We start from the raw sequence: 115,343 nt of genomic DNA on the forward strand, positions 1-115,343 counted from the left end.
TGCATAGGTGATCGTAATTTCGCCCTTTCCGGTGTCAAGGGCACCATTAGCTATACGATATGAATAGTCAGGGGTAAGAGTTCCGTCAGTGTTTTGTTGGAATTCGCTGTATACAGAAATATACGCACGCTTGGTGCTCACCGCACTGATATCTACCAGTACGTCTACTGATTGAGTCGGGTTGTAATCGAAGTCAACTGGAACCGCTAAATCCTGCATAGAGCGAAGAGGGTTTTGAACGCTAGAGGTATCCTCGCTACCTTGATTGTCGATATCAGAGGATGGTTCCTCTACTTGTGCTGCTCCTGACGATGAGTCAGAGCCGCCACCGCCACATGCTGTCAGTATCAAAACCGCTAAAATGGATGTTGTTTTGGTCAATGTATTCATAGTGAAATCCTCTATTTTCCTAGCTTAGTTTGATAGGTCGTAAATTTTCGAACGAATTGAGCGGTTGCGTTTGTGCCATGTGTTTTTTTGTTTACCACCTGACTCTGCATATTCTGCGAACTCTGGGTAGGCATGCACTAGGTCTGTTCGCTCTAGAGGCCATCTCCATTCTTCGGTCATTAATAGAGCCCAGGGTAGATTTTTATCGGTTTTGAAGTAAATTCCTTGGTCTGGATTACTTGCATCCACGCCTACGTTAAACATGGCATCACCGTTAAATTTTTCAGTAGGTGCATAATCTGCTAAATGAACTTCCCATTGGCGTCCTGGTTGGAAGGGCAGGCCTTCACCGTGGTAATACCCTGGTGTCGCGAAGATAAAGGGGTCATAGGGCATAGCAACCAAGCTACTACGGTCACTATCGCTATCTAGAGTAATGTGCAGCTCAAAGCTAAAATTTTCGTCTTCAGCGCATCCAATTTGAGTTCTGAAGAACGAACAGGTATTGGTTTTATAATCAGTAAGATCGTTTTCAATGATGAAGATAGCTTCACTGCTGTCGAATTCTAAACCATTATTTTCAAGCAAAACACCGTTGTGATATTGACGAGTCAGTAGGGTATCTACATCTACTTGCTGGATACCTTGTAAGCGCACCGCAAAGCCGTTGTGGTAGTCAGCCCCAACTGCAGCCAAGCGTCCTTGAACAAGGGATTTCTCGACCTGATTATCACGTAATACCTCTGTGATTCGGTAGTGCATTACTACATCGTTCATATCGTAATCTGCTGTGTAAGGCCAGTTGTCTTCGTAAGCTAGGGTGGCAAAACCGGTTTCACTTGGGAAATGTCTGATTGTGATTCCGGCGGTTGAGACATTGATTGGATGGTCTTCGACTTCGCCAGAGGTTGCGCCACCAAAGTAATCTAGCCCTTGCTGTTGGCTAAATCGAAAGCGTGTCCATGTACGCCCATCTACGGCGTTGTAATCAACGGTAAAGGGCAGGGCATTCAAGCCCGAAGAGAGTTGAACATCTGAAAAGACTTTCTCTCCTTCGTCATCAAAGTCCCCGTCTTGGTTCCAGTCAAACCAAGCAGACAGGTAGCCTTGTGTAGAGGCATTAACACTGACAATTGAGTCTAACCCCGGCTCAATTGCGGTAACAAAGCCAACGCCCGATTCATCTGCAACGCCGGTTGTGTCATCACTCAATGGTGTAATGAGCCCATCTTGTTCGCCATCGGGCGCTTGATTGCCTAAATAAGTGATACCATCAAGTTGATGTCGAGGACCGTTATTCATTAACGTAGTTAAGTAACTGTCTGGAGCGTCGCCAAAATCAATCATCGAGTCTTCATCGATCAATGGGGCATTAGCACAGCGTGCACCGTCATTTTGAGAAGAAGCTGGTCCATCAGCAAATTTAACCGCTGGCACATCACCTTCAGCAATTTTCGCAGGATCAGAGAGATCTACACGATAAATATTGCCGTCATTATTGCGAGATACGTAGTAATTGCCATTTACATCGAAGTAGCCTGCGCCGAAGGTCCCTGTTACGCCCGTATCACCAATTGCAGTAGCCGCACCATTTGATGTATCAAAGCGGTAAAGAATGCCACTGCTGTTATCGATACCATAAAGCGATTCGTCACCAGGATGAAAAGCAAAATCGGTCAATTGGATGCTTGCAGTGTTACTGATTTGCTCTACCACTAAATAAGTGCTTGGATCGTCGTTAAGTGCAGCAAGGTCGATTTTAAATAATCCTTTGCCTTTTCGGTATAGAAAATAAACGTTATTGAACACATCACCTACATAAAAGGTGTGGTCGGTAGGTAGGCCTACGGTATTGAGTACTTCCGCTTGAAAGTTATCACCCAAGCGTACAATTTGCTTGTTGCCAGTGTCGTAGCCATAGATATATCGGCTCTCGAAATCAAAGCCAACGGCATTGATGTTGGTATTAAGCCCAGTGTCTCCTTGCAGTAACGCCGTCTGACCGGTGACTAAGTTCACTCCGTAAACCTGAACCGGGTTGGCTTGAAACAAGTAGGCTTTACTTGGGCAGGTCTCAAATGCAGCTGCTTTGGTTTCAGGAGCGATAAAGCTCGCTCCTGTTGCAACTAAAATGCCCCAAAGACTTTTGTTGAATCCTTTGCGGTTTGACATGTTGATTTCCCTATACGTTATGGCCGCAGTAGTAGTGAGTTACTGGCTAGTGTTATTCGTACTAAAGGTATTCCAAGATACGTGCCAACTTTAAAGGGGAAATAAGAGAGGAAATTTAGATATTGTTGCTTTTTTGATTCTCATTTTGAGAAAAGACAACAATTCTTCATTCTAAAAACAAAAAAGCCCAACTAGGTTGGGCAAATGGAGATTCTTACTATCTAAAAGGAGAAGTGGTTGGAAGTTATTGCCCTCTACCATCGACCATGATGCGCAGTGTTTTCACTGTGATTTGAAAATCAGTCACGAACCAATTTCGAACAGAGTGATGAGATAGAGCGTAGCTGTGATCGTATCCTACCTTGGACCGCACGTCTTCTATTGAGGTATCGTAGCCTTGATTAACTTGGGCAAGCCCTGTAATACCGGGAAGTACGCCGTAAGTTCGGTCTGCAAAAAATGGGATTTCTTTTTCAAGCGTTTTGTAAAATACTGGGCGCTCAGGGCGAGGGCCAATCAGCGACATTTCACCTTTTAACACGTTAAACAGCTGTGGCAGTTCATCTAAGCGAGTTTTTCTTAAAAAACGACCAACAGGTGTAATTCGAGGGTCGTGTTTGGTTGCCCAAGCCGCGCCTTTAGCTTCTGCATCTTGATACATAGTGCGAAACTTAATGATTTCAAATAAAGCCATTTCATTCGGGGTAGATTTTCCTACTCGCAGTTGACGATAGAATAAAGGGCCTTTGGAAGTCCCTAAGATAGCTATCGCGATAAATGGTAGCAAAGGTAACATTAAGGCAATACCAATCAGTGAACCCGTCACATCAAAAAAGCGTTTTCCTAAGGTAATGGTATTGTTCTTTTTAGTTAGCGTGTACATAGCTAATTCCTTGTAAACGAGTAAGTTAATGGCTGTTTTTGATAACAAGATAGCGTAGGCCGCCGATGAGGTTGGCGGTATGTCCGAGTAAGATGTAATGGATAAGTCCCAAGGGTTTGAATGACAATAGTGGGGGACATATCCAGCAGACTAAGCTAGAGGCATAAATGGCAAGTTGTAGGTAGAACGCAATTTGGAAAATGACGTACTGTTGCAATAATGCACTGCTCACCAATGTGGCAAACATTAGATAAGGCATTAGCAACCGCAGCCCTTTTCCCGAGAAAAAAGCGAACGCTATCGTCTTGAATTTTGGGTGAAATAAACCAATGAGAGTAATGGCCTGTTGCATGTTGCCTGCGGAAATTCTCAGTCGACGAGAAAAGTCATCGCTAAGTTGTGTGGGTTGCATTTCTGTGGCAATTACATTGGTGTCGTAGTCGGCTAAATAGCCTTTCTCAACGATACGCATTGGTAAGATGAAATCGTCATTGATGCTGTTTGAAGCCAAAGGCTGAAACAGGTGACTGCGAAATACGTAGAACGCGCCGTGTGATCCAATAGAGGTAGCAAGGTTTGCTTCTGCGGATTTAATACTGCTTTGATACTGCCAGTATTTCTCTTCCCCCTCACTACCACTATCAAACAGAGAGTAAGTGCCGTTTACTACGCCAACCTGTTCGTTTTCAAAGTGAGACTCTGCAATCAGCAAAGCGTCAATAGAGACTAACGAAGTGACATCACTAAGTACGGTTAGATCTGACTGGATAGATTCCATGGCCTCGTTGATGATAGCGACCTTGCCACGATTTTGTTTGTGCTCAACGATTTCAAATAGCGTATCAGCGCAAATCGCTTCTTGGATGGTCGCGATTGCTATATTCGCCGTATTGTCGCTACACCCGTCACAGATTATTTTTACAGATAGTTTTTTATTGGGGTAATCCAATGAGGCTATGTTGCGGATTTTGTCTGCAATCCACTCTTCTTCATTAAATGCGGGAACAATAATCGTGATGGATGGGCGTTTAGTGTCTAAGGCAGTATCTTGAAAGTGACGTACCGTAACCATGGTTTTTTGTTTTGTCGTGCGTTTAGCGATGAGTTTAAGTAGCAGTGGATATCCTACATGGTGATAGACGATAAGAAAGCTAGCGACCATAAATACAGTGACGAGTAGAGCGTGATACGTAGACATGATTAAGCTCCAATATTGGCGAGTTGTTGATAACGGGAGACTACGTCTCGAATATCGTGTTTCTCAACGACATGCTTCCGTGGTGACGTATTCGATGGTTTGAACGCCTGGATTGAGTAGGCCAGTTTATGAGGACAATTGGCTTCCACTAACAATCCGCTATCCGGACATAAAGTTTCTGCAGATGCACCGACATCAGTGACTAAAGTAGGGGTTCCACAAGATTGCGCCTCAATTGCGGTTAAAGGAAACCCTTCGTGGCGTGAAGGTAGACAGAACAAATCTAGGGCTTGATAAAATAAAGGCATATCTTCTAATCGACCTAAGAAGTGGACTCTATCTTCTATACCTAAACTCTGGGTGAGAGTTATGAGCGCTTCAAATTGGGAACCGTCTCCTGCAATAGCTAACTGGTATTGACGAGGTAGTTCGCTTATCGCCTGAATCAGAAGATCATGACCTTTAACAGATTCTAATCTTCCGGCTGTACCTATAATAGTTGTGTCATTGGGAAGATTTAGTACCTCTCTCGAGGCTTGTTTTTTCCCTTCAACAAAACGCATGGTATCAATACCATTGTGAATGGTAGTGAGTTTAGAGTGAGTGAATAACTCATCTAGTCGCTGCTCCACTTTAAAGGCATCAGCGACTACCATAGGTTGAACCCACATTAACAATGCGCGTTGTAATTGTCGGTGTTTGAAGCTGTTTAGATGCCACACATCGTGTTCGGTATGAAGCTTAGATTTGATGCCACAACGTTTTGCGGCAAGACCTGCATACAATAATGGCCCAATGTGGTGAGTATGAACGACATCAACGCGCAACTCCCTAAACAAAACACTGAGATCTGATATTGTCTTGAGACTAAAAGCGTCAGGTTTATTGAAGAAAATTAAGTTCTCGGCAAACGCTTCCAGCCTTGGCCAATTCTCGATAGCTTGTTCTTTGGTTCCTTGCAAACTGACAATGTAAACGTCATGGTCGTTACTACTAAAAGAAACGAAGTCCAGTGCCAAACTCTCTATTCCACCCGGGGAGAGATGCTGTACTACGTGAACGACTGTTTTTCTATCTTTCTTCATAACGATTCCTTGTTTGTGTGTCTTTGCGAGTCGCGGAGAAATCTTTTTTACATAAGTCGTACGTTGCAGGAGTCGTGCCAACTTTAAGTTATTGTTTTAAAGCTTTTTTGTCAGAAGGGGGTTGATATTTCTTACTCTGAGAATCATTTTGAAAGGAAAGAGAAATGATTAGCGATGATCTAGCGGGGCATAAAAAAGCCGAGCGATGAATAGCTCGGCTCGATTGTGCTAGGTAATTTTTCCTAGTCTTTATTTTGTCTATCCCATGCTTTGGCGGCGTTTTTGAGGTTATTGATATCAGAGGCGCATAGATAGCGCTTTAAAGCGTCAAATTTTTCCGATGACCAGCTGTAAATTCCAAGGTTTATCAGGTCTTCAATCACAAGTGGATCAAAGCGCCTTTTTACAAGTTTAGCGGGAGATCCCGCCACAATGGAATAAGGCTCAACATCTTTAGTCACCACGCTATTGGCTGCTATGACGGCCCCTTCACCAATAGTGATGCCTGGCATTATCATAGCTCTCATGCCAATCCAAACGCCATCAGCTATATGTGTGTCCCCCTTACTTACATAGGCTTCATCTATGTAATCCATAAACGGATAGAGACAAAACCAATCGACTCTGTGGGTATGATTGCCTCCCATAAGAATGACGACTTCAGCTCCAATACAGACATAATTTCCAATAAAGAGTTTATCTACCTCCCAACGAGGTTGCCATTCGCGGCTTATTTTATCGCCGTGCAGATAGCGAACGACAGATTCCTCAAAGCCATTGTCCCAACAGTCGCTGTAATAACTGTGCTTACCTTTTACAGTAATATTGGGGTTACTGACTATCTCATGCAGTAACTGATATTTTGACCAGTGTTTATTTTGCATAGTGTTACCTCTAACAGTGATTGAATTTTCATTACAGTGTCACGTAAGGGCAGTCAGTGGATTCGAGGTTGTTTGAGGAGAGGAATGAGTTTCATAGTGTTATTTGATTTGATGGACAGTGCAAGGATAGCACAGCTAGTAATGAACCAAAAAAGAGAAATCGACAGGCATGGACCTATCGATTTTCACGTAATGACTTATTTAGAAAATTATGGGTTAAGTCTCCAATCAAAATCTTCTGTTGTTAGGTTTGAATCGTTGCGAGTAACCGCAGTCAGTAATCTTTGTGCTTGCGAAGAGCTCAATGGTTGTATGCTCTCATCTCTAGCAAAAGAATAGCGCAGTAGTTGCTTCCAGATGTTCACGGACTCGTCATCCAGTTTATCCACAAATGTACGGTTTCCAGCTATGAGATATAGATGGTCAACTGCTTCTGCATAATGTTGATCTTCGACAGCGGATTTATAGAGCTTGATATATGTGTTTATGTCGATTTTAGTCGGTAGCACTTTTTGAGTGTTGGGTCTTGTTTTACGTGCAATCACGGTGGCAATACTTAGACCTACAAAAATGAATAGCCCAATGAGATAAACGCTGTATTTAGACACAAACCCAATCAGAGACTGAACAAGGTCATGATTTTGCAAGATCGCACTACTAGTGCCAACCTGAAACTCCAAAGGGTCAGTTGTCAGCGTCTTAAGCTCATTAGTCTCAGTATCCCACCACTCTATTGATTGTGAGGGGATGATTAACTTACCGGATTCTTGAAATACTACTGTAACAGCTTGGTTCAATACCGCAGTATTGCGCTTACTCAAACGGTCAAAGATATTTTCTTTAGCTACTGGTTTTTGGTAAACCTCAACACTCGCAATTTCTGGCACTTTTACGTCGGGTAACAGCATCATATGTGAGTTCTTTACCTTGAGTTGATAGGTTAATATCACAGCATCGCCTACGGCAAAGGGATCACTAGTAGGTTTATCAGTTGTGAGTGTGAAGCTGGCACCTGAGCCAGATACAAATTCACTACTCATCTCCAGTGACGGAGGGGTCTTTACATTGAAGGGTGTGTCCTCAGAGGAAATCGTGCCTTTCAATGGATTTATCTTGTCATTCTCAAGCACTACAGCAACGTCAAAACTTGGTATAACAAAGTCCCCTGCTGTTAGAGGGTAGATATACAGCTTTGCTGTTTGTGTATACCACTTTTCACCGTCTAACATACGTGCGGATCGCGTTACTTGTTGATCGTCTTTTTTCACTATGGCGTTTTTTAAATCGAGATAAGGGACTACCATTGCGTCTTTAAAGGGTTTAGTGCTGCTTAACTCAACTTCAACCTGCACCTGCTGTTTAGGCGCTGTATTTTGATCTTTGACCTTTATTGAAAGAGCTATTTGTTTATTATCTATGACTGGCTGAAGATCATTGGCAATAGTGGTGTTAGACATAACCAAAAATATTAAACCCAGTGATACCGAATAGACCCAATTGTAAAAACGGTCTGTTGATTGATTACTCTTGTTCATTTGCGTATTCCTGTTGAAACTTTTGTCGCAAGAACTTTGAAGGGTCTTGTCTAACCTGCTTTAACCAAACCTGATCTGAGAGCTCTGTCGGCGTACCTTCTGAACCTTCTTCTTCGCTGGTGGCAATATTTCTATCATCAATCATTTTCTCACCTTCTTTTTTTTCCAAAGGCGCATTTTTTAGCTTCTCTATGGCCGCGTTCATCACTTCAACGTTCTGCTTCATCTCTTTTTCCAGTACTGGGTCCTGACTAAGTTCCAAATAAAGTGATTTTGCTTGTGCAAACTGATTTGAATAAGCGAACACGTTAGCAAGAAGATATTTAGATTGAGTATCTTCACGACCACTAAGCAGTGACATTGCGCTTTGAAAGTCTCCAGATAGATAGGCGCTACGTGCTTTCCATTCTCCAGAATCAAATGATGCTTGGGCTTTGGCATACTCTCCTTGCTTAAAATAAATATGTCCTTGTTGATCTTTAGTCAGCCAAAAGTTCATGAAGCGAGTAGGGGATAAAGCTCCAAATAGCGACAGAGCTAAGAGGACTAGGAGTATCCATTGCCAACTTGGTCTATGCATGATCCAGTGCATAGGTGATTGTTTTATAGTTACCATTGCAATGTCCATCCTCTTCTAAACCACATTAGTTGAATGGGTAACAACAAAAACAGCAGCGGATAGCCAGAATCAATCCAAGGTTGAGCTTTGTCATTTACAGCAAATAAATTACTTTGAATATCTTGATAAACTTGTTCGACATCCGTTGAGTCGTGAGTAAATAGGGTCATCGAACCATGACCAGCGTGAGCCAATGCTTCTAAGTCTTGAATCTGCGATGCTGATAATCCTTGAGCCCCATCTCGACCACTATCGGCATTTTCACCCATCGCCCAGACCAATACTTGGTGCTCCAAAGAAGTGAACTCTTGCTGCATTTTCTCAATCGCTTTTTGGTCAGTTTTATCTGTCACAATAAGTACTGTCGATGACACCTTTGATTTACTCAATAGGCCTACTACCGGCTCAATAACTGATACTGGCTTGCTTTGATTATCCGGTAATAAACTAGGGTCTAAGACGTCCAAAAAGTAACGAATTAGCTCTCTGTCTTTAGTTACAGGCATAGCAACATGTGAGCTTCCTCCGTATACAACCAGTCCGGTCTTAGCATCGCCCCTGAGGTCAGTTAATTGTGAGATTTTCTGTTTGGCACGCTCTAGACGAGAGGGTTGAATATCGGTTTTCGACATAGAGCCTGATACATCAAGGGCGATAATTAACTCAGCATTATCTTCAAAAAAGGGTGAGGCTTGTTTTTTCCACGTTGGGCCAGCCATCACTAGAGTTGATAATAGTGAGAAAACGAAAAAAAGCTTTATAGGTGTCAACCAGGCGCCTTGTTTTTGATTAATCGTCAGGTGCGTAATGATGTTCTTTGACATTACAGATTGCCATTGAGTAGCGAGATCATCTTGTTTTACCATTAACTGCTGTATCGCAAATAGCGGTATTAGAGCTAATAACCACCATGGGCGAATGAAGTGGAAATTGCTGATGTCACCCACGAGTCCCCAATCAAACAAATTATTCATTTGGTCCCCCATGAGTGCGAGTGAGTAGCTCTGTTATACGCTTGCTACGTTTTACTTGCCCTGCAAATACGAATAGTGCAGCCAGCAAATTAAACAAAAAACTAATGCCAAACGCCCAGTAATGGAGGCTGTGACGAGGTCTATGAGTCAGTAGCTCAAATTCTTGTTGTTCTAACTTATCAATGATGGCGTACGCTTGATTGAGCTCAGCTCTGTTCATTGCATGGAACATCTGTCCTCCAGTGATTTCTGACACCTTTTCTAGTGTAGGGAGGTCCATCTTGTATCGTCCCTTCGTGCTTGGGTCACCTATCGCAATGGTATAAATTTTCACTCCATACTTAGCGGCTATTTCTGCAGCTTTTACGGGTGGCATTTTTGAGCTGGTATCGTCACCATCGGTCAATAAGATCATAACTCTTTCCTTGCTCTGTTCTTGTTCAAATACAGCTATAGAGAGACCAATAGCATCTCCAAAGGCGGTTTGAAACCCAGCATAGCCAAGCTGAACATCGTCCAATAGTGCCAACCATGTTTTGGTATCTTCAGTAAATGGCGCCTGAACATATGCCGCATCGGCAAACAAGATAAGCCCCAATCGGTCATGCTCACGCTGTTTTACGAAATCGCTAAGAACTTGTTTCGCGATGTATAAGCGGTCATGTTTATTGCCTTGTTCATCGGTAAAGTCTTTTTCAGACATGGAGCCCGATAAATCGAGTGCGACCATGATCTCTCTAGCTGACTTTTTTTGTTCAATAGGTTCACCTACCCACATTGGCTTTGCAATTGCAGCGACTAAACATAGGTAGCTAATGACAACTAATGCCCACTGTATCTTTCTTCGCTTAAGTAACGTTGCGCTTTGAGAAGGTTTATCCTCAGAGACCGAAACTAGACGTTCAAAAAAGGGTACCTGTAGAGCGTTTTTCGATTCCTTATAAGCGGGCAATAAACGGTGAACCAGCAGTGGCAATATGGCCAATAAAAAGGCGAGTGGGTATTCAAACTCAACCATGATCCACCTCGTGATGTTTGATCCAATGAGCGGCCTGGGTATACAAACCTTGGCACTGTTGTTGGTCGATAGCCGGATTTGAAGAATAAGAAAGTGAAGCTAACAGCCCATTAAACTGCGTAGAAAATTGGCTTCCTTTGCATTGACGATCAAGCCAACTCTCCCATTGCGCACCTAGTAACGGTGATACTTGGTGACGTGGATATGCATCAAGGGCGGTTTTACGAAGCAATTGCGGTAATCGCATGATCCCATCAGTGCACTTTTGTAGTTTATTTAGTTCCTCTAAGGCCATGCGACGATACACATTGGCTTGATACTTGCGATAAGCAAGGTATACACGATAAAACGCAAAGCAGGCAAAGATACCAATAACAACATACCAACCTGGAGCATTGGGAATCCATGATATGGGCCCTGGTAGAGAAGGTTCAGCCAATCCTGACATCATTGAGTTCATACTCATGGGTTTAAGTGTTTCAGCAGTAGTACTCATTAGAATTAAGCTCCAAGTGCTTTTCGCAACTGCTGATCTGCAGGTTGAACGGTATTGATCTTGATGACAGGTATTCGATACTTCTTAGCGACTCGGGAAAAGTTATCTAGAGTGTCAGTCACATCTTTTGCAAAGCGCTGCTTTAGTTGAGCTTGCTTACCGGTAATTGCCAATTGCATTTCGCCGTCACTGAGTATCATTTTGTCCAGTTCAGCTAGGTTATGTTCTAGTGGGTCAGTCACATGGCACAACACGACATCATTGTGTTTACACAGAGTCTTGATTTGTTCTTCACTTTGTTCGTTGTAGCCATATCCATCGGTGATCAAGATGACTAAGGCATCATGTTTAACCAAGCGCTTGGCCTGATGAAACAGTTTACTAAATGAGTTTCCTTGAGAGTCCTCGGCGATACCGACTTTCAACTGCTGATTCTTAATCACAATCTCGTTTAAGATCTTTAGCACGTGATTGGCACTGCGTTGCGGAGCAATGGGCACTGCCACTGTATCGTTGTAGATGATTGCTCCCACACGGTCTGTCGAATCTGTGACTTTCCAAGCAATTAGAGCTGCGATTTCTGCAGCGATCACCGATTTCATTTTTCCTGTGCTACCAAAGAACATATTGGTTCTTTGATCCACAAGTAAATAGACGTTTCGCTCGCGTTCTTCCGAGAATATCTTTACGTGCGGTTTCCCCGTGCGCATGGTGACTTTCCAGTCCATGGTGCGAATGTCATCACCAATATGATAGTGACGCATCTCTTCAAAGTTTAAACCTCGTCCACGAAGCTTCGATACGTGCCTTCCCGTTAATAGGCTATTCACCGGCTGTGGAGGCAGGAAATCAAAACCAGTTGCCTTATATTTCATTAAACGTAGCGACTTTAAATCGGTGTAGATTTGCGCGTCTATGGAGCTGGATTTGCTCATCGATTGCTCTCTTACGCTACTGCGACTTGAGACAAGATTTCATCAATAACGCGATCTGAGCTAATTCCATCAGCTAATGCGTCGTATGAAAGAATAAGGCGATGGCGAAGAACGCCATGTACTACATCTCTCACATCATCGGGATCTACAAATTCTTTTCCTTTTAACCAAGCCATTGCGCGAGCGCATTTATCTAATGCGATAGTAGCTCTTGGGCTAGACCCTACGGCAATCCAGTTTGCAAGCTGTGAGTTAGAGTATTTCTCTGGCTGACGAGTGGCTACAACAATCGCTACCAAGTATTTGAGTACCGCATCACTGCAGTAGATATCTTGGATCTCCTCGCGCGCTGAAAAAATACACGCAGGATCAATAGGTTCAGGCTTCGGTGAAGAAGGTTTTTCTTCTCCTCTCACCATTTTAATGATTTGTTCTTCCGCATCTGCATCGGGATAGTCCAGATTGATCTTCATGATGAATCGGTCCATTTGAGCTTCTGGCAGCGGGTAAGTACCTTCCTGTTCTACAGGGTTTTGTGTGGCGAGTACCATAAACAAATCAGGAAGTTGGTAAGTTTTGCCGGCAACAGTGATTTGCCTCTCTTCCATCGCTTCTAATAAAGCGGCTTGAACTTTAGCTGGAGAGCGGTTGATTTCATCTGCTAGTAACAGGTTATTAAATACGGGCCCAGGCTGGAAGGTAAGGGTGGGTTTGCCGTCAACATCTTGATAGACCTCAGTTCCCGTTACGTCCGAAGGGAGTAGGTCTGGAGTGAACTGTACTCGCCCTAGGTCTACAGATAAAGCGTCTGCTAGCGCTTTAATAGAGCGGGTTTTCGCGGTACCAGGTAGGCCTTCTAGTAAGACGTTACCATTGGTTAGCAAAGCGACTAACAGTGTATCGACCATGTGTTGTTGTCCTATTACAGACTTCTGCATTTGCTTTTTAAGTAGCATTACCGTATCTAAGGTTGAGCTCATGTTGTTACCTTTTGTGGTATTCGTTGCTAAAACGTTAATAAATACATATAGTTAAAAATAGCTTCTTTGCAGCTTTTGCGCTGAAAATATGCAAAAAAATCTACCAACCTTTGATATTACTATAGTGACTATTCTCTTAATTGTAATATGCTTATTATGGATATCATGTATTAATCTAAGTCAATAGCTTTGCTTCAGCTAACCCGTAAACTGTGAAACGTGAAAGGCAAATCAAGTCAATTTTTAAGGAAGCATGCGTTGGTTTGAAGTGTTTAACTTGAATTAATTAGATAGGACACACACCATGAAAAAACTTGCTCTAAGTATCGCTTTAGGTCTGAATATTGTTGCTCTACCAACGCTAGCAGCTACAGAGGTAGCTACTCTTACTGAATTCTTTAGCGATAAAGGTGAAGTGACGACTTCAGAGAACTATGCCATCCATGAAACAGCACGCCAGTACTTAAAAACGCAAGAAAAGGTTGGCGTGAATAATTTTGAACACAAAAGAGTGCTCACTCCAACTGACGAACAGCCAGTGGTTCGAATGAATCGAGATACTTATTATTCTATGGCTGTGATTAATGTTTCTGAGGGTGCGACAGTAACGCTTCCAGAAATTCCTGAAGGCAAATACATGTCTATGGAAGTGATCACTGAAGACCATCGTATTCAAGCAATGCAATATGGTGCGGGCACTTTTGATCTATCTACTCATATTGGTGATCATGTCTATATCATTGTTCGTACCGATGCGACCTTTACCGAAAAAGAAGTGCGCGAAATACAAGATAAAATGAGCATTGATGCGAATGCAACAACAGAATTTACAGCACCTCAAGTTCAAGAAGTCGCGTTTGACGAAATAGAGAAAGATTTAAAAACCCAAATGCCAGTTATTCTAAAACGCGATGGTGCGCAAGCTACCTTTGGTATGTTTACTGACCCAGAAGATGAGTCGAAAGAATTGTTTACTGAAGAAAAGTACGCTGTAGGTGCTGCTATCGGTTGGGGTGGTGCTCAGCTTCAAGATAACATCTATGAAGTATCGGGTAACTTCCCTGCGGATAAGTGTCATCAGGCCACGTTTGAAGACCCAGAGAACCAAGCATTCTGGTCTGTAACGGTTTACAACAAACAAGGCTTCATGTTCGCTGACGTTGCGAATGTTAGTTCAAATACTGCAACTAAGAATGCTGATGGTACTTACACTGTAAGTTTTGGTTGTGGCGATGATGCACCAAACAACATTGAGACTAAAAACGATTCCGGTATGTTTAATATGGCATTCCGCCACTACATGCCAAGCCAAAAGATCCGAGATGGCTTCCGAGTCCTCCCGTATGTTAAAGCGGTAAAATAGTATCAATAGCAGGGGTGTTAGATTTTAGAACCTAACACCCTTCTAAGTATACACTCAGCGCATATCATATATAGAAAACTGTAATTCGATTAAATAACTCTATTTGTTTATTCTTTTGCTCAGAGAGGCAGTAAGCACTTAGGGATGGAGAAACGGCTTGTGCCTATATCTTTTTTTAGCGGAGTACATAATGAAAAAACTGGCACTAGCAGTATCCATTGGTTTAGGTATCGCATCTCTACCTTCCTTTGCAGCAACGCAAGTTTCAAGCGAAGCAGATTTCTTTAGTAAAGATGGGGAAATCACTACTGCTGAAAACTACGCTGTATTTGAAAGTTCTCGTCAAATTTTAAAAAACCAAGACCTGGCTGGTATCAACAAATTCCTTCATAAGCGTGAGCTTACTCCAACAGATCAACAACCCGTTGTTCGAATGAATAGAGATACGTACTATTCGATGGCAGTAGTTGATGTATCTGAAGGCGCATCTATTACACTTCCTGAAGTTCCCGATGGTAAATATTTATCTTATCAAGTGGTTACAGAAGATCACAGAATTCAAGCAATGGGCTATGGCGGGGGTACGTTTGAGTTAAAAACTCACACAGGTAATCATGTGTATATTGTAGTGCGTTTAGACGCAACGTTCAGTGAAGTTGAGGCTCGTAAAGTTCAAGATCAAATGAGCATAAATGCAAACTCAAATAAAATGTTTTCAGCGGAACAAGTCAATAAAGAATCTTTTAATAGAGTGGAAAATGAACTAAAAGCGCAGATGCCAACTATCTTGAAGCGCGATGGTAGCCAAGCGTTGACGGGAATGTTTACCGACCCTAACGATGAATCAAAAGAACTCTACACTGAAGAAAAATACGCAGTAGGTGCGGCGATTGGTTGGGGTGGAGCTCAGATAAAAGACAATATTTATGAAATATCTGGAAACTACCCAGCAAACCAGTGCCATCAAGCCACGTTTGAAGATCCAAAGAACCAAGCGTTTTGGTCTATTACTGTGTATGACAAAGCAGGGTTCATGTTTAACGATGTGGCAAATCTGAGCTCAAATACGGCGAAGCCGAATGCAGATGGTTCATATACAATTAGCTTCGGCTGTGGTGACGATGCACCAAACAACATTCAAACAGCCAACGATTCTGATGTATTTAATTTAGGTATTCGTCACTACATGCCTAGTCAAAAAGTAACCGATGGCTACCGAATTTTACCAACGGTTAAAGCGGTAAAATAACGAATTGGTGAATTAGAAAGCCTCGCTCTTTAAAAGAGCGAGGCTTTTTTATTTTGTCGTAAGAAACAGGTTGGCTTTAAAAAGACTTTTGGGTATGTACCGTAAACACCAAACACATCCCGTTGATGGGAGTAGAGTGGTAGTCTAGTTTTACTTGTTAATAGAAAATGGCTGAGCGTAAAAGTTAATATCGAATATAAGCTATCTAGGAAACGTAATTGATGAATCTTTAACGAAACGGACCATCCTCAAAGATGCTATCTATAAACGTCTCAACTAGAGCAATTTCATCAGTGGCAAGAGCAAAGGTTCTTAGCCCTATAATTTGTACTTGAACGTATCGGGCTAGCTCTACTGCGTCTTTATCTGATGATATTTCTCCAGCCTCGATTGCTTTAGTCAGTATTTCTGAGAGTTCAGATTCTACATCACCTAATAACTGCTTAGCGAGCGACAGTAATTCAGGGTTATCTGTCTCAGTTAATTCAGCAATAGACTTTACTACCATACACATGCCACTAGGGGCGGACTTCTTGCCGTCGACAGTGATGGTTTTAATAAATGCTTTTAACCCATTTATATTGGAGTCAGCATTTTGCATACAACGGGTTAGGATTTCGCCACTTTCTTCAGAGTAATGTTGAATAGCTTCTTTGAACAGATTGTCTTTACTACCAAATGCTGCATAGATACTGCCAGGGCGCATATCAAGAGCATCTTGTAGTGCTCGCATTGAAGTGCCGTGATAGCCTTTTTCCCAATAAAGGTCTTTGGCTTTATTGATGACATCGTCTCTATCAAAAAGAGCACGTTTGGCCATGATAATACCTACTGTATCTACAATTATTCACACGCGGATTATAGCGATCATATTAACGACCGTTCAATATCAATCTAGCCCTTTACTTAACTCTAGTAAGATTTGTTTATAGTTTTCAACAGGCTGAGCACCTGTGACGGCACTTTCTCTATTGAAGATAACTGTCGGTACTCCAGTGATTCCCATCTGTTGCCATTGTACTTCTTGGTTTTTTATCTCATTTCTGAGCTCTGTTTTATCTAAACTAACCATACCGTCATTAACATTTAAACCAATAGCACCAAGCTCTTGTCTTAAAATAGTGCGATCAGAGATATCTTTTTGTTCCGTGAAAAAGGCGTTGAATAATTTCAGTTTTAAGTCGGTTTGTTTGCCATGTTGCTTGGCGTAATCTAAAAGTATGTGCGCGTCTAACGTGTTTACCATCTTCATTTCATCGAAATAGTTAAATAGAAAGCCATGTTCCGCGCCAGCTGCAGTGATTCGTTCTCTGGCATTAGCACTTTCTTCGGGACTACTACCGTACTTTCGAGCGATATGATCGCGAAGATTTTCCCCTTCGGCGGACATATCAGGATTTAGCTCAAACGGTTGCCATTCAATATCGATTTTATCTTGTAGTTCTAGCTCGTTGATTGCAGCTTGTAGATTGTTGTAACCAATAATGCACCAAGGACAAACTACGTCCGAAACAATATCTAGCTTTATCTTGCGACTCATTGACTAACCTCTAACTTGAACGATCGTTATATGAAGATAATACACCGCTAGCACAGAAAGGAAAGAAAAAGCAGGGAAAGCGCGGTTAGTTTAGTAAGTAGCGATAGTAAAGAGTGCAGACAGGTTTGTTCCTTACAGGTCAATCAAAGCGAAGGGGCATACTGTATGCCCCATGTGAGTGTGCTATGAAAGTGACTTAAGCTTCACCCTCTAACGGCACTTGGTAGATACGATTATGATTATTGGTCTTGATGGCTCCGAATAGTGAAATCAGTGACGCACAAAACATAATAGTGACAATCGGCCATAGTGAATTTTTACTTAGTAAGGCCGCGAGCGCACTGATGCTTGCAGCGGTAAAAAACTGTGTTGCACCAAGTGCAGCAGAAGCGACACCAGCACCTTGTCCAAAATGTTTCAGGAAACTGGCATTAGAGTTAGCCATGATGCCTCCATTGGCAGAAATACTGATCACAAAGCCAATGACAGCAAACCATAAACTGTCGGGGGCAATGAGTTGCGATGCTACCAATATAGTTGTGCCAAACACCTGAAGACCAATAAAGTTTACCAATAGCTTCTCAGGTGAATGGTGACTCAATAGAAATGAATTGAGTCGATTTACAATAGCAACACCGATGACGTTGACTAAAAAAAGCGCAGAAAACATTTCTGGAGTAACACCAAAATGAATCATGTAAGCAAACGCGCCATTTGCAATAAATGTCATTAGCACAGAGAAGCTAAAACTTTGAGAAAGCATGTAACCTAATGCTCTAGATTCTGTAAACACATGCTTGTAACGGACAGGGCTCGATGTTGACTTAGCCTTTTTTGGCTTAGGCAAAACGCGAGTAGCAACGAAGGCGACTATTAAGGCCAAACTACCAGAGATAATAAATATCCAATGCCAACCAAATAGATTCATAATTGCTGTACCTACCGAAGGTGCAATAGAAGGGGCGATCATGCTGATAAGCGCGATAAGAGCGAACAGTTTTGCGGACTCACTACCCTCGGTATTATCTCGGATTGTTGCCGGAACACCAACGACTGCAATACCGCCACCTAAAGACTGCAATATACGCCAGAACCAGAAACTATGAACACTTGCTGATAGTGCAAGCATGATGCTACAAAGCGCAAATAGCACTAAACCTGCAACCATTACCTTCATTCGACCAAACTTGTCGGAGAGTGGGCCACCAATTAACTGGCCTATGGCTAATCCGAATACATAGATACTGACGGTAATAGAGATCATCGCTGTATCGACATTCATTTCTGTAGCAATGCTAGGGATAGCAGGTAAGTAGCTATCGATTGCAAATGGCGTCATCGCAAACACCGCTGCGAGGAGCACAACGAGACTAGGGTTAATAGAATTTTTCATTAAAACCTCATTTATCTTTCTGGAAAGATAATAGGTGGATTTTATCTTTCGGGCAAGATATATTTCATTAAGTAGTCTGATAAAGAGTTGTCGAATATGTTAAAGCAGGAAAGTCTGGAAACAATTTTAAAGCGAGGAGTAGCCAATTGGCCTGAGGCGTTCGATGAGTTTAGGTCCACGATTCTCATGATTCATCGAATACACAGCCATTTGGATGACGACTTAGAAGCCATAATTGTTCATCATCACTTGCAAAAAGCCGATTTTGGCATCTTGATGACGCTCAGGCGCAGTGGAGAACCTTACTGTTTATCACCTACGGATTTGTATCGATCTATGTTGTTTAGTTCCGGTGGTTTAACTAAAGTTCTTGGCAGAGTAGAAAAGGCAGGTTTAATAGAAAGGGTGGAAAACCCAGATGATGGACGCAGTAAACTCGTGAAACTGACAAAACAAGGTTGTAAGTTGATTGAACAAGTGGCGTTTACGCTGCATCAACAAGAACTGCGGAAGTTAGATATATTGACGAAGGAGGAAAAGAAGCAGTTAGACCTTCTTTTAGGTAAAGTTTTAGGGCAGTGGGAGTAAAGTTCCCTATTAGTGTAAACGGTTAAGATAAATACTTAGGCAGTCTAAACTGCCTTGAACCTACTGTTAAAGGACAGGTGAACAATATTGCCTGTATCCTATTAGTACTTTTGTGATGGTGTAACGTTTTATCTATGCCTATAAGAATTTTAATGATGCATTTAAAGTGCAGTGCTTATAAGCAATACTGAGAATCTTAGCTATTAAATGAATTGGCCGACATAAATTATTACCCCGTATATCGCCACACCACAAAGTACCGGCAGACCAAGTGTTCTTTTCCAATACCAAACGAACAGGGTGAATAATGTGCCAATTAAAGTGGCTGCCCACGACACCATTGAAGGTGTAGCAGGGATCAATGATGTGCCGAACATTGCAGCTATCATCGTTGGTCCTAAAACAGAGAGCCACGTAGGAATATTATTGAGTTCGGTACCTTGTTCTCGCCTTCTTAATCTCTTGGACATCCACAGCATGGGTAAAAGACGCATGGCATAGGTTCCCGTGGCTATCAATATTAAGACCAACCATAATGACTTATCCATGATTTTGCTCCTTTGAGATAGGTGTAGTTCGAACGCCGTAATAGAGTAAAGTTCCACAGAGTGCCGCTAGAGGTATAGCTGCGTTTGGATAACCACTGAACTTTAGTATCAGTGCAGTCAAACTCGTACCGACAAGAGAGATAGTCCAAGCAAGCGAGTTGAACTTCGGAGCTAGCAGTACCAGAAACAATGCAGGTAAGGCGAAAGGTAAAACTTCTCCGAGCAACGGCCACTGGTTAATGAGTTCACCACCTGCGACAGCACCTAAAGCCGTGCCACCAATCCAACTAAACCAAGCCAATAGAGCTGCACCCGAATACCAACCAATGCGTTCGCTAGGTGAAAGTTGAGGTAGGCGTGTATGTGCTAGGGCGAAAATTTGGTCTGTTAAGCCATGAAGTAGGGGAATCCACCAGCGACTATTTGTTAGGTATGGAGCAATATTTGGGCCATACACCACATGCCTTGCGTTGATTAGAAGCGTCATAACTACTACTAACCAAATGGGAGCGCCAGAGGCGACCATTGCAACAAACAGGAACTGTGATGCTCCAGCATAAATAAAAACGGAGATGGCGATGGTTTCCCAAACACTAAACCCGGACTGTAACGCTATAACACCAAATGAGACAGCGACCGATACATAGCCCCCCATTAGCGAAAGAGCATCGGTTGCGCCAGCGATCCAAGGCTTCCAGCGTGATACTTGGCTATTGGTGTTCATTAAGGCTGTCCTTGTTGCCATATTTGATCGTAACTAAGATAGTTGCGCTAAAAGATGTGGTTCGATAAACGTGTGGTGTGTCTGCCGCAAAGCAATGTATATCGCCAGGTGCAAGGAGTTCTGTACTGTCTTTTTGTCCGGTTTCAATATGTCCAGAGATCACAGTCATTGTCTCATTCACATGTTCCTTATATAGAGCGTTCTATATAAGGAACATGTGAATGTCAACGATTTCGTGTCGTTATATTTTACAGCAAAGAAAAGTGTATAAGATTGAAGACCTCTAGTGATATGTTATAACATATCACTAGAGGTCCAGGGATTTGTCTTAACTTGCACAATAGCAATAGATGCCTGATGTATATGCAAACAAAACGCTTGAGAGGAAAAGACATGAGCTTGGAACACGATGCAATTTCAGAGCCTGTTTATTCACAAGAATCTTCATTTATCGAGAATCAACCTAGCATCCTCACCAATATCTATCAGCCAGAGCAAAACATTGCGATATGGCAACGCACGTTACCAAAGAGCCTAGTAGCGGACATAAACCATATGTTGATTGAAGGAAGACCACTAGCACTAGTTCTGAGTGTAACGCCAAAAAATGCGGCGGATAAGATCAGAAACAAGCTAGATGATTATGCGTGTGCTGAAATTCTGAGTGAAGATATCGCTTTGATAGTAGATATGTTCTGCTGTTTATTTGATGTTAAAGAAGTTGGCTTGAGACTGACTAGTTTAGATAGTCCTATGTGCCCTAAATTTCATGTTGACCATGTGCCATGTCGTTTGGTGACTACCTATGTCGGCAGAGCAACTGAATGGTTAGCAAACGAAGGGATTGATCGCAGAAAGCTAGGGGGTGGTGGTCTAGGAGAACCTGACCATCTATCTGGCTTGATGAATAGCGAAAGCACAATAGAAAAGATGCAAATGGGTGAGGTTGCTTTATTGAAAGGTAGCGGTTGGCAAGGTAATGAAAACGCAGGGCTAGTTCATCGTTCTCCAAATATAGGACCACACGAGCGACGTTTACTACTGACACTGGACTTTATCTAGACACATGATTGGTATTAAGAGTGATATGAAGTCGCAAGACAGAGCAATAGTGTTTTTTTTCATGGGGTCTAAAGAGTAGCTAATGAACTTTAATAAGACGCTGATTTCTGGTGTGCCAACCAATATCATCACTGGTTTTCTTGGAGTAGGAAAAACGTCAGCCATTATGCATTTGATAGCCAACAAGCCAAAAAATGAACGTTGGGCAGTGTTAGTCAATGAGTTTGGTGAGATTGGTATAGATGGCAGTTTGCTGAAAGGCGATAAGACTCAAGACGGTCACGTTTATGTCCGGGAAGTGCCCGGAGGTTGCATGTGTTGTGCGGCAGGTTTACCAATGCAAATAGCCTTGAACCAATTACTGTCCGAGTCCAAACCAGATCGTCTATTGATTGAACCCACAGGGCTTGGTCATCCTCGAGAAGTGCTTCAAGTATTATCCACTGATTACTATCGTCAAATACTTGATTTGCAGAAGAACATTACGTTAATCGATGCGCGTAAATTGTCTGAGCAAAGATATACAGAGCATGAAACGTTTAACCAGCAAATTGCCATTGCCGATACGATTGTTGGCAACAAACACGATCTCTATACAGAAGAGCATGAACAATATCTATTAGCCTATATGGATGAATTGGGTTTAGCGAACACTCGGGTCATTTACGCTGAATATGGCGTTATTCCGTTTTCTGAGCTTCAAGGCGCTACTCAATTTCATGACAAAATAACGCAACACTTATTTCAACAACAGAGCGTTAAAACGCCACCTGTTCGTGAACAACCTTTGCCCGAAAGCGGATTAATGAAAGCGATGAAAAAGGGGGAAGGGTTCTATAGTGTGGGGTGGCGAGTGTCTGCTGATAAAGTTTTTAACCGTCAAAAATTGCTGCAACTTCTGCATGAGATAAAAGCAGAACGCTTGAAAGCGGTTTTCATTACTGATAGTGGCATCTTCGGTTATAACTCAACGACTGACGGTTTAACAGAATACGAGTTAGATGAGTGTTTGGAGAGTCGGATAGAAATAATTTCGGAAAGAAAAAATGACATGTTTGAGGAGCAATTATTGCATTGTCTCGAGAACAATTAGGGATAGAAATGCTTTAGGCTAATGATGGGTTTTGTTACTGAGCAGTTAGGTTTTTACAAAGTATAATCTAGTATAAAGAGCGCTAAGGCGCTCTTTATCTTATGTTAAGCATGCTTGTCTCTAACAAAAAGTACTGCACTAACAACCAAACTAGCGACAGATAACGCGAACACTGCGTATATATTTAGTATCCATGCGAGCGTAGCTGACAGAAATGAGATGAATGAAAACATTCGGCTAAATGTCATTACACGGCCTAGTTTATTATTTTTCATAACGCCTCCGAAACCTGAATAAAATAGAGATATTAGCGATCTAATATGGCCTGCTCACCATCTCAATTTCTTGGCGTTTTTACCTAAAAAAGCACCTAAATTTGTATCAAAAAAGATAGAACATTGAACTCGTAGACAAAATATAGAGTGATTGCTCTTGTATGGCAGATATGTGTCAAATTATCGATTATAGGTAGCACTCGATGTGCTTTTAAAGTCTGAGACGTGCAATAACAGTTAAATTAACTTTGTATTGTGCTCAATGCTGGCACTACAAAATTCGAACTATCAGGAATGATTAGAATATTCGCGTTAATGGCCTGCTGTACAGTGATGTCACCTTGAATTACACTGCTCAACACATCAATATCCGTTACAATTGAACTGTCTATTACAGTCCCTACCGGCACTTTATGATTCTCAAATCTTACCTTCCCTTTGGTAATACCAAAACGATAATAATGACCGTTACTCGTCTCATAAAGATAAAACTCACCATTGAATGGTTTCTCGTCTGCTGGCATTTGATTTATAAGACTTTGTAGCTGAAATAATACAATGCCAGCTTTATGGGCGTATTCTACAAAATCCACTTCAAATAACCCTTGCTCTAATGCTGTGTGAACTGAAGCTTGAACATTAAAGGTTTCTGAAGGAATCGTTTCGCCAGGGATAACGTAAAGACCTGCACAGGCAAGCACCTTAAAAGGAAAGAGTAATGTTACAAGTAGTAATCTAGCCGTGCTTTTCATGAAATAAACCTCTAAAAAAGGGAAGCGATGCTTCCCTAAATATTATTGAAAATAAAGTTTTACTTAAGGAGTAACTACACCAAACCAAAGGTTAAAGGTATCAAACGATCCAAATAATTTTTGGAATGTTTCTACATCAGTAACTTCAATTTCACCTGACTTGATTAGCGCTTCAGGAGATGCTTTTTTCGTAACTAATTTCTCAAACGTAGCACGCGTCATTGTTACATTAGCTTGGGCATCATCAAACTGACGGTCATTGTATGTTTTAAGCACTGAGTTACTCAGTTCTACAGAGTATTTGCCTTCGCCTTCTACGTTGAAATTCACACGTAGATCTAGGTTTGCTGCTTTCTCAGGGTTAACGGTCACACTTAAGTAACGTAAGAAAGACTCAAATGGCATGTTAACGGCAATTGCTGCTGTGTTTGGAGTCGGTACGGGCTTAATACCTTGACGAAGTTCTTTAGCTCCCCCTAGGTAGTAATTGCGCCAAGGACCAGATTCTGCTTGATAGCCAAGCTGTTCCATCGCATCTGCAGATAAGTAACGAGCTTCTTTATTGTTCGGGTTAGAGAAAATAACGTGATTTAGAAGACGAACAGCAAAACGGTATTCGCCGTCTTTAACAAATTCACGAGCTGCATCAACAACTTTGTCTTCACCACCAAATGCTTTTACATAACGCTCACCTTCATCTGTCGGTGACATAGGGTTTAAGTTCGCTGGGTTACCGTCCCACCATGCGCCAAAATAAAAATCATATGTTGCTCTAGCATTATGAGATACGGTGCCGTAGTAACCACGGTTATACCATTCTTTGCCTAGGCTATCTGGTAACTTAATGGTGTTTGAAATTTCATTTGTTGTCATACCCATATTAGCTAAACGTAAAACTTGGTCATGAACAAATTTATATTGATCTCGTGTTTTCGAAATCTGATCTTTGATGTTTTCAGTACCCCAAGTTGGCCAGTGATGTGATGCAAACATTACATCAGATCTATCACCAAATAGAGTAAGTGACTCATCTACGTAGCCAGCCCATAAAGATGCATCGCGTGTTTTTGCTCCGCGAAGAGTAGAAATATTATGGATTGTATTTGTTAGCACTTCTGATGCCATGAATGCACGGTATTTCGGGAAGTAGAACATAAATTCTGATGGTGCTTCAGAATGCTGCGCCATTTGGAATTCAACATCTAAACCATCGATTTTCATTACCGAACCTGTTTCAACAACAGCGACCGTTTCTTTGATGATTGTTGGAAGACCCGTCGATGTAGTTTTACCTAAACCACCATCAACTTGACCAGTTTCGCTAGCACTTAACAGGTTGCCGTACATAAAAGATGCACGACGTGACATAGCAGTGCCTGCTAGTACATTTTCATCAATTGAGTTACGGAAGAAATCTTTAGGTGCGTATACTTTTACTTTCCCTGCATCAACATCAGCTTGAGTAGTTACGCCTCGTACACCACCGAAGTGGTCAATATGTGAGTGAGTGTATATGACATTTGTTACAGGTACATTCTCAACGTGCTCTTGAAGCAGAGATAAACCGGCTCTTGCTGTTTCAACTGTTAACAACGGATCGATTACAATCCAACCTTTTTCACCGCGAACGAAAGACATAACAGATAAGTCAAATCCACGAACTTGATAAATGCCGTCTGACACTTGGTAAAGCCCATGCAAGTTATTTAGCTGAGCAACTCGAAGTAACGATGGGTTAATTGTATCTATGTCTTTGCCTTCTTGAATGAAGTCATACTTAGAGAAATCCCAAGCAACACCACCATCATCAGCCATTATTTTGCTTTCTGGCCAAGTCGCAATGAAGCCTCGTTTAGCATCGTCGAAATCAGATTTATCCGCAAAATTCAGATAATCCTTCACTTCTTCATTACTCTTGAGCGTATATTCTGAAGCAGGCTTAGCGTCAGGAGTTAAACCTAATGTGCCAGTAGCGGTTGATGCCAGACTAGTACTCGCAATAAATGAAGCGCATATAGCGAGTGAAAGGATCTTTTTGTTGAGCATAAATTAATTTCTCTTTGTAAGTTTTAATAAACAATGTTTTAAATGACCACATTTTGTCGTGACGAAGTATTAGTGAACCTCAATCAGTGTCATTCGTAATTTTCAAGCAACAGTCGCTATGGCTGAGTCTTAGCGACATTGCAGATACATACTTATTGGGCTAAGTGCCGACTGAACTAAGATTATAAGAGGTAGGTATATGAATCATTATCCTTAAGTCACTATCTGATATTTATAATAAAAATATCTGGCGTTAATTTAAGTCTAGTAACTGGACTTAGAGTTCTATGATTCGTAGTTTGTAACTCTGTATTGAGTTCTGTTGAAGAAAGTAAAAGAATGAACGAGGAGAGGCTAAAAATAAGTTTGGAGAGTGGGAGGGGATATTGAGAATAGCGTAATGAGGTACCAAGATGATCGAGCCATCAGTTAGTGGCCCGAATCACTGTGTAAGAATGTGCTGAATAGTGCGTTATGCTGGTTGAGAAAGCATAAAAACGACTACCATAGCTAGACTGCCACCCAAACAGCGGTTAACAATCATCATTTGTTTTGGTGATTGCAGTAGCTTTTTCAAAATGGTGCCACAATACGCCCACATTAACATGCAAGGTACACCCGTAATGACCATACCACTAATGATGGTCACGACTTGAATCAGATAATCCATATTCGGAGTGATGAACTGCGAAAACACAGTTAATGAAGCAATCCAACCTTTAGGGTTTAACACTTGAACGAGTACACCCGACATAAAACCTGAGCGTTTGTCAGTGGTGCTTTCTTCAATTTCAAGATTGGCGATCGACCATGCCATGAACAGTAAATATGCGGCACCAATATATTTTAAGATGGTATATAGCTCTGGATAAAGGGTAAAGAGGCTCACTAATCCAATACTAGAACCCCCCAGTACTATGATGATGCCAAAAGCGTTCCCAGATATAAAAGGTAAAGTCGCAGCAAAGCCATAACGACTTGATATTCCAAGCAATGCGATGTTTCCTGCACCTGGTGTAATTGCAATAGATATTGAAAACAGCAAGAACGCCAGCATTAACTGAGAGCTCATTTCCTCTCACTCCTAATAAGTAATTATTGATGCGCAGAGTTTACAGACTCGACCAGGAATTAAATTGCTATATGAGTTATAATTTTGAGTAAAATGAGCAGAGAATTTCAATAACTAGCATGAAAAAGAAAGAATCCACTAACGAGGTGTTGGACGAAACGGATATCGCCATATTAGGGCATATTCAACAAGATGGCCGCATGAGCAATAGTAAGCTCGCAGAAAAGGTTAATCTTAGCGAAACTCCCTGTTGGCGTCGTTGGAAACGAATGGAAGAAACAGGCTATATAGACGGCTATGTTGCGAAGTTAAATCGTAAGAAGCTCGGCTTTCACGTAGCAGGTTTCACGCTTGTTACGTTGGGTAATCATGAAGTAGAGAACACCGAACCTTTTGAAGAGTTTGTCGCCGTTACCGATTGGATACCAATGTGCCACTGTATTGCTGGTGGGGCGGATTACATGGTTCAAGTGGTTGCTATAGATTTGGAAGAGTACTTTGAACGGATAAGTTCAATTAGAAGAGTGAAGGGCGTGAGTGCGATTCAATCGAATATTTCGGTAAAAGAGCTCAAGAACAGTTATCAACTACCGCTTACTGATTGATTGGTATGGAATAAAATAATAGGGCCTGAAAGCAAAATTGCCTTCAGGCCCTATTAATGCGTTTTACTAGATTATAACTCTGACGCTGTAGTCCATACCGCCGCTAGCATGTCATGACCAAAGGCGACACTGCGATCTGGAGACCAACCGTAAAGTTCGTCGGCATGGGCGATGTGATCTTTAAACGGCATTTCTACGGTGTAAGACAGGCACTTGAATTGCTCTGCAACCCAGTTTGAACCCACGGTGAGGTTAGCTTTACCTGGTTCGTCTTTGTCGTAACCCACCTCATCTTGGAACTCTGGAGTGATGGTCAGGAGCGCCTGCTTGAAGTGTTTTTCTAAGTGTTCGATGCGTTCATTGTAAGAAGGAATACCTTCACTTCCTGCAACAAAGTTGTATGGGATAGCTTCATCACCGTGGATATCCAAAAACATATCAACACCCGTTTCTAGCATGCGTTGTCTAATGAGGAATACTTCGGGGCTTCGTTCCATTGTAGGACTTTGCCATTCGCGGTTAAGGTTAACACCGACACCATTGGTGCGAAGATGACCGCGAATACTTCCGTCTGGATTCATGTTGGGAACCACGCGAATAACAACAGTATCCAGCAGGGCACGGCCAACGGTATCTGTTTCATCAAGAAGACGTTGCAACAAGCCTTCGATAAACCACTCTGCCATAGTTTCACCTGGGTGCTGGCGACCGATGATCCATATATTTTTCTTTTCAGGGCTTGGCTCACCAATAGTCAGTAGGCTGATATCATTGTTATCTAACGTATGACCCAGTGTCTCAAGCTTACACGCAGGGTGCGTTTGCGCACTATGCAATAGATCCAGATGGCGATCATATGAATACGGTGCAAAGTAGGCGAAGTACATAGAATCGTGTTCTGGAATGATATTAAAGGTTAATGCATTACCATCAAACTCTGCAGGAATACGGAACCATTCTTCACGATCATAAGAAGCGACAACATCGTAGTCACGCCAGCCTTCTGGGTATGCCGATGTGTCCAAGTCAGAAATGGTAAAATGGTGAGCATGATGAGCTTCGCTTTCTAAACGGAAATGAAACCATTGTGAAATATCTGTGTTGTTATCGGCAGGGATAGTGAGTTGAATATTACTTGGAGAGTCCGATGACACAACGTTGATATTGCCACTTTCGAAGTTACTAAAAATTTTCATTTTTGTGAGTTTCTCGTGATTGAGTTTGGCTAAGACTAGCACATTTTATTTGTAGATTATTGCTGACATTTATTGATTGTTTTCTTTCTTTACATAATCAAAATCCAGCTTCTCCCATCCTGACGATAATGCGATCAGTTAAACAGCTAACTACAGTAAATGTATGCTTGTTCTAAATCGGCTTTATTGTGTATGGTTTATTTTAATGGCGATCAGTCTAGCTCTATACAGAAGCGATTAAGGCTAAAATTACTCCACTGGAAATTGGCCAATCTAAACTTGGAGAACTTATGTCACAATTAACTCAACAACAAATTGGAAACATAGCACTCCTAGTTGAAAACTATGACGATGCTATCGCATTTTATACTCAGAAACTTCAATTCAGATTAATCGAAGACACCGATTTGGGCGATGGAAAACGCTGGGTACAAGTGTCTCCTCCAAACTCGAATGGCACCCACCTTTTGCTCGCTCAAGCCAGCACAAATGAGCAGAGCAAATTTGTTGGTAATCAAACGGGTGGAAGAGTGTTCTTATTCTTGCAGACCAATGACTTTTGGCGAGATTATCTCAGAATGAGAAAGAACGGTGTTGTCTTTAATGAAGAGCCCAGAGAAGAAAGTTATGGGACGGTAGTGGTATTTCAAGATCTCTATGGTAATAAATGGGACTTACTACAGCTGAACAAAGTTTGATCGTTAAGTTATGAATCAATAAACAACCAGTGTGAAGATGAACTGGCTAAAGTTAATCTTGTCGATATTAGTAAAATGAAAATGCTGTTTAAATGGTGAACACTAATAGGTTTTAAAAAAAATCGGTTACGAAACGCTAATTTTGGAACCTTAAACTGATCAAAATAACTGCTAATAATGCAAAATATGAGTTAAATACTGTGATTTAGTACAGTTCTTACAATATAAGATGTATACTGTTTATTTATCCAGTTTTATAAGGTAAAGATAGCCATTGGACAAGACGTTTTTAATAGGGAGCGCCCTTATGTCTTGATGATACGCCTATCTTTGTATATGTGATTACAGTGGCTAATTTCAATACACATCTTGGAACAGCCGCGCTGACGAGCAGTTTAGCGGCGACAGCCCTTCTATCGGCAGGGCACATTGTACCCATTACCGCTCTGTGGCTGATTTTACTGGGTACCATTGGCGGATTGCTACCTGATATCGACTCCGATAATTCGACCTCAATGAGTACGCTATTTCGTTTGTTTGGAGCCCTCACCACTTTTAGCTTCGTAGGTCATATCTACCTGACGGTTTCCATGCTGGAACTGATTGTATATAGCATATTTTGTTATTTATCTATTAGGTATAACTTAAAAGCAATGCTAGAGAAACTTACAGTACATAGGGGGTCGTGCCATTCATTAGCGTTCATTGCAATGTCAGGATTACTCATAGTTTGGTTGGTGTTTCTACTTGGTTATAGCGATGTCACCGCTTGGCTTTCTGGTGCTTTTATCTGTTTTGGTGGTGTGGTTCATCTTATGTTGGATGAATTGTATAGTGTAGATTTAGCTAATCGACGCATTAAGATGTCTTTTGGTACTGCGCTTAAAGTATTTTCGCCCAAAAACCCTTTTATTAGTGCATGTCAGTGTCTATTGATTGGGGTTCTATATGTGCATGGACCTGCGTTAGATAATACGTGGCATAAGGTAAGTAATTGGAGCGAGTTTCGCTTTAAACCAGATTGGTTAAACAAAGGTGAGGTGGTCCATTTTTTTGATGAAGTGATTACCTCGACCCGTAAGGCGATGAGCCAAAATACAATCTGATGAAGAAGGATCTTTTGTTTTAACGCTTAATGGTAATTAATGTTTACATCGTTGATTAGAATCGCTGCGTATCAGCAAAGTCCCCAAAACTGAATCTAATCTTAGTATGCCTTCATCATGAATGCCTGTGTTCACGTATAGTGAGAAAGTATCATGTATTAACTTATACTAAGTTTAAGCCGAAGGATCTTCGGGGCACAATTAAATATTGTTGATATTAACGTCATGCATGTGAAATGTAAGCTAGACTGTCATAAGAATAACAACGTCAACGGCTTAAATAAAAAGGACAAATCTTGGTTTGTCCTTTTTCACGTCTATGGTTTTTGTATTTAGGTCAACAGTTCCTAGCTATGCTGTGGTGCAATAGCAATTACAGGAATAGAGGTGATTGACTCTACATCAGCTTTATTGCGTAAGGTCGTGTCGAACAATTCTAAAAGGACGGCAAGACCTACTCCTAGTCCTAGGCCACCGATCAAACCCACAACAAAATAAATGATGGTTGGCCAGTTAGACGGAAAGCTTGGTGTAAAAGGTAGATCAATGATCTTCACGCGCTTATTCTCTTCAAATACCCCTAACGCGCCGGTTAATTGTGCCATTTCATAACGTTGCACAAGCTCTTCATAGAGTTGACGCTTCATTTCAACATCTCTCTGTAGGCTATATATTTCTTTTACGTTATCACCATAACCTTGGGTTTTCTGTTCTAGCTCTGTAATCATAGTGGTTAATCGTGCGGTTTCTTCGGTGAGTGCTTCAAAGCGACTTTGAACCTGCTGAAGGTTTTGCAATTGACTCATTAGCAACGGCTGGATAGTAGTCAAGTTATTAAGATCTTGGCTGCTTGCCATGTTTCTGAGTTGATCGGTATCCAATGTTGGTTGCTTTGTATTTAATAACAGCTCACGCTCTTGCTCTAACCGGTTCAGCTCTCTTTTCTTTGCTTGTACCGAACTGTGATTCTTCGTGTATCTTGCTTGCAATAGCGTCAAATCACTGCGTATTTCTATAATTTTGTCTTCAATACGACCCACAACAGGATTGGTGCTGGATAACTGCTGATCTAGGGTGTTAAGACTTCGTTCTACGCCAAACAGTTCTGCCTCTTTTTCCGCCAGACTTTGTTTCAATACGGCAATACGAGCGTAGCTTTGCGAACGGATTTCCGGGGTGAGTGACGAGTGGACGTTGGTGTATTCCGCCAGTTTTTGCTCTGCATTTTGTAAATCAGAAAAGCGTTTTTCTATATGCTCGTTCAAAAAGGTACTTGAGTCGCGAATTGAAGAACGCTCGGGCGCTAGTAACTGTTCAATGAAATGACGACTAACAGATTCAAGAAGTGCTTTCATTCCAATCGGGGAAGAAGCGGAATATTCGATCTTTAGAAGATCTTTTCCTTGCTGAACCACATTTAGGTTTGCCGCTATTTTTGCCATTACTTGGTCTTTCTCATAGTCGGAACTGTTTTCGTCAATAAGACCAAGCTCTAAAGCAACGGTAGAGAGTACATGACGACTTTTAAGCAATGTTTTTACCGCGTTTAAACGGTCATTTAGCATGGTCGATACGGCAAGATCTTGTAGAAAAGGATTCATTTTGGCCGTTTCTTGTATGAGCATGCTGGTATGTGCTTTGTACTTTGTCGGAGCCAGTTTGGATACACCAATTGCTACTATAGGAAGTATTAACGCAGGGAGTAATATCACCCAACGACGACGCCAACTACTTACAATTAATCCCGCAATGCGCAATTTAAGTTCAATCATAATAGCTCCAATAACCAGTCAACAAATTGCGAGCGTTGTTGCCAACTTTCGTTTTCGACACTCCGACTCTGACAAGGGGTGAGACTTTGGTATCTCGTTAAGCAATCAACGAGTTGAATGCTGTTTGCGACCACGTTAACTTGGTCTTTAAAGTGTTTGAGCGCAGGGAAATGGGTCGAAATAATAGGAGTACCACATGCCACATATTCCATTAGTTTTAGAGGACTGCACGCCTTGATTTGCTCATTAAGAAGAAAAGGCAACAGACTCACATCCCAATGCTGGCAATAACTAGGCAGTTCTTGGTGAGGACGAGGGCCAAGTAGGTGAATATTATTTAGGTGAGCAAACGGATTATGGCCCAACTCGTTGTTGCCAATAAATACGAAATTCCAATCGGGCATTGCTTTGGCTGTTTGGTTGATCAATTCGTAATCCAGCCAGTTTGATAGGCTCCCATAAAATCCGGCGATAGGCTTTCCAGTAGGGAGGTCTGCTGCGCGAGGCGCTGGCGTTGAAAATCGTTCGTAATCGACACCGTGTCGTAATAACTGGGTCTTACAAGCAGGAAAGCGCTGTTGCATGGCTTCACTGGCCGTTAGGATAAGGTTGGCTTTGTCGGTAAGCTTGTTTTCATGATTGATGACAGTTTTATGGTCTACGCCCGCCAATGCACCAAAGTCATCACCACAATAATACACTACAGACGATTCGTTGATATGACCACACAAGTCAGCAGCTGTTGGTAATGAGGTCCAAAGAATTGGATTGTTAAACTCAAGGCGTTTTAATGTCGGTGCTAATTGCGATGTCATCCAAGCTTTAGCAAGCTTTCGTTCCCATGCAAACCTAGGCGCAGGTAGTGTTTTTAGACTGATTACTTTCATGTTGCTAGGGATGGCTTCAGTGTTTGCCATTGGCAGTTTGCTGTTTCTAGAAAACAGTTTGTTATATACGCGCTTCACATCAGTTTTGGATAGGCGAGGTCTGCGCAGGCCAATTGAATTAACCCAAAGAATGCGTCGCTCAGGGTTCAAGCGGGTAATGATATGCTGAGTGCTCGAAGGAAGACCGCCAAAGTCTTCACCAAATACGATAAGATCACGCATGCTCGCCTCCTTGCTCACTATGAGTCTCTTGGGATATATACTTGATTACTTTTGCCGGAACGCCAGCTGCAACAACAAAGGGTGGAATGTCTTTGGTAACAACGCTACCTGAAGCTATGACTGCGCCTTGCCCTATAGTGACACCTGACTTAACAATGCAATTTGTACCTAACCAACAATCTCGTTTCAAGACTATGTCGCCAATCTGGCTAATGTCATCGGGTTCGCCTTTTGCTCTTCTTCGAGCGTCCAGCGGGTGTCCTGAGTAACCAAATAGATTCGCTTTCCCTGCAATACGCACGTTATCTTCAATGACTACTTTGGAACCAACGGCGATAGTGGTTTGCCATCCTATTCCAACATTCGAGCCAATGATTAGGCTTGGGTATCTAGTATGGGCACTGGCACTGAAGGTGGTTTGCCCCGAGATTCGGCAACGATCACCAACAGTGATAGACAATGGACCAGACACAAAGGGTACTCCCCCGTAAAGATACAGTGCTTTACCGGAGCTTTGACAACGACCACGAAAAGCCGGTGTTTGAAAAAAAACTCGAAGGATGAAATTAAAGGCGTCTCTGAACCCAACATACGAGGTGTAGAACAGCTTATTGAGCAGTGTTGGGTACCGGATATCGCAAACACGTATAGCTTTTGCTAATGAAAAGAGTTTCTTCCCAAGTGGGCTTCGGCTGGTTTTTAGTTTTTGTTTTAGCTGATTTGCATCTAATGCGTTCATAGCAACGTTCCTTTGTGCATTTAGGCGAAAAGGTTTAGCCTATTTGCATAACCGATTCCACTTTCCTTATCTAGGTAATACACAGAACGTGCCAGAAATATAAATCAACAAAAACAAGAGGTTAGTACATTGCTATTTGTTATTCTCAATTTGAGAATCGTTTTGAATAATACTTGAAACACAAATAATAAGAGCCGCAAGTATATAGATTGGCCAGACAAAGGCCTGAGTAAGAAAGGTGCCGGATACGATAGTACCAATTAACCCAGCGTAGACAGCGTTAGCCGAGCTCTCTAGGTACGGGGAAGCAGTGGGTGATGCCTTAATACAATCAAGAGAGTGTTTGGCTGTGCGAAGCAGTGAGACGATCAATGCGATAAACACAATGAGACCTAAAAAGCCTGTTTCTGCCAATACACCAAACCATGTGCTGTGTACTGCGTGATTCAAGCCGTCCCAGTGCGAGCTGTAAAAGTAGTAGTTCGAATAAAAGTTATTGATTCCGACGCCAGTTAAAGGATTCTCGACAGCCATTTTTGCAGCTGCCTCCCAGGCATACAAGCGACCCATTGAAGAAGAATCTATCCCTGCCTCCGCAGCGCCCCCAGATGCCCGATCCGAAATGCCCGCAGCTAAGTACAACAGGGCTAAACCAACACTTCCAACGCTGATAAGTAAAACTTTTGATCGAACAGCTTGGTTAATATAAACAGCGTACACCGCTACCATACCAAGTAAGCCGCCGCGACTTTGCGTAGCGATTATGGCCATGGAAAGGAGTGCCAAAACCGTAAAGCCTATAAAGCGACTGATTTTTGATTGGCGATTATTGAAGAAAAAACTGCCAGAAAAAGCTAATGGAAACAACAGTACTAGCGCTAAATCGTTTGGGTCGCCTAACATAGAGCCAAGCTGGCGTCCAATTGTTACTCGGGATCCTTCGACTAATCCAATACCGTTTACCGAGTTAAACAGAGCTACACAGGCAACTAGGCAACCTGCGGCTACAATGGTCCAGCATATTTTCGACAACTGTTCCTTAGTGTTGATAATCCATATGATAGCAAGGGTCATCAACATGATTTTCCAGTAGATCCCTTTAAAGGTTGATAGTGCTTCACCCCGATTTGTCGCAAATGCTAAACCGATTGCAACTAGGCCCCAGAATATTACCAGCCATTTCATAGAAGGGTGCCAGTAGACTTTAAGCTGCCTGCTAATTAGCGAGTGCCAACACAAAGAGGCTAAGGCGCCAAGAGACAATAACAATGGGATTTTAAATGGCATTAAAACTGGGATGACTTCGTGGATTCTAAAAAAGGAAAACACAACGAATAGGGTTACGAACCAGAACAAGTGTTTTACAACAACTAATACGGCAATAGGCAACAAACATAGGGCGACCCCAACTGCCGGGTGAGGGATCTTCCACCAAACTAATGCAATAACCAAGGTAACAGCGACGGTTGCAATGACACTCGGTGCGCTAAGTGCGTTGGCGGAATGATTGACTAACCTAGTCATTACACACCTACCTTTTTAGTTTGGGCATGTTTTGGTAGTTCGACAGTGTAAGTCGCAATGAGTAGTAAAAATGAACAGGCTAGGGAGCTAAGGCCTTGAAGAGTAGAACCTAGTTGGATAGCTAGCAATCCTACGAGGGTAATCACTGGGTAAACACTTAACCGAAGACTGCGGTATGGCAAAGTGCAGTAGTACTGAGACAGTTTGTAGAGTATCAATGCTCTTATTAGCTGAGCTACCCCTATGCTCAGCATAATGGACCAGATCCCCAACTGATAGGTAAATCCACACCATATTAAGGTCACTATGGTTGTCCACAGATTAACGGTTAAGATAGTCTTAGTTTGTTTGCTTTGAAGTAGTCCTAAGTTTAGTAATTCCGCGAACTCTTTGCCTAACACCATGAATAAAGCACCGACCAACAACTCTCCTGCAATAGCGTAATCATCAGTTAAGGCAAACTCCAATAGCCATTGCCCAAACAACCCAATGAACAAGGCGAGGATACATACGTACATGATGCCTAGCTCGGTGGTTCTGGCAGCTTTGAAAGGATTGTTCTTTGCTACTATAAAACGCTTAGGCATCCACCACATACCAAAAGGTTGAACTAGAACGCACATAGCTAAAGCAAACTTTGCGGCAATGGCATATTGTCCCACCATTGCTAGAGATTCACCCTTAAGCATTAACCAGCGCTCAGCGCCATTGAGGCCAAATGCGACTAAACCCGATAGCATCAGGGGCAATGAATAACGCAGGGTAGTGTTGATAAATTTCGTGTTTGGAAGGGTTATGCTGAGGTTGCTGGCATGGATAAGTAGCAGTAGTTGAATGAAATGGGCAATAAAACCCGCTACAAGTACCCCAACGACGCCATAGCCTAGTTGCAATAAGATTAACACTAGTGCTACTTGAAACAAGCTGGTGGTGATGCAGATTCGGCAAAACGCTTTGACTCTATCTTGCATTCTTAACCAAGCTAAAGAAATGGCAATAGCGCCTTCTATGGTCAAAGAGACCCAAAGCACTAACACTGCTTGTCTAGAAATTTCCCATGTTTCCTTCCATTGTAGTGACAACGTCACTATAAGGCCTAAGCAGGCAAAAGAAAGGGAGATTAATAAGGTTAAGGTGAACAGGTTGCTTGCTGTTTTAAGTCTCTGATTTTTAGTTGTTTGTTCTGCGCAGTATCGGTATAGCGCTTCGTGTAAGCTAGCAGACAATAAAATACCGATGAACGACGCTGTCACGGCAAGCAATTCCAATTCACCTATTTGAACTGGAGATAAAAAGCGTGTAGTGATTGGCAACATGATTAGGGAGAGCCCTTTCATGAAAAACAAAGCAAACGCATAGCCCAGCATCTGTTTTTGAGCATCCGAAATTGTAGGGAGTTTCATTGCTGTTCTCCCGGTTTTATTTGAGAGCATTGCTTTAAAGACGTTTCTTTCTCGTTGTTACCTTCAATTGCATGTGCAATTTCACGGTAGGTATTACTTGCCAGGTACTGGGTTGCAATTTTTTGGCCTTGCTTTGCAATTTTTTGGTACTGGTCTAGGTTATTGGCAATGCGAGTCATAGTTTGACTTAAGCTTTGAGCGTCATTTGCAGTGTATTTTAGGCAATTTACGTTATGCTGTAACTTTTTATCCCAAAATGCGTTGTCTCTAGGAATAATCACAATAAGTCCAGCGGCAAGCGCTTCTAGCGTAGATAATCCAAAGGGTTCATTGACGCTGGTGGAAATATAAGCGTCTGATTTTACTCTTACTTCATCTAAATTCTTAGGTTCTTTATGCCATAAAGTATTCGGTAAGTGTTTATCCACAGTGGATTGATCAGCCTGCGAATTTTTCGGCTTTATATAACAGATATTGGTTGTGTACTGTGAATTTGTCACCGCAATTTCAATTGCTTGCTTAAGTGTATCTAATCCTTTCCATTTCAAAAGCGAAGCCGCCCAATAGAAATTAACAGTAGTGTCATTACTGGAAAACCTATGAGTAGATGGGTAATCATTTTCATCTAAACCATTGGTAAACTCTTTGAAGCTAGTAGGAAGCTCGTCGGTTTCCATGCACAGTAGCAAACTTGGCTTAGCTGATGCCAAGTAGAAGGTTGGATGCCCTTGGCTTAGGCACCACTTTGAACTACTACTTTTACCAACAGGGCCATGGATAAGTTGCAGCAAGGCTACGCTGAACAGCTTAGAAACCATGTAACCAGAAAAATCAACACCGGGTCCTGATGCCATAAGCAGAGTGCTTGGTTTTTTCATTCTGGTAATCATGATGCAAACTGTAAACAGGATAAAACAAAGAGTTAGATAGATTTGCTTGGTCCAGTACCCAAGTCCTTGAGTCTGTATAGCAAGGCCTTTTGGTATGGGCAGAGCTGTCACTTTCACCTTGTTGCTTTGACGCCAACTAATAGGCGAGGCACTAAGCACATGAAATACAGTCAGTTCGTCAACTTGCTTAATAGCTAGTTCCGTAGCGACTTTTGAGCCTCCATGATAAGGAATGGGATCGAAAATGATGCAATGGTTAGGCTTCATGAGCGTTCCTTACGGTTTTGCTTTCTGACAAAAATCGCGTTCTAAAGAAAGTACCGAATGGACGAAGTAGGGAACTGAGCCATGATAACCAGGATTGTTTTATGCCAGAGTCTATTAATTGGTTGTATATAGATTCTATTTGAGATGTATTTTGCTCAAGTGAAAAACGATGTTGTGCTACGAGTTTGCCACGACTTGCCATGGCTTGACGAGACGTTGGGTTTTGTATGAGCTGGCTTACTGCATCAACAATGAAAAGGATCTCGTTATCACCATTTTCGTAAAGAAGTCCGGTTGAATTATGTTCTATAACTTCGCTTATGCCTCCCACGTTTGGAGCAATTACGGCAAGTCCGGCTAACGAGGCTTCAACTAGTACTAATCCAAAGGCTTCGCTTCTTGCACCACTAACAAAAAGGTCGCAACCACCAGCAAGCCAAGCATTAACGTTAGATTGTTCACCGACTAAATGAACCTTGGAGTCTAGATCTAATGACTCAATTTGCTTGATTAGATTCAGACGCTCGCTCCCATCTCCAATAATGATGAGGTGATGCGGATCTTGGTTACTGTTTAAAAGAGCAAGGGCCTGAATGAGTTTATCGAAGCCTTTACGTTTAATAAGAGAACCTACGCTGATGAGTACCTTGGCGTGTGGTGGGATATCAAATCGTTCTCGAACATTAATCGGTTGGCTTAGATCGATATTTGGCACGCCGTTATGAACCACAGTTAAATTTTGATCTGGGTATCCTTCGTCTAGGATTGGTGTCGCAACGGCATGGCTAACCGCCACTAAATGCTGCGCAGAGTGTAGTCCAAGAGTAAAACGGTCATGTAGATTATAAGGGCTATGAAGTTGGCACAGCATTGGAATACGTTTAGCTTTGGCTACAAACGTCATCCACTGACATGGTGCGCCGCTGTTAACATGTATTAGATTGATATTGTGCTCTGAAATGAGCGTTGAGGCTGTGTTATACAGCTCGAACAATGCCTTTATATTAAAGGCAGTCTGTTGAAAGTTGATCACTTCAAAGTTTGATGAATGTGTCGCAACTCCCTTTGCTGTTAGTTCACGTACTAGTACTTGATTGTTAGTCCAAACCACAGGTCTGAAACTAGGAGATAGTGAATCAATAAGGTTTAGAAGACATGCTTCACTGCCTCTGATCCAATCATCACCGTAGTGCACAATAAGTAGATTAGTCGTTGGGTGCATTCCTTTTCTCCCTAACAGTTTAATATGGTGGCTGTAAGGAGTACTGCAAATAGAATGCCAGTTCTAAGTGATTGTTTTAACGCAATGTTTGGTAGTTTAAGTCTATATTCTCAAATTGAGAATCAGAATGACTGGCTCTTAGAAGCAAAGGAAGCAGGGAGTAGACGTTTGGAATAAAGAGGAAGGATCTGCGGCACGACAGCTTCGGTAGAAAACTGGGATTCAATGGTCTCTTTAGCGTTTTCAGCTAGAGTTTCTCGCTCGCTTTCTGTGCTATTTAGCCATTCTTCTAGAAATAGAGCCAGTTCTTCTGTGTTATCAGATATCCAACCATTATGGCCATGAACAATCAATCGTGCTAACGCTCCGATATTGAGCGTTAGCACAGGTATACCTCGTGACATCGCCTCTAGTGCCGTCATCGGCAGTCCTTCATAGCGAGAGGAGATGACCAACAAACCAATGTCGTCCCAGCATTGGTTCATGTTGGGTTGAAAGCCTAAGAATTGGGCATTAATAACATTTCGACTTTTGAGGTCATTCATCATTGGGCCATCGCCATACAAATAAAACGACACATCAGAGTGCTCCTCGGCTAGATCTAAGAAGCGATCTGGGCCTTTTTCATGGCTTAAGCGACCCACAAAAGCAATTCGCTTCCCTAAGCTTTGTATGGAGTCGTCTGTTGAGATGAAATTGTTTAGAAATAAGCTCCTTGCAGGAAGTCGAGCTTGAATCTCAGGGCTTACACAAAGGCTGTAATCTGATAGCAAAGAACTGTAGCGATCTAGCCAGTCATATAGCCTAACCTTTCCTTTAGGGACTTCTCCCGCATGATAGGTGCTTACTTGCTTTGTTTGGCCTGTGGTAGTTTTTACGGCCAGTTTGCTGATGATGCTGGCTTTATAACCGTGAGCATGAATGGCTATTGGTTTAAATTGTGTAATGGCTCGTCGTAACTGAAAAGTTTGCCTAATTAATGAGTGATGATTTTCTTCATTGATTAACGTGTGCAGATAGCTGTAGGGGATGTTGTGTTGTTCGAGCTTGGATATTATTGCTGATGGTTGTTTAAAACGAGTAACCAGAATGACCCGCACGGGCACTTTGTAAAACGCTATTCCTCGCGCCAACTCTAGTACGTGAGTTTCAATGCCACCAAAGGTAAGGCTGTCTAATAACAGCCATACCTCTTGATAATTGACCAGATCACTTGCTGACTTGCAAGTCATCTTCGGTTTCCCACTGTTGTTTTTTGCGATAAACAGTAGATGGGCTTAGTTCTAGCATCACTGCCGCATTTAAGACGTTGCCCTCACATACCTTAATGGCATTTTGGATTGTCTCCTTCTCAACTTGCCACATAGGTCTTACCGCAAATGTGTCAGCCCCTTCAGTATTCACGGAGGTGAGAGCTTGTAGCGTCTCAACGGGCAGAGTTTCTTCAGTGGAAGCTAAGCTCTTGGTAGGTGATGTTTCGGCAATTGCTGGTGGTGGTTGTTTCGCTATAACTGCAGGAGATGGTGTTGCTACCGCTGCAGGTTTAACTGCGTTAAGAGGCGGGGGAAGTTGACTTGCTTCAACCTTAGTACCGTCGTTGAGCACTACAACATTTCGCATAATATTTTGCAGTTGTCTAACATTGCCTGGCCAAGGGTAAGCCTTAAGAATCGATTCTACTTCTGTAGATAACCCAGTAAATCCTTTTCCGTCTTGTTTGGAGTAAAGCTTCACAAAATGCTTAGCTAGGGTCACGATATCTTTGTCTCTTTCGCGCAAAGCGGGAAGCTCGATAGGGATAACATGCACACGATAATAGAGATCTTCACGGAAACGACCGGCTTCAATCTCTTTTAGAGGGTCCTTATTGGTCGCACAGATGATTCGTACGTCCGCTCTCAGCTCTTTGCTACCACCGAGCGGGGTGACACTACCGGTTTGTAAAAAACGCAGTAGTTTTTTCTGCATCTCTAGTTCCATTTCGCACAATTCATCGAGGAACAAAGTGCCCCCATGGGCTTGCATTGCCGCGCCTTTACGGTCGGTCGTCGCACCGGTAAATGCTCCTTTTACATGACCAAAGATTTCGCTTTCCATTAGATCTCTTGGAATTGCGCCACAGTTAAGGGCAACAAAGGGTTTTTCGGCGCGTTTACTCTGCTTGTGTAAGGCTTCTGCACAAACTTCTTTTCCGGTACCACTTTCACCGTTAATGAACACACTGGCAGTGGTAGGGGCAGCAGATTCAATGATCTTATAGACCGCTTGCATAGGTAAGCTAGACCCGATGAAACCGTGAAAGTTAGGGCGGTCGAACTTAGTCTCTAGCTTATTAACCAAACTCTCTAATTTGGTACGCTTAAGGTGCAGTGCAACGGAAGTTTTTAATCGGTCTGCGGTAATTGGCTTTTCGAGAAAATCATCAGCTCCTTTTTGAATCAGGTTGACGGCTGTGTTTACTGAACCGTGAGCTGTCGCGATGATCACTGAGGTAGGGATTTCATTTCCCTTGATCCAATCAAGGATTTCCTCCCCAGTGGTGTCGGGAAGTTTGAGATCGAGAATGACCAATTGAGGGGCGTGGTGCTCGATAAATCGTTTCGCATCCTTACCGGTCTCTACATGAAAGAGATCGTATGGCTCGTCTTTAACATACTGTTTATAGAGTATGGCTAGTGAGTTGGAGTCCTCGACCAGTAGCACTTTTGGATCCATGAAACGTCCTTTTAAACCAATGACTTACTATTTATAGGCTTTCTTTTAGGCTTTGCAATGCTTGATGTGAGTGAATTACTAAATCTTTGAGTGAGGCACCATTTTCTAATGCCTTTTCGTGATCTTGTTGCAAACAAGATTGTTCTACTAATTTAGCCATATTGCCCAGTGCTGCCACGCCGATGGCTAGCGATGTGCCTGCTAAGGTGTGCGTTTCAAATTCTAACGTTTGATAGTCTTTTTCAATTAGCGCTTTATTAATGATTTCTATACGTGTCTGCGATTCTTCCAAATAACTGTCGATAAGTAGCGGAAGAATTTCGATACTGGTATCGCTAATAATTTGCTCGATTACTGCGTTGTTTATAAGTTGCTCTGCTGCCACTGCAATACCTTCCTTCTCTTGCTGTATCTGCTTCGTACTTTGCAAAGGGTTCACTTTGTAAAGAGAGTGTAAAAAGCGTCTTAACATTTAGTATTCCTTTTATCGCCTTTTATTTCTAGTTTTTGTGTCACACAATTTTCGTGTTTACACCGTGTGATTGAGTATTGAGGCGCTTTTAATGACGTTTTGAAGTGTTTGTTTTATAAATGAGGGTAAAAATTTGCGTCGGTTGATGACGCTCAATAATTGCTGAGATAGGGTTTGTTGCGAGTATTGGTTAATGATGATTCCACACATCTTGGCATTGGCATCATTAAGGTAGCTAAGGGCATTAGTTAGTTCCTCTTTCGTCGTTTCGCCACCGGTGACAGTCAACAGTGTAGCCTCACAAGCATTAGCGATGACAGCACTAGGTAGATCAGATTGAGGATTATTGAGTGCGCCAGCATCCACGATTATTCGATCATAATCGCATAACAAATGCTTCATTTTTTGACCAAGAGCTCTTGGGTCGCGAAAGCTCATTTGTTCAGATTGAGTTGTTGGTACTGAACATCCAGAGAATAGCTGCATAGTGTATTTGTTTGTAATCCAATCTCCTCCGCCTTCACAAGATACTAAAGCAGGCTCAAAAGCAGGGTTATCCAGATTTAAGTCAATTAGCAATGTTCTGTAACCTGCTAGCATATAGTGTTCTGCCAATGTAGAAGTAAATCGAGTAACGCCGCAACCTGCCTTGTTTCCCGTAATACAGATACTGCGTGTTTTTGCCAGTTCAAGTTTAAGGAATGTCTGTTCTAACTCCGGGCATAGTCGGGTAATGCTCATTACAAAGCTCCTATTAACACAATCGTAGTCGCAATCTTTAATACATCATCGAGTCCATTTCGAGCTTTCTCCATTAAGCTTTCTCTTTGATGGGGAATGTAGACAGTGTCACCAGCGCGAATTACCGGAAGTTTTCTAAAATTGGCTGTTTTACTGAATTCAACTAGGTCAAATACTCGAGCTTGGCTTTGGCAGCAAGACATGTTTACCACACTGATTTTCTCAAGGTAAGCCTGCTCACTTGGACCGCCAGCTTCTGCAAGTAAATCTAGGATGGTCATATTGTCATCAAACACATAGCGACCAGGATTGTTTACTGCACCTAGCACACGAACAGTGGATTCTTTAGATCGGTCTAGCCAGTTTTTGTCTTTTTCTGGAATGTAGATAGTGTCCCCAGTTCTGACTACAGGAAGCAGTGATTCATCGCCTGTTTCAAAGTAAAGAGATAGGTTGAGTTTGCTAACGCGAGAGTAGCTTTTGTCTCGATGTGTGATTCGGATGTTGTGAATGTCTGCTTCGCCCGTTGGGCCATCTGCTGCAGATAAAATATCTAGAAAATGCATTTCTTTGGTAAAGCGATAACGACCCGGTGCATTCACTTGGCCAAATACATAGATAGACGCTTCGGACTTTTGACGTACCCATTGTGATTTATTGTCTGAAGGGTCTTGAGGCAAGTCATGAACGCGTACAATCGAACCAGCTGAAATATTTGGAAGCTGCGATCTCTTAGCGCCATTTCTAATATAGGCATCTAAATCAAATACTTGAACTTTACGTTCACTGTCTACCACTTCAATAGTGGTTGTATCTGCACGCAATGTAGGGCCACCCACATGAGCCAGAAGGTCCATAAGATCCATTTCGTCTGACCATTCTATACGCCCAGGACGAACCACCTCACCAATGATATTCACGGCGCGGTCAGGAGAGACTTTTAACCAGGACTTTTCGTTCATGTCGGTTTTTTCTGGAACAAAGATCGCGTCGCCATTTTCAATCTTTGGTGGTCGAACGCCACCGATACCTTCTGTAAATGCTGTAAGGTCAAATCTGATGACTTTGCCATTTGCTTTGATTAAACGAATCTGACGAGATTCAGCAAATCGAGTAGGACCCCCCGCATTAGCAAGAATATCCATAAATGTAGCCCCCGGCTTGCCTTCAAATGCACCCGGAGCGGCAACTTCGCCCATTACATAAACCATATTGGCGCCCGACTTTATTTCTTCTTCCATTTTAGGAACAAACACAATTGAGCCAGGATTAAGCTTCGGCAACATAGAATCGTCACCGCTATCTAGGTAGCGTTTAAGGTTGAACGTAGTAGGGTTGTTGCTCGAAATAACACGGATTTGCTCAACACTTGCGTAGCGCGTAACGCCACCAGAGCGCATGATAATGTCGACAAGATCTGTGTCTGTTTTGAAGCTAAAAGAACCTGGAGCATTTACTTCACCAAATACCTTGATAGCTTTTCGTGAATCACCACTGTCACCGGCATTGGCAAGCTTTGCTGCGTCAAACTCTTGTTCGATGTTGCCGACCATAGGAGAGGCTGGCACAAAGATAGTGTCTAAAGACTTTAGCTTTGGCAAAGTGGAGTCATCGCCTGAATCTAGAAACTTTTTGTAGTTGAATTCTTTGGTTTCGCTTCCGCGTTTGATATGCAGTTTATTAAGCTGTGCGCCAGGGCGAATACCGCCTGCTGCGTAAAGCGCCATTTGTACTGTGGATGACTCAGGAAGGGTGTATTCACCTGGTGAGCGTACGTAACCTTGGATAGACAATAAAATCTGGCGTTCTGCTACATAAATACTTGCATTGGATAGGTCGCGAAATACTTTACTTAGTGCATCTTTAACCACTTTTTGCAGTTGAGCTTCTTCGTAACCCGCAACATAAGTTGGACCTACTTCAGGAAGTGAAATTCGTCCTGATTTATCTACTTGAAAACCTTTGTTTAGCGAGGCTTCTCCTGGAAGGTTGACCTGAACAAGGTCACCAATCTGTACGGGTTTTGCAAATACAGAAAAGCTGATGCTAACCATTAGGATAAGTAGAGCCTTAAAGATGTTCATAGCCGCCTCCTTGCGCATTAGTTGATACAATATCTATGCTAACGCGACGGTTGGTTAGGCGAATTGCGGGTGTATCGCCTTCAGTCAGGGGTAGGGTTTCGCCTACAGAAAGAGTTTGAATACGAGCGGTTTCCAAACCGAATATCACTAAGTAACGCTCAACTTGTTTAGCACGTCCCATTGCAAGTTTTTCGTTGTACTCTGGGCTTCCTGCCATATCAGCATGACCCGTTACACTCAGCTTTAGGTGTCTGTGCTGTTTTAACAAATTAGCTGCTTCTGCAAGATGGCCCATGTATTTCGGATTTATTTCGGTAGAACCAACAGCAAATTGATTGTCTACGTTGAGTAGGTCAACTAACTGGGTAATGATCGCTTTGTCGCTTTGGAAGGATGCGTTTTGCGAGGGAGGTACACACTCTGTCTCACTGGTCACGTAATCCAACTGAAGCTCCAACTTGTTTAGATTCTTTCTCAAGATGACTATGTCATTGGCTGCATCAAGAAGAAGACCGCCTTCTAACTCTCTCGCTATACGCTTCTCTTTAGTTTCTGCCTGCACAACCGATGCGGGGAAACACCATTCAGCACCTTGATTAATAAGGCTATCAAGTTGCAAACGTGCTAAATGAAAGTCAAAGCGTAGGCCATGCTCGGGACCCAGTGGTTCCTCAGGAAATACGGGAGAGAAATCAGACATAGCGGTGTATTCACCCATACCGCCTTGGCCTTCGTCTGGATAGCTTGAACAACCAGCCATTACTAGTGCTGCTAGTAATGTAGTGCTTGCTTTTAGTTGGTTAGTCCATTTCATCTTTTCTCTCCTGATTCCCTTGTAATGACTGTTCACTTCCATGTGAATAGTGATTAGTGCTCAAGTTCCGCTGTTTGAGTGGTCAACGGAATCGCTTGTCCAATGCGTAGCAATTCCATCATTTTTTGAGGTTGGCCATGAACATTTTTAATGCTCATATTCCGATCGCTTTCTACTAGGCGTTTGTATAGATAAACAATCGCGCCAATGCCTGACGTATCCATGAAATCCACATGCTCTAAATCAATTTCAATTTGAGGGTGGTTATCGTCGGTTAGTACATCATCAATGCATATTTGCGCTTCCTTGCTTGCTTGAGCATTAAAGTCACCAAATACCGCTAAAGTAAGTAGGTTTTCACTTGATTCAATTTTGCGTAGTTCCATGATGTTATCTCCGTTTAAGAATCGCTTCAGTGAGCGTACTTAGTAGATAGCAGGAACCGTGCCAAAAAATAAACGCAATAAAAACAAAGGTTTAAATAGGCGTGTCAAAATGAGAAATTGAGTTTCTTAAAATGAGAAAGGTAATGGGTTCAGATAAACAGGGAGAAAAAACCAAAAAGGCTCACTTAATAGTGAGCCTTGATAGCAGATAGCAGATAGCAGATTAGCTATGACACCATTTGACAAGCATGTTTTGAATGTCTGCCGATCGATAGGGCTTAGTTAGTACGTCATCCATTCCTGATTTGAAACACATTTCTCGTTCAGTAAGTGTGGTGCTGGCGGTTAAAGCGATGATAGGCATTTTTATTCCTAAAGCGCGAATCTTTTCGGTAGCCTCAAAACCATCCATTTCAGGCATACGGCAATCCATCAGTATCATGTCATAAGATTTGTTTTGCGACGCTGTGACCGCTTCAACACCATTATTCGCAATATCCGGTTTGATATTGAGCTTAGTGAGCATTTCATTAATGATAATTTGGTTCATACGAATATCATCAACGACTAATACTGATAGGTGTTCAGGAAGAAGTTCATTGAGTTGTTTTGCTGGGTCTTTGGCGGCACTGGCTAATTTTTCAACTTTCGTAAGCGGAATATCACCTATGAAGGTCGTACCGACATCAACAACGCTCTCTAACGTTATTGAACCACCCATCAATTGAACGAGTTGATTGCAAATCGCGAGACCGAGCCCAGTGCCTTCAAAGTTTCTTTTACTCGAACGATCTACTTGCGTGAACGGTTGAAATAGCTTTTTTTGAGCCTGAGGGCTTATACCAATACCTGTGTCTATGACTTGAAATTGGAGATGGCTATCTTTCCAATCCAAATTTAAGGTGACAGACCCTTTATCAGTAAACTTAACTGCATTCCCAATGAGATTGACAAAGATTTGTGTAATGCGTTCCATGTCTCCCTCTACAGCTTTAGGCACTCTATCAGAGATATTCACAACAAAACGTAATGATTTTTCACATGCCTTGGAATTGAAAATGCTAGTTAGGGTTTTAAGTAAAGAGCTGATTTCAAACTTGCGGGGGAGTAGGGTGAACATATCAGCGTTGATCTTACTGTAGTCAAGAAGATCATTGATAATCACGCGTAAAAACTCACCAGATTGAGAGAGGTTTTCTACTAGTTCCTTTTGATGGCTATCAAGCTTGGTATCTTGAAGAAGCTCTGAGCTCCCAAGTAAACCGTTTAATGGAGTACGCAGTTCGTGATTGATCATCGCAAGAAAATCGCGGGTTGCACGCTCTGATTGTTCTGCTTTCTTACGAGATTCTATATTGCGATAAATAATTTGTTGACGGTTAACCGCTCTACACAGTAAATCGGCAATTAACCTTAACGGCTGCTCTATAAACTGATTGTCTTGTTCAGTATCCTGTATTTTGAGACTGAGCAAACCGATTTTTTCTCTATTTACAACCAGTGGTATATCAAGTTGCGAACCACGCCATTGCAGCTTGAGACTATTAGGATCTACTTCTATTTCAGAGCCGTAGAAAGGCTTTTTCAATCCAAGACCAAGATCTGAATTGAGTTCTAGGTAACAAGCCCTTACAAGCGTGGTATCACATACTTTACCAACGAGATTAGATAACAATACGTCGTCTAAGTGATGATCGAGAAATGCACGACCAAAATAGATGAGCAATGAATCAATTTGTTGTTGAAACTCAAGCTTTAGAATATCTTGAGCGGATGATTTCTCTAGTTGAGCGACAGCCAGTTCAAGCTTTTGATTTGATTCAAACAGTTCAAGACTCTTCTGTTCAAGTAAACTCTCTGCCTGCTTCCGCGAAGCCATTTCTCGCAAAAGTTTTCGTTCTATCAGTTTGATATCAATACTTTGATCAGCCATCGTCAAATACTTACCAATCTATGATTAGTTAACAAGAGTAATATTAAAGCGAACTTCACTTCCCGTTTCATTAAGTGGCTTCATATGTATATCAAGTTTTTGTTCAAAGTGATTGGCACAGCCTTTAATAAGCCCCAGACAAACATGAGACATACATCGAGCACTCTTGTAGTTTAAAACAAGTTCTGTTTCGCTCTCTGAAATGAATTCAAAAGAAGGAGGTACGGCATCTGGGTAGAGTTTTTTAACTTCGACATGAATGTAGTCTTCTACGTGTCGAATGAACTCGAAACTATTAGTACTATGCGCTAGTGCTGCTGCTGGAGGCATGGTGGCAAGAAGTTTCTTAAAAACTGATTCCCCAAACACTTCTTGTAACTGATCGGCAGGTACATCAGAGGTTTTACTTAGGTTGACGATAAGTTTGACCAGGTCTTTATGGTCGTAACTGCCAACCGAAGTGTAAATCCCTTGGTCTTGTGACATCTCTAGTACCTGATCTAAAACCTCAAGGCCAAAATGGTTTTCCACTAAGTCCAAAAATTCGGTAAAAATGATTCCCTTCATTTGCTCTCTCTTAACAATTGCACATTACTATTAACGATTCTTGTACAAACTCATTTAAAAAACAATTACTTCTATGGTTTTTGTGCACGCAGTGTTTAGAAAAGAGAAAGATTTTGCATGGGTTCGATAGGCTGTGCTGTGGCAACAAAGGGGATTTTGCTGTTCCAGCGTAATAGTTTGAGTGCCTCGTGAGGAGCCCTAATCCATTGCAAAGCTTGTTTTTCGTTGAAAAGTAGAGGCATACGATGGTGATAAAGAGCGTATTCGTCATTGGGCTCTGTTGTAAGAGTAACAAATTGATCATTTCCCATTGCTAATGCTGCCATTAAAAAGCCTTTTGATGGCTCGATGGGATTAAATTCAAATTTTTGTTTGCCTGAATCTGTAGTGACCCATTCATACCATCCACTGCACGGGACGATGATTCGATTGTGGGTTAATGCATCTCTAAAGGTAAGTTTGGAAGTAATCGATTCAGAGCGTGCATTGATAATCAGTTGTTTCGACCATTGTGGTTTCGTTCCCCATTGCAGTTGTCGTTGATATAGATGTGTTGGGGTGGATGAAATCACAGATACGGATTGTGTTGGTCGCACATCGTGATTAGTCGAGGGATGAAATTCAAAACCCATAGCGTCTGATATCCACTGAGCAAGAGGATCGTCTGTGATGTTTAATCGTCCACACATTGATTGTCTACTTATCCTGTAAGCCGTGGTGTTAAGTTAGCACATTTAAAACCGTGAAAGAGAAATACGATTGCTCAGGTCTTTACTAGATAAGCCTTCTAGTAGGAGTACAGTGATGCGTTTTTCAATATTAGTAGCCTTGATAGTACCAAGCATGTTGCAAGCTCAGGTTTGGACTCATGAAGGAAAGCCTGCGTACGTCATTGAGCTCTTTACTTCAGAAGGGTGTTCAAGTTGCCCTCCTGCTGACCAGTATCTGTCTCAATATGTAGAAGAAGATAAATTATGGGAAGAGTACATTCCTTTGGCTTACCATGTGGACTATTGGGATTACATTGGTTGGAAAGATCGATTTGCTCATCCTTCTTACAGTCAAAAACAGAGACTGTATAGAAGCTATGGTGTCGTGAACAGTGTTTATACACCAGGCTTTGTGGTAAACGGCGCTGAATGGAAAGGATTTTTTAGCTACCGAACTAGAACTCTCCCTAATATTGAAAGTCACCATTCAAAACCGCTACAGCTAACCAAGGATAACTATAATTACAGTGTCACGTTTCTAGGCGATGGGCAATATACAGCGCATATCGCTTGGCTAGCAATGGACGAAACTACCCCAGTTAAGCGTGGTGAAAATCGTGGTAAAAATCTCAAACATAACTTTATTGTTGTAGAGAAGCAGCAAAAAAATGGGGTAGAGAATTGGAGGTTTGAGCTCAACAATCGTCAACCGATCGCGGAGATCGATGCAGTGGTTGTGTGGTTGACCAAGCTTAACAATTTTGTCCCAGTGCAAACGGTTGGTGGCTGGTTAAACAAGCCTTAACAAGTAAAAAACGAAAGAGAGTGTATATCGGTCAATTAAATGGCATTGTTTTGTCATTTTAGTCTGCTACTGTGTGATTATATTTATAGTTAACAGACAAAGTGAGATTAAGGATGATGCTAAAACTTGAGCAGTATCAGGGTATTATATTTGATATGGATGGCACTCTAATTGATACCATGCCAGCTCATGTAGCTGCATGGGAGCAGACAGCCAAACAGTTTGGATTTGATTTCGATCCTAAATGGCTTCATAGCCTTGGCGGTATGCCAAGTCCAAAGATTGTGTTGGAAGTAAACAGGCGATTTGGCCTAGAGCTAGACCCTGTGCAAGTATCCAGCTTTAAAATGTCTCAGTTTGCCAGCAACGAAGCCAAAGGCGAACTGATCAACATGACTCATCAAGTATTATTAGAGCAGATGCAATCTAAGAAAGTCGCCATTGGCACGGGGGCGCAGCGTAATAGTGCTCATGATTTATTGAAGGCTAGGGGCGTATTCGATTATTTTGATACAGTAGTCACCGCAACTGAGGTCAACAATCACAAACCATTTCCTGATACGTTCTTACTGGCCGCTGAAAATATGCAATGCCAACCAACGGAATGTGTAGTGTTTGAAGATACGCTTTTGGGTTTGCAAGCAGCGCATGCTGCAGGTATGGACTGCTACCTAGTGACGGATTCTGGTTTTGTCTTTAAACCTGTGAACGAGGCAGCGTTTACAGAATAGGTTGTAGAGTTTTGAAAAATAACCCGATCTAAACGATTAGAAAACAAAAGGACTGTCCATGGACAGTCCTTTTTAGTATTTACTTTATTTCAAGTAATTCCACATCAAAGATTAACGTTGATGAGGCGGGGATAGGGCCTGTACCATCTTTGCCATAGGCAAGAGTACTTGGAATGTACAAGCGGAACTTGTCACCTGTCACCATTAGCTGTAAGCCTTCTTGCCATCCGTGAATGACACGATTTAGAGGGAATTCGATAGCCTCACCGCGATCAACCGAACTATCAAACACTGTACCGTTAATAAGGGTACCGTGGTAATGAACTTTAACTGTGTTGGTTGGTGCGGGGTGAGTTTCACCTTCACCTTTCACTAGAATTTCATATTGCAGACCGCTTTTTGTGGTAATGACATCGTCACGTTGACCATTTTCTTGCAGGAATGCTTGGCCTAGAGCGAAGTTTTCTTGCCCCGTTTTATTTTTGGACCAAATGGTGTAAATCATGAATGCAGCTAAAACCGCTATGATGGCAGGGAATAAAAACTTAGACATTAGTGTCATTATCCTTTCGCAATTAAGTATTTGATAGTATTAACAATAGATGGCAGGTCGTTGTGAGCTGAAGTGATGACCATATATTTTCCGTTCACCACAAAGGTAGGCACTGAGTTGATCATACCTTTGCCAGTAATATCGACAGCTTTAGTCACTTCTTCAAACAATTGTTGTTTTTGCTCATCATCGAGATCATACGGAGAAACTAGACCTCGCTCTTTATAAGCATCAATGAGTAGTTGAGTTCTCTCTTCGGCAGGTAATTCCGCATTGGCATGATACGCATTAAATAGTGCGGTCATCATACCTACGTCTGGTTTACCTGTTTCAGATTGCATCGCTGCAGCGTAATAAAACATGGCAGCAGCTTGGGCACTCTCATTGAAGGTCACGTGAACTTTTCCGATAGGCTGACCTATGCCTTCTTCAATTTCTGGAATGAATTTCTCCATTTGTAGGCAGTGCCCACAAGTTAGAGAAAATACCTCAACCACAGGTTGCTCTACAAGATCGCTAATATCGTTTGGTAGTTGAGAGTAGTGAGTGTTCAATTGAGGTTCAGGGTTTTCGCTACATGCGGTCAGTAGTAGCAAGGATGCGAAAACTAGGCTAAGTATTTGAGTTATTTTTTTCATAGTCCCTTAAGTCTTAATAGTAGGCAGAGGAAGGGGTGATGGTTATACATCACCCTTTGGAGTGTATGCTATCTATCCCAGTAGGCTTCTTCAAGGCTATCTTCACGCTCTGGAAGAGAGCGAGACAAGCGAGGAGAGTGCTGAGTTAGTAACTCGTAACTAACTCGGTTTGCATATTTACAAATCTGAGAAAGCGATGAATAAGTGAGGAACGTAGCGCTGTGTTTTTCAGACGCTGGCACATTCTTCTTGTGATAACCGTTGGCAGCAATATCATGAAGCAGAGCTGATAATGCGCCGTCACCCGCACCGTTAGTGTTCTTGATCTCAAGAGGTCCACCTAGGTAAGGGGATATATGCGAATAGACACGGATAGGATCTTTACAGTCTGTAAAGCGCATCGCGCGGCTATATTCATACTTATTAAACTCTGGAATGTTACCTGGCAGTAAGGCGAACTCTGTCTCGCGCTTTTTGTCGTTCTCGGTATAACCAGCCATGTATAAACCGACAGGTCCCGCGGTACAAAGTACTAGGTCTACCCATTCTAATGCTTTGTCTGCAGCTAGAAGTGGATCTTTCTCGCCAGTAAGTGCTTCACCTTCTTCCTCGTTCATTGCAACGATTGTAACGTTTGCTTTAATGAAGTTTTGCCACCAATCTTCATTGCCTTCAATTACATACTTGGTGCCAAGGGTTAACACAACGGGTATGTTGTTTTCTTTTGCTAACTCTACAGCGCGCTGTACCGCTTTTGGCATCGGATCTTCGGGTTTACCGCGCATTAAATAAGAAGAGACCACTAGTGCACTGGCTTTTTCGAAAACATTTTCTGGTATGCTTTCCGGAAGCAGTTGGTTCATATGGCCTTCGTTGATAGCAAAGGTTCGTTCGCCATCATCGGTGATTAACGTGTAGCAACGACCTATAGGACCATCGACGCGCTGTAAATGGTTCAGGTTAACGCGAGATGAAGTCCGGCAAAGATAGCGATATGCATAGCTACCCACATCGATATTTTTAGACATGACACCTAATAACACAGATTTGCTGTCCGCTATCACAGAGTAGTTATGTAGAGTGTTGCCTATGGTATCACCTGGGTGTTCATGGGTGATTAAATCTTTCTCGACAAGCTCTTGGTAGAGGGCATCGGCTACTTCCTGCTCTACAACTAATGAGTGTCCCTTACTCAAAGAATATTTTGTCAAAAATTCATCATCGACTCGTGCTTCGATATCAACAATGGTTTGTCCCACGCCGACGACAGTTGGCCTAGATAGCTTTGGTGTCTGACGGATCTGATTGACCAATGGGTCGCGAGAATGGGTTGGGAAGTAGTGTTTAGACTTTCTTTGACCAGGAAACTTCATAATGGGGTAATGTAAAAGGAAGATGGGCAGAGTATACCACAGGGTTTACTCTGCATATGAGTGAGGGCGTTTAATTTGTAGGCACTTAAACCCTAACTGGTGTTTTAAAAAACAACCTCACTGTTTTTAGACGCCGCTTCGCCAACAGTTTGAGGTTTAGTTACGTCATTGGTCGTTGGGGAATTCGTTGTTAATGAATCTTTTTCGGGCAACGTAGTTGGAACACCGGTCGCAGATTGGTACGCCAAGGTATCCCATAAAGGTACAGTTGAAAGACTGTGCTTGTAGCTACCTGAAGTTTCTTTGGTAGAGTAGGAAATATACATTAGGGTTTGAGAACTTTGATCGAAAATACGGCGAATCTTCATGGTTTTAAAAAAGACACTTTTAGATTTTTTGAATACGATTTCACCCGATTTAGAAGTATCAATTTTAGCAATCATGTCTGGTGTTATCTCTCCAGTTTGACGGCACGAGATAGCCGAGTCAGAAGGATCAGATAAGTCTAGGTTTGCCTCAATGCTTGCCACGTGACATGTCACTCCTGTCACGATTGGATCTACCAGAATATTGATCTTGATGTCTTTGGTGGTGAATAGGCCAAGAGAGACATCACCGACTTCATTTTTATCACACCCAGAAAGAGTAAGGGCAAGCAGTGGAGCCAATAGAGCGATTTTCTTCATTGCGATTTCCGAGAATTTATACAGCGTATTGAATAGAGTAGAGTCTAACACATACAGCTAATCTTGTTTAAATAAGCGATTGTTTGATAAAGAATTGTTCACACATAGATCCGTGTGTATCCTTATACAAAACCAATAATTGAGCATGACTATGAGTAACCAAGCGTCCACAACTAATGTTGAGCATGTACATCAGCAGAAGAACCAATGGCTTTTGTCTCAGATAGACGTGGATTACCCTACGAGAGAAAGTGTCTTGGGAAAAGCGTGTTATCTGGACCTCATTGAGAAGTCTAGTGAGTTTAGTTTGCAGGTAAATTCATTTTCGGGTTCAACACAAGTGGCGAGTAACACTGACTGGTTGAGAGCTGATTTTCATAAACTCACAGTACTATTTGCTCGTTTTACAGCGTCACATAGCGACATTCCCGAAGCGTCCAGAGAGTATCTACAGGAGTTTTTAGCTCAGATTATTCTTGATGATCAAGGTGCCCATTCATTGTGTATCGGATTTGATGGTTCGGAGGTCGTTGGTGTGTGTATCGTATCTATCAGTTCGGATACTGTGCTAGTGTCTGACCTGTTATTGGAAACTAACCTAACGCAAGACGTCGAAATCGCCACTATATTGGATCTTTTTGATAATGAACTAAATCAAGTCGAACAACAATGCCAAGTGTTTGCACAAGTATATGACTACGTTTAGTGATCTAAGTCGGTTAATCGCAAACAAACAAGGACACAGTTAACAGTAAGAAGTACTGCTTTTCCCACTGCTAGCAGTTGTTCGTTATAAACGTAAACACAATCAATTAGATGCTATGGAAAGCAAATTAATGAAGTGTGTTATTTTTGACTGTGAAGGTACGTTGGTTGATAGCGAAAAATTATGCTGTCAGGCGTTAGTAAGCGTCTTTAACTGCTACGGCGCACAGCTTAGTATGGATGAAGCTCTCAGTCATTTTAATGGCGGTAAGCTCGCAGACATACTGATGGAAACCAGTCAACGGCTTGGTGTTAAAGTCGATATAGACGAGCTCGAACCTTTGTATAGAGAAAAAACGAGGGTTCTGTTTCAAGATCAGCTTAGGCCTTGCAAGAATGCAGTCAAAGTTTTGGACACTCTCAAGCAACATGGCATTGAGGTGTGTGTCGTGTCAAATGGCCCTCGTAGCAAACTAGAATACACACTTGAAATTAGTGGCTTATCTGACTATTTCAAAGGTGCTATATTCAGTGCTTTTGACGCAAATAGCTGGAAACCAGAACCCGATCTTATCCAATATGCAGCAATGCGTATGGGATTTCGTGCGAAAGACTGCTTGTTTGTTGATGATACATTGCAAGGTATTCGCGCAGGTGTAGCCGCTAACATTACCACCCTTCATTACCGACCTAATGCCTTGTCTCCTAAATGGAGTGCAGAAGGCGCAATGAGTATCAGTGACCTTTCTGAAGTTCTAGAATACTGCGCTGATGTGCCGCCTCTTGAGTATCATATTTAGACGTAGGTAAAGGGCATTATTCACGTATACTCTTTAACTTAATCTATTGAGATAATTACCAAATATGAATCAAGCCCATTCTAAAAGCCGTGTTGCCATCTTCGCGGACGTGCAAAACATCTATTACACCACCCGAGATGCGTATCGTCGGAATTTTGATTACAACGCTTTTTGGGCATTGGCGATGGAGTATGGAGAGATCGCTTCTGCACAAGCCTACGCAATAGCAAGTCATGACCCTAAACAACGACAGTTTCATCATATCCTCCGAGGTATTGGATTTGAAGTTAAGTTAAAGCCTTACATTCAGCGTTCTGATGGCAGTGCCAAAGGCGATTGGGATGTGGGGATTACCATTGATATCATGGAAAGAGCTTCTGAAGTGGATACGATTATCCTGCTTTCTGGAGATGGTGATTTTGAATTGTTGGTTAAGCACGTGGCTGAGCGCTATAACTGTCATGTTGTTGTGTTAGGTGTACCTCAACTGACTGCAAATGCGTTAAAAGAATCTGCGACAGAGTTCATTGCCATTCAAGACTCCTTGCTACGATAACCCAGATCACAACGTCATTGTTTTTACCTATCAAATATATAGCCCTTAAGTATTAGTATATTTTGGGGTTTGATCCTACCTTTATATCAACGCGCAATAGAACCTAGTGTTGATGTTTTAAAGGTAGCAAGACTTAAGCCGTCAATCTAATTCCTATTGCCATTATTAAATATAAAATCAAGGAGTTAGATATGACAGCTAAACAAGGTAAATGTCCCGTAATGCATGGAGCTGTTACCTATCAGCAAAGGTCAGAGAAACAGTGGTGGCCCAAGGCTCTTAATCTCGATATTCTTCATCAACACGATTCCAAAACCAGTCCTCTTGGTCAAGACTTCAGCTACCGAGAGCAACTTAAATCCCTCGATGTAACCTCTTTAAAAAACGATCTGAAGGCTCTAATGACCACGAGTCAAGATTGGTGGCCGGCAGATTGGGGCCATTATGGCGGTCTAATGATCCGTATGGCTTGGCACTCGGCAGGGACTTATCGAATCGCCGATGGACGCGGTGGTGCGAGTACCGGTAATCAGCGTTTTGCTCCGCTTAATTCTTGGCCGGATAATGCCAATCTAGATAAAGCTCGTCGCTTGTTATGGCCGATTAAACAAAAATACGGCAATAAAATCAGTTGGGCTGATTTAATGATCCTTGCAGGTAATATGGCCTATGAATCCATGGGCTTTAAAACCTATGGTTTTGCGTTTGGTCGAGAAGACATCTGGCACCCAGAGAAGGATATTTACTGGGGATCAGAGAAAGAGTGGCTTGCGCCAAGTGGTACGGAGAGTAGCCGTTATTCAGGAGAGCGCGATCTAGAAAACCCACTTGCGGCGGTAATGATGGGCCTTATCTATGTGAATCCAGAAGGGGTAGATGGCAATCCCGACCCATTGAAAACTGCGCAAGACATGCGAGTGACGTTTGCACGAATGGCAATGAATGAAGAAGAAACAGTAGCCCTAACCGCTGGTGGCCATACTGTGGGTAAGGCACATGGTAATGGAGACGCCTCGCTAATAGGTGCTGAGCCTGAAGGTGCTGATGTGGTAGAGCAGGGACTTGGCTGGATGAATCATCAATCTCGTAGTGTTGGTCGTGACACCGTCACTAGCGGAATTGAAGGGGCATGGACAACGTATCCGACTCAGTGGGACAACGGGTATTTTCACCTGTTATTCACTTATGATTGGGAGCTAACGAAGAGTCCAGCAGGTGCTTGGCAGTGGGAGCCAGTCAATATTGATGAAGCGGATAAACCAGTCGATGTTGAAGATGACACTATTCGTTACAACCCAATGATGACCGATGCAGATATGGCATTGAAAATCGATCCAGAGTATAGAAAAATTTCAGAGCGTTTTCATAATGATCCAGAGTACTTCAATGAGGTATTTGCTCGAGCTTGGTTTAAGTTAACGCATAGAGATATGGGGCCAAAGAGTTGTTATTTAGGCCCGGATGTCCCTTCTGATGATTTGATTTGGCAAGATCCCATCCCAGGTGGTTCGACTGACTATGATGTGGGCTCTGTGAAATCGAAGATCTTAGAGAGTGGGCTAAGTGTCTCTGAATTAGTGATCACAGCGTGGGACAGCGCAAGAACCTTTAGAGGCTCAGATAAACGAGGTGGAGCAAATGGCGCTCGAATTCGATTAGCACCACAAAAAGATTGGCAAGGCAATGAGCCTAGTAAGCTTGCTAAGGTATTGGCTGAACTTGAGATAATTGCCAGTGACTCCGGTGCCAGTATTGCCGACACTATCGTTATCGCGGGTAATGTGGGCGTTGAACAAGCAGCAAAGACTGCAGGGTTTGATATCAAGGTTCCATTTACACCGGGTCGTGGTGATGCGAGCAGTGAGATGACGGATACAGAATCTTTTGCAGTGCTTGAGCCTGTTGCTGATGGTTTCAGAAACTGGCAAAAACAAGAGTATGTGGTGACATCAGAAGAGCTATTGCTGGATAGAGCCCAACTAATGGGTCTCACGGCTCCCGAAATGACAGTGTTAGTCGGTGGGCTGCGCGTTATTGGTACAAACTATGCGAACAGTTCTCACGGCGTATTTACTGATAATGTGGGCGCGTTAAGTAACGACTTTTTTGTTAATCTCACTGATATGAACAATGTTTGGAAACCGAGACAAGATGGGCTCTATGAGCTTTGTGATAGAAGTAGCGGGGATACTAAGTGGACTGCAACACGAGTTGATTTAGTGTTTGGCTCTAACTCCATACTGAGATCTTATGCTGAGGTGTACGCGCAAGACGACAGTAAAGAGAGGTTTGTGGAAGATTTCGTAGCGGCGTGGGTCAAAGTTATGAATGCAGACAGGTTCGACCTACTATAAGCTCGACCTAGTACAACCAAGAAACAAAGCTCCATAGTGAAACTACTATGAATAGTGAAACCGCTATGGGGCTTTAAATTTATTAAGTTAAAGGCTTGTGTTGCCTTGAATAAAACTTATAAATAACCGCAATTACAAAACAGGCGGTAGCAGGGACTAATAGAGACATAAATTGATACTTCGCGTACAACAGTACACCTGCTGTTCCCCCAGATATAAAGCCCAATATTATGTAGATAAACAGTTTCGCTTTTCGTTTATCTAGTGGTTCCCCTCTAAACAGCTTACCTAGCATTATCCCTAAGTCGGTAAAAATACCAGTAACGTGAGTGGTTCTAACTATGGCACCGCTGTAGGTAGTCGCCATAGCGTTTTGCAAGCCACAGGCCGCTGATGCAAAGTACAATCCAGAGAAGTTGCCAGATGAAAGAAGCCCAAGTGCGATAAACAAGAACAGAGACTCTATAAAAAGTACCGAGTCATAATGCCTTCCTAGCTTTAACGTAGAGCTATGAAGTAAGTATCCTGCGATTGATGAGCCGAACATAAACGAAAGCAAAACAGCCAACAAATTTAGTACATGACTAAAAGAGCTATTGATAACACTAATACCGAGCAGTGTTGCCGTTCCAGACAAGTGTGAAACAGACTGATGCTCAAAACCTAGTAAGCCAATTGAATTAACAAAGCCTGCTACCAACGCCAGAATGAAAGCACCCACTTCCACCCATTTTGGTAATCGAGAAATCACGATCTAATTCCTGGTTAAATATCTTTGGAAAACGACAAAGTGAAGTGCTGGATAATATCCAACACCTCAAGAGTCAAAACCGATATGTGAGAGGGTTCTAGCTTGCTGAAGACTCTTGGTCTTTTGGCTCTTGATCGACAGAAACTTCAGTTTGCTCCGCTTCAAGTTCCATTTTTTCTCGCTCAGCTTTTGAAATATATTTTGGCTTATTTGAGCTGTGAAGCTTGGAGTTTTGCTTCTTAATTTTCTTTTTTAGGATCTGATTGATTTTCTTCTTGCGGTTCATTTTTTAACCTTGTTTAGCTTAACGGAGCTAAGACTACCACATTCTATTAATTTTGGTGATATTAAGCAGTGAATTAACTATAGCTAATCGTTATTTGTGTCGGTTGAATGAAGTATACTGATTTGACCAATAATGATTGTAACGAGTAGGTAGTATGACGAAGAAGTTTGCAGAAATCTCTGGTTGGGGAAAGTGTCTTCCTCCAACAGTATTGACCAACGATGACCTTAGTACATTTCTTGAAACCTCAGACGAGTGGATTAAGCCAAGAACGGGGATATCAGCAAGACGAATCAGTCATGTGCAAACCTCAGATCTCGCGACCGTTGCCGCTCAGCAAGCCATTGATTGTGCGGGCATTCAAGCAAGTGATCTTGACCTTATTATTGTGGCGACGTGTTCTCCCGATACCTTAATTCCTAATATCGCATCCAAGGTTCAAAATAACTTAGGTGCCTTCCAAGCGGCTGCTTTTGACCTTAATGCAGCTTGTACTGGATTTGTATATGGTCTCGAGACTGCGACACGTATGATTCAGGCCGGTGCCTACAAACATGTCTTAGTAATTGGTGCTGAAAGACTCAGCTTCTTCATTGATTGGACGCAACGTGATACCGCGGTTCTATTTGGAGACGGGGCGGGTGCAGTGGTTCTTTCTGAGACAGAACAAGAAGTAGGTTTGCTGCAAAGTAAATTAGGTTGTGACTCTGAAGGAAGAGATATTCTAGCAGTACCAAGCTTTGGTACCTCAATGGAAAGGTTTGCTTCTGATAACGGCTATTTTGAGTTTAATTTTGTAGGGCGTGAAATATTCAAACGAGCAGTAAAAGGAATGGGAAGCGCAGCCCAACATGTGTTAACTGAAGCTCAATTATCTACCGCTAAGATTGATCTTGTGATTCCTCATCAAGCGAATGTTCGAATTATTCAAACTCTTTGTGATCTGGCCGGTATCGAACAAGAAAAAGCTTTTATTAACATCCAAAACTATGGCAATACATCGGCTGCAACTGTACCTATTGCTATCTGCGAGGCGGCAGAGCAGGGCGCGATCAAGCCAGGCGCTGAGATCTTAACGGCTGCCTTCGGCGCTGGACTTACTTGGGGAGCAGGTAGAATTCGTTGGGGTCAGCGTGTCACGCCAATAAGAGAAAGTGAAGCTGCGTTGCCAGCAAGTGATAAAACCGCTCTAGAGCTTCTTGAGCAGGCTATCGAACATTGCAAGAACAACCCAACTCGCGGTTAAGATCTATGACCTATATTTTTAGCTATTGCGTATGAAGAGTATTGTCACTCACACCTGATAGAGGAAAATATGGGTCAATTCACCCTGTTCTACGACGGTACCTGTCCGTTGTGCGTTAAGGAAATGACTTCTCTTAAAAAACACGATGAGTCAAACCAACTGCTACTGGTCGATATTCACGATCAAAATTTTACTGATTATCCGTATATAGATGCCAAACAGGCCTCAGTGATGCTGCATGCATTGAACGAAGAAGGGAAGCTGTTACTTGGGTTGGATGTAACCTATCAGGCATGGAGTAGAGTAGGAAAAGGATGGGTCTACGCGCCGACACGCTGGATAATCCTGCGCCCGTTGTGTGACAAAATTTATCTATGGTTCGCCAAAAATCGCTATTCAATCTCACGTTGGCTGACCGGTTCTTCACGCTGCGAAAGTTGCAGATTGAAGTAGCCAAACATAAAAAAGACTGAGACACACGGGGAGCGCTCAGTCTTTCTCTTTTTAATAGCTTGCAGCTTGCAACTTATAGCTTATAGCTTTCATCTGTCAGTTATAGCTTTGTAAAGCTTAACGTTTCAAGCATCAGTCCACGTTTAACAAAGTTAATGTGAACTTCGTAAGTTCCCGCTTCAAGCTTAACGGTCAAACCGTCAACATCGACGCTTTTGCCCTCAGTGCCATTCACTGGGAACGACATACTGAACAAGCCATTCAAGTGCATGCTACAAGAAGATTGCGCCAGTGAATTTCTATCGTAATTCGCTACCGCTGAGCAGTGGTATTCGCCTGCTGTTTCGATCTTGATCGTTTTAGTCACATTTTCTGCTGTGTTTAACTCAATTGGCTGTGTAACAGAAATTGCGTCTTCACAGATTTTCGCTTGTGGTGCAAACGGTTTAATGGGTTCGTACTTCTTAAGCGGACGAGACATAACCGGTGCATCCATAATGAAGCGGCAGATGTTCATCGCGCTTCGCTGTAACTCACCAATGGTCAGAGTGCCGTCTTCTACCGCTTGAATAGTATTGTCACCCATACCGTTAGTTTCAGCTGTGTCATTCTCAACGACCATGTATAGATCATTTTGAGCGCGAACCATGAACGAAGTAAAGGTTTTAGACTCTTCTCCTGCAAGAACACAGTCATTCATTTTCGCCCACCAGTCGGTCATCACAATACCACTGTAACCCCACTCGCCGCGGAGGATGGTAGTATTTAGGTCGTAGTTTGACGCTGCCCAGTGCCCATTGATTGGGTTATAAGACGTCATGATAGTGGTTGCATCACCAAGCTTAACTGCCATTTCAAATGGCTTAAGGTGGATTTCACGTAATGCACGCTGAGACATTGCGCTATCTGAATCTACGCGCGCGGTTTCTTGATCGTTTGCTGCAAAGTGCTTGATAGTTCCTGAAACACCAGCAACCTTAAGACCACGAGTTTGTGCAGCCGCCATAATACCCGTCATGAACGGATCTTCTGAGAAGTACTCAAAATTACGGCCATTGAGCGGATGGCGATGGATGTTGATGCCAGGACCAAGCAGGGTATCGATAAGGTTTGCTTGCATCTCTTCGCCCACAAGCTTAAACAGTTCATGGTTAAGAGGTGTATTCCATGTACAAGCCAGCAGAGTACCGATTGGAACCTGAGAGGCTTTATGTCCGCTATCCATACGGATACCAGAAGGACCATCTGCAGCGGCTGCCGTTGGGATACCTAATTCAAACAAGCTATCGCTTACGCCGCCAAATGCTGCCGCTGTTCCTGGAGTTACCTTAGGACTACACATGCCTTCACCGCGCACGATAGTTGCTAGTTGCTCAAGGCTAAGCTGTGCAATGAACTCTTCTAGAGTAGCTCGGCCTTCTTTAACATCAGCTAAGCGTATGCCTTTATCTCCGCTGATTGGATAGGTAGTAGGCATGTTTTCTGCAATACGGTCAGCTAGAGACACTGTGCGCTGAGGTACAGGTTCATACGCTTTTTCGTAAAGTCCGTTGTTCGAAATTGTACTAGGCTTAAGGCGCTCAAACTGTTGTATTGCCGCCATTGCTTCTTCAAGTTGCTCGACGACTAGCAGTTCTAATAAATTAAGTTTTGCTTCAATAAGCGTTGCTTTGCGAACACTTTCGCCTAGGTAAAACTGGTATGATCCTGCTTCAAGTACGTACGCGTGAGCCTTACCTGTAATGCCATTGTCATCAAATGAAGCTAGTGTGCTTAACGCGACTGATATTGTCACAGTGTCACTTTGTCCAGCTTCCAACTCGCAAGTTTTACCAAAACCAGCCAATACGCGTGCAGGCTTACCGAGCTTACCTTGCGGAGCTTCAACATAAAGCTGCACAACTTCTTTAGCTTTGTATTGTGAACCAGTGTTAGTGACCTTAACGTCAAAGGTTAGGATTGTGTCAATGCCAGCTCCCTCAACTTTGAAAGAGGTGCACTCACGATCGAAACTGGTATAAGAAAGACCATGGCCAAATGGGTATTGAACTGCGTCCTTGTTGAAGGTTTCAAAGTAGCGGTAACCGACATAGATGTCTTCTTGGTATTGGTTACAAACCTTGCTACCGAAATTAGCATCAGAAGGGTAGTCCGATAATTTATACGCAATAGTATTGGTTAGTCGTCCGCTTGGAGCAATATCCCCTGATAATACGTCAGCAAGGGCATGCCCACCTTCCATACCCGCAGCCCAACTGTAAAGTACAGCAGTAATAGAATCTTTATGATCAGCGGTGTTTAGCCAAGACATATCCATAATGTTAGTAACGTTCATTACAATAATTACGTTATCAAAGAAGGCATTGACCTTGTTTACCATGGCAAGTTCAAGGTCAGTTAGCTTATAGCTTCCTGCTTCGTTTGCATTGTCTTGATCTTCACCAGCTGTGCGACCAATGAAGACCACGGCTTTGTTTGATTTAGAAGCAGCTGTCTTAACTATGTCGTCTGACAAAGGCATTTCATGTTGGAACCAAGGTTCTGCAGCCCAGCCACCGCCGCCATCGTCAAATGGGTTTTCTGCAATCCAATCTTGGTAAACGGCGACGAGCTCTTCATTGATGGTAACGCCTTTATTTGCACGAAGGCCTTCTAACGCATTGATTGCGTAAGGCACATTCACTGCGCCACCCGAACCCGTGCCACTTCGATAGGTGTCAATCTGACAACGACCAAATAGAGAAACGGTATCTTCCGATGAAAGGGGAAGCGTATTTTGACGATTCTCTAGTAATACAATGCCTTCACCAGCAGCCTTGCGACTGACTGGAACTAAGTTTTTCTGTGCAATGCGTATTTGTTCTGTTTGCATAAAGTTATCCGATAAACCTATTAATGGGCCAATTTTTAGAACACTTTTAATTGGTGCAATCTAGAAAGAAAGCGCTTTCTTTTTTGCTTGAAAAGAAAATGTTCCACGTTAGTTTTCCCCCCCATGATGAATTATCTGGAAGGTTTTGTTGATTTATTGGCAGTGTAAATAACAAAACTGAGCTTGTGCGTAAGAAAGTTCAATAGTGTGAAATCATTCTCATTGTGCGTATTGATAAGGGGATCTTGCTCTCGTAATTGCCTAGAACGGAAAAGAAAAATGTGTTCGTGAGCAATTATAATACTGTTGTTGTTCGCAGAATATGTGAGTTGTGAGCTTCATTTTACATGTATTAAGTGGGAAGCTATGTTTGTAATGAGGTCCCCGATAAAAGCGCTCGGGGACGACTGTCGTATAGATTTATGTAAGTTAAGCCTGTCACTCTACGGGCTGTTAGTGGAAATCTTTTATACTACAGACTAAACATTTGCTGTCTTATAAGTTTTAAATCCGCCAATCAGATTTCTCGCTTTGAATCCGTTGTTAACCAACTGGCGATACGCAACGTTACCGCGTAAACCAACTTGACAGTAAACTACAATCTCTTTGTCTTTCGGCAACTCATGCATTCTATGGCGAAGTTGATCTACTGGAATATTGATATCACCGTGAATGTGGTTCCCATCTTTTCGCTCGGTTGGATTTCTAACATCGAGTAAGAGTTGATCAGCAGATAAGTTATCGACTTGGTCAAAGTGAATGGGAGTCGAATCACCTTTAACTATATTGTTGGCAACGAATGCGGCTTGATTGATGACATCTTTGGCACTTCCGTAAGGGGGAGCATACGTCAGCTCTAAGTGTTGCAGTTGTTCAACCGTCATACCAGCACGCTGGGCAACAGCCATCACATCAATTCGTTTATCAACTCCGTCTTTACCTGTTGCTTGGGCACCCAGAACCTTTCCCGTAGAAGGGTCGAACAGCATTTTGAAAGAGATGATTTCTGCACCAGGGTAATAGCTCGCGTGGCTTGCGGCATGTACATACACTTTTTCGTAATTTATGTTTTCTCGTACAAGCTGCTTCTCATTTTTACCGGTAGACGCAATGGCTAAGTCAAAAACTTTACAAATTGCAGTGCCTTGAGTTCCTTGATAGGTTTCTTGTCTACCTAACATATTATCGGCGGCCATTCTGCCTTGTCTATTGGCGGGGCCTGCTAGGGGCACTAAGGTTTGTTTTCCTGTAACAAAATCTTTTTCTTCTACAGCGTCTCCCACAGCATAGATATAAGGGTCGCTGGTTTGCATCGATTCATTGGTGTAGATGCCACCTAGCTGTCCTATTTTGAGCCCTGCTTGCTCTGCTAGGGTAGTTTCCGGTTTAACACCAATAGCCATGATTAGAATGTCAGTTGCGAGTTCTTCGCCATTGCTAAGTTTCAGATTCAATGAACCTTGTAAGTGCTGATGGTATTCAGCTTCACCAGCTTCAGTATTTGCAATATGTTGATTGGGTATGTGTTGAACAGAGTGAAGTGCAACACCTAGTTTTAGGTCAATGCCCTTGTTTAGAATTTCAGTATGTACAAAGCCTGCCATTTCACGATCTACTGGAGTCATTACCTGGTCTGCCATTTCTATCAACGTGGTTTTGATTCCGAGTTGATGAAACGCTTCCATCATCTCTAGACCTATGAACCCACCACCAACAACGGTGGCATGCTCTGCTTTATTCATCTTAAGAGTGTTGATGATGCGATCCATATCTGGAATGTTTCGCAAAGAGTGGGTGAGTGGGTTACTCAGACCTTCTATAGGAGGAACGATAGGTCCTGCCCCAGGGCTTAACAGTAAAAAATCATAGCTTTCTATGTATTCGCTACCATCAATCAGATTTTTTATAGTGACGGTTTTGTCTTGACGCTGAATAGCAACAACTTCGTTCATAACACGTACATCGACGTTAAATCGTGCTAAGAAACTTTCTGGCGTTTGCAAAAGAAGCTTGCTTCGGTCGGTGATGTCACCTCCGATATGATAAGGAAGACCACAATTGGCAAAAGAAACAAATTCTCCTCGCTCAATCATGATGATTTCTGCATCTTCGCTTAATCGACGTGCTCTAGCAGCAGCAGACGCGCCACCTGCCACACCGCCTACGATAAGGATCTTAGTCATTGTTGTTGCTCCAAAATTGTTTTCGATTGATCGGCTGTGGCTACTGTACCACTTTAATAAGTAAATACTAATATTAACCAGTCTAAATTTGCAAGTGCTAAATTAGCATTGACTAATAAAGAGATTTGTTTAAACTATCTCCAGTCATACAATTGAATCATAGGTATGAATCTTGATAGATAATAATCAAAGCCAAGCGCAACCAGATGCATCAGATCTGCATGATATAAAAGCAAAAGCCGATAACGTTGCGTCAGTTTTGAAGGTCTTGTCCCATGCTGAACGTTTGATGGTTGTGTGCCAACTGATTGAGGGTGAAAGAGGAGTATCAGAACTCCAGAAAGGTTCTCTACTCAATCAATCTGCATTGTCTCAGCATCTTAAAGTGTTGAGAGATAACGAACTTGTGCACGTGAGAAAAGAATCGCAGAAAGTGTTTTATTCGCTTAAAAATAAGCAAGTAGAGCAACTTATAAAGTCTTTGTATCAAATTTACTGTTAATTGAGGGAGATGATTATGGAGTTTACAATTCCTTGGTCCTCGTTGTTCGGGGGAATGCTTTTAGGTATTTCTGCATCGTTGTTATTACTTTTTAACGGCAAGATTGCCGGCATCAGTGGCATTGTCTCTGGTCTTATGAAAAATGAGTCAGGAGATAGAGGCTGGCGCTGGTTGTTTGTTATTGGCATGGTCATTGGCGGCGTTCTCGGTGCAAAAGCTTTTGGCGCTCACATCCCAACGCAGTACGACACTAATTTATTGTTGTTATTACTTGGCGGGTTGTTTGTAGGTATAGGTACTAAAATCGGCAATGGATGCACCTCAGGCCACGGTATTTGCGGAATAGGGCGCTTATCTAAACGCTCAATTATCGCGACTTGTGTATTCATGTTGGTTTCAGGTATTACTGTATTTGTTCGCTTGCATTTAGTGGGGTAAGAATATGTTTAAGTTTATCTCGATTATAGCGGGTGTATTGTTTGGTCTGGGTATGGCTATCTCAGGCATGGTTGATCCGGTAAAAGTCATTGGATTTTTGGATGTCGCAGGCAACTGGGATCCAAGTCTAGCATTTGTAATGGGAGGTGGTTTAGTCGTCTTCTTGCCTACTTACTTCTTAGTAATCAAAAAGCAAACGAAACCTTTATCGGCAGAAACATTCTCAGTCTCCGAGAATCAAATTATCGATAGCCGCTTGCTGGTTGGAGCCGGTTTATTTGGTCTCGGTTGGGGTTTAGTGGGCATTTGTCCTGGACCCGTTGTTTCTTCATTAGGAGTAGGAAATGTTCAAGCATGGTTGTTTTTAATAGCGATGCTTGGCGGTTTCTACATTGGTGGGCGCGTAAACCGAGCTTCTAACTGAGCTTTTTACCGACGTTCTAGGTCAATCTAAAACGCCCTCGATTGAGGGCGTTTAGGTAAGTTACTCAATAGAGAATGACAAAGGACAATGATCACTCAATTGATAGCGAATTACATCATTTCTTGAGAAAGCATCTTGAGAGGGCTTCGAGAATGCCAAATCAGAGCTCACAACCACATGATCTATTAGATTACGGAATTTATGAGTTTGATTAGGGTTCTTGTTAGAACGAACTTCGCACCTAGCATTGGTATCTTTCGATGCGAGAACCGCATTGTTTGTTTCCTGTGTAAGTATCTCCCATAACCAGTCACCACGGTAAGCAAGGTTATGATTAAAGTCCCCCATGATGACAAAAGAATCACCGTTACTTTGTCGGTCTCTAACCCATTGGTTGAGCATCTTTCCTTGTTGTTCTAAGAGTTTACAAGACCGATTGTTGCGTTTTACCCCCTGACAGCCTGCCTTAAGATGAACAGAAAGGATGTGCAGACTCGGTTTGTTGTTGCTTCTATCGATAACTATATAGCTGGCAAAACGAAGTTTCCCATTGTGGGTAGCGTTTAAATCAATATCTGGTTGGTTATGAACGGTCAGCGATTTGTGTATCGCAAATCCTGTGTACTGGTTGATCTCGTTAAATTGTCGGTGAGAATTTTTATCGAGCGCGCGATCAGATAAAATGATTTGGTAATCAGTCCCAACGACTTGCGCAATAGCGGCAACACTATCAACTTCCTGAAATGCGAGTACCTCGGCGTCGGTTTTATTAAAGTAACGAGACAGAGTAGAGAAGTCTTCGATACTCCTGTTACTTTCAGAGAATTGTGGATAACTCTGCGTGGATAGCCAGGCGATATTCCAACTCGAGAGTTTTACATTGGTTGCATATGCACTGCACGAGAACAATGAAAACAGCAACATTATCCATGTATATGCAAGTGGTTTTTTAAGTTTTTCTAGCATCTAAATTCGCTCTTCCTTTCCATTGCCCATTCCAAAAGCACTTCAAAAAATGCAAGTTTTTCTGGAAAAATTATGTGATTTTTTTTGTTATGAGGACGAGATCATTTATTCAAAAAAGATCGGTCTCAAAATCACTCACTCGGCGCTTATATTGATCTAGATCAAAAACATTGAGTGGCGGTTCTCGTTTAATACGCCCACAATATGTAGTGTGCAAAATAAATATAAATACCCTATATAGTGTATCTGTGTATATGCTGTGGGTAAGGAGAATATGTGAAACCAGTTGTGTTAAAAAGAGACGGATCTCTCGCCCCATTTACCAAGGATCGTATTGTTGCAGCAATAAAAAGTGCTGCACCTCACACAGATGAAGACTTAGCTAACTATGCTGAGGGCGTAGCTTTATCTGTAGAGCAACAACTGGTGGATAGCCAAGAAGTGGATATCCAACAAATTCAAACTTTAGTCGAGAACGAACTCATGCAGGGTCCATATAAAGGACTAGCTCGTTCGTACATCGAATACCGCCATGACCGCGATATGGCTCGTGAAAAGAAGAGTGTATTGAACCAAGAAATTCAAGGTTTAATCGAGCAGTCAAATGCTGATCTTCTTAATGAAAACGCGAACAAAGACGGTAAAGTGATCCCGACTCAGCGCGATCTCCTTGCTGGTATTGTAGCTAAACACTACGCAAAAACGCACATTTTACCTCGTGACATTGTTCAAGCACACGAAGACGGCGATATTCACTACCACGATCTGGATTACGCACCGTTTTTCCCAATGTTTAATTGTATGCTAATCGACCTTAAGGGCATGCTAACACATGGCTTTAAAATGGGTAATGCCGAGATTGATACACCAAAATCTATCTCTACAGCTACCGCTGTTACAGCTCAAATTATCGCGCAAGTTGCGAGTCACATTTATGGCGGCACAACCATCAATCGTATTGATGAGGTTCTAGAGCCTTATGTGACTTGTAGCTATGAAAAGCACCTTGAAGTCGCAAAAGAATGGGATATTCATAACCCTGAAGAATTTGCACGATCGCGTACAGAAAAAGAGTGTTACGACGCTTTTCAATCTCTAGAGTACGAAGTCAACACATTACATACAGCAAACGGCCAAACTCCTTTTGTTACTTTTGGCTTCGGTCTGGGCTCTACTTGGGCATCAAAGCTAATTCAAACGTCTATTCTAAAGAACCGTATTGCTGGACTTGGTAAGAACAAAAAGACAGCTGTCTTCCCTAAATTGGTGTTTGGGATCAAAGATGGTCTAAATCACAAGCCTTCTGATCCTAACTACGACATTAAACAATTGGCTCTTGAGTGCGCATCTAAACGCATGTATCCAGATATCTTAAACTACGACAAAGTAGTAGAAGTGACGGGTTCATTCAAAACGCCTATGGGTTGTCGTAGCTTCTTGAACGTGTACGAAGAAAATGGCGAGATGATTCATGAAGGGCGAAACAACCTTGGTGTTGTTAGTCTTAACCTGCCTCGTATTGCATTACAAGCTGGTGGTAGTGAAGAGCGTTTCTATGAACTATTAGACGAAAAATTGGTGACCGCACGTCGCGCCCTAGAAACTCGTATTACTCGACTAGAAAACGTGAAAGCAAGAGTTGCACCAATTTTATATATGGAAGGTGCGTGTGGTGTTCGTCTAAATGCTGATGATTCAGTTGCTGAAATATTCAAGAACGGCCGAGCTTCTATCTCTCTAGGTTACATTGGTATTCACGAAACCATCAATGCGTTGTTTGGCACTGAAGAGCATGTATTTGACGAATCTCGCTTACGTGAGAAAGCACTAGATATCGTTGCGTACTTAAAAGAAAACGTCGAACGTTGGACTGAAGAAACTGGTTATGGCTTTAGCTTGTACGGTACTCCAAGTGAAAACTTGTGCAGCCGTTTCTGCCGAGTAGACACTAAAGAATTTGGTGTCATCAAAGGCGTAACAGACAAAGGCTACTACACCAATAGTTTCCACCTAGATGTTGAAAAGAAAGTTAACCCATACGATAAGATAGACTTTGAGATGCCTTACCCACTTATCTCAACCGGTGGATTTATTTGTTATGGTGAATTCCCGAACATGCAGCGTAATATTGAAGCATTAGAAAATGTCTGGGATTACTCATACAGCCGAGTGCCTTATTATGGCACGAATACGCCTATCGATGAGTGTTATGAGTGCGGATACACGGGTGAGTTCGAATGTACGAGTAAGGGGTTTACCTGTCCGTCTTGTGGTAATCACGACTCTTCTAAGGTATCAGTGACACGCCGTGTATGTGGCTACTTAGGAAGCCCAGATGCTCGTCCGTTCAACTTCGGTAAACAAGAAGAAGTTAAGCGACGTGTTAAGCATCTATAATCATTTAGGTTGATTGGACAAAGAGTAGGGCATTGATGAATTACCATAACTATTATCCTGTAGATGTAGTAAATGGACCAGGTACACGTTGTACCTTGTTTGTTTCTGGTTGCATTCATCAGTGCCGTGGTTGTTACAATCAATCTACTTGGTCTCCAAGCTCTGGTCATGTCTACACTAGAGAAATGGAAGACCAGATCATTGCTGACCTAAATGATACTAGGATTAAACGTCGTGGATTGTCTCTTTCCGGAGGCGATCCCTTGTTTCCAGGGAACGTTGCGCCAGTGCTAAATTTGGTAAAACGCGTTAAAGACGAATGCCCGGGAAAAGACATTTGGCTTTGGACGGGGTATTTGCTAGCCGAGCTTACTCCAGAGCAACAGCAGGTTGTTGATTTCGTTGATGTGTTAATCGATGGAAAATACGAGAAAGATTTTGCTGATGTACGTCTAGAGTGGCGTGGCAGTTCCAATCAAGTGATTCATCGCTTCGATCTTAAATAAATCTCTCATTTTGAGCGTATCCTATGCGCTCTTTACTTGATCTGTATAAAATTCAATCACGAAACAGCGATGCCGTTTAATAACTGTTTCGATTTCTTTCGGCAAGTGATAACGTGAGTCTATCCAAATGAATTTCAAAGGGTTGTGACTTTCATGTTCTCCAATCTACCATCTCCTCAACAGGATCCGATCCTGTCATTATCTTTAGCTTACAGACAAGACCAACGCGATAAAAAAATCGATTTAGGTATTGGTGTTTATCGAAATAGTGACGGTGTAACGCCCGTTATGGACTCTATACAAAAAGCGGAACAAATTGTTTTAAATGATCAGGAAACAAAGGCGTACGTTGGTATGGCCGGAGATGAAGAATTTAATGCTGCTGCATTAAATCTTGTTCTACCTGACTCAGGCATTACAGAACGCGCAATATCCGTGCAAACTCCGGGTGCAAGTGGAGGGCTGCGCATGCTGGCTGAGTTGATCTCCTTCTCAAGTCCAGGTGCGACAATTTGGTTGAGTAATCCAAGCTATGTGAACCATCAACCAGTAATGGAAGCCGCTGGCCTTAAGGTTAAGCATTACCGTTACTTTGAAGCAAACAGCAAGCAAGTCGATGTAAATGCAATGTTGGATGATCTAAGCAAAGCAGGTGCAAAAGACGTAGTGCTTCTTCATGGTTGCTGTCACAACCCAACAGGGGCGGATTTAACTCATGAAGCTTGGAAACAGGTGACGCTACTGGCTCAAAAAAATGGTTTTTTACCGTTCATTGATATCGCATATCAAGGTTTTGGTGATGGACTAGCACAAGATGCTTTTGGTGTTCAACATATGGCGGCTAATCTTCCTGAATTGTTAGTAACGAGTTCTTGTTCAAAAAACTTTGGATTGTATCGAGAGCGTACTGGGAGTGCGATCGTGGTAGCAGATCAGAAAAACCATGCGATGAATGCACGTGGTAAGCTATTACAGATGGCAAGATCAACTTATACTATGCCTCCTGCACATGGTGCGTCTATAGTTAAAACTGTGTTGCTAGACAAAGAGTTAAAGTCTTCTTGGATGACTGAACTTGAACAGATGCGTTTAAGATTAGTCAGCTTGAGACAGCAGTTGTGTAGCGAATTAGCAACCAAGACAAACTCTGAGGACTTCGAGTTTATTAAGCAACACAAAGGCATGTTTAGCGTATTAGGTTTTTCAGCCGAGCAGATGATAAGACTTCGCGAAGAGTTTGCTGTTTATGGTGTGAATGACGGCCGCATCAATATAGCAGGTCTAATGGAACAAGATTTAACGTACGTAGCGACAGCTATTGCTGCGGTTCGATAATAATAACTAACTTAAATTAACAGGGTGGATTGGATGAAACATTGGAAAATTTTAAGTATTGCTTTGTTTGCTGGATCTTTGGTTGCGTGTTCAAGCGGGCCACAAAACAGTGGTGATGAAGAGATCAAGTTTGAACAGCCGGTCATGGAGCAAGAAACAGAAGAATCGGTAGAAGAAGTAGTAGAAACAGAAGAACCAAAAGCTGTTGAGGATGAAAAGGAAGCTGAAGCGGCACCTGCCCCTACTAAAACAGACGATGGTAAACTCATTTTAGGTGAACAAGAGTGGTTGTTTTTCCCTGAGTTCAAATCCACAGTAAGAGCGCGAGTTGATTCTGGCGCAACTACATCTTCTTTATCTGCGGTTGAAGTTAAACAATTTGAGCGTGACGGCAAGAAATGGGTGAAATTCAAACCCGCATATGACGGAAAGGTAGGGAAAGAGATAAGTCTGCCAATCGAGCGTTTTGCAAAAGTGAAGCAATCAAGTTCAGATGACGCAGATAAACGTCCTGTGGTAGTAGTTTGGATTCAGCTATCTTCTCTAAAAGAGAAGACAGAGTTTACTCTTGTTGACCGTTCACATTTAGACTTCCCAGTGTTGCTTGGTCGTAGTTTTGTTCGTGATGTCGCCATCGTTGATGTCAGCCGCAAGTACGTTCAACCTAAGATCACTAAATAATCATGAGTTATAGGTGCCCCTAAAGGGCACCTAATCATTAAGAACGTTATGTTTCGTATTCTAGCTCCGCTTTTAATTCTCTTTTCTTCGTTTTCATTCGCCCATTCAAAACACACTGTTTATGTCTACGCTGCATCATCTATGACCCAAGTTGTTGAAAGGTTAATTGAGTCTGCGTCAAAACAAGGCATAGAAGTAAAAGGCGTATATGGTTCATCGTCTTCATTGGCAAGACAGATCTCTAGGGGGGCACCTGCTGATATCTTTATCTCCGCAAATACACAATGGATGGAGTACCTAGAGCAAGAAGTAGAAGGTGTAGAACCCGCAAAAAACATTGCGAGTAATCAACTCGTAATCGTGTCAGGAACGCACAAGCTAACTTTAGAACGATTGGATGATTTGTCTACTTGGAACAAAGTATTAAATGGACAGCGTTTAGCTATTGGTGAACCTAACACTGTACCTGTAGGAATCTACGCCGAACAAGCCCTGCGAAAGCTAAAGGTGTGGCAGACACTCTCCAAACAAACTGCACCAATGAAAAACACTCGAGCTGTGCTTGCTATGGTGGAAAGGCAACAGGTACCGGTTGGGATTGTGTATGTTACTGATGCAATTCAATCGAAACAGGTCAACATAGTCTCAGCTATCCCAACTCATCTTTACGAGAAAATCAAATACCCAGCGGTGTTATTGACAGATAAAGCCGTAGCTAGTCAGGTCTATAAAACCCTTTATAGCAAAGAGATGAGAGAATATTTGCTAGAGTTAGGATTTACTCCATTAACCAAATAGGTAATGTGTGATGCTCACCGAGTTAGAACTTACAGCCCTAGTACTCAGCCTAAAAATAGCTTTAGTTGCGAGTATTTGTATTTTACCAATCGGAATCGCACTGGCTTGGCTTTTGGCTAAAAAAGACTTCTTTGGAAAGAGTTTAATCGATGGCCTTATTCACTTGCCGTTAGTGCTTCCGCCTGTAGTGGTTGGGTATGTACTTCTTATCCTATTTGGTAAACAAGGACCTATAGGGAAATGGTTAGAACAGTACCTTGGACTCGACTTTTCATTTAGCTGGAGAGGGGCAGCCCTAGCATCGGCTGTGGTTGCTCTGCCTCTAATGGTAAGGGCCATTCGTCTTAGTATATTGTCCGTTGATAGTAAACTTGAAGACGCCGCAATGACATTGGGGGCAAATCCTTGGAAAGTATTTCAGAGAGTAACACTCCCATTGATTATGCCGGGTGTAATCTCTGGCTTTGTATTGGCGTTTGCGCGCAGTTTAGGGGAATTTGGTGCAACCATTACTTTTGTTTCCAATATTCCAGGTGAAACCCAAACAATCCCTCTTGCAATGTTTAGCTTTCTTGAAACCCCAGGTGCGGAGTTTCAAGCTATGAGACTGTGTATTTTAGCCGTTGTGATTGCGCTGATATCGCTATTTATTAGTGAATGGATGTCTCGCCGAGCTCAACTAAAATTGGGGTTATCTGGATGACATTACGATTCTCATTTAAACATCAGTTTGATAACCAGTCTTTTGTAATACAAGGGGAAATCCCCTCAAAAGGTGTTACGGCAGTGTTTGGTCGCTCTGGCAGCGGTAAATCCACCCTTCTGAATGTATTGTGCGGGTTGTTATCGCCAGATAGAGGTGAAGTTACATTTAAAGAATCTCGACTGCTTGATACTGAACAGGGTATCAATGTACCTGTATGGAATCGCAAGATTGCGGTCGTCTTTCAAGACGCACGTTTGTTTCCCCATCTTTCTATCTTTGATAATCTTCTTTTTGGTTCACAAAGCAAAGCGCAGAATGAACGATTTAAAGAACTAACAACGTTGCTGGGTATTAGCCACTTACTGGATTCTAAGCCTAACAAACTCAGTGGTGGCGAGAGGCAACGTGTTGCCATTGCTAGGGCTCTATTAAGCGACCCTGAATTACTTTTAATGGATGAACCTTTAGCAAGTCTAGATTTACCTCGTAAAAGAGAGGTCATGCATTATCTCAATCAGTTGACAGATAAAATCGACATTCCAATCGTTTACGTAACTCATAGCCTTGAAGAGATCATGCATTTGGCTGACAATTTACTGGTTTTAGAAACTGGTAAGGTGGCTGACTTCGGTACGGTGGAACACGTGTGGAATGGGGATTCTCTTGCCTTATGGCAAGAAGGGGAACAACACAGTGCACTATTGACTGCTAAGGTATCGGAACGACACCCAAAGTATGCCATGCGGAAAATGAAGGTGGCGGGGCATGCGCTATGGGTTCCAGATCAACAGTTTGAAAACAAACATAATGAATGTATGCGCATAAGGATTGATGCTAGGGATGTGTCGGTTACGTTGTCACCTGTGGCGGGTAGTTCAATTCGAAACGTAATTCCGGTCCAACTTATTGATATTGAGAAACTAAATGATCATTCATGCCTTTTAACTTTGGCCTTGAATGAAGAGCTAGCATTAAAATCAATACTTACTCAGTGGGCTACAGACGAGTTGAAACTACAAAAAGGAAATAGAGTTTACGCTCAGATCAAGGGTGTGAGTTTCACACAGCAGAATTTGGCAACGCACTAACTTTCAAATCGAAGTGGCCAATGAACTATTTAAGACATAATAAACTCGAGTCGACTTAACAACTCGAGTTTATTTCCCACGATAGGTGGTTAGTCTTTTAGAAAGACGCTATTGAAATCGCGCTTAAGAATAGGGTCTCGGCGGGCCTTCTTCATTTGCTTGACCATGTCCTTGATACAGTTGAAAAGAACTTGATCTAACAATTGGGCTTTGTAGGCGTTAGTTTGTTCTTCTGTCATGTTCTCAGGAATGTTAAGTGTAGGGAACTCTTCTAGTAAACCTACACCGGCAAAGGCTTGGCTTACTGAGGTTAGAGCATGAAACTGCTCGAAGTTGTCTACTACATTCTGTGCACTGGCTGGCAGCTCATCCCACGCTTTGCGTACTTCTGCTTCACCGGCCTCATGTATAGAAACAACCATTTGGAACATCTGCTCAGGTACTTCATCAAATTCGATGACCTGGCGTAATTCCGCTGATACTTCACTTAGATCGATGGTTTGATCTTCAATTATTTCTGACATAAGGGCATACCTTGTATTGATGGTCACCTTATCGTAAAAAGTTACCTAAAAAAGTCAAACGATAAACGCAGATTGGGTGATGGATGCTTAATAAATAACAGGCTGATCTCATGTTTTGGTCGTATTTCATACTAAGTAGAGGATATATATGCAAAATCATTTTTATAACCTTTATCTAGATTGAACTCGAGACGTAATATACTAACCTTGAATAGTAACTCTCTGTATTGTTTATCAATAAATCGACATTTAGAGATCATAGTGAGTTAAATGGAAAACGTTGTTCAAATGGAGTTGATTTGAAAAAGTTCCTACTTGTTCCTTTGGTGCTGCTTAGTTCTTTTGCCCGAGGTGACGATATTTTGCAAAAAGTGTTAGAGCAAAACTTTGCGACAGCGGTTTTACTCAGTGACAGCGATGCGATCTCCTTTGGCTTTCAAGATTTTGACCCTAATGATTTTTTGACTAATAACGGAAATATAGGCTCTGACGAGTCACTAGAGTTACGCAAGCAGATCTCAATTTACACCATTCCCTATACGTTTGAACTGAACGATTTATCTTTGTCCAACAACACTAACCTTAAACAAAATGTTTCTGTAGTTGGGTCTTACCTTAAAACTAAACGCGATGTCTCTATTGGCGATGACCCATTGGAACCACAAGATACAGGAAGGGAAGAAACGTATACTTTAGCTACAAAGTATTGGGTTCAGTACCCATTGTCCGACCATTGGAGCTTGAATACTGGAATTGGTACTAACCTCATGTATTTTCGCAACGAATACACCTATCGAAACTCGTTATCTCTCGCATTTAGGGAGCAGCTTGATGGTTATGCTTTTAATACTGATGCTTGGGCGCTAACCTTCAAACCTAGCGTAGAATTGCATTACGACCGTGAACATGACTGGGGTCATTGGGAAGCATTCACCGAGATGAAGTACTTCTATGGTTTTGGTTGGGGTGAGGCAAACGACGGTAATATTGGCAACCCTGAAGGTTGGTATTGGATCAATGGTGTAAAAGGCTTTTATGACATAGCGCATTGGGGCGGCTATGGGCAAACCTTATACAGTAGTATTCGTCGTATCGATGTTGGCGCTGATCTCAGTGATCCTATGGGAACACCACATTATTATGAATGGAGCTTAGGGTGGCTTGTGTCTCCTCCATTCTTGAAGGACTATCTTGATAATGTAGGTATTGGTATCACAATTAACTATGGAAGTAGTTTAAAAGGTGGAACATTAGTATTGTTATTTAACGAAGACTAATGAATTTCATTTGATTTCACGATAGCTATGTAAATAACACGTTACTTATATGTTGCACTGTCACTTGCTCAGCCCCCATTTCTACTCATATGTAGTTTTAATACAAAAAACTACCTGTATCAGCTTCAAATTCTTGATATTTATGCTCGCCTTTAAACGACGTTTAACATAGATTGAATAACAGTAAGTCTAAGATATTTGGAGAGTTTATGGGTTGGTTTAGTCGCCTGTTTGGTTCGAAAGAAAGTCCACAAGAGGTTATTGTGGAACCAATAGAGTACAAAGGATATTTAATATACGCCGAACCTATTGCTGAAGGCGGTCAGTATCGTATTGCAGGCCGAATTACGCAGGGTGAGGGCGAATCAATGAAGACTCACCGCTTTATTCGTTCAGACTTACTTGGCAATCAAGATGATGCCAATGAATTGATGCTGAAGAAAGCACAAATGTTGATCGATCAAATGGGTGAAACCATCTTTAATAAGTGAATTCAGGCTAGCTAGTCTGATGAGTACACTGTAAGGCAATGATATGTTGTTTTCTTACGGATATTGATGATATTTTTTCTAAATTGGTAACCCAGTTCAAAGTGTTTGGATTTTGCTGATGAGCCAAGGAAGAATTTTTTAATTTTGTTTTTTTATTTTTGTGCCAATAGTAGGGAATAGCTATGCAAATTGGTGTGCCTAGAGAAAGCCTCGCGGGTGAAACACGCGTAGCTGCAACGCCTAAAACGGTTGAGCAGCTGATAAAACTGGGATTTGACGTCTCAATAGAAGGGGAAGCAGGTGCGTTAGCCAGCTTCGACAATCAAGCGTTTGAAAGTGCGGGTGCAACCATTGTTGATCACGCAGCGGTTTGGGACGCGGATCTTATTTTGAAAGTAAATGCGCCTTCCGATGAAGAAATAGCGCTAATCAACGATGGAGCAAGCCTGATCAGCTTTGTATGGCCAGCGCAAAATCCTGAATTGATGGAAAAGCTTTCGAGCAAGAATATCAATGTAATGGCGATGGATGCAGTGCCTCGTATTTCACGCGCTCAAGCGTTAGATGCATTAAGTTCAATGGCAAACATCGCAGGTTACCGAGCTGTAGTAGAGGCTGCACATGAATTTGGTCGCTTCTTTACTGGCCAAATTACGGCTGCGGGTAAAGTACCACCGGCTAAAGTGTTAGTTGCAGGTGCCGGTGTTGCCGGGCTTGCTGCTATCGGCGCTGCGGGTAGCTTAGGTGCGATCGTGCGTTCATTTGATGTTCGTCCTGAAGTAAAAGAGCAAGTTGAATCTATGGGTGCAGAGTTCTTGGAAGTGGATTTCCAAGAAGACACTGGAGCAGGTGACGGCTATGCAAAAGAAATGTCGGACGACTTCAACAAAAAAGCTGAAGAACTTTACGCCGAGCAAGCTAAAGACGTTGATATTATTATCACTACAGCCCTTATTCCAGGACGTCCAGCGCCTAAGCTAATTACCAAAGAAATGGTAGATAGCATGAAGTCGGGTAGTGTAATCGTTGACCTTGCAGCGGCTAATGGCGGTAACTGTGCTTATACGGAAGCAGACAAAGTCGTTACGACTGCAAATGGCGTTAAAGTTATTGGTTATACCGATATGGTAGGTCGCCTACCGACACAGTCTTCTCAACTCTACGGTACTAACATAGTTAACCTGATTAAACTGCTTTGCAAAGAGAAAGATGGCAACATCGATATCAACTTTGAAGATGTAGTGCTCCGTGGTGTAACTGTCGTTAAAGAAGGCGAAGTCACTTGGCCTGCACCCCCTATTCAGGTTTCAGCACAGCCACAAGCGGCGCCAAAAACAGCTCCAGTTAAGCCAGAGCCTAAGAAAGATGAACCAGTCTCTCCAGTTAAAAAACTAGCGGGCCTTGCAATTGGTTTAGGCGCATTTGCATGGGTGGCTTCAGTAGCACCAGCGGCATTTTTAGCTCACTTCACTGTATTCGTGCTGGCTTGTATCGTAGGTTACTACGTGGTTTGGAACGTAACGCACGCTTTGCATACCCCATTAATGTCTGTAACTAATGCCATTTCGGGCATTATCATTGTGGGTGCATTGCTACAAATAGGACAAGGTAACGGTGTCGTCACCTTCCTTGCATTTATTGCTGTGTTAATTGCTAGTATCAATATCTTCGGTGGCTTTACAGTCACGAAGCGTATGCTAGAAATGTTCCGTAAAGACTAAGGAGTAACAAATGTCTGCAGGATTAGTTCAAGCCGCATATATTATTGCTGCTGTATTCTTTATTATGAGCTTAGCGGGTCTTTCTAAACAAGAAACGGCGCGTTCAGGCAACTACTATGGTATTGCAGGTATGGCTATTGCCTTGCTTGCAACCATCTTTGGCCCACACTCAAGCGGTATCGCTTGGATTCTCTTAGCTATGGTTGTTGGTGGCGGTATTGGTATTCATTATGCCAAGAAAGTCGAAATGACTGAGATGCCAGAGTTGGTGGCGATCTTACACAGTTTTGTAGGTATGGCTGCGGTATTAGTAGGTTACAATAGCTTATTAGACGCACCAGAAGCAGCAACACACGCTGAGCACATGATTCACCTTGTTGAGGTGTATCTAGGTGTATTTATCGGTGCAATAACCTTTACTGGTTCTATTGTTGCGTTCGGTAAATTACGTGGCATTATTTCTTCATCTCCACTGAATCTCCCACACAAGCATAAGCTAAACCTTGCTGCTATCGTGGTTTCAGCGTTTTTGTTGAAATGGTACCTAGGTGGTGACGGTGCTTTATTCCCATTATTTTTAATGACTCTTATTGCATTCGCGTTTGGTTATCACTTGGTAGCGTCAATCGGTGGCGCAGATATGCCAGTGGTTGTCTCTATGCTTAACTCGTATTCAGGTTGGGCAGCGGCGGCAGCAGGTTTCATGCTAGCGAACGATCTTCTGATTGTTACGGGTGCTCTAGTGGGTTCGTCAGGTGCTATCCTGTCTTACATCATGTGTAAAGCAATGAACCGTTCGTTCATCAGCGTTATCGCCGGTGGTTTTGGTCAAGAAGTCGCCGTATCTTCTGGTGATGAAGAGCAAGGAGAGCATCGCGAATCAACCGCTGAAGAAGTGGCTGAAATGCTTAAGAACTCTAAGTCAGTCATCATTACTCCTGGATACGGCATGGCAGTAGCTCAAGCTCAGTACCCAGTGCATGAGATTACAGATAAACTTCGTGCTCAAGGCATTAAAGTGCGCTTTGGTATTCACCCAGTAGCGGGGCGTCTTCCAGGTCACATGAATGTACTATTAGCAGAAGCTAAAGTACCTTATGATATCGTGCTAGAAATGGACGAAATCAATGATGACTTTACAGAAACTGATACTGTCCTTGTCATCGGTGCGAACGATACGGTAAACCCAGCAGCACTTGAAGATCCAACAAGCCCAATTGCTGGTATGCCAGTGCTTGAGGTGTGGAACGCACAGAACGTCGTTGTGTTCAAACGTTCAATGAATACGGGTTATGCTGGCGTTCAAAATCCACTTTTCTTTAAAGAGAATTCATCAATGCTATTTGGTGATGCTAAAGACTCTTGCATGAAGATTATTGAGCATCTTTAAGGTTTTTAGTTAGCGTAAAAGGGAGCTTCGGCTCCCTTTTTTATTGGCTATGTACATAGAGTAAAGTGTCATTTCATTGTCAATAATGGCGTACGGTTTGGAATGCCGGACTGTTTACGCGTATAGTTAGCACATTCAAGTTAAAACATGTTGTACTCTTTGAGAACTTTACTTCTATTCATAAGCTTAGTGACTGTTAGTCCAATACTTGCAGCGAAAACACTTCCTCAAAGGTTGGATGCCTTGGTGAGCTTATTTGTGTTTGAAGATGCAAAAGACGTGTACGACATGCAAGTGATTCAGGCTGATTTTCCAACGGCTTTAATCGATCCAAATTCAATGTTGCCTCAGACGAGTCATTATCCTTTAAAAGATATTCAGTTACTGTACCGATTGGAACAAAACTGCAAAGGTAAACTACCACTTAGCCCAACGGTTACTGAGCCTTTAGTATTTACTCGTGCAATGTGTAGAGGAACTAAATTACCTCTGAAATGGTTTTCGCGTTCAAATCATATCCATCCTGGCGGAGGCACTTATGCTGCTCGTTATGTGAAAGCACATCCGGATCGTTTTGATGAATTGCAACAATACATGCACATCAATGAGAGGCAGCTGGCAGACACTGATAGTTTGCTAGGCCGATTACAACTGATGCATAGTGACTCGATTGTTGCCCTATTGTCAGGGGCACCCATGTTGTTACAAGGTAACGAATATTGGCTTAGGAAGGGAGATAGCTATTTCGTATTTGATGTAGAAACATTAGAACACAATGCGAAAGAAGCAGAGTTAAGTTTCGTCCCTATATCCCAAGTTAACGAGTGTTTCTTTGAACGCGGCAATATTTGTTGGCAACAGCAAGACAACAGCCACCTTATTAAAAACCTGCTGTATGCCTTGGTCCTATTGAACTTCACGTTGATTGTGGGCTGGTCGGTTTATCGTTGGAATAGCAAACGAGAAGAAATGCGCAGTCGAATGCTGATTCTTCAGATACTTACACATGAACTGCGTACTCCTATCGCTAGTTTGTCTATGACGGTTGAAGGGTTTAGACGCGAATTCGAACATTTACCAGAAACGGTTTACGATGAATTTAGACGATTGTGTGAAGACTCAAGACGACTTCGACAACTTGCGGAGGCAAGTAAAGATTATCTGCAATCAGATAACAGACCATTAGCGACTGAACACCTGCCATCAATGAAAGAATGGCTAGAGTATAAAGTCGAAAACTACTCAGGCGACGTATCGCTCAATATAGAGAAAGACATTGAGGTACAGGTCAATATTTATTGGCTTGGTACCTGTATTGATAATTTAGTCAATAATGCAATTAAGTATGGTGTAGGCAAGGTTGAACTTTGCGCACATCGAAATGACAACACGCTCATTATTGAGGTACAAGACGAAGGCAATTTAAGTGCAAAAGATTGGAAACAATTGAGAAAGCCGTTTGTAAGCGAAGCGGGACTTGGACTTGGATTGACTATTGTTGAATCAATGGTGGGACGAATGGGGGGGAGCATGAAACTTGTTGGTCCCCCAACTAAATTTGTAATGGAGATCCCTTGTGGAACAGACACTACTACTCGTTGAAGATGATAAAAATTTAGCAGACGGCTTGTTAGTTAGCCTTGAACAAGCAGGTTATACCTGCCTACATTCTGAAACCATCGCAGAAACAGCTAAGCTGTGGGAAAAAGCGGACCTGGTCATTCTAGATAGACAATTACCCGATGGTGATTCAATTTCTAAGCTGGCAGAATGGAAAGAAATCAAATCTGTACCGGTTATTCTACTAACAGCGTTAGTAACGGTTAAGGATAAAGTTTCAGGTCTCGACGCTGGTGCTGATGACTATCTAACCAAACCTTTTGCAGAAGCTGAACTGTTTGCTCGTATTCGTGCAAACTTAAGAAGCCCAGGAAGTGAAGCGGGAACGGATGACTCTAAAGTCATTACCGATAATCTAGTTATCGACAAAGCAACACGTGAAGTCGATTACAAAGGTGATAGTATTTCTTTGACTCGTACTGAGTTTGACCTGTTGATGTTCTTGGCTAGTAATCTAGGCAGAGTGTTCACTCGTGATGAGCTTCTTGATCACGTTTGGGGTTACAACCACTTTCCGACGACACGAACCGTTGATACACATGTACTGCAGCTTCGTCAGAAACTGCCAGGTATTGATATTGAGACACTACGTGGCGTTGGTTACAAGATGAAAAGCTAATGAAGCCGCTGTTAACTGCGTTGTTACTGTTACCTGCCATAGTTCCGATTGTGGCTAATGCGCAATGGTTTGAAGAAAACAACGCAGTCACTCGAATGCATAAAAAACTACTTGAAGATGATCTTAGTGGTATGTTCGATCTCATGGTGCAGGTATGGCAGCAGGAATCAACGGATAACCTTGAACCTCACTTAGAGTCACTGCTAAAACAGGCAACTGAAAAAGATTGTGGTAAAAGCCTAATCGCTGAAGGATTGCCTTCGTGGTTAGACTCTATCACTATTGAAAAGGTTTCTGTTCAGCGCCCAGGTCGATTATCGAATAAGCTAAAGCTACAAATTACTTCAGAAGAACCGTTATCACAGGTGCGGTTGAAGTTATGGCCAGACACCAATATTTCTAAAGAAGTTATAGATCAAGATGCATTTGAAACGATAACTGATGAAAAACGAACATTACAGGAAACGGAAGCTACTTATAGTTTAAGTAAACCACTAAAATCTGGCTTGTATCAATTGTCCATTGAAGACAAAGCTCAAAATAAGTGGTCACATTGGATTGTTATTACAGAAGCTGAACCAGTTCATGTCGTACGCTGGGACTCGAAGGACAGTTGGACTGTAGACAAGAAGCGCTTGCTCAATCGTTATTGTCCGTTACCTGTACAAGAAGTGACGGTTTATGACTATAGAGATGGTCAGTATTCTTCAGTCTGGAAAAAGTCGTATGAGTCGAACTATCCTGTTAAACTGCCTCGCAATGCTGTAGAGCCTGAGCGCTACGTTGTGAGTGTATCTATGACACAGTCACAATGGCAAGGGCCGATACTGTTTAAAGATAAACGAACTATCAGTAAAACTATCGACTACACAGAAGAGTAGGGTAGAGTTAATCGGAGTAATTATGTTAGATGATTTACCACCACTAAGTCATGAAGAACAGCAACGTGCTGTTGAACGTATTCAAGAGTTAATGGCGAGTGGGATGAGTACAGCGCAAGCAATTAAGCAAGTTGCTGAAGACATTCGTGCTGAATTTAAAAAGGACCAAGAGCAGTAATGCTCTTGGTTTTTCTTATTAGGTCATAACGCACTATAACTAAATGATAGGCTACTTAAAATCACATACAATCTAACATTATCCCATAAATACAAGTTATTCTATCAGGGCTATACTTTATGTTTATTTAATTAATACCATTACAATCAACTAGTTAGCCTCGCACTTGAGAATGATACCCGCTAATGGTGTAAATTACTTACAGTCACTTGAGTTAGGGCAGGATATTATACTGTGCTAGTTTCAAACGTTACATTAGTTTGTACTTACTACCGACGTGTACACTATTAATACAGGTTATGGTTAAGTAATGTCAGGCTATAAGTAGTTTTTCGGTTGTGTAGGGATGGCTAGTTTATTGAGATCGTTATAGATGGTTTTCAAAGTCCATACGAAGAACGGTTTAATTTGAAAACCAAAACAGAGACGCAACTGATAAACATTAAATTACACTGTAACAAGTTGATGATTGTCTGGTTTGATAGCTAGTTATATTGCGGTGTAATAAACAAAAAAAGATGCGATCATAATGAAGCATTCGAAAATCAACATCGGAGTATTTAATGACCTTAAGAGTTGTCCCTGAGCTTTATTGTCGTAACATAGAAGTCAATAAACAGTTCTTTGTTAATGTGCTTAATTTCTCTGTTAAGTATGAGCGATTAGATGAGCAGTTTCTGTATCTGACTAAAGACGGTGTAGATCTGATGCTTGAAGGCATAGATGGGGATAGTCGGAAATGGTTGCTAGCTGAACCTGAGTTTCCGTTTGGTCGAGGTGTTAATTTTCAATGGGATGTAACGGATATAGAAACTTTATATGCACACATAACGATCGTTGCGAAAGATGCTATCTATCTAGAGTTAGAAACCAAGTCTTATTTGTGTGACTCAAAAGTAGCTGTACAGAAACAATTTATAGCCCAAACACCAGATGGCTATCTATTCAGGTTTTGCGAAGACGTGCTAGATTAAATTCTGTCGGTATTGCTTCACGATGTCTGTGAAATTTTGCGTAGGAGACGATAAAGACTACCAAGGAAAATTTAAAGTAGGAACATGCGAACATAAAGACGCTAGTCAATATCAAAGCACGTATACAGCATCATGTTTCTGCTTGCACCCAAGTGCGCATAATCAATGTTATGTTAAATTAGAATCATAACTCTCTAAATCAATACCCTCACACTTAACCTAGCTGTATCCCGTTTCCCTTCTATTGTGTTGATTAACGACTCGTCCTTTCTGTTCTTCTAGCAACTAAAGTATCTAAAACTATTTGAACGATAAAAATGCTAAGTACTACGTTTTTAACCTCTCATCCAAATGAATTTCGTGGCAAAACACCCAAGCAAAGTTTTCTAGCCATCCCTTAACAATAGAAAAACGCATTCCCTGTTAAAATATGTCACCATAACGGCTCATATTCATCTATAATCGTCGACCGTATTTTTGGTCTGCTATGATTGCCTGTGTCTCTCTGTGAAAGTTTTCAAGCTAACCAACGTCTAATAGGAACAAAGAATGTCATTTTCATCACAAGGTTTTTCATCTGATATCGTTCGCGCACTCACTGAGTGTCATTATGAAAAGCTGACCCCTATTCAACAGCAAGCTATTCCGCAAATCCGTCGGGGTAACGACATTCTTGCACACGCTCAAACTGGCACAGGTAAAACAGCAGCGTTCTCTCTACCAATTATTCAACAGATTATCGACAAGCCTAAATCTCTCACTAGAGGCAGTGTTCGAGGTCTTGTTTTAGCACCAACTCGCGAACTAGCCGATCAGATTGCAAATAACATTAAGAGTTTTTCAAAGTACACAAACATCTCTGTTGTTGCTGTATACGGCGGCGCAAAAATGTCATCTCAAGAACGTAAACTTCAAGCGGGTGTTGATATTCTTGTTGCAACGCCGGGACGTTTAAATGAACACCTTGAGTTAGGTAATGTGAACTTAACTAACTTAGAGTCTTTGGTTTTTGATGAAGCTGACCGCATGCTCGACATGGGTTTCATTAATGCAATCCGTACAATTATGGCAGGTGTATCAACACACCCTCAAACGATGATGTTTTCCGCAACTTCATCTTCGCAAATGAATGCGCTTGCACAAGAATATTTACGTAAGCCTCAACGCATCATTGTTAACGCTGAAAACTCAACAGCATCTACTGTGGCTCATGTTGTCTACCCTGTCGAAGAAGAGCGTAAGCGCGAATTACTTTCCGAGTTAATAGGTAAGAAAAATTGGAAACAAGTCCTTGTTTTTGTTAACTATAAAGAAACTGCCAATGATGTTGTTAATGAGCTAAAGCTTGATGGAATTAATGCAGTGCTTTGTCATGGTGATAAAAAACAGAGTGCACGCCGACGCGCATTAGAAGAATTTAAAACTGGCAAGGCTCGAGTATTGGTGGCAACGGATGTTGCAGCTCGCGGTCTCGACATTCAAGGCTTACCTCATGTTGTAAACTATGACATGCCTTTCCTTGCTGAGGACTATGTACACAGAATTGGTCGAACTGGTCGCGCGGGTCAACAAGGTCATGCTGTATCATTCGTTAGCCGTAAAGAAGAACTGACATTAGTTCAGGTTGAAAAGCTGATCCAACATCGCATCAGACGTGTTCCACTCGAAGGTTACGAAGTCGATAGCCGTGACGCTTTACTTTCCAAAATGCATAGCAAGCCAGCATTTAAAAACCGCCAAAGCCGCACAAACAACGCAAATGACCAAAGTAGTGCAGAAAGTCGTCTACGTGTTATGCAGGCACTAAAGAAGCGTGCTAAAAAGTAGCACCTTAGCCATTATGTTTAGTCTGAACGCGTAAAAATGAAAATCACACAACGGCCAGTTAGACTTTAGCGATTTAAACTGACAGCCTAGGGCTTTGCCAACACAAAGCCCTTCAACTTTTTACTGTATTGTATAATTATCTTAAATACATAAACCATTGTTTTACCCACCCCAGAGCAATAATAATACAAACTATCCAAAATATAGGTTGAATTACTCACGCAAACGTTTACTATCCGCACCAAATTATATCGAAGCTGTATATGTTTGGTGATTTGGACCAATCGTTTCTACCCCGCAACCTAACTCCGGGACTACAGTTTTCCAGTGCTCATTTATTACTGAAGCACCCACCACTCACATGGCTTCGATGTTTGTTCTATCTTATTTAGATAAGCAACTACCTAATTATTTTAGTTTATTAAGGTTACATTGTGAGTCAAGAAACCCTCATTCAACCAAGCCCAAGTAGTACTTCGGTTATCGACCGTCAATTCAAGATCAGCGAGCGTAAATCTAGCATTGGTACGGAATTATACGCTGGATTCATAACGTTTTTGGCTATGAGTTACATCCTAGCGGTAAACCCCGCTATTTTAGGTGATATCCCTGGAATGGATCGCGGTGCAGTGTTTACTGCCACGGCTATTGCCGCAGCAGTTGCTACTCTGATCATGGGTGTTTTTGGTAACTACCCTGTAATGCTTGCTCCTGGTATGAGCATGAATGGCTTCTTCAAAGGAGTACTATTTAGTGGTTCTGTTGCTCTTTTATGGCATGAAGCACTTTTTGGTATCTTCTTATCAGGAATTATCTACCTAATCTTCTCTTTAACTAAGATTAGAAAGACCATGATCGAATCTATTCCTGAAGATCTCAAGCTGGCAATCACCGTTTCTCTTGGCCTTTTCATTGCTTTTCTTGGTCTTAAAAATGCGGGCATTATTGTTTCAAACCCCATTATCCTGGTGAGTATGGGCGATATTAAAGAACCTCAGGTGTTAATAGCTTTCATCAGTATCTTCGTTGCTCTAGGTTGTATGATTCGAGACATTAAACTAGCGACATTTATCTCATTTGTTACGTCTATTGTGCTTACTATTGCTGCTGATGCATTTATGGGTACTTCTAATGCCCCTATTCCTGATTCTCTCGTTTCGATGCCACCAAGTTTAACCTCAAGTTTTGGTGCCATCTTTAACTTTTCAGCCTTTACACCAGAAAAGCTATTTGACCTGTTATTTATTGTAATAATCTTCTTTATTGTCGACTTCTTTGATGGGTTAAGCACTATCGTCGGTGTTGGACGTGATGCTGGCATCATTGATAAAGACGGTAAAGTGCCTAACGCGAAATCAGCTCTAGTTGCTGATGCTGGCGGCACGGTTATTGGCACAGTACTGGGTACAACGTCAATTACCGCTTTTTCTGAATCGGGTATTGCGTCTTCTCAAGGTGCAAGAACAGGGCTTGCGGCCGTGGTAGTATCAGGCTTATTCCTTGTATCATTATTCCTTTTCCCACTATTCTCTATTTTCTCAACAGCAATTGTTGCACCAGCAATGGTCGTTGTGGGTATCTATATGGTTGGAAGACTAGGCAGTATTCAGTGGGAAAAGAAAGAATCACGCATTGCTGCGTTCTTTACCATCATGTTTACTATTCTTAGCTTCTCGCCTGCTAACGGTATGGCGATGGGCTTTATCAGTTACTCGTTCTCTATGGTGGTTGCGGGGAAAGGGAAAGAAGTACACCCAATCATCTACGGTTTATCCGCCATCTTCGTTACTTATTTAGTGTTGATGTAACCTCATATGACAGCGTCACGTAGTGGACTGTTTGATAAATAATAAAAAGGGCGATACTCATTAACAGTATCGCCCTTTTTAATTTAAATTGATTTACTCAACCACCTGCCAATTTAACGGTATGGCCTTTCTTCTCTAGATGGGCTTTGATTTTATCTCGGCTGTCACCCTGAATCTCGATAACTCCGTCTTTTACCGAACCGCCACAGCCACATACTTTTTTAAGTTCTGCTGCCATAAGCTTAAGACCAACATCGTCCATATCAAGCCCCGTTACTAGACAAACGCCCTTGCCTTTTCTTCCTTTCGTTTGACGTTGAATACGCACAACACCATCACCCTTTGGGCGCTCTACTTTTTCGTCTTCAGGCTTAATGCGCCCGACTTCTGTTGAATATACAAGAGACATAACGTGCCTTATCTGTGAAGTTATGAAGCAATTTTACCATTGATCTGGGATAAGGTTAAACATCGATATTCAGATGACTAAAAGATTTACTATTTAATATTGTTTTCAATCAGTACTTTAACAGCTATTATAAACAGTATCTCTTATTTAGTTATAGTGCATCAAAATGAGAAAAAAGTGCATCCCTATCACCGAGCCTCTACTCAAAGCCCAAAGCTGTGCCTTGTTTAATAAACATATAACACTAGACGACTTCGACGCGCTCACTCAACAGCAATATAGTCGTAACTCTCTACTCTCAATGTTTAACGACTGGAACCACTTTGTTAGTTTCTGTGGACAGCGTAAGGTTGCAACGCTTCCCGCCTCCACTACCGCTGTGCGCCTTTTTCTAGAAAAACAAAGTGAGACCAGAAAATACGCCACATTAAAGAGAATGGCGATAACCTTAGGTCTTATACATCGCTTTCACGAGTACCCTGATCCCTGCAATCACCGACAAGTGAAAATGCTACTGGCACAGCTTCGTTTGGATAAAAAAGGGGATGCTAAACAAGCAGAAGCCTTTAACTCCCAGCATTTAAAAGAAATTCATCTGCTACTGGACTCTGAGAGTAGTCTTAAGCAACTAAGAGATGCTGCCATTTTGTCGGTGATGTTCGAGTGTGCTATGAAGCGCAGTGAACTAAGGGCCTTGCTGTTTCACCAAGTTCAGTTTGAACTATTAGATGATAGCGCAATCAAAATCAATATTAATGAGAATACCTATCAGCTTTCATCTTCCAGCAGTGAAATCGTCAAACGCTGGCTACTAATGATTCCAGATCACTTAGGTCCAGTTTTCAGGCGTATCGACCGCCATGGCAATATCGGTGATGATGCGCTCGATGCATCTTCGATTTACCGCGTCTTTCGAGCCACAGAAAACCAGCTAGGATTGTCACTTAAACTCTCCGGACAGTCAGCACGCGTTGGCGCAGCAAAAGAACTCGCTAGACAAGGATACGACGTAAAGGATATAACCGATTTTGGGCGTTGGATAAGTCCAGCAATGCCTGCTCAATACTTGGGTAAACAAGTATTAGCAGACAGTGAGCGACTAAAGTTCAAGGTCATAAAACCTTGGGATTGATTCGCACTCTAAAGCGCAGTTTTAACCGCTTTTGCTAGGTAATCAGAGAAAACATGTCCGTTGTTGCTCAGCATTTTAGGGAACATCGAAATCGGTGTCATACCTGGGAACGTATTTACCTCATTGAGGTAAATTTCCCCCTCTTCAGTTAGAAAGAAATCAATTCGAGACAAGTCTTTGAGGCCCATTTGAACAAACACTTTTCGCGAGTATTGAGCGATCAACTCAAGCTGCTCTTTAGTCAGGCCCTTTGCCACTATCTCAGTGGTAGAGTGACTCTCTGAGCTGTACTTCTCTTCGTAAGAATAAAAAGTATCTGAAGGTGCAATCACCTCTCCTGGTGGCGTAATAAATAGCTCACCTTCGTATTCATACGCAGCGACCTCAAGTTCTCTTGGTTTTACGGCTTTTTCTACCAGTACTTGCTCTGAATAGTTAAATGCATCGCTAATCGCACGTTCAACGCTTTGACTTTCCGTTACCTTGTAACAACCAACCGATGAGCCTTGACGAGCAGCCTTTACAAATAGGCCTCCCCATTCGTTAAAGGCATCGACTGTCTTCTGAACGCTGTCTTGATTATTCTCAGTTAAGAATAAATAAGGAGTATTTTTAACACCTATTGCGTCATACCAAAGCTTAGACGTGATTTTATTAAAGCTATTACTGCTTGCTTCAGGTCCACATCCAAAATAAGGGATCCCTGATAGTTCAAACATTGACTGTATATCTCCAGTCTCTCCAGGATAGCCGTGAATACAAGGCACAATATAATCAATGCTACAGCGCTCTTCCCCTTCCACTAGTTCCGCCGAATGTATGTCTAAATAGCAATCTTGGCCTCGTTGGTTGCACCAATTTTCACTAGTGATTTCAACTCGAATGACGTTAAAACCGGTTGTAGTTTCGAGCTGCTGTTGTACATAATCAGCTGAAATCAAAGACACCTCGTGCTCTGAGGAACCGCCGCCACAAAGCAAAAGAATATTAATATTCGACATCTAGTTAAACCCAATCAATCTTAGTAAAAGTTATTTTAACAGCTCGAAGCTGTCAGTTGCTGCTAATTCTTTATCCGTAAAGTTTTTAACGAATGGCTTAAGTTTTTGCAACCCATCCGGTAATGATGCTACTGCAGCTTTAGCTTCATCATAGTCACCGAAATCACCCATCAATACAGAGTAAACAGGCTTATTGTTGATTTCTTTCGATTGTAGCCACAAATCAGATTCTGCATTCAGTGCTTTACCAAAGGCTCTAGCTTTCTCTTCATCTGAGATAGTGGCAAGCTGAATAGAGAAACCTTCCGTTGGTGCCAAGGCCGTTCCCTCTGCTTGTGCTTCTGAACCTTTAGCGACCTCATCAGTTTCCACAGCATCTTGCTCTTCAATTTCAGAAACTTGTTCTTCAACAATAGCGACATCTTCTTCCTCGATCTCAGCTTTGCTCTCGTCAACCTCTGTTTGGCTACTCTGATAGTTCTCTTGATAACTTTCTGATTGAACATCTGATTCATAGTCACTTGAACTACATGCAGCCAGTAATAAAGCTAATGACACAATTGCGGTTTTTTTCATTTTTAATTCTCTTACGCAGTTAGTTCTGAAAATCATGCCCATCATCGGTTGCATAATCAAGAGTAAGCGGGTGTCTAAGTGCAATTAGACGTGATCAACGGCTCAGTTTTCAGCCTTTAACTGACGAAGTGGCTAAAAATGTCACACTAGTTGCTGAAACAGCTTTAAAATTAAACAGATACCGTACCAAGGAATGACAAGTATGAGCCCAATGGATTCGCTGTTTAACCCAAATGCAATCGCCGTTATTGGTGCGTCAAATCGACCTATGTCCCCAGGGAAGGTCATTGTTGATAACCTCCTCCATTCTGGTTTTAACGGTACTGTTTTACCGGTGAATCCAAACCACACCTCCGTCTCTGGCGTGCTGTGTTATCCCAATGTTGAATCGCTGCCTTTAATTCCAGAACTGGCGATCATCTGCATCAACCATCAAGATCTCAATACTTTGTTTGGTGAACTTGATAGTAAGGGAATTAGAGCGGCTATTTTGATAGCGAACTCACTCTTTGATGAGATGCAGGCGAATGAAATCAAGCGCCTTTCAAAGCGACACAACATCAGAATGATTGGCCCAAACAGTCTTGGTATCTGCATGCCTTGGGCTGACCTAAATGCTTCTCTTTCTCCTGTGAGCGTAATGCCTGGGAAAATTGCATTTATTTCTCAATCCGGCGCAATCGCAACGACTGTTCTTGATTGGGCGAATGACAAAAAAATTGGGTTTTCTGCATTTGTTTCTATAGGCAGTATGGCGGATGTCAATGTCGCTGAAGTCATAGACTATCTATCCATGCACAGTAAAACAGAAGCGATTCTTTTGTACGTTGAGCATATTCAAGATGCACGGCGTTTTATGTCCGCAGCTCGTGCGGCTGCCCGTAATAAGAGAGTATTAGTCCTTAAGGCGGCTCGCTCACAAGTCGGTAAAGAACTTTCGATGTTGCACCATGGCGGGAGTAAGTCTCTTAATATAGTGTATGACTCAGCCTTTGACCGCTGTGGCCTTCTGCGCGTTCACTCCACTCATGAACTATTTGCCGCAGCCGAAACCCTAACTCACTCAATTCCTCTTAAAGGAAAACGTCTGGCAATGATAAGTAACGGCTCTGGCCCCGCCGTCATTGCTAGCGATGTTCTAAACCACTTGGGGGGGAAATTAGCTGAGTTTTCTGAGGAGACAATAACCGCGCTAAATAAGATTTCAAGCGAATGCACCATGAATCCCATAGATCTTTCTGGAGATATGCAAAGTAACAAATTACTAAGAGCATTTAGTCAATTGTTAGACAGCAAAGACATAGATGCAATTCTCATCATGTTTAGCCCCTCCGCGATAGCGGATCCATTAGACACCGCAACTAAGATACTCGATATCTACCAAAACCACCCAAATAGAAGACGAGTGAACCTGCTCACTAACTGGCTCGGTGAAACCTCAGCTAAAGACGCAAGAAGTCTATTTTCAAAGCACGGAGTACCAACCTACCGCACTCCAGAAAGCAGTGTAATGGCTTTCATGCATCTTGTGCGTTACCGTGCAAGCCAAGTTCAGTTAATGGAAACGCCACTATCTATAGAGCATCAAGCTGAAGCCGTGTTTAAAGCAAAGCAAATATTGTCTGAAAGCCCCACAGATACACTGTCAGCCGATAAAGCCGCACAACTATTAAACTGTTATCAAATTCAAACAGATCAGGGTCTAACGACTGATATTACTTTACACCTACAGTGTGATGCCACCTTTGGCCCAATCATACTCTTGGGTCGTAAGGGAGAGGTATGTGATAAACAGTTTGTAGCAGGATTTCCTCCGCTAAACCAAAAGTTGGCTGAAACACTCATAAAAAAAGCATTGAGGCGCGCTACTCTGACGCCGATAAGCTCTGGTCAATTTGAATCCCTAACCCAGACGCTTGTACGATTTTCTCAGCTTACTGTGGATTTGACACAAATCCAATCGATACACCTTAGAGGTGCATTCGACGAGTCAGAGCATCTTAATCTCGTGCCACAATCCATTGAGTTGGGGGAAAACCATAATCGTGTCTTAGCCATTAGACCATATCCAATAGAGCTCGAATCAATAGTTACTCTCAAGGACACTACTGAGGCGCTGTTGCGACCGATAAGACCTGAGGACGAGCCATTACACGCCCAGTTCATTAATAACGTCAGTAAAGAGGATTTGTATAAGCGTTTCTTTAGTGATGTTGGTGAGTTTGACCACCAAGCACTGGCTAACTTGACTCAAATTGATTACGACAGAGAAATGGCCTTGGTTTTAGAAAAAGAATCGCAGATTATCGGTGTAGTCAGAGCCATTACCGATATTAGAAGCAACAGCGCTGAATTCGCTGTGCTTATTCGGTCAGATATGAAGGGGCAAGGGTTAGGCCGAATACTGATGCAAGCCATTATCGATTATTGTCGCAATAAGGGTATTGCTCGTATAGACGGTATGACCATGCCATCGAATAAAGGTATGGTCACGCTTGCGCAGAAACTTGGATTTTCCACGCAAGTAGACTTTGAAGAAGGTGTTGTAGAGATGGCGCTACCCCTTTGATACCTTTTTATTGTGCACACTTGAAGTGATGCTCACCGTCACTTCAGGTGCCATTGCTTTGGCAAGTTACGAATCATCCAGCTTTTAGCCTTTCCCATCTGATTTCGCTTCCAGGCCATGATGATCGGTAATTCAGATTCTTTACTACCGCTGATCTGCTTAAGAAGCCCTGCTTCAATTTTGATTTTGGCAATATGTGAAGGGATTGTGCCTATACCTAAATTACTTTCTAATGCTTCTATCTTTGAAGCAAAATTCGTCACAGTAAGGCGTGGCTGCTTTTCAAAGACATTGATACTGCGTGTTGGCTTCGTTCTTGCTGAATCGGCAATAGCAATGACGCGATAATTCGATTGCGCTGCTTGATCAAACTTACCAACGCGTTTATGAACAAAATGTTCTGGAGCTGCAACCCAAGTTAAACCAATAGTGCCTATTGTTTCAATTTTTGCCTCAGGAAGAGAAATGTCTGTCATTGGAGCAATCAGGATATCTGCCCGTTCATACGCCAAAGCCTCCCATCCCCCAGCAAGTATCTCTTCTTGGAGCTTAAGACGTGTTTTGCTTTTTTTAGCCAATTTATCAACTAAAGGAAAGAAGTGCCCTACTGGAATTACACCATCAAAAGCTATCGTTAGGTCTAACTCCCAACCATTTGCAAGGCTGGTTGCATCATTAATCATATCTGCAGTAGCCGCGAGGATGACTCTCCCCTGATCTAACAGTATCTTCCCGGCTGGAGTAAGCTCTGCCCTGTGACCTGAGCGATCAAAGATAAACAAATCCAACTCTTGTTCGAGTTTTTGTATCTGGTAACTGAGCGAAGATGGTGCCCGATTTAATTCTTCTGCTGCAGCAGAAAAACTACCACGACGATCAATGGCGTCGAGGATATGCATGGCTTCAAGAGTGATTGGCGAAATCATTAACTTCCTTATCAAAGCTTATTTCGTGCTATTTAATCACTATGAACCATAAAGTCACTGCATTTCATCGAATATGTTGAAGCAAGACAAGAGAATTAAGGGAATCCCAACAATAAAATGAGTTATAAGGTGTTGATTTTTGCGACTATAGAAGAGTTATAGAAATAAAAAAACCAACTTTTGATAAGTTGGCTTTGAAATTTTGCAATCAATAAAAGAAAAAACAAAAAGTTGGATTATTGCAAAATAAACCGAGCTTATTTGTTTGCTTTTATTTCTTTAGTAACCATTACTACTGAAGCTGCGATAAATGCCACGATTAGTGCTAGTTCCATAATTTTCACCACCTGATATCAAAGAGTTATTAAGATTTGTTAATTTCTAAAAACAATTGTAACACTCCGTGGCAAAAATATTATCTGTTTATTCGGAATTATTCGGGGTAACCCTTCGGATTTTCCGATTGCCAACGCCAAGTGTCTTCACTCATTTCTTGTAAAGTACGGGTTGCTTTCCAACCTAAAACAGCTTCAGCCTTGGCTGGATCTGCCCAACATTCGGCAATATCACCAGGTCTGCGTGGTGCAATCTTGTATGCAATGTTAGTACCGCTTGCTTGTTCAAAAGCCTTAACCATATCTAGAACACTTGTACCATTACCAGTACCTAGGTTAAAAATGTGCAGCCCAGGTTCATTGCCAACCCTTTGCAAGGCAGCAATGTGTCCATCAGACAAATCCATTACATGAATATAATCACGAACTCCCGTACCATCAGGCGTTGCGTAGTCATCCCCAAATACGGACAGGTATTCACGACGACCAACAGCAACTTGAGATACAAATGGCATCAAATTATTTGGGATGCCTTGAGGATCTTCACCTAGATGTCCTGTTGGGTGAGAACCCACAGGGTTGAAGTAACGTAACAGAGTGATACTCCAATCTGTGTTAGCTGCTTGAAAATCCGTAAGGCACTCTTCTACCATTAGTTTGCTACGACCGTAGGGGTTTGTAGCACTTGTTGGGAAGTCTTCGGTAATAGGCACTGATGCAGGATCACCGTACACAGTGGCAGAAGAAGAAAATACCAATCTTTTAACTCCCGCCTCTCTCATCGCATCCACCAGCACAAGTGTACCGTTGACGTTGTTGTCGTAATACTCCAACGGTTTAGCCACTGACTCACCGACAGCTTTCAATCCTGCAAAGTGAATAACCGCACCGATATTGTGCTGCTGCATTGCCTTAACCAGTAAGGCTTTATCTCTGATATCGCCTTCAACAAACTGCACATTTTGACCCGATACAAGGCTGATACGCTGATTTACGCTTGCCTTGCTGTTATATAGATTGTCAAAAATTACAGGTGTCATCCCTGCTTCTAAAAGCTGTATGCAAGTATGGCTGCCAATATAGCCCATACCGCCAGTAACAAGTACATTCATGAGTTTTACCAACTGATTGATTTATAGTTAAGAGTACCAAATTTTTGTAAAGGTTTGAATTTTCCAACCCTGTTGCGTCACAGAAAGGACGATGTATAAACGCTAAATTGGTCAAAAACTCTCGTTTATTGTTATTCTTTACTGTACAGAGAATTAATTTGATAAACCGTAACAACATCATAGAGTTGCTGGCAGTACGAGTCTATCGCGCAGTGTAAAAGAGGAACCAATGAAACTAAATTGTGATATGGGTGAAAGCTTAGGCGCATGGACAATGGGCAATGATGCTCAGATCATGCCCTATATCGATATGGCAAATATCGCCTGTGGTTTTCACGCCTCAGATCCTGACATTATGTCGGATACTGTAGCCCTCGCAAAACAACACGGAGTCTCTATCGGTGCGCATCCAGGATATGCGGATTTACAAGGCTTTGGCAGACGTTCTATTTTTCACACCAGCGCTCAGATCACCCACCTTATGCTCTATCAAGTGGGCGCTTTGCAGGGTATCTGCAAGTTGCATCACGTCAATGTCGACTACATAAAACCCCATGGCGCCCTGTATAACGACATGATGAAGGATGTTGAACTGTTCAAAGGCGTTATTGAAGCGGCGAAACAACTTCAATTGCCTGTGATGATACTGGCAACGGACAATTTAGACTATTTACACATCGCACAACAAGCGAATGTTCCTCTCATTCATGAAGGGTTTGTCGATAGGCGCTACACCAATGATAAACAACTTGCTGCGCGCACAGCAAAGGGGGCTGTCATTGAAAGTCTTGATGATGTGAAAAGCCAAGCATTATCATTGATTAGAGGCGCGATGTTTAACAGCATCGATAATGTATCGATTCAAGTAGAGGCGGATACGCTGTGCATTCACGGCGACGGCGGTGATGCCCTTGTCTTTACTCAACATCTTCGTAAGTTAATTGATGAGCATGCCACGTGAGCGTTATCGAAAAATATAAACTGCATATAGAACCGGTGGGAGAATGCGCTATTTTGCTTCGGTTTGCAGATAAGATAGATGAGTCTTTGCCCCCATATATCGCTCGTTTAGCTAAAATTCTAAACCATAATCTAACACCTGCACCCATTAATGCGGTGCCGTCCTACACGACCTTATTCCTTGAGTTCTCTGTATTGGAATTTGATTACACTCTTTTGCACAGGCAACTTCACTCTTTAACACTAAATTCAAATATTAGCCAAAACCATGCCTTAACAAATACCATTGAAATCCCCGTCTATTATGGTGAAGAAGTTGCACTAGATGCTACTCGGTTTTCTAAAGAAAAGGGGTTGTCGTTACAGCAGTTACAAGAAATCCATACTTGTGCAGAGTATCAAGTGCATGCTTTGGGTTTTGCGCCTGGGTTTGCCTTTATGGCAGAAACACCGAAGTCACTACAATTACCGCGACTTGATTCGCCAAGACCCATCGTAGCGAAAGGCAGTGTGGCTATTGCAGGTCCTCAAACCGCTGTGTACCCAGAAGAAAGCCCAGGTGGTTGGAATATCATTGGCAGAACGCCAATCGAGCTATACAGTCCCCAACAGCAACCAATGACTTTATTGTCTCCAGGTGACACGGTTCGCTTTACTGCTATTTCTAAACGCCTCTTTATTGAGCTGGGCGGTAAATTATGAACAAGGTGCTCACCGTACTCAAAACAAACACACTCACAAGCATTCAAGATCAAGGACGCTTTGGATACGCACATTTAGGTATTACACAAGGTGGTGTAGCTGATGAGTATTCGTTTCATTGGGCAAATAAGTTACTGGAAAACCCTTTTTCAAGTTCGGTTATCGAAACCAGCCTTGGAGGTCTTGAAGCCGAATTTCAGCAAAATTCTTGGTTTGCAATAACGGGAGCAATGGATAACGCCTATCTAGATGACATCAAAGTGCCAAATTGGAGTCGTATATGGGCCAAGCGCGGTCAACGCCTTAGCGTTAGAATGCCACGCATGGGTTTAAGGAACTACATAGCTCTTCCCTCAGGGATCAAAGCACCGTTGCATCATGGAAGTTCAGCTACAGTAACGAAAGACCGCTTAGGAGGCTTACACAGCGATGGGCAAGGATTAAGAGCAGGCGATGACCTATATTGTTTTGCCCTTTCAGAAAAACAATATAAACCAATCAGTGTTTCTTCGAAATTCATCCCAGACTTTGCACCATCATCGATCATACAGCTTCGGCTTTTACTGGGCTCTCAACATCTTTTATTTGATCAAAATGCTACACCAACTCTATACGAAGCCACTTATAGCGTCGCCAGCCAAAGTAATAAAATGGGCTATCAGTTGACCGGACACCCTATTGCTGTTCCAAAACAGCATTTGATATCAGAACCGATTGCCCTGGGGGCCGTGCAAGTCCTTCCTAGTGGTCAGCCTATTATCATGCTGTGCGAGCGACAAACTATCGGTGGCTACCACAAACTCGGGACAGTCGCTAGGCTTGACCTTGCTAAACTCGCCCAAACAAAACCCGGAGCCAAAATCCGATTTATCCCAACAGATGTAAACTTCTGCCTTAACGAATACAAAAATTGGTTAAAATTTTTCCAAAAAAAAGCACCATAAAAAAGCACAAAATAATCAAAAAAATGCTTGACCTATTTCCGCGAAAAAACTGATTTTATGGCATTGTGAATAACGGAGTTTACGAAACCTTGAATTGCTATAGGTTAAGGCGCAGTTCAAGGATGAACTGCGAAGAGTTATCCAACTAGTTATCCACAATTAGTGTGGATAACCATTTTGGTGCGAATGCTTGATACGCTTAGAATGCTAGTGATTTGCAATAACATTAGTGGATAAAAATCACCTAATTCTGTTAACTTTCTTACAAAACTTTCTAGTAGCCTAATGAGGTAAAGGGTTTAGAGCATATTGTTACTTATCGGCAAATACAGCACAGTAAATGCACCTAACCCTCTTAGCCTACAATGCGCCATTTTTCACTGGTAGTAATAATTGTTTAATCAAGCTGTTTACAACTAAGGCTAAAATCAAAAATGTCAGAAGCGGAAGTGTAAACCACAGCTGCGGATGCACTCGAGCCGATAAATCAAAGCCCCAGTATAGCAACCCACTAACGCTTGCTTCAGCACCCAAACTCGCCACCAGACCAGCAATGAGCGCCATTAGGCCATACTCGCACCAAAGTGTTGTAGAAATGCGCTTTTTGCTCGCCCCCAGCGTGCGATACAAACGGATTTCCAGTTGTCTTTGCGAGATGCTCAGGCGTAACAGCGTAAATATCAATAGTAACCCTGCTACTACCCCAAGGGCAGCCAAAACGGTAATAGACCAAATAATCTGAGAGAGAAGAGATTGAATCTTGTCTCCCATCTTTCTGATATCAAGCAAACTAACCGTTGGATGTTGAGATGAAAGGGTTTGTATCATAGCATCATGCTTTGGTTCTATTCGGTATGACACCATAAATGCCCCCGGCATTTGCTGTGCGTATTGAGGGGCAAAGATGAAGTAGAAGTTTGGCTTCATTTCACGCCATTCCACCTTGCGAATACTATTAACCACAGCCTCTACTTCCTGACCATTGATGACAAACACCAGTTTGTCTCCAATCTTAAGATCAAGAGCTGAAGCCACTTCTGATTCTACAGAGACACCATTAGTGCTACCCCACGTACCCTCGAGTAATTCATTGTAATCAGGCAAATCATTAGCCCAAGTAAGATTAAGCTCACGACGCACAGCGTCAGTGTCTTGATTGTCCTCTGAAACCTGTTTAGCGTCTATCTCGTTAATTTTGCTCAAACGACCGCGAATAATGGGAAAAGCTTGGGAGCGTTCAATGTTTTCTGCATCTAATTGGCGTAGATACTCATCCACTTCATAAGGGGCGATGTTGATGGCAAATGCATTCGGTGCATTCTTTGGAAGCGTGCTTTGCCAATCTTGTAAGAGATCGGTACGCACCAACCATACAATGGCAAGAAGCATCAATGATAATGCCAACGCGCCAAATTGCAGCCCACTCGCTAATGATGAACGGTTCAGGCGACTGACCGCAAGAGCCATCGCTGGGCTTAGTTTGAGTTTTCCGATGAGCTTTGAAATCATCATTGCGACCCCGGACAACACTACAAAGAGCGCAGCCATTCCTGCTAGTACTATCCAAACCAATGTATTGGTTGCATACACCGCAAGCATTGGGATAACAGGCACCAACACAAGCCACCAACTTCGACCGTTGTGTTGCTTTACCGGTTGTAAAACGTTGGTTGCCGAAGTATTCAACAAATTGATCATCGGTATACCAAGGGCGGGCACGCCAATCAAAAAACAACTAGAGATAGCAATCAACATTGGAGTGACGCCGTAACTAGGTAAAGGATCAGGGAGTAAATCAGCTAATGGCACACGAAGCAGTACTTCCAGCACGTAGCCAATCGCTACACCAAATACAACCCCTGTGATAAACAAAAGAAGCACCTGAATCACAAGCCATCGCGCGATCCATTTCTTGCTTGCCCCTATACTCTTTAACATGGCAATAGTTTGCCGACGCCCTGCCACATAATGCTGACAGGTCAATACTAGGGTAGTTGTAGCCATTATGACCACTATCGCCACAGTCAAAGAGAGATACTGAGTGGTTCGCGTGAACATATCATTAGTACGACTGCGGCTGTTTTGGTCTCTCCAGCGATCGCTAGGAGATAATTCCACCTTATCTTTCAAGGCTTGTAGCTGGGCTTCAGGTCCCGTGAAAAACTGCTGATAACGCACCCTTGAACCCTGTTGCAGCGCACCGGTGCGTTCTATATCACTAGAGTGTATGAGCGCAGTGGGCATTTGCTGGAAAGGATTGAAACTGAGCCCAGGCTGCTGCTCTATTGTCCCGTTTAACGTAAAGTCAGCGTCACCAATAGTGACAGTGTCACCTTGCTTAACGTCTAACGCCAGCATTGCTTGTTCTTCCAACCACAATTCACCCTTGCGAAGATGAGAAGCAGTGCGTTCGCTCGATGCCAACACCAAATCGCCGCGCAGTGGGTACGCGTCATCAACGGCTTTGACCGAAACCAATAACATCTCTTCGTCGCCAAATGCCATAGTGGCAAAGCTCACCATAGAAGCCACGCCAATGTCTGGTAACAATGACTCGGTATTTAATTCTTCAGGAACTGGATTTGCGGAGCGATACACTAAGTCAGCAGTTAGGGCATCTCTGCCCTGCTTAACAATAACTTGCTCCATTCTCTCAGCTAAAGCAGACAAAGCGAACACACACGCAATGATAAGAGTGAGTGCAACGGATATAGGCCACAACTGGCCGTGGCGAATTTCTTTAAAGCTCCAAGCGAGTAAGCGCCTGTTTAACTTTGCATTTGCCTGGGGTATTGAGGCGACCTGTGATTGCTCCATAGTGCCCCCCTCCTAAGCCAACTGCGCAGAATCTGACTCATCACTGCGCACTGTCCCACCCTCTAGGTGTCCAGATTGCATAGTGAACACTCTGTCACATCGCGAGGCCAACGCATTGTCGTGGGTGACCATGATCAAAGTGGTTCCGTGTTGCTTATTGAGCGCAAACAATTGCTCTACGATATTTTGCGCGGTGTGTTGGTCTAAATTACCGGTCGGTTCGTCAGCAAACAGTATTTGAGGGCGTAGCATAAAGGCTCGAGCTAAGGCTACACGTTGCTGCTCCCCACCAGAAAGTTGAGACGGAAGATGGTCTAAACGGTTTTCTAAGCCAACGGAGACAAGCAAGTCTTGAGCTCGCTTAACATCTTCAGCTTCCCCCCTTAGCAAACAAGGCAGTGTTACATTCTCTAAGGCGCTAAGGCTTGGGATCAACAGGAAGCTTTGGAATACAAACCCAATATATCGACTGCGTATATCAGCGCGTTGTTCGTCATCAAGCTCAGACAGCGCATGCCCCAACAATTCCACTTCACCTTCACTAGACACATCTAATCCAGCCAACAGAGTCATTAGCGTAGATTTACCAGCACCTGAGGCACCAACAATCGCCACACTTTCTCCCGCATGAATGTCCAAATTTACATTCTGCAGGATTGTTAAATGCTCTTGTTTGGTAGAGACTGTTTTAGATACCGATTGAGCCTTAATTACGGATGTAGTCATGATACGTGTGCTTTCCTTTATTTTACTGTTTTTATCCATAAATGCTAGCGCCGCGAATTTATTGGTACTCGGTGATAGCCTTAGCGCTGGTTACCAAATGCCTATCGAAAAGGCGTGGCCAACTTTGTTGCCAAAAGAGCTTTCACAACGTGGTCATCAAATGAGAATCATTAACGGTAGCATATCTGGCGATACCACAGGTAATGGTTTAACACGTCTTCCTGCCCTTTTAGAACAGCATCGCCCGGACTACGTACTCATTGAACTCGGTGCCAATGATGGCTTGCGAGGTTTCCCCCCTAAACTGATCAAAGATAACCTAACGAAACTGATTGATCTCAGTGAAGAAAGTGGCGCTAAAGTCATTGTTATGCAAATACAAGTCCCACCTAATTATGGCAAGCGCTATACGCAAGCTTTTGAACAAGTCTATCCTAGCGTAACTAATGACAAGAGCGTTGATTTAATTCCTTTTTTTCTGGCTGAAATTATTACTGATTCGGATTTAATGATGCAAGATGGCCTACATCCAAAGGCGAACGCTCAACCATGGATCGCGGAATTTGTGGCTCAGCAGCTGTCACCTCTTTTGTAATTCCAGACTTTATTATAACTCCCGACTTAGAGAGAAGTGATTAGATGAAGATTGAACCTATCATCAAAGGCGTCGTTGCTCGCTCTGCACACCCAGCAGGTTGTGAGCAAGCTATCAAAAATCAGATAGCGTTTGTTTCTCGATCAAAGATGATTACTCAAGGCCCCAAAAGGGTTTTGATTTTGGGTGGCTCATCTGGATTTGGGCTAGCGTCTCGCATTGCGCTGACCTTTGGGGGCGCAAAAGCAGATACATTAGCAGTCTCATTCGAACGAGGTCCCTCAGAAAAAGGCGTTGGTAGCGCCGGGTGGTACAACAATATCTACTTCAAGCAACAGGCTAATAAAGTTGGCTCTAAGGCCATTAACATTATCGGTGACGCCTTCTCCGAGACAATCAGGCAGCAAGTCATCGATACAATACAACAACAATTCGATGGTAAGGTCGATTTGATTGTGTACAGCCTTGCGACCGGTGTACGTCCAAAACCCAATTCTGATGAAATGTGGCACTCTGCCATTAAACCCATAGGAGAAACACTCACAGGCGCAAGCGTGAATATTGAACACGACTCATGGCATGAATCTGAACTGCCTCCCGCCTCAGACCAAGAAATATTAGACACCCAAAAAGTAATGGGCGGCGAAGATTGGGAGAGTTGGATAGATTTTCTTATTAACCATGATGCTATCGCCCCACAGTGCCAAACTATCGCCTTCTCTTACATTGGACCACAATGTACACATGCGATTTATCATCAAGGTACACTAGGTAGAGCTAAGGTCGATCTCCACCAAACTAGCCATGCGTTAAACCTTAAACTTGCAGCCTTCAATGGTGGCGCCTACGCATGCGTTTGTAAGGCATTGGTCACCAAGGCAAGTGTTTTTATCCCGACATTCTCTCCGTACGTTCTAGCTCTCTACAGGTCAATGAAAGATCAAAGATTGCATGAGACCTGCATTGAACAAATGCAACGCTTGTTTAACTCTAAGCTTTATCCCGCACCTGTCGTTGATGGTGAACGCTTGATTCGCATGGATGAATGGGAACTTAAAGAGTCCGTTCAAAGGCAAGTTGCACAAATACTTCCCAAACTTAATGAGACTAACTTTAAACAACTGGGCGATTACCAAGGGTTTAAAGCCGAGTTTATGCAACTCAATGGTTTTGACATTGAAGACGTGGATTACGAGCAAGAATATTCACTTAACGAGTTAAAATCGCTTACGCCATAAACGTACTTTAAATACACATCAAGTACTTACGGCTATCTTAGCGATAGCCTTGTTATCCTTACTGCGAATTGAGCAAAGCAGACTATCCTTATATATTGGAGAGCGGGCTTTATTAGAACCATGTATTAACGTACTCGCTTATCATGGAATAGCTAAGTAACGGAATACATCATGGCGAGAGTCAACACACAAAAGCTTGAGGTGCCCGACAAAATCTACGGATCTTGGCAAGATATGCTAGAGATTCTTTCTCAGTACGCTCGAGTTCCCGTTGCGATGGTCAATAGGCTCAACCAAAGTCACTTAGATATTTTCTGCAGCAACCATCATACGGATAACCCTTTTAAAATGGGCGATTCCTTCGCCCTTGGTGGGCATCATTTTTGCGAAACAACACTAAAAACTGATTCTATTTTAGTGGTAAACGACAGATATAAAGATCCGAGTTGGCAAAATATTACCGAGCCACTGGACGACGACATGGTGTCATATCTAGGTATCCCCCTACATTGGCCTAACGGTACTCCCTTTGGCACCCTATCCATCTTAGATAACAAGCCCAATTGCTTTAAGATTTCGGTGCGTGAATTACTATCGGTGTTCAAAGACTCGGTAGAAGCTCAGCTCACTGTAATTTTTCAAAATCAAAAGCTCCAGTTGATTAACAGAGATCTACAGTCAAGAATCCAAAATCGCACAGTAGAACTGGCTAATCTCAGTTATCAACTCGACAAAGAAGCGACTAAGCGTAAGCAACTCGAACGAGAAGTGCATTATCAGCAGCACCATGATGTCGGCAGTGGTCTCTTAAATGCAAAGGCTTGGGAGCTAGAAACCAACCGAGTAGTCAATCATGCCGATCTTTACCATCAAGAAGTAGCCGTTTTCTACTTAGGCATTAGTAACGGACACCGAATTCAAATCGACATGGGTGCAGAAACCCTAGACCAAATTATTAAGCAGTTGAAAGATAAGCTCGGGCAGCTAACCCCACACAAGCAACTGTGCGCACGGCCTCGTTCAAATGATATCGCCTTCACGTTACTTTCTCTTAGTAGCAGCAAAAACTATGACACTATCATTCAAAGAATCATGGACATTACCTCTCAGGATTTCGATGTCCCATCAGGAAAAGTTCGATTACAGGTCTATGTCGGCGTTTCATTGAGCCATCCACAACACAGCCAACAAAACCTTGCATTGACCGTTCAAGCATTCCAAACCATGCAAAACGCTCGAGAATCGGGCAAGCGAATCTTGTTTTATGATGATAACCAAAACGACAGCAGCACTCGTTTAAACCGCTTAGAAAGCTATTTTATGGAATCTATCCGTGATGATGCGATCAAATTGTTCTATCAACCACAAATTGCGCTAAATAACCGACAGTGGAACAGTGCCAGTACATCGTTACGTTGGGACCACCCTATCTTAGGTAACGTCTCTGAACTGTCTATCAATCAACTCTGCGATCAACCCGAAATTGCTGATGCCATGTGCCACTTTATTGTTAAAAAATCTATCGATATCGCACAGCAATGGCGAGCCATTAAATCGTCCTTTCGTATTGCAGTAAAACTCAACGCTTGCCAATTGGCATCTCACGACTTACCCGAACTTCTTGCAAAATGGCTAAAATCGGCACACCTTTCGGGCGACTGCCTTGAAATAGAAGTGTCTGAGAAACAACTGTTTGCCAATGAAGGTTCTCTGCAACCAACTCTCGAACAGCTATCAGCTCTAGGTGTTCAGCTTACTCTATGTGATTTTGGGCATGGCCATGCTTCCTTTAGTTACCTGAAACACAGTCCTTTCAAGCGCATTAAAATTGACAAATCCTTTACTGATAACCTTCAGCACAGTTCCGAAGATCGCGCCTTTTTACATTCGCTAATGCAAATCACAACAAAGCTCGGACTTGATACTGTACTCACAGGCGTAGAAACAAAAGAGCAAGAACAGTGGTTAATGCAGTTTGACACCCCCTATGCTGAGGGAAAAATGTACTACGGACCAATGACCCGTAAAGACTTTGAACAATCCTTATGCCGACAGATAGAAATTAATCTTCATTAGGTACGTAGCCTGTGTAATTTTCTGAACATCTGCGGCCTAGGATTGTTATAATCGCGAAATGCTTGAAATCTAGGGTTCCAAAATGGATCTGCTCACCGCTAAACTGAAAAAACTCGAAAAACAAAACTATCGTGCCTACCAACAAATAAAGGGAAGCTACGACTTCACTGACTTTGCCCTACATATCGACCAAGTCCAAGGCGACCCTTACGCTTCTGCGTCACGCTTTAGAGCAATCAGACCTTGGTCAGTCACTGGCTTAGATTTCATTAAAGAGACGTCAGCGGCTTACCAATTAGCTGCGAGAGACTTCATTGCGCGTAATCTTGCTGAATATGCGAAACAAGATAACGCGATATCAGTGGCGACTACTGGACAAGTGGTACTTGATAACACAGCAGTACTCTTTACCGACGAAGGGATTGAGTTACGTTTTCGTATAAATTTGCCAGCTGATGGTCGCTCCATATTGGCGAAAAAAGCGCTCAATATCATTACATTCTATCTACCAAAGTATTTGCGTAAGGCCACGCTGTGGCGAGAACTACCACAAGAACGCTTTACCAAGCACTGTGAGGTTATAGAAGATCAATTTGCCCTTCGTGAACAATTGAAAAAGCATGATCTAATCAGTTTTATCGCTAATGATAGCGTTTTACCTCGCCTAACAGGCGAGAGTGATATGCCGATGAAAGATGCACTGCCATTACAGTCTCCAACTGAACTTGCCGTTACTCTTTCTACTCCAAATCGAGGTGATATTACTGGCTTAGGCATCAAAAAAGGCATTACATTGATCGTTGGCGGTGGTTTTCATGGCAAATCTACCCTTCTGAACGCAATCGAAAAGTCGATTTATGACCATATCCCGGGAGATGGACGTGAATATTGTGTTACTGACCCACGCAGCATGAAGATCCGCGCTGAAGATGGTCGATGTGTGCACAACTTAAATATCGCAAACTTCATCAATCATTTGCCAATGGGAAAATCGACTACTGATTTTTCTACTCAAGACGCGTCTGGTTCGACTTCACAAGCCGCTTGGCTACAGGAATCCATCGAATCTGGCGCTAAGAGTCTACTAATAGATGAAGATACTTCTGCGACTAACTTCATGATTCGTGATGAGCGCATGCAAGCCTTAGTCGCCAAAGAGGCGGAACCAATCACACCGCTAGTAGATCGTATTGCCGAGCTTCGTGACAATGAAGGCATTAGTTCCATTATCGTTATGGGTGGCTCAGGTGACTACCTTGATGAAGCAGATTGCGTTATTCAAATGCATGAATATCAACCTGTTGATGTTTCAGAGAAAGCAAAGCAAGTGATTCAGCAACATCCAACAGAACGAACTCATGAGCGCGAACAGCCATTGCAAGAAAGTAAGCCTCGCTCGTTTAATCGTGCATGTTTGCAAACATTGCTCGCAGAAGGGAAGTTTCGCGTCGGCGCAAAGAGCACGAGTTCTTTGCGTTTCGGTAAAGAATTTATCGATATTACCGCGCTAGAGCAGCTTCAAACTTCAAATGAAATTAACGCCATAGGATGGGCATGGTTTCAGGTAGCTCAAGTTCCAGGCTGGAGCCAAGACCTACTCGTTGAGTTCGAAAAACTTCTTAGTACCGATGATTGGCATGCATTGATGCCAAACAATGGGGATATTGCTAAGCCACGCGTGTTAGATTTGCTTGCCACACTAAATCGTCTTCGTAAGGCTCAATTTAAGCCTGCAAAATAACAGACTAAATAGCGCTTCTATTTTGTTGTAGAAGCGCTACCTCACTCAAAGAAAAAGTAGATTCCCTACCCTCATCAACTAAACAAATTCTACAATTGAATTATCTTCAGCTTAAAGTCGATTTGTTTTCCTACACATCACTAGGTGTTAATGCCCAAAACATCATTGTGGTGACTTTTGGGATGTTGAGATGAGAAAAATCAAAAGAATCGGCCAGATAAGTTGCCGGAATATCACTGGCTAAATTGGTTTGACCATCGATAAATACTAGCTCTCCATCTATCTTTTCAGCATAGATATAATGACTATTATCTCGGATCAGATCTTCTTGTAGACCAATTGCAACAACGTAACGAGTGCCATTCTCATATTGATTCATTTCTTTCCAAGCTTTAGAAGAGGAAACATTCGTTTGATCAAGAGATTGCCATTCACTTCCTGAAGGTGTCATGAGCTCATACGGCATTTGCTCTGCTTTAATCGCTAAATAATTCGAGATACCTACGAGTTGCTTGTCAACGGTCGGGCTGTGCTTGCCCCAAAAGTGATCACTTTTGCTCTTTAATAGTGCTTCCGCGTCATTAGATACTGCTGCGGTCGTTTGCCTTGTTAAGAGTCCCGTTGCATTGAGTGAACAATTTGAAAGCAGGCGAGACTCATTTCCCGTGATTAAAGCCACATTAACCATAGGACCAACCTCAGCAGTTATTTTTCCGGCAGAGGTATAAAGCTCTTCGTTCTGAGTCATAAATGCGTGATTCTGATCAGTAACAGCCGTTTTGATGATAGGTATCCTTTTGTCTTCGATACCTGAAGAATCCAATGCATATGCGAATGGGGTCATCGAACACAACACCAGTGTTAATAATTTTCGATTAGACATGATAACTCTCTTTTGATTGTGAGTTATCTTTCTTGCAGAATCTAAGCCAAATTAAAGCTATTGCTAAATAGCAAATGTAACAGCTTGTTTAAGCGGTTTTTAAGTTAAGTTCGTGACTCACACAAACTCCACTCGGCAATGTTACTAATCTCAGAAACTTTGATAATAGCCCATCATTTAGAGTTGTTATCTCGTAGACGATAAGCCTTGTCTGTACTTCTATCTTTAATCTATCCCTCATTATTGATATTAGATAGAGGCGACTATTTGATTGAAATTTAGAACAAAATAAAAAACCAGCAATCAAGATCACTGGTTTTAGAGATGTTAAAAATATTGAAACAGTAAAATTAGAATTTCTTAACGAATCGACCAACTAATCCAGGGTGATAGCTCCAATTATGACTAAAGATATCCAGCAATTCTGGATTGCCATACTTAGACAAGCTAACCGCATGAAATCTATTATGTCTTGCCTTGAGTTCTTCTACTTTGTTGACCATATCCTCGGATTGTCGAGGTGCGATGAAGTCTGATAAAACCACCATATCCGCATTCAAAAATTTGTCGGTGTGCATAAGATCTATACATTTCTGCAGTACGGGCTCAAAGTCTGTACCACCATGGAAGGTATAAGATAAGAAGTCACTGGCCTCTCTAAGTCCGTCTTTTTTTGTCAGTTCGTAAGTAATTTGCTCGGTAGAAAACATAATCACAAAACAATCACGTTGCTCACCTAGTGCTATCTGCATCAAAGCAAAGGCGATGGCTTTCGCACACTGCTCAGGGAACCCACTCATCGAACCTGAAGCATCCACACAGACAATAAAGGGACCCTTTTCCAACTCAATTTCACTAGAATTAGGTAATTGAGCATTTATTCTACGAAGTTTGCGAGATTTCCCCTCCGTACGATAACTCATCAAGCGCTTATCCACTAAGTGCTTATAAAAGATGGTTTCCAGTTCAGGGTATGCTAAAAACATGGTTTCATTTGGTAGCATCTTGCTCAGGTCATCACTTTCATGAATACCAACAATGTCATCGGTGGCTTCATTGGATTGCTCTTCTACATATTGCAACTCAGCGACAGGGGCTTTCCTTAAAGAAGGGTCATCCACCTGGCTAGCCATTCGACCGAGTTCGCTGGCAATCTCTTTTAAGCCACTATGTTTGCGCAAAAAACTGGCGTATTTTGCCATAGTACTAACATCGGTTCGGCTCAAACGAGCGGCGGCCATGTCCCATAGGCGACCCAATTGAGCTTCATCTCCGGCCTCTCCTATCTGCCGCATGTTCTTCATGTTTTCCATGCGGTTGTACAGATCTTCTAAAAACCTCTGCTTATCCTGCTCAAGTTCATCCAATTGCATCTGTTTAATCGTGTTGTAGATTGATTGATACCATTGGTCACAAAAGTAATGGGCGAACATAGGATTAGGGGTTTGTTTTTGACGCTCTAGCAGTTTTTTGGCCGGTCCACAAAATGCGCTTTTACCCTTGAGCTCACTCATCACTGATTTGATATCTTTATCAAACTGCACTTCATCCCAATGAATGACCTTTTGATAAAGGGCAAGCTCAGCTTGAATTTGCTCAGACTCAGAAACTTTACTGATGCGTTTTTTGACGCTTCCCTTCCATTTTCTTAAGTGGTTTTTAACCGAGGCCTGCATCCCCGGTTTTTCAGAGGACAAAAGAACCTGACTTCGGCCAATCAGATCATTGACCGCAGTTTCTACCATTCCAGAATCGGCAACCGACATTGCGAGATTTAATGCATCAGCACCTAGCATCCCGCTCTCCTATTCCGCAAAGAAACCGGCTAAAAAACCGATTCTTTGTGCTGTTTTCTTTGAGACAGTTTGAGCAGAGCTTAGTGCTTCCGATAGCTGCTGTAGACTCGACTCCATTGCTGTAGGCAACTCTGGCTCAATAAAGTTGTGTGGCAATGCGCCATGAAAGTCGGAACGGACCTTTGTTAATAACAGCTCTGCATTCATCAGGTTTTTCACAGCTTCGTTTGCTTTTGCGTGCCAAAATTGGTGCTTTTCTGGCTCAAGCCCGTCATTGGTCACCAAGCTCAGCAAAACAGAACGATTGGCAATGTCTTTTATAACAAGATTGTTATCTGCATCCATCGCAAACTTCAATGACATCAGATTTGGGTTTTGGTTAACGTAACCATAGACATCTCCACCACCATGACTAATCGCATTAACAAGGTCGGTTTGAGGCACGAATACATAACGTGTATCCCCTTTATCATGCTCAGAAACAGACTGATTGCTTTGCAACAGCACAAGTTTAACTAAGTTACGTGCGTTGCCAACACTATGGGTACGCCAGTCATCAAAATTAGCCTTAAAGTCTTCTTTGCCTTTGCGAAGCAAACCAGAGCCGGGCTCTGATTCTACCTTCATGACATTCTCGGTTTCTATCTCCACCTGAATATCTTCAAGATTTTGTTTACTGTCTTCGATAATCTCCAGTATCTCACTTTGATTAAAGGCATGCTTTAGAGCAAACTCTCGCATAACATCTCGTACAATCAAACGAGACTCAGGGCTATTCCATAAGCAGTCTTGAATCAAAATAAGGTCAAGTGCATTAATCTTTTGACGACCGTTAAAGAATGCACTCGCTTTGAGTAGCTTCACCGCCTTCTTCCAGCGACGGTCAGATACATAGAGCTCCTCTGTACTCAAAGTTTCCTCTGCATCTTTATGACGAGCTTCGAGCATGGTCTTGAGCTGATACAACTTATCAAATACTTCGTCTGACAATGGCATGCTATCAAGCTCGTTTAACCATTGAGCATACTCTTCATTGGAGATAGTGAGTTCATCTGGTACTTGAGCTTCTTGTGGGGTACCCACGGTGAGCATGCTGTGGAAGTTTTGTTTATCTTGAATACGGTTAACGAAAATGCGCACCAACATACGGTCATACAACGCATCGAGACCACTATCTTGGTCAGGTAATTCGTTTGAAGCTGAAATAAGCAGGCGCATTGGCACCTTTTCAATCTCACTGCCATTTTTGAATGTTTTCTCGTTAACTACAGTAAGAAGCGTATTCAGTATAGCGGGACCGGCTTTCCAGATTTCATCTAAGAAGACAACATTTGCGGTAGGAAGATAACCTTTAGTCAGTCGAACATAACGACCGTGGTCTTTTAGTTCTTGAATACTCAGTGGGCCAAACACTTCTTCAGGCGTCGAAAAGCGAGTCATTAGATACTCAAAGTAACTGCTACTTTCAAATGCAGAAATAAGGCGCTTAGCGATCAGGCTTTTTGCAATACCCGGAGGCCCTAAAAGGAAAACACTTTCTCCGGACAATGCGGCTAATAGGCAAAGTTTAATGGTGTGTTCACGTTCATAAACGCCTTCCGAAAGCACTTTTACAAGTTTATTGATACGTTCAGAACGCAATGCACGTTGCGCGTGAGAAACACGAGTCGTTTCCATTATTAATAATGCTCCATAAAACAGCGGCTGTTAATTGTTTTTACAGTTGAGTTAATTATATGTTACAAACACAAATTAACTCTAGCTGTTATAACAACTTAACGAGATCTTACTCACACTGCAAACTAAGATTGCAAATATGGCATTTAACCATTTCAATCAATACGTTAATTTGGGTTTTGAGATGTACTTAAAGGTCAACACGAAAAGTGTGATCTTGTATATAAATAGCTTAGAAATAAAGGCGAAAAGAGTAACAAAGAATGCAAAAAACACTCCACAGTTGGAAAAATCTATCATTAGTTGAAGAAACCCTCACTTTGCCAAATGGAGTCGTTGCAAACCATACGTCTATTAATCACCCAGGTGCTGTTGTTATCTTAGCTAAAACGCCAACAGGTAAGCTATTACTACTCAATCAGTATCGTCCCTCATTAAAGACGTGGTTGCTCGAAATCCCAGCGGGCACATTAGAAAATAACGAAGACCCTTTTACAGCTGCGAAACGCGAGCTGGAAGAAGAAACCGGTTATAGCGCTAAAAAGTGGCAAAGTCTTGGCAAACTGACTCCTATGGCAGGGTTTTGTAATGAAATCCAATACCTCTACTTTGCAGAAGACTTGCAACTTACTCAAAGACTACAAGCCGATACAGATGAAGTCATTGAAGTACTCGAAGTTTCAATCGATGAATTACTTCAGTGGATACAGCAAGACAAAATCAGCGACGCTAAAACAATAGCAGCCGTATCAAAAGCGCTACTTAGCGGAACATTAAGTTAATAAGGAACAAATATGGATTTTCGATCTGATACCGTAACTCGCCCGACTCAAGCCATGCGAGAAGCAATAGCAAATGCCGCAGTTGGAGATGATGTCTATGGGGATGATCCAACGGTGAATGAGCTTGAGGCATGGGCCGCTGATGCCCATGGCTTTGAAGCAGCCTTATTCACCTCATCTGGCACGCAAGCGAATTTGTTAGGGCTTATGGCGCACTGTGAACGCGGTGATGAATATCTATGTGGTCAGCAAGCTCACAACTACAAATATGAAGCGGGTGGCGCTGCAGTACTGGGATCAATCCAACCACAACCGGTCATGAATGAACCCGACGGTACTCTTTGTTTCAAAAAACTTGAAGCGGTAATAAAACCAG

The 115,343-nt window shown here is 42.4% G+C and carries 108 protein-coding genes, 1 pseudogene and 1 riboswitch (2 of these 110 only partly in view); of the genes and pseudogenes, 48 read left to right on the forward strand and 61 right to left on the reverse strand.

Translation table 11 applies throughout. The features are described 5' to 3' along the window. The 13 genes from OCU48_RS15350 to OCU48_RS15410 form a co-directional block, all read right to left on the reverse strand. A protein-coding gene (locus OCU48_RS15350; protein WP_141344686.1) for a hypothetical protein crosses the window boundary here: on the reverse strand, positions 1–390 show its 5' portion. The gene continues 99 nt to the left of window position 1, outside the view; the window shows 390 of its 489 coding nt (coding positions 1–390); its start codon is at positions 388–390; the stop codon falls past the left edge of the window. 24 nt (positions 391–414) lie between these two features. Next, the gene (locus OCU48_RS15355) at positions 415–2,562 is read right to left on the reverse strand and encodes an LruC domain-containing protein (RefSeq protein WP_141344687.1); all 2,148 of its coding nucleotides are present in this window, start codon (positions 2,560–2,562) and stop codon (positions 415–417) included. 244 nt (positions 2,563–2,806) lie between these two features. Then, a complete protein-coding gene (locus tag OCU48_RS15360; protein WP_141344688.1) occupies positions 2,807–3,445 on the reverse strand; it encodes a sugar transferase in 639 nt (212 codons plus the stop codon). 25 nt (positions 3,446–3,470) lie between these two features. Further along, positions 3,471–4,643, reverse strand: coding sequence for a glycosyltransferase family 2 protein (locus tag OCU48_RS15365; protein ID WP_141344689.1), 1,173 nt, complete (start codon positions 4,641–4,643; stop codon positions 3,471–3,473). 2 nt (positions 4,644–4,645) lie between these two features. Next, positions 4,646–5,728 (reverse strand): glycosyltransferase, encoded by a 1,083-nt coding sequence (locus OCU48_RS15370; protein ID WP_141344690.1) that lies wholly within the window; start codon positions 5,726–5,728, stop codon positions 4,646–4,648. Positions 5,729–5,970: 242 nt separating this feature from the next. After that, on the reverse strand, positions 5,971–6,612 hold the full coding sequence (locus tag OCU48_RS15375; protein WP_141344691.1) for a CatB-related O-acetyltransferase: 642 nt from the start codon (positions 6,610–6,612) through the stop codon (positions 5,971–5,973). A 209-nt stretch (positions 6,613–6,821) separates the two neighbouring features. Then, a complete protein-coding gene (locus OCU48_RS15380; protein WP_141344692.1) occupies positions 6,822–8,147 on the reverse strand; it encodes a BatD family protein in 1,326 nt (441 codons plus the stop codon). Then, the gene (locus OCU48_RS15385; RefSeq protein ID WP_141344693.1) at positions 8,134–8,763 is read right to left on the reverse strand and encodes a hypothetical protein; all 630 of its coding nucleotides are present in this window, start codon (positions 8,761–8,763) and stop codon (positions 8,134–8,136) included. Before OCU48_RS15385 ends, OCU48_RS15380 begins: the two co-directional genes overlap by 14 nt. Then, the gene (locus OCU48_RS15390; RefSeq protein ID WP_141344694.1) at positions 8,757–9,740 is read right to left on the reverse strand and encodes a VWA domain-containing protein; all 984 of its coding nucleotides are present in this window, start codon (positions 9,738–9,740) and stop codon (positions 8,757–8,759) included. Before OCU48_RS15390 ends, OCU48_RS15385 begins: the two co-directional genes overlap by 7 nt. Further along, on the reverse strand, positions 9,733–10,758 hold the full coding sequence (locus tag OCU48_RS15395; protein ID WP_141344695.1) for a vWA domain-containing protein: 1,026 nt from the start codon (positions 10,756–10,758) through the stop codon (positions 9,733–9,735). The genes OCU48_RS15390 and OCU48_RS15395 overlap by 8 nt, the downstream gene beginning before the upstream one ends. After that, on the reverse strand, positions 10,751–11,254 hold the full coding sequence (locus OCU48_RS15400) for a DUF4381 domain-containing protein (protein ID WP_141344696.1): 504 nt from the start codon (positions 11,252–11,254) through the stop codon (positions 10,751–10,753). The genes OCU48_RS15395 and OCU48_RS15400 overlap by 8 nt, the downstream gene beginning before the upstream one ends. Positions 11,255–11,259: 5 nt before the next feature. Further along, entirely contained in the window at positions 11,260–12,189 is a 930-nt protein-coding gene (locus tag OCU48_RS15405) for a DUF58 domain-containing protein (RefSeq protein WP_141344697.1), read from the reverse strand. A gap of 11 nt (positions 12,190–12,200) precedes the next feature. Next, positions 12,201–13,169 carry an AAA family ATPase gene (locus OCU48_RS15410; protein ID WP_141344698.1) on the reverse strand — a complete coding sequence of 323 codons (969 nt, stop codon included), beginning with the start codon at positions 13,167–13,169 and terminating at the stop codon, positions 12,201–12,203. 304 nt (positions 13,170–13,473) lie between these two features. On the opposite strand from OCU48_RS15410, the gene OCU48_RS15415 reads away from it, so the two are divergent. Both OCU48_RS15415 and OCU48_RS15420 read left to right on the forward strand, forming a co-directional pair. Then, the gene (locus OCU48_RS15415) at positions 13,474–14,532 is read left to right on the forward strand and encodes a DUF1254 domain-containing protein (RefSeq protein ID WP_141344699.1); all 1,059 of its coding nucleotides are present in this window, start codon (positions 13,474–13,476) and stop codon (positions 14,530–14,532) included. Between the two features lie 190 nt (positions 14,533–14,722). Next, on the forward strand, positions 14,723–15,781 hold the full coding sequence (locus tag OCU48_RS15420; protein ID WP_141344700.1) for a DUF1254 domain-containing protein: 1,059 nt from the start codon (positions 14,723–14,725) through the stop codon (positions 15,779–15,781). A 229-nt stretch (positions 15,782–16,010) separates the two neighbouring features. On the opposite strand, the gene OCU48_RS15425 is transcribed toward OCU48_RS15420, so the two are convergent. The 3 genes from OCU48_RS15425 to OCU48_RS15435 form a co-directional block, all read right to left on the reverse strand. Next, positions 16,011–16,601 (reverse strand): TetR/AcrR family transcriptional regulator, encoded by a 591-nt coding sequence (locus OCU48_RS15425; protein ID WP_141344701.1) that lies wholly within the window; start codon positions 16,599–16,601, stop codon positions 16,011–16,013. A 69-nt stretch (positions 16,602–16,670) separates the two neighbouring features. Beyond that, on the reverse strand, positions 16,671–17,321 hold the full coding sequence (locus OCU48_RS15430) for a DsbA family oxidoreductase (protein WP_141344702.1): 651 nt from the start codon (positions 17,319–17,321) through the stop codon (positions 16,671–16,673). Positions 17,322–17,517: 196 nt separating this feature from the next. Beyond that, entirely contained in the window at positions 17,518–18,714 is a 1,197-nt protein-coding gene (locus tag OCU48_RS15435; protein WP_141344703.1) for a multidrug effflux MFS transporter, read from the reverse strand. Between the two features lie 96 nt (positions 18,715–18,810). Between OCU48_RS15435 and OCU48_RS15440 the strand changes: the two genes are divergently transcribed. Then, positions 18,811–19,302, forward strand: coding sequence for a MarR family winged helix-turn-helix transcriptional regulator (locus tag OCU48_RS15440; RefSeq protein WP_141344704.1), 492 nt, complete (start codon positions 18,811–18,813; stop codon positions 19,300–19,302). Positions 19,303–19,505: 203 nt separating this feature from the next. On the opposite strand, the gene OCU48_RS15445 is transcribed toward OCU48_RS15440, so the two are convergent. The 3 genes from OCU48_RS15445 to OCU48_RS15455 are packed head-to-tail and all read right to left on the reverse strand — an operon-like array spanning position 19,506 to position 20,755. Then, the gene (locus tag OCU48_RS15445) at positions 19,506–19,850 is read right to left on the reverse strand and encodes an AzlD domain-containing protein (RefSeq protein ID WP_141344705.1); all 345 of its coding nucleotides are present in this window, start codon (positions 19,848–19,850) and stop codon (positions 19,506–19,508) included. After that, the gene (locus OCU48_RS15450) at positions 19,843–20,574 is read right to left on the reverse strand and encodes an AzlC family ABC transporter permease (RefSeq protein ID WP_141344706.1); all 732 of its coding nucleotides are present in this window, start codon (positions 20,572–20,574) and stop codon (positions 19,843–19,845) included. Before OCU48_RS15450 ends, OCU48_RS15445 begins: the two co-directional genes overlap by 8 nt. Continuing rightward, a complete protein-coding gene (locus OCU48_RS15455) occupies positions 20,561–20,755 on the reverse strand; it encodes a cupin domain-containing protein (RefSeq protein ID WP_141344707.1) in 195 nt (64 codons plus the stop codon). Before OCU48_RS15455 ends, OCU48_RS15450 begins: the two co-directional genes overlap by 14 nt. Before the next feature lie 212 nt (positions 20,756–20,967). Between OCU48_RS15455 and OCU48_RS15460 the strand changes: the two genes are divergently transcribed. Together OCU48_RS15460 and OCU48_RS15465 are read left to right on the forward strand one after the other, a co-directional pair. Further along, on the forward strand, positions 20,968–21,636 hold the full coding sequence (locus tag OCU48_RS15460; RefSeq protein WP_141344708.1) for a DUF1826 domain-containing protein: 669 nt from the start codon (positions 20,968–20,970) through the stop codon (positions 21,634–21,636). Positions 21,637–21,718: 82 nt separating this feature from the next. Then, on the forward strand, positions 21,719–22,729 hold the full coding sequence (locus tag OCU48_RS15465; RefSeq protein WP_141344709.1) for a CobW family GTP-binding protein: 1,011 nt from the start codon (positions 21,719–21,721) through the stop codon (positions 22,727–22,729). A gap of 104 nt (positions 22,730–22,833) precedes the next feature. Here the strand turns inward: OCU48_RS15465 and OCU48_RS15470 are convergent, their stop codons facing one another. The 4 genes from OCU48_RS15470 to OCU48_RS15485 form a co-directional block, all read right to left on the reverse strand. Continuing rightward, a complete protein-coding gene (locus tag OCU48_RS15470; protein ID WP_167496165.1) occupies positions 22,834–23,004 on the reverse strand; it encodes a hypothetical protein in 171 nt (56 codons plus the stop codon). A 242-nt stretch (positions 23,005–23,246) separates the two neighbouring features. Beyond that, entirely contained in the window at positions 23,247–23,756 is a 510-nt protein-coding gene (locus tag OCU48_RS15475) for a hypothetical protein (protein WP_141344710.1), read from the reverse strand. Positions 23,757–23,819: 63 nt separating this feature from the next. Next, complete coding sequence (locus tag OCU48_RS15480) at positions 23,820–25,802, reverse strand: alkyl/aryl-sulfatase (protein WP_141344711.1); 1,983 nt, start codon at positions 25,800–25,802, stop codon at positions 23,820–23,822. Between the two features lie 472 nt (positions 25,803–26,274). Then, complete coding sequence (locus tag OCU48_RS15485) at positions 26,275–26,874, reverse strand: LysE family translocator (RefSeq protein ID WP_141344712.1); 600 nt, start codon at positions 26,872–26,874, stop codon at positions 26,275–26,277. 119 nt (positions 26,875–26,993) lie between these two features. Here OCU48_RS15485 and OCU48_RS15490 point away from each other — a divergent pair, with 119 nt between their 5' ends. Further along, positions 26,994–27,479: an Lrp/AsnC family transcriptional regulator gene (locus OCU48_RS15490; RefSeq protein ID WP_141344713.1), complete on the forward strand. Its 486-nt coding sequence runs from the start codon at positions 26,994–26,996 to the stop codon at positions 27,477–27,479. Positions 27,480–27,550: 71 nt separating this feature from the next. Here OCU48_RS15490 and OCU48_RS15495 read toward each other — a convergent pair whose 3' ends face one another. After that, positions 27,551–28,675: a M14 family metallopeptidase gene (locus tag OCU48_RS15495; protein ID WP_141344714.1), complete on the reverse strand. Its 1,125-nt coding sequence runs from the start codon at positions 28,673–28,675 to the stop codon at positions 27,551–27,553. A 290-nt stretch (positions 28,676–28,965) separates the two neighbouring features. Between OCU48_RS15495 and OCU48_RS15500 the strand changes: the two genes are divergently transcribed. Next, positions 28,966–29,373: a VOC family protein gene (locus OCU48_RS15500; RefSeq protein WP_141344715.1), complete on the forward strand. Its 408-nt coding sequence runs from the start codon at positions 28,966–28,968 to the stop codon at positions 29,371–29,373. A 347-nt stretch (positions 29,374–29,720) separates the two neighbouring features. Beyond that, on the forward strand, positions 29,721–30,479 hold the full coding sequence (locus OCU48_RS15505; protein WP_141344716.1) for a metal-dependent hydrolase: 759 nt from the start codon (positions 29,721–29,723) through the stop codon (positions 30,477–30,479). A gap of 347 nt (positions 30,480–30,826) precedes the next feature. On the opposite strand, the gene OCU48_RS15510 is transcribed toward OCU48_RS15505, so the two are convergent. The 17 genes from OCU48_RS15510 to OCU48_RS15590 form a co-directional block, all read right to left on the reverse strand. Next, complete coding sequence (locus OCU48_RS15510; RefSeq protein WP_141344717.1) at positions 30,827–32,251, reverse strand: GumC family protein; 1,425 nt, start codon at positions 32,249–32,251, stop codon at positions 30,827–30,829. Then, the gene (locus tag OCU48_RS15515; RefSeq protein WP_141344718.1) at positions 32,248–33,360 is read right to left on the reverse strand and encodes a glycosyltransferase; all 1,113 of its coding nucleotides are present in this window, start codon (positions 33,358–33,360) and stop codon (positions 32,248–32,250) included. Before OCU48_RS15515 ends, OCU48_RS15510 begins: the two co-directional genes overlap by 4 nt. Then, positions 33,353–34,099, reverse strand: a complete 747-nt coding sequence (locus OCU48_RS15520) for an acyltransferase (protein WP_141344719.1) — start codon at positions 34,097–34,099, stop codon at positions 33,353–33,355. Before OCU48_RS15520 ends, OCU48_RS15515 begins: the two co-directional genes overlap by 8 nt. 132 nt (positions 34,100–34,231) lie before the next feature. Continuing rightward, positions 34,232–35,623, reverse strand: a complete 1,392-nt coding sequence (locus OCU48_RS15525) for an O-antigen ligase family protein (protein ID WP_141344720.1) — start codon at positions 35,621–35,623, stop codon at positions 34,232–34,234. Next, positions 35,623–37,026 carry a lipopolysaccharide biosynthesis protein gene (locus OCU48_RS15530; RefSeq protein ID WP_141344721.1) on the reverse strand — a complete coding sequence of 468 codons (1,404 nt, stop codon included), beginning with the start codon at positions 37,024–37,026 and terminating at the stop codon, positions 35,623–35,625. The genes OCU48_RS15525 and OCU48_RS15530 overlap by 1 nt, the downstream gene beginning before the upstream one ends. After that, positions 37,023–38,183, reverse strand: a complete 1,161-nt coding sequence (locus OCU48_RS15535; RefSeq protein ID WP_141344722.1) for a glycosyltransferase — start codon at positions 38,181–38,183, stop codon at positions 37,023–37,025. The genes OCU48_RS15530 and OCU48_RS15535 overlap by 4 nt, the downstream gene beginning before the upstream one ends. Continuing rightward, positions 38,173–39,405 carry a glycosyltransferase gene (locus OCU48_RS15540; protein WP_141344723.1) on the reverse strand — a complete coding sequence of 411 codons (1,233 nt, stop codon included), beginning with the start codon at positions 39,403–39,405 and terminating at the stop codon, positions 38,173–38,175. Before OCU48_RS15540 ends, OCU48_RS15535 begins: the two co-directional genes overlap by 11 nt. Before the next feature lie 122 nt (positions 39,406–39,527). Continuing rightward, positions 39,528–40,637 (reverse strand): glycosyltransferase family 4 protein, encoded by a 1,110-nt coding sequence (locus OCU48_RS15545; RefSeq protein WP_141344724.1) that lies wholly within the window; start codon positions 40,635–40,637, stop codon positions 39,528–39,530. Next, complete coding sequence (locus OCU48_RS15550; RefSeq protein WP_141344725.1) at positions 40,615–42,120, reverse strand: sigma-54-dependent transcriptional regulator; 1,506 nt, start codon at positions 42,118–42,120, stop codon at positions 40,615–40,617. Before OCU48_RS15550 ends, OCU48_RS15545 begins: the two co-directional genes overlap by 23 nt. 31 nt (positions 42,121–42,151) lie before the next feature. Further along, entirely contained in the window at positions 42,152–42,592 is a 441-nt protein-coding gene (locus tag OCU48_RS15555; RefSeq protein WP_141344726.1) for an Hpt domain-containing protein, read from the reverse strand. A gap of 57 nt (positions 42,593–42,649) precedes the next feature. Continuing rightward, on the reverse strand, positions 42,650–43,333 hold the full coding sequence (locus OCU48_RS15560; protein WP_141344727.1) for a P-loop NTPase family protein: 684 nt from the start codon (positions 43,331–43,333) through the stop codon (positions 42,650–42,652). After that, on the reverse strand, positions 43,333–45,417 hold the full coding sequence (locus tag OCU48_RS15565) for an SLBB domain-containing protein (protein ID WP_141344728.1): 2,085 nt from the start codon (positions 45,415–45,417) through the stop codon (positions 43,333–43,335). Before OCU48_RS15565 ends, OCU48_RS15560 begins: the two co-directional genes overlap by 1 nt. Then, positions 45,404–46,231 (reverse strand): OmpA family protein, encoded by an 828-nt coding sequence (locus OCU48_RS15570; RefSeq protein ID WP_141344729.1) that lies wholly within the window; start codon positions 46,229–46,231, stop codon positions 45,404–45,406. Before OCU48_RS15570 ends, OCU48_RS15565 begins: the two co-directional genes overlap by 14 nt. A 53-nt stretch (positions 46,232–46,284) precedes the next feature. Next, on the reverse strand, positions 46,285–46,617 hold the full coding sequence (locus tag OCU48_RS15575; protein ID WP_141344730.1) for an STAS domain-containing protein: 333 nt from the start codon (positions 46,615–46,617) through the stop codon (positions 46,285–46,287). A gap of 223 nt (positions 46,618–46,840) precedes the next feature. After that, positions 46,841–48,550 carry an ATP-binding protein gene (locus tag OCU48_RS15580; RefSeq protein ID WP_141344731.1) on the reverse strand — a complete coding sequence of 570 codons (1,710 nt, stop codon included), beginning with the start codon at positions 48,548–48,550 and terminating at the stop codon, positions 46,841–46,843. 24 nt (positions 48,551–48,574) lie between these two features. Further along, positions 48,575–49,117, reverse strand: coding sequence for a heme NO-binding domain-containing protein (locus OCU48_RS15585; protein WP_141344732.1), 543 nt, complete (start codon positions 49,115–49,117; stop codon positions 48,575–48,577). A gap of 95 nt (positions 49,118–49,212) precedes the next feature. Next, on the reverse strand, positions 49,213–49,806 hold the full coding sequence (locus tag OCU48_RS15590) for an SOS response-associated peptidase (RefSeq protein ID WP_141344733.1): 594 nt from the start codon (positions 49,804–49,806) through the stop codon (positions 49,213–49,215). A gap of 115 nt (positions 49,807–49,921) precedes the next feature. Here OCU48_RS15590 and OCU48_RS15595 point away from each other — a divergent pair, with 115 nt between their 5' ends. Both OCU48_RS15595 and OCU48_RS15600 read left to right on the forward strand, forming a co-directional pair. After that, complete coding sequence (locus tag OCU48_RS15595) at positions 49,922–50,632, forward strand: DUF1223 domain-containing protein (RefSeq protein WP_141344734.1); 711 nt, start codon at positions 49,922–49,924, stop codon at positions 50,630–50,632. Positions 50,633–50,745: 113 nt separating this feature from the next. Further along, entirely contained in the window at positions 50,746–51,363 is a 618-nt protein-coding gene (locus OCU48_RS15600) for a beta-phosphoglucomutase family hydrolase (RefSeq protein WP_141344735.1), read from the forward strand. Between the two features lie 79 nt (positions 51,364–51,442). Here OCU48_RS15600 and OCU48_RS15605 read toward each other — a convergent pair whose 3' ends face one another. The 4 genes and pseudogenes from OCU48_RS15605 to OCU48_RS15620 all read right to left on the reverse strand — a co-directional run. Further along, complete coding sequence (locus OCU48_RS15605) at positions 51,443–51,916, reverse strand: BamJ family beta-barrel-assembly machinery protein (RefSeq protein WP_141344736.1); 474 nt, start codon at positions 51,914–51,916, stop codon at positions 51,443–51,445. 8 nt (positions 51,917–51,924) lie between these two features. Next, positions 51,925–52,554 carry a thioredoxin domain-containing protein gene (locus OCU48_RS15610; protein ID WP_141344737.1) on the reverse strand — a complete coding sequence of 210 codons (630 nt, stop codon included), beginning with the start codon at positions 52,552–52,554 and terminating at the stop codon, positions 51,925–51,927. Between the two features lie 68 nt (positions 52,555–52,622). After that, positions 52,623–53,927: an inosine/guanosine kinase gene (locus OCU48_RS15615; protein WP_141344738.1), complete on the reverse strand. Its 1,305-nt coding sequence runs from the start codon at positions 53,925–53,927 to the stop codon at positions 52,623–52,625. A 218-nt stretch (positions 53,928–54,145) separates the two neighbouring features. Further along, a pseudogene (locus OCU48_RS15620) lies at positions 54,146–54,613 on the reverse strand (CreA family protein); the annotation flags it as partial. 151 nt (positions 54,614–54,764) lie between these two features. Between OCU48_RS15620 and OCU48_RS15625 the strand changes: the two are divergent. From OCU48_RS15625 to katG, 4 genes are all read left to right on the forward strand, one after another. Further along, positions 54,765–55,319, forward strand: coding sequence for a hypothetical protein (locus tag OCU48_RS15625; protein WP_141344740.1), 555 nt, complete (start codon positions 54,765–54,767; stop codon positions 55,317–55,319). Between the two features lie 130 nt (positions 55,320–55,449). Beyond that, positions 55,450–56,118, forward strand: a complete 669-nt coding sequence (locus OCU48_RS15630) for an HAD-IA family hydrolase (RefSeq protein ID WP_371859080.1) — start codon at positions 55,450–55,452, stop codon at positions 56,116–56,118. Positions 56,119–56,182: 64 nt separating this feature from the next. After that, positions 56,183–56,674 carry a LabA-like NYN domain-containing protein gene (locus OCU48_RS15635; RefSeq protein WP_141344742.1) on the forward strand — a complete coding sequence of 164 codons (492 nt, stop codon included), beginning with the start codon at positions 56,183–56,185 and terminating at the stop codon, positions 56,672–56,674. 191 nt (positions 56,675–56,865) lie between these two features. Beyond that, positions 56,866–59,028 carry a catalase/peroxidase HPI gene (gene katG / locus OCU48_RS15640; RefSeq protein ID WP_141344743.1) on the forward strand — a complete coding sequence of 721 codons (2,163 nt, stop codon included), beginning with the start codon at positions 56,866–56,868 and terminating at the stop codon, positions 59,026–59,028. 82 nt (positions 59,029–59,110) lie between these two features. On the opposite strand, the gene OCU48_RS15645 is transcribed toward katG, so the two are convergent. Next, entirely contained in the window at positions 59,111–59,779 is a 669-nt protein-coding gene (locus tag OCU48_RS15645; RefSeq protein ID WP_141344744.1) for a YoaK family protein, read from the reverse strand. A 97-nt stretch (positions 59,780–59,876) separates the two neighbouring features. Continuing rightward, the gene (locus OCU48_RS15650) at positions 59,877–60,065 is read right to left on the reverse strand and encodes a DUF2986 domain-containing protein (RefSeq protein WP_141344745.1); all 189 of its coding nucleotides are present in this window, start codon (positions 60,063–60,065) and stop codon (positions 59,877–59,879) included. Positions 60,066–60,219: 154 nt separating this feature from the next. Between OCU48_RS15650 and OCU48_RS15655 the strand changes: the two genes are divergently transcribed. After that, a complete protein-coding gene (locus tag OCU48_RS15655) occupies positions 60,220–61,311 on the forward strand; it encodes a ketoacyl-ACP synthase III (RefSeq protein ID WP_141344746.1) in 1,092 nt (363 codons plus the stop codon). Positions 61,312–61,380: 69 nt separating this feature from the next. Beyond that, positions 61,381–61,764 (forward strand): thiol-disulfide oxidoreductase DCC family protein, encoded by a 384-nt coding sequence (locus OCU48_RS15660; protein ID WP_141344747.1) that lies wholly within the window; start codon positions 61,381–61,383, stop codon positions 61,762–61,764. Positions 61,765–61,864: 100 nt separating this feature from the next. Here OCU48_RS15660 and OCU48_RS15665 read toward each other — a convergent pair whose 3' ends face one another. Together OCU48_RS15665 and OCU48_RS15670 are read right to left on the reverse strand one after the other, a co-directional pair. Continuing rightward, positions 61,865–64,636, reverse strand: coding sequence for a glycoside hydrolase family 3 protein (locus tag OCU48_RS15665; RefSeq protein WP_141344748.1), 2,772 nt, complete (start codon positions 64,634–64,636; stop codon positions 61,865–61,867). A 479-nt stretch (positions 64,637–65,115) separates the two neighbouring features. Beyond that, a complete protein-coding gene (locus tag OCU48_RS15670) occupies positions 65,116–66,819 on the reverse strand; it encodes an FAD-dependent oxidoreductase (RefSeq protein WP_141344749.1) in 1,704 nt (567 codons plus the stop codon). Between the two features lie 172 nt (positions 66,820–66,991). On the opposite strand from OCU48_RS15670, the gene OCU48_RS15675 reads away from it, so the two are divergent. The 3 genes from OCU48_RS15675 to OCU48_RS15685 are packed head-to-tail and all read left to right on the forward strand — an operon-like array spanning position 66,992 to position 68,183. Next, positions 66,992–67,321: an ArsR/SmtB family transcription factor gene (locus OCU48_RS15675; RefSeq protein WP_244312247.1), complete on the forward strand. Its 330-nt coding sequence runs from the start codon at positions 66,992–66,994 to the stop codon at positions 67,319–67,321. A 15-nt stretch (positions 67,322–67,336) separates the two neighbouring features. Beyond that, the gene (locus OCU48_RS15680; RefSeq protein WP_141344751.1) at positions 67,337–67,759 is read left to right on the forward strand and encodes a YeeE/YedE family protein; all 423 of its coding nucleotides are present in this window, start codon (positions 67,337–67,339) and stop codon (positions 67,757–67,759) included. A gap of 4 nt (positions 67,760–67,763) precedes the next feature. Then, a complete protein-coding gene (locus tag OCU48_RS15685) occupies positions 67,764–68,183 on the forward strand; it encodes a YeeE/YedE family protein (RefSeq protein ID WP_141344752.1) in 420 nt (139 codons plus the stop codon). 60 nt (positions 68,184–68,243) lie between these two features. Here OCU48_RS15685 and OCU48_RS15690 read toward each other — a convergent pair whose 3' ends face one another. Further along, positions 68,244–69,149: an endonuclease/exonuclease/phosphatase family protein gene (locus OCU48_RS15690; RefSeq protein ID WP_141344753.1), complete on the reverse strand. Its 906-nt coding sequence runs from the start codon at positions 69,147–69,149 to the stop codon at positions 68,244–68,246. Positions 69,150–69,425: 276 nt separating this feature from the next. On the opposite strand from OCU48_RS15690, the gene nrdD reads away from it, so the two are divergent. The 7 genes from nrdD to modC all read left to right on the forward strand — a co-directional run bounded on the left by nrdD (position 69,426) and on the right by modC (position 76,660). Then, on the forward strand, positions 69,426–71,546 hold the full coding sequence (gene nrdD / locus OCU48_RS15695) for an anaerobic ribonucleoside-triphosphate reductase (protein WP_141344754.1): 2,121 nt from the start codon (positions 69,426–69,428) through the stop codon (positions 71,544–71,546). Positions 71,547–71,581: 35 nt separating this feature from the next. Next, positions 71,582–72,052, forward strand: coding sequence for an anaerobic ribonucleoside-triphosphate reductase-activating protein (gene nrdG, locus OCU48_RS15700; protein ID WP_141344755.1), 471 nt, complete (start codon positions 71,582–71,584; stop codon positions 72,050–72,052). Between the two features lie 153 nt (positions 72,053–72,205). Further along, positions 72,206–73,387 carry an amino acid aminotransferase gene (locus tag OCU48_RS15705; RefSeq protein WP_141344756.1) on the forward strand — a complete coding sequence of 394 codons (1,182 nt, stop codon included), beginning with the start codon at positions 72,206–72,208 and terminating at the stop codon, positions 73,385–73,387. A 33-nt stretch (positions 73,388–73,420) separates the two neighbouring features. Next, positions 73,421–74,068 (forward strand): ATP-dependent zinc protease family protein, encoded by a 648-nt coding sequence (locus tag OCU48_RS15710; RefSeq protein WP_141344757.1) that lies wholly within the window; start codon positions 73,421–73,423, stop codon positions 74,066–74,068. Between the two features lie 48 nt (positions 74,069–74,116). Beyond that, positions 74,117–74,866 (forward strand): molybdate ABC transporter substrate-binding protein, encoded by a 750-nt coding sequence (gene modA / locus OCU48_RS15715; RefSeq protein WP_141344758.1) that lies wholly within the window; start codon positions 74,117–74,119, stop codon positions 74,864–74,866. 10 nt (positions 74,867–74,876) lie between these two features. Then, a complete protein-coding gene (modB, locus tag OCU48_RS15720) occupies positions 74,877–75,569 on the forward strand; it encodes a molybdate ABC transporter permease subunit (protein ID WP_141344759.1) in 693 nt (230 codons plus the stop codon). Continuing rightward, entirely contained in the window at positions 75,566–76,660 is a 1,095-nt protein-coding gene (modC, locus tag OCU48_RS15725) for a molybdenum ABC transporter ATP-binding protein (RefSeq protein ID WP_141344760.1), read from the forward strand. The genes modB and modC overlap by 4 nt, the downstream gene beginning before the upstream one ends. An 89-nt stretch (positions 76,661–76,749) precedes the next feature. Here modC and OCU48_RS15730 read toward each other — a convergent pair whose 3' ends face one another. Next, positions 76,750–77,184 carry a DUF3069 domain-containing protein gene (locus OCU48_RS15730; protein WP_017029949.1) on the reverse strand — a complete coding sequence of 145 codons (435 nt, stop codon included), beginning with the start codon at positions 77,182–77,184 and terminating at the stop codon, positions 76,750–76,752. Positions 77,185–77,483: 299 nt separating this feature from the next. Between OCU48_RS15730 and OCU48_RS15735 the strand changes: the two genes are divergently transcribed. The 11 genes from OCU48_RS15735 to OCU48_RS15785 all read left to right on the forward strand — a co-directional run bounded on the left by OCU48_RS15735 (position 77,484) and on the right by OCU48_RS15785 (position 89,970). Beyond that, complete coding sequence (locus tag OCU48_RS15735) at positions 77,484–78,461, forward strand: Solitary outer membrane autotransporter beta-barrel domain (protein WP_141344761.1); 978 nt, start codon at positions 77,484–77,486, stop codon at positions 78,459–78,461. A gap of 209 nt (positions 78,462–78,670) precedes the next feature. Beyond that, a complete protein-coding gene (locus OCU48_RS15740) occupies positions 78,671–78,952 on the forward strand; it encodes an HlyU family transcriptional regulator (protein ID WP_141344762.1) in 282 nt (93 codons plus the stop codon). A gap of 182 nt (positions 78,953–79,134) precedes the next feature. Continuing rightward, positions 79,135–80,673: a Re/Si-specific NAD(P)(+) transhydrogenase subunit alpha gene (gene pntA, locus OCU48_RS15745; RefSeq protein WP_141344763.1), complete on the forward strand. Its 1,539-nt coding sequence runs from the start codon at positions 79,135–79,137 to the stop codon at positions 80,671–80,673. A 10-nt stretch (positions 80,674–80,683) separates the two neighbouring features. Next, the gene (gene pntB / locus OCU48_RS15750) at positions 80,684–82,063 is read left to right on the forward strand and encodes a Re/Si-specific NAD(P)(+) transhydrogenase subunit beta (protein ID WP_141344764.1); all 1,380 of its coding nucleotides are present in this window, start codon (positions 80,684–80,686) and stop codon (positions 82,061–82,063) included. Between the two features lie 147 nt (positions 82,064–82,210). Continuing rightward, positions 82,211–83,665, forward strand: a complete 1,455-nt coding sequence (gene vxrA, locus OCU48_RS15755; RefSeq protein ID WP_141344765.1) for a sensor histidine kinase VxrA — start codon at positions 82,211–82,213, stop codon at positions 83,663–83,665. Beyond that, on the forward strand, positions 83,640–84,302 hold the full coding sequence (gene vxrB / locus OCU48_RS15760; protein WP_141344766.1) for a response regulator transcription factor VxrB: 663 nt from the start codon (positions 83,640–83,642) through the stop codon (positions 84,300–84,302). Before vxrA ends, vxrB begins: the two co-directional genes overlap by 26 nt. Next, positions 84,302–85,183: a DUF2861 family protein gene (locus OCU48_RS15765; protein ID WP_141344767.1), complete on the forward strand. Its 882-nt coding sequence runs from the start codon at positions 84,302–84,304 to the stop codon at positions 85,181–85,183. The genes vxrB and OCU48_RS15765 overlap by 1 nt, the downstream gene beginning before the upstream one ends. Before the next feature lie 22 nt (positions 85,184–85,205). Next, on the forward strand, positions 85,206–85,361 hold the full coding sequence (locus OCU48_RS15770) for a YoaH family protein (RefSeq protein ID WP_141344768.1): 156 nt from the start codon (positions 85,206–85,208) through the stop codon (positions 85,359–85,361). Positions 85,362–85,924: 563 nt separating this feature from the next. Then, positions 85,925–86,335 carry a bleomycin resistance protein gene (locus OCU48_RS15775; protein WP_141344769.1) on the forward strand — a complete coding sequence of 137 codons (411 nt, stop codon included), beginning with the start codon at positions 85,925–85,927 and terminating at the stop codon, positions 86,333–86,335. A 549-nt stretch (positions 86,336–86,884) separates the two neighbouring features. Beyond that, positions 86,885–88,162 (forward strand): DEAD/DEAH box helicase, encoded by a 1,278-nt coding sequence (locus tag OCU48_RS15780; protein WP_141344770.1) that lies wholly within the window; start codon positions 86,885–86,887, stop codon positions 88,160–88,162. Between the two features lie 237 nt (positions 88,163–88,399). Continuing rightward, a riboswitch (purine riboswitch) is annotated at positions 88,400–88,499 on the forward strand. Positions 88,500–88,596: 97 nt separating this feature from the next. Then, on the forward strand, positions 88,597–89,970 hold the full coding sequence (locus OCU48_RS15785) for an NCS2 family permease (protein WP_141344771.1): 1,374 nt from the start codon (positions 88,597–88,599) through the stop codon (positions 89,968–89,970). Positions 89,971–90,067: 97 nt separating this feature from the next. Here OCU48_RS15785 and yciH read toward each other — a convergent pair whose 3' ends face one another. Then, positions 90,068–90,379 carry a stress response translation initiation inhibitor YciH gene (yciH, locus tag OCU48_RS15790; RefSeq protein WP_141344772.1) on the reverse strand — a complete coding sequence of 104 codons (312 nt, stop codon included), beginning with the start codon at positions 90,377–90,379 and terminating at the stop codon, positions 90,068–90,070. A 166-nt stretch (positions 90,380–90,545) separates the two neighbouring features. Here yciH and OCU48_RS15795 point away from each other — a divergent pair, with 166 nt between their 5' ends. Beyond that, positions 90,546–91,511: a tyrosine-type recombinase/integrase gene (locus OCU48_RS15795; RefSeq protein WP_141344773.1), complete on the forward strand. Its 966-nt coding sequence runs from the start codon at positions 90,546–90,548 to the stop codon at positions 91,509–91,511. Between the two features lie 8 nt (positions 91,512–91,519). On the opposite strand, the gene OCU48_RS15800 is transcribed toward OCU48_RS15795, so the two are convergent. Beyond that, positions 91,520–92,512, reverse strand: a complete 993-nt coding sequence (locus tag OCU48_RS15800) for a D-alanine--D-alanine ligase (protein ID WP_141344774.1) — start codon at positions 92,510–92,512, stop codon at positions 91,520–91,522. Between the two features lie 30 nt (positions 92,513–92,542). Next, on the reverse strand, positions 92,543–93,088 hold the full coding sequence (locus OCU48_RS15805) for an SPOR domain-containing protein (RefSeq protein WP_141344775.1): 546 nt from the start codon (positions 93,086–93,088) through the stop codon (positions 92,543–92,545). A 202-nt stretch (positions 93,089–93,290) separates the two neighbouring features. Here OCU48_RS15805 and OCU48_RS15810 point away from each other — a divergent pair, with 202 nt between their 5' ends. Continuing rightward, positions 93,291–95,657, forward strand: a complete 2,367-nt coding sequence (locus OCU48_RS15810) for a bifunctional acetate--CoA ligase family protein/GNAT family N-acetyltransferase (RefSeq protein WP_141344776.1) — start codon at positions 93,291–93,293, stop codon at positions 95,655–95,657. A gap of 38 nt (positions 95,658–95,695) precedes the next feature. Here the strand turns inward: OCU48_RS15810 and OCU48_RS15815 are convergent, their stop codons facing one another. Together OCU48_RS15815 and galE are read right to left on the reverse strand one after the other, a co-directional pair. Continuing rightward, positions 95,696–96,583 carry a LysR family transcriptional regulator gene (locus OCU48_RS15815; protein ID WP_141344777.1) on the reverse strand — a complete coding sequence of 296 codons (888 nt, stop codon included), beginning with the start codon at positions 96,581–96,583 and terminating at the stop codon, positions 95,696–95,698. 433 nt (positions 96,584–97,016) lie between these two features. Continuing rightward, on the reverse strand, positions 97,017–98,030 hold the full coding sequence (galE, locus tag OCU48_RS15820; RefSeq protein ID WP_141344778.1) for a UDP-glucose 4-epimerase GalE: 1,014 nt from the start codon (positions 98,028–98,030) through the stop codon (positions 97,017–97,019). 229 nt (positions 98,031–98,259) lie between these two features. Between galE and OCU48_RS15825 the strand changes: the two genes are divergently transcribed. From OCU48_RS15825 to OCU48_RS15835, 3 genes are read left to right on the forward strand one after another with little or no spacing between them, the layout of a single operon-like run. Continuing rightward, positions 98,260–98,991, forward strand: a complete 732-nt coding sequence (locus OCU48_RS15825; protein ID WP_141344779.1) for a 5-oxoprolinase subunit PxpA — start codon at positions 98,260–98,262, stop codon at positions 98,989–98,991. Continuing rightward, complete coding sequence (gene pxpB, locus OCU48_RS15830) at positions 98,988–99,692, forward strand: 5-oxoprolinase subunit PxpB (RefSeq protein WP_141344780.1); 705 nt, start codon at positions 98,988–98,990, stop codon at positions 99,690–99,692. Before OCU48_RS15825 ends, pxpB begins: the two co-directional genes overlap by 4 nt. Beyond that, positions 99,689–100,636, forward strand: a complete 948-nt coding sequence (locus OCU48_RS15835; RefSeq protein WP_141344781.1) for a 5-oxoprolinase subunit C family protein — start codon at positions 99,689–99,691, stop codon at positions 100,634–100,636. Before pxpB ends, OCU48_RS15835 begins: the two co-directional genes overlap by 4 nt. A gap of 360 nt (positions 100,637–100,996) precedes the next feature. Here the strand turns inward: OCU48_RS15835 and OCU48_RS15840 are convergent, their stop codons facing one another. Continuing rightward, positions 100,997–103,453 carry an ABC transporter permease gene (locus OCU48_RS15840; RefSeq protein WP_141344782.1) on the reverse strand — a complete coding sequence of 819 codons (2,457 nt, stop codon included), beginning with the start codon at positions 103,451–103,453 and terminating at the stop codon, positions 100,997–100,999. A gap of 12 nt (positions 103,454–103,465) precedes the next feature. After that, positions 103,466–104,179 carry an ABC transporter ATP-binding protein gene (locus tag OCU48_RS15845; RefSeq protein WP_141344783.1) on the reverse strand — a complete coding sequence of 238 codons (714 nt, stop codon included), beginning with the start codon at positions 104,177–104,179 and terminating at the stop codon, positions 103,466–103,468. On the opposite strand from OCU48_RS15845, the gene OCU48_RS15850 reads away from it, so the two are divergent. From OCU48_RS15850 to OCU48_RS15865, 4 genes are all read left to right on the forward strand, one after another. Further along, entirely contained in the window at positions 104,178–104,774 is a 597-nt protein-coding gene (locus tag OCU48_RS15850; protein ID WP_141344784.1) for an arylesterase, read from the forward strand. The genes OCU48_RS15845 and OCU48_RS15850 overlap by 2 nt on opposite strands. Before the next feature lie 44 nt (positions 104,775–104,818). Continuing rightward, positions 104,819–106,012 carry an enoyl-ACP reductase FabV gene (gene fabV / locus OCU48_RS15855; RefSeq protein ID WP_141344785.1) on the forward strand — a complete coding sequence of 398 codons (1,194 nt, stop codon included), beginning with the start codon at positions 104,819–104,821 and terminating at the stop codon, positions 106,010–106,012. A gap of 171 nt (positions 106,013–106,183) precedes the next feature. Continuing rightward, positions 106,184–108,088 (forward strand): sensor domain-containing diguanylate cyclase, encoded by a 1,905-nt coding sequence (locus OCU48_RS15860; RefSeq protein WP_141344786.1) that lies wholly within the window; start codon positions 106,184–106,186, stop codon positions 108,086–108,088. Between the two features lie 82 nt (positions 108,089–108,170). Further along, the gene (locus tag OCU48_RS15865) at positions 108,171–109,829 is read left to right on the forward strand and encodes an ABC-ATPase domain-containing protein (RefSeq protein ID WP_141344787.1); all 1,659 of its coding nucleotides are present in this window, start codon (positions 108,171–108,173) and stop codon (positions 109,827–109,829) included. Positions 109,830–109,959: 130 nt separating this feature from the next. Here the strand turns inward: OCU48_RS15865 and OCU48_RS15870 are convergent, their stop codons facing one another. The 3 genes from OCU48_RS15870 to OCU48_RS15880 all read right to left on the reverse strand — a co-directional run bounded on the left by OCU48_RS15870 (position 109,960) and on the right by OCU48_RS15880 (position 114,188). Beyond that, complete coding sequence (locus OCU48_RS15870) at positions 109,960–110,712, reverse strand: hypothetical protein (protein ID WP_141344788.1); 753 nt, start codon at positions 110,710–110,712, stop codon at positions 109,960–109,962. 350 nt (positions 110,713–111,062) lie between these two features. After that, positions 111,063–112,508, reverse strand: a complete 1,446-nt coding sequence (gene viaA, locus OCU48_RS15875) for an ATPase RavA stimulator ViaA (RefSeq protein ID WP_141344789.1) — start codon at positions 112,506–112,508, stop codon at positions 111,063–111,065. Positions 112,509–112,517: 9 nt separating this feature from the next. Beyond that, a complete protein-coding gene (locus OCU48_RS15880) occupies positions 112,518–114,188 on the reverse strand; it encodes an ATPase RavA domain-containing protein (RefSeq protein WP_371859083.1) in 1,671 nt (556 codons plus the stop codon). A 260-nt stretch (positions 114,189–114,448) separates the two neighbouring features. Between OCU48_RS15880 and OCU48_RS15885 the strand changes: the two genes are divergently transcribed. Both OCU48_RS15885 and ltaE read left to right on the forward strand, forming a co-directional pair. Then, the gene (locus tag OCU48_RS15885; protein ID WP_141344791.1) at positions 114,449–114,967 is read left to right on the forward strand and encodes an NUDIX hydrolase; all 519 of its coding nucleotides are present in this window, start codon (positions 114,449–114,451) and stop codon (positions 114,965–114,967) included. Between the two features lie 12 nt (positions 114,968–114,979). Continuing rightward, positions 114,980–115,343, forward strand: the beginning of a protein-coding gene (gene ltaE, locus OCU48_RS15890) for a low-specificity L-threonine aldolase (protein WP_141344792.1). Its footprint extends 644 nt past the window's final position; only the first 364 of its 1,008 coding nucleotides appear in the window; its start codon is at positions 114,980–114,982; its stop codon lies beyond the right edge, outside the window.

Source organism: Vibrio inusitatus, from assembly GCA_024346935.1.
GTDB classification, from domain to species: Bacteria; Pseudomonadota; Gammaproteobacteria; order Enterobacterales; family Vibrionaceae; genus Vibrio; species Vibrio inusitatus.

Bases quoted from the DNA above. Each gene is read 5' to 3' on its own strand.
- OCU48_RS15380 (WP_141344692.1), bottom strand. From the start codon at position 8,147: ATGAACAAGAGTAATCAATCAACAGACCGTTTTTACAATTGGGTCTAT.
- OCU48_RS15730 (WP_017029949.1), bottom strand. From the start codon at position 77,184: ATGTCAGAAATAATTGAAGATCAAACCATCGATCTAAGTGAAGTATCA.
- OCU48_RS15495 (WP_141344714.1), bottom strand. From the start codon at position 28,675: ATGAAAATTTTTAGTAACTTCGAAAGTGGCAATATCAACGTTGTGTCA.
- viaA (WP_141344789.1), bottom strand. From the start codon at position 112,508: ATGCTAGGTGCTGATGCATTAAATCTCGCAATGTCGGTTGCCGATTCT.
- OCU48_RS15610 (WP_141344737.1), bottom strand. From the start codon at position 52,554: ATGAAAAAAATAACTCAAATACTTAGCCTAGTTTTCGCATCCTTGCTA.
- OCU48_RS15770 (WP_141344768.1), top strand. From the start codon at position 85,206: ATGTTAGATGATTTACCACCACTAAGTCATGAAGAACAGCAACGTGCT.
- OCU48_RS15410 (WP_141344698.1), bottom strand. From the start codon at position 13,169: ATGAGCTCAACCTTAGATACGGTAATGCTACTTAAAAAGCAAATGCAG.
- OCU48_RS15440 (WP_141344704.1), top strand. From the start codon at position 18,811: ATGTTAAAGCAGGAAAGTCTGGAAACAATTTTAAAGCGAGGAGTAGCC.
- pntA (WP_141344763.1), top strand. From the start codon at position 79,135: ATGCAAATTGGTGTGCCTAGAGAAAGCCTCGCGGGTGAAACACGCGTA.
- OCU48_RS15705 (WP_141344756.1), top strand. From the start codon at position 72,206: ATGTTCTCCAATCTACCATCTCCTCAACAGGATCCGATCCTGTCATTA.
- OCU48_RS15545 (WP_141344724.1), bottom strand. From the start codon at position 40,637: ATGACTTGCAAGTCAGCAAGTGATCTGGTCAATTATCAAGAGGTATGG.
- OCU48_RS15430 (WP_141344702.1), bottom strand. From the start codon at position 17,321: ATGAGTCGCAAGATAAAGCTAGATATTGTTTCGGACGTAGTTTGTCCT.
- OCU48_RS15485 (WP_141344712.1), bottom strand. From the start codon at position 26,874: ATGAGCTCTCAGTTAATGCTGGCGTTCTTGCTGTTTTCAATATCTATT.
- OCU48_RS15655 (WP_141344746.1), top strand. From the start codon at position 60,220: ATGACGAAGAAGTTTGCAGAAATCTCTGGTTGGGGAAAGTGTCTTCCT.
- OCU48_RS15515 (WP_141344718.1), bottom strand. From the start codon at position 33,360: ATGCGTGATCTTATCGTATTTGGTGAAGACTTTGGCGGTCTTCCTTCG.
- yciH (WP_141344772.1), bottom strand. From the start codon at position 90,379: ATGTCTCTTGTATATTCAACAGAAGTCGGGCGCATTAAGCCTGAAGAC.
- OCU48_RS15835 (WP_141344781.1), top strand. From the start codon at position 99,689: ATGAACAAGGTGCTCACCGTACTCAAAACAAACACACTCACAAGCATT.
- OCU48_RS15570 (WP_141344729.1), bottom strand. From the start codon at position 46,231: ATGAAATGGACTAACCAACTAAAAGCAAGCACTACATTACTAGCAGCA.
- OCU48_RS15390 (WP_141344694.1), bottom strand. From the start codon at position 9,740: ATGAATAATTTGTTTGATTGGGGACTCGTGGGTGACATCAGCAATTTC.
- OCU48_RS15625 (WP_141344740.1), top strand. From the start codon at position 54,765: ATGAGTAACCAAGCGTCCACAACTAATGTTGAGCATGTACATCAGCAG.
- OCU48_RS15590 (WP_141344733.1), bottom strand. From the start codon at position 49,806: ATGTGTGGACGATTAAACATCACAGACGATCCTCTTGCTCAGTGGATA.
- OCU48_RS15560 (WP_141344727.1), bottom strand. From the start codon at position 43,333: ATGAGCATTACCCGACTATGCCCGGAGTTAGAACAGACATTCCTTAAA.
- OCU48_RS15800 (WP_141344774.1), bottom strand. From the start codon at position 92,512: ATGTCGAATATTAATATTCTTTTGCTTTGTGGCGGCGGTTCCTCAGAG.
- OCU48_RS15415 (WP_141344699.1), top strand. From the start codon at position 13,474: ATGAAAAAACTTGCTCTAAGTATCGCTTTAGGTCTGAATATTGTTGCT.
- OCU48_RS15765 (WP_141344767.1), top strand. From the start codon at position 84,302: ATGAAGCCGCTGTTAACTGCGTTGTTACTGTTACCTGCCATAGTTCCG.
- OCU48_RS15635 (WP_141344742.1), top strand. From the start codon at position 56,183: ATGAATCAAGCCCATTCTAAAAGCCGTGTTGCCATCTTCGCGGACGTG.
- OCU48_RS15665 (WP_141344748.1), bottom strand. From the start codon at position 64,636: ATGCAAACAGAACAAATACGCATTGCACAGAAAAACTTAGTTCCAGTC.
- OCU48_RS15795 (WP_141344773.1), top strand. From the start codon at position 90,546: ATGAGAAAAAAGTGCATCCCTATCACCGAGCCTCTACTCAAAGCCCAA.
- OCU48_RS15650 (WP_141344745.1), bottom strand. From the start codon at position 60,065: ATGAACCGCAAGAAGAAAATCAATCAGATCCTAAAAAAGAAAATTAAG.
- OCU48_RS15840 (WP_141344782.1), bottom strand. From the start codon at position 103,453: ATGGAGCAATCACAGGTCGCCTCAATACCCCAGGCAAATGCAAAGTTA.
- OCU48_RS15385 (WP_141344693.1), bottom strand. From the start codon at position 8,763: ATGGTAACTATAAAACAATCACCTATGCACTGGATCATGCATAGACCA.
- OCU48_RS15475 (WP_141344710.1), bottom strand. From the start codon at position 23,756: ATGAAAAGCACGGCTAGATTACTACTTGTAACATTACTCTTTCCTTTT.
- OCU48_RS15530 (WP_141344721.1), bottom strand. From the start codon at position 37,026: ATGAAACTCCCTACAATTTCGGATGCTCAAAAACAGATGCTGGGCTAT.
- OCU48_RS15405 (WP_141344697.1), bottom strand. From the start codon at position 12,189: ATGAGCAAATCCAGCTCCATAGACGCGCAAATCTACACCGATTTAAAG.
- OCU48_RS15595 (WP_141344734.1), top strand. From the start codon at position 49,922: ATGCGTTTTTCAATATTAGTAGCCTTGATAGTACCAAGCATGTTGCAA.
- OCU48_RS15865 (WP_141344787.1), top strand. From the start codon at position 108,171: ATGGATCTGCTCACCGCTAAACTGAAAAAACTCGAAAAACAAAACTAT.
- OCU48_RS15420 (WP_141344700.1), top strand. From the start codon at position 14,723: ATGAAAAAACTGGCACTAGCAGTATCCATTGGTTTAGGTATCGCATCT.
- OCU48_RS15400 (WP_141344696.1), bottom strand. From the start codon at position 11,254: ATGAGTACTACTGCTGAAACACTTAAACCCATGAGTATGAACTCAATG.
- OCU48_RS15425 (WP_141344701.1), bottom strand. From the start codon at position 16,601: ATGGCCAAACGTGCTCTTTTTGATAGAGACGATGTCATCAATAAAGCC.
- fabV (WP_141344785.1), top strand. From the start codon at position 104,819: ATGAAGATTGAACCTATCATCAAAGGCGTCGTTGCTCGCTCTGCACAC.
- OCU48_RS15600 (WP_141344735.1), top strand. From the start codon at position 50,746: ATGATGCTAAAACTTGAGCAGTATCAGGGTATTATATTTGATATGGAT.
- OCU48_RS15510 (WP_141344717.1), bottom strand. From the start codon at position 32,251: ATGATTGAACTTAAATTGCGCATTGCGGGATTAATTGTAAGTAGTTGG.
- OCU48_RS15465 (WP_141344709.1), top strand. From the start codon at position 21,719: ATGAACTTTAATAAGACGCTGATTTCTGGTGTGCCAACCAATATCATC.
- OCU48_RS15480 (WP_141344711.1), bottom strand. From the start codon at position 25,802: ATGCTCAACAAAAAGATCCTTTCACTCGCTATATGCGCTTCATTTATT.
- OCU48_RS15585 (WP_141344732.1), bottom strand. From the start codon at position 49,117: ATGAAGGGAATCATTTTTACCGAATTTTTGGACTTAGTGGAAAACCAT.
- OCU48_RS15525 (WP_141344720.1), bottom strand. From the start codon at position 35,623: ATGACTAGGTTAGTCAATCATTCCGCCAACGCACTTAGCGCACCGAGT.
- vxrA (WP_141344765.1), top strand. From the start codon at position 82,211: ATGTTGTACTCTTTGAGAACTTTACTTCTATTCATAAGCTTAGTGACT.
- OCU48_RS15885 (WP_141344791.1), top strand. From the start codon at position 114,449: ATGCAAAAAACACTCCACAGTTGGAAAAATCTATCATTAGTTGAAGAA.
- OCU48_RS15540 (WP_141344723.1), bottom strand. From the start codon at position 39,405: ATGCACCCAACGACTAATCTACTTATTGTGCACTACGGTGATGATTGG.
- OCU48_RS15580 (WP_141344731.1), bottom strand. From the start codon at position 48,550: ATGGCTGATCAAAGTATTGATATCAAACTGATAGAACGAAAACTTTTG.
- OCU48_RS15360 (WP_141344688.1), bottom strand. From the start codon at position 3,445: ATGTACACGCTAACTAAAAAGAACAATACCATTACCTTAGGAAAACGC.
- OCU48_RS15690 (WP_141344753.1), bottom strand. From the start codon at position 69,149: ATGCTAGAAAAACTTAAAAAACCACTTGCATATACATGGATAATGTTG.
- OCU48_RS15680 (WP_141344751.1), top strand. From the start codon at position 67,337: ATGGAGTTTACAATTCCTTGGTCCTCGTTGTTCGGGGGAATGCTTTTA.
- OCU48_RS15460 (WP_141344708.1), top strand. From the start codon at position 20,968: ATGAGCTTGGAACACGATGCAATTTCAGAGCCTGTTTATTCACAAGAA.
- OCU48_RS15805 (WP_141344775.1), bottom strand. From the start codon at position 93,088: ATGAAAAAAACCGCAATTGTGTCATTAGCTTTATTACTGGCTGCATGT.
- OCU48_RS15810 (WP_141344776.1), top strand. From the start codon at position 93,291: ATGAGCCCAATGGATTCGCTGTTTAACCCAAATGCAATCGCCGTTATT.
- OCU48_RS15395 (WP_141344695.1), bottom strand. From the start codon at position 10,758: ATGGTTGAGTTTGAATACCCACTCGCCTTTTTATTGGCCATATTGCCA.
- pntB (WP_141344764.1), top strand. From the start codon at position 80,684: ATGTCTGCAGGATTAGTTCAAGCCGCATATATTATTGCTGCTGTATTC.
- OCU48_RS15445 (WP_141344705.1), bottom strand. From the start codon at position 19,850: ATGGATAAGTCATTATGGTTGGTCTTAATATTGATAGCCACGGGAACC.
- OCU48_RS15450 (WP_141344706.1), bottom strand. From the start codon at position 20,574: ATGAACACCAATAGCCAAGTATCACGCTGGAAGCCTTGGATCGCTGGC.
- OCU48_RS15630 (WP_371859080.1), top strand. From the start codon at position 55,450: ATGAAGTGTGTTATTTTTGACTGTGAAGGTACGTTGGTTGATAGCGAA.
- OCU48_RS15575 (WP_141344730.1), bottom strand. From the start codon at position 46,617: ATGGAACTACGCAAAATTGAATCAAGTGAAAACCTACTTACTTTAGCG.
- OCU48_RS15370 (WP_141344690.1), bottom strand. From the start codon at position 5,728: ATGAAGAAAGATAGAAAAACAGTCGTTCACGTAGTACAGCATCTCTCC.
- OCU48_RS15860 (WP_141344786.1), top strand. From the start codon at position 106,184: ATGGCGAGAGTCAACACACAAAAGCTTGAGGTGCCCGACAAAATCTAC.
- modC (WP_141344760.1), top strand. From the start codon at position 75,566: ATGACATTACGATTCTCATTTAAACATCAGTTTGATAACCAGTCTTTT.
- OCU48_RS15815 (WP_141344777.1), bottom strand. From the start codon at position 96,583: ATGATTTCGCCAATCACTCTTGAAGCCATGCATATCCTCGACGCCATT.
- OCU48_RS15355 (WP_141344687.1), bottom strand. From the start codon at position 2,562: ATGTCAAACCGCAAAGGATTCAACAAAAGTCTTTGGGGCATTTTAGTT.
- OCU48_RS15615 (WP_141344738.1), bottom strand. From the start codon at position 53,927: ATGAAGTTTCCTGGTCAAAGAAAGTCTAAACACTACTTCCCAACCCAT.
- OCU48_RS15365 (WP_141344689.1), bottom strand. From the start codon at position 4,643: ATGTCTACGTATCACGCTCTACTCGTCACTGTATTTATGGTCGCTAGC.
- OCU48_RS15520 (WP_141344719.1), bottom strand. From the start codon at position 34,099: ATGAACGCATTAGATGCAAATCAGCTAAAACAAAAACTAAAAACCAGC.
- OCU48_RS15670 (WP_141344749.1), bottom strand. From the start codon at position 66,819: ATGACTAAGATCCTTATCGTAGGCGGTGTGGCAGGTGGCGCGTCTGCT.
- OCU48_RS15435 (WP_141344703.1), bottom strand. From the start codon at position 18,714: ATGAAAAATTCTATTAACCCTAGTCTCGTTGTGCTCCTCGCAGCGGTG.
- OCU48_RS15850 (WP_141344784.1), top strand. From the start codon at position 104,178: ATGATACGTGTGCTTTCCTTTATTTTACTGTTTTTATCCATAAATGCT.
- OCU48_RS15780 (WP_141344770.1), top strand. From the start codon at position 86,885: ATGTCATTTTCATCACAAGGTTTTTCATCTGATATCGTTCGCGCACTC.
- OCU48_RS15660 (WP_141344747.1), top strand. From the start codon at position 61,381: ATGGGTCAATTCACCCTGTTCTACGACGGTACCTGTCCGTTGTGCGTT.
- OCU48_RS15845 (WP_141344783.1), bottom strand. From the start codon at position 104,179: ATGACTACATCCGTAATTAAGGCTCAATCGGTATCTAAAACAGTCTCT.
- OCU48_RS15535 (WP_141344722.1), bottom strand. From the start codon at position 38,183: ATGAAGCCTAACCATTGCATCATTTTCGATCCCATTCCTTATCATGGA.
- OCU48_RS15685 (WP_141344752.1), top strand. From the start codon at position 67,764: ATGTTTAAGTTTATCTCGATTATAGCGGGTGTATTGTTTGGTCTGGGT.
- OCU48_RS15710 (WP_141344757.1), top strand. From the start codon at position 73,421: ATGAAACATTGGAAAATTTTAAGTATTGCTTTGTTTGCTGGATCTTTG.
- OCU48_RS15470 (WP_167496165.1), bottom strand. From the start codon at position 23,004: ATGAAAAATAATAAACTAGGCCGTGTAATGACATTTAGCCGAATGTTT.
- OCU48_RS15555 (WP_141344726.1), bottom strand. From the start codon at position 42,592: ATGTTAAGACGCTTTTTACACTCTCTTTACAAAGTGAACCCTTTGCAA.
- OCU48_RS15870 (WP_141344788.1), bottom strand. From the start codon at position 110,712: ATGTCTAATCGAAAATTATTAACACTGGTGTTGTGTTCGATGACCCCA.
- OCU48_RS15775 (WP_141344769.1), top strand. From the start codon at position 85,925: ATGACCTTAAGAGTTGTCCCTGAGCTTTATTGTCGTAACATAGAAGTC.
- OCU48_RS15490 (WP_141344713.1), top strand. From the start codon at position 26,994: ATGAAAAAGAAAGAATCCACTAACGAGGTGTTGGACGAAACGGATATC.
- OCU48_RS15375 (WP_141344691.1), bottom strand. From the start codon at position 6,612: ATGCAAAATAAACACTGGTCAAAATATCAGTTACTGCATGAGATAGTC.
- modA (WP_141344758.1), top strand. From the start codon at position 74,117: ATGTTTCGTATTCTAGCTCCGCTTTTAATTCTCTTTTCTTCGTTTTCA.
- nrdG (WP_141344755.1), top strand. From the start codon at position 71,582: ATGAATTACCATAACTATTATCCTGTAGATGTAGTAAATGGACCAGGT.
- OCU48_RS15825 (WP_141344779.1), top strand. From the start codon at position 98,260: ATGAAACTAAATTGTGATATGGGTGAAAGCTTAGGCGCATGGACAATG.
- OCU48_RS15550 (WP_141344725.1), bottom strand. From the start codon at position 42,120: ATGGATCCAAAAGTGCTACTGGTCGAGGACTCCAACTCACTAGCCATA.
- modB (WP_141344759.1), top strand. From the start codon at position 74,877: ATGCTCACCGAGTTAGAACTTACAGCCCTAGTACTCAGCCTAAAAATA.
- galE (WP_141344778.1), bottom strand. From the start codon at position 98,030: ATGAATGTACTTGTTACTGGCGGTATGGGCTATATTGGCAGCCATACT.
- OCU48_RS15565 (WP_141344728.1), bottom strand. From the start codon at position 45,417: ATGAACATCTTTAAGGCTCTACTTATCCTAATGGTTAGCATCAGCTTT.
- katG (WP_141344743.1), top strand. From the start codon at position 56,866: ATGACAGCTAAACAAGGTAAATGTCCCGTAATGCATGGAGCTGTTACC.
- OCU48_RS15605 (WP_141344736.1), bottom strand. From the start codon at position 51,916: ATGTCTAAGTTTTTATTCCCTGCCATCATAGCGGTTTTAGCTGCATTC.
- OCU48_RS15740 (WP_141344762.1), top strand. From the start codon at position 78,671: ATGGGTTGGTTTAGTCGCCTGTTTGGTTCGAAAGAAAGTCCACAAGAG.
- OCU48_RS15500 (WP_141344715.1), top strand. From the start codon at position 28,966: ATGTCACAATTAACTCAACAACAAATTGGAAACATAGCACTCCTAGTT.